Below are 115343 nucleotides of genomic sequence, written 5' to 3' on the forward strand. Positions count from 1 at the left end.
CTGGCCCGCGGCCGAATCGAAGGCCATTCTCTGAGCGTCGCATGAAACCGGCAACCGAAAAAACGAAGGGTTATCGGCGGCTCATTCCGTCGGTGACGGCGCTGGTCGAATTCGAAGCCGTCGCGCGGCTCGGCAGCTTCACGCTCGCGGCGCATGAACTGGGCGTCACGCAGGCCGCCGTGAGCCGGCAGGTCCGGTTCCTCGAAGAAACGCTCGGCACGCGGCTTTTTCGTCGCCTGCATCGCGCGATCGAACTGACCGGAGAAGGCGAGGCGCTGTATCGCGTCGTCGCGGAATCGATGCAGAAGATCGCGAGCGTGTTCGACCGCATCGCGCGCGGTCCCGTACAGCAGGAACTCGTGCTGGCCGCGACCTCCGCGTTCTCGCACTTCCGTCTCCTGCCACGGCTCGCGTCGCTCAAGGCCGCCCAGCCCGATTTGCAATTGCGGCTGTCTACCCAGATGTTCACGGCGGATCTGCGGCACAAGGAAATCGATGTCGCGGTGCGCTTCGGCAATGGCGTCTGGCCGGACGGCACGGCGACCCTGCTCTTCGACGAGGAAGTCTTTCCGGTCTGTTCCCCCGCGTGGCTCGCGAAGCAGCCGGCGCCGGCATCGCTGGAAGAGCTTGCGGGCGCCGTGCTGGTCGAATCGGATTCGACGTCCGAAGGCTGGATGGGCTGGGAAGAGTGGTTCCATGCGGTCGGCATCCGGCCGATGCGCCTGAATTTCGCGCTGCGTTGCAGCCTCTATACCGATGCGATCCAGGCCGCGCGGTACGGCCAGGGCGTCGCGCTCGGCTGGGGCCGTCTCGTTCAGGATTTTATCGAGAGCGGCGAACTGGTCAGGCTGCACGTGGCGTCGTTCAAGCCGGGCGATTCCTACTTTGCCGTGGTGCCGCACGGCCGCACGATCACGCCCGCCATCGCCGGTCTGATCGACTGGCTGCGCGATGCTGCGCACGCATAATCCAAAGTAATCCGAGATAGAAAATAAAGCGCATTGACGCTATTTTTCAGCGATCCAATACTCGGGTTATTGCGGGACCATTCGTAGTCCCGATCCGTGACGATGGAGAGCGACGATGTCCGAAGTGCAAGTCAAGACGCATGGCGAACTGATCCGCAGCCGCGAGCCCGGCCACGGATTGCCCGGCGAGCTGTTCGGGCGGCAGGACGTGTTCGAGACGGATGTCGAGGTGTTTTTTCACAAGCACTGGATTCTGGTCGGCGTGACGGCGGATGTGCCCGAGCCGGGCGATGTCTCGACGGTGGATATCGGCCGGGCTTCGATCCTCATCGTTCGCGACGACGACGAAAATATCCGCACTTATCGCAATGTCTGCCGGCATCGCGGGGCGCGTCTGAAGGAGGCGGGGAAATCGACGGTCGGCATGCTGGTTTGCCCGTATCACCAGTGGACCTACGATCTCGACGGCAGCCTGCGCCACGCCGCGCACATGGGCCGTGATTTCGATGCGAAGTGCCGCAGCCTGCTGCCGGTGCATACGCGCATCGTCGGCACGCATATTTTCGTGTGTCTCTCCGACGAAACGCCGGCCGACATCGCGAAGCTCGAAGACGCCATGGCGCCGCGCCTTGCGCCCTATGATTTGCGGAATACGAAGATCGCGTTCGAATCGGAGATCATCGAGAACGGCAACTGGAAGCTCGTGATCGAGAACAATCGCGAGTGCTATCACTGCGCGGCGACGCATCCTGAACTGACCGCCTCGTTTCTGCCCGAGGATTTCGGTTTTTGCCCCGAGAATCTTACCGAGGAAGCGCTTCGTGAAATCGAAGCCTACAGGGAACGCAACGCGGCGTGTCAGGAAAGCTGGGAGCGCGATGGCTTTACGAGCGCGACCGTCGAATGGCTGGACGAGGACGCCGTCACGCAGTTCAGAACGCAGCAGCTCGTCATTGCGGGGCACGGCGAGTCGCAGACCATGAGCACGAAGGTCGCGAGCGAAAAGCTGCTGGGCAATCTGCAGCGGCGCGATCTCGGCGATACGCATCTCTGGACGCACAACTCATGGACGCACGTGATGAGCGACCATGCGGTCGTGTCGTACATCATTCCGCTCGCGCCGGATAAAACGCTCGTGCGCTCGAAATGGCTCGTGCACGCGGATGCGGTGGAGGGCGTCGATTATCAGATCCAGGATCTGACCGAAGTGTGGGTCGCGACGAACGCGCAGGACAAGCATCTCGTCGAAATCACGCACGAGGGTACGCAGGATCCGGCGTATCGGCCTGCCGTGTTCTCGCCGTTTACGGAGAGTTATGTGGAGCAGTTTTCGCGCTGGTACGCGGCTCGGTTGGGCGCGCATGGCGTCTAGGTTTTTTTAGGGTTCTTGGCGAAAGCGCTTGTCGCCGGATCCCGATTTGTTATTGGTTTATTAGTGTTGCCCCTGTGCGGGGCGGCAGTTACTTTCTTTGCTGCTGCAAAGAAAGTAACCAAAGAAAGCAGCTTTTCCATCCAAAGTGCTTCATGCCGGCCGCGGCACAGGCGATTGGCTGAATGGCCCCCAGAGTAGCGAGTGCCCTCAAAGGTCTTATCGGGCTTGGATCGCGCACGATCTGAGACATCGCACCACACGCCAGATTGGTTCAGCACGAAATAGCTCCGGCCCGCTTCGCGGCCGATGGGTCAATCGGGCTGCGCGCGCCTCTTTCTCGCTGGTTTCCCTCGCATACCCGACGGCAGCGCGCAGCGCTGTGCCGCAGCTATTTGGTGCTGAACCAGCGCGTTTAAACGTTTGGAGCGTCAGACCGTGCGCGAGCCAAACCGGGTAAGTCCTTCGAGGGCGACACTTAGGCGAGTGCCACCGGCGGCTGGCAAGCATGGCCAAACTGCGTGTGACCGCGGGCCTAAACGAGCTGCTTTCTTTGGTTACTTTCTTTGCAGCAGCAAAGAAAGTGACTGCCGCCCCGCACAGGGGCAACGCTAATAAACCAAAAGCAAATCGGGATCCGGCGAAAACCTGAATCCTGTCCAACGCTAAAGCTAAACGATAAAGCCACCGCACTCAGTGATCAGTCACAAACGTCGGGTGACGCGTACGAATCTCGTCCACCTGACTGAGCGTGCCCGACAGATGCTTGCGCAACGCAGCATCCGCAGCATCGGCGTCGCCTTTTTCGATCGCATCGACGATTTCGGTGTGATCGCGCACCACGGCCATCGTCTTGCCCTCGACCGGCAAATGCAGACGGCGCAAGCGGTCGATATGGCCGCTCAGTCTGCGCACGAGGTCCCAGAGCTGCGGTACGCCCGCAGCCTCGTACATCTGCTTGTGAAACGCCTGATCGAGCAATGAAAACTGCTCGATGTCCGTCGGATCCAGCCACTCCGTTTGCTCCGCGATCGTCGCGCGCAGACGTGCAACCAGCGACGCCTTGTGCTCCCGCGCCAGCGTGCGCACGACTTCGAGTTCGATCGAGCGGCGCAGAAAGTGCGCCTGCATCGCCGACGCCACGCTGATCTGGCTCACGACCGTCGCGTGCTGCGGAAAGATGTCGACGAGTCCTTCCTCGCCGAGTTTCATCAGCGCGTCGCGCACGGGCGTTTGACTCAAGCCGTAGCGCGTCGCGAGTTCGACCCGCGACAGCACCGTGCCGGGCGCAAGTTCGAGCGACAGGATCATTTCGCGCAATCGTTCGAAAACTTGCGGCGCGGCGTGGCGAGAGCGGTCGAGGCGATGGACGGAGCCGTTTTTCATGTCAGACGGAAAACGATAAATAACTGAAACATTAGTACTATAGCCGCGCAATGCGCCGTGCGGCAGCACGAAAGCATACGAGAAGGTCCGCGTATACCCGACTGACACACTAATACATTAGTGCTTTACCATGCGGTTACTCTCGCCACTTCCGGATTTTTCGACATGACCCGCGCCATCGCCATCACCCACGTTCGCATTACCCCGATCGCCTTTCGCGACGGCCCGTTGCTCAACGCCGCGGGCATTCACGAGCCGTGGGCGTTGCGCGCCATCGTCGAACTGGAGACGAGCGACGGACGTGTCGGCATCTCCGAGACCTATGGCGACGAGCCGATGCTGCGTGTGCTCGATCAGGCCAAAGACCTCGTGATCGGCCTCTCGCCATTCGAGTTGAACCAGATGGAAGAGCGCGTGCGCGCGACGATCACGGCGACGCCCGGCGCGGTCGAATTCGAACTCGCGCCCGGCTCGCATGCCGCGAAAAATGCGCCGAAGGTCATCAGCACGTTCGAAGTGGCGATGCTCGACCTGCAAGGGCAGATCGTGGGCGCGCCGGTGGTCGATCTTCTGGGCGGCAAGGTCCGCGACGCCGTGCCGTACAGCGCGTATCTGTTTTTCAAGTACGCGGAGCATATCGACAAGCCGTACGCGCCCGATGCGTGGGGCGAGGGCATCAGCCCGGAGCAGATCGTCGCGCAGGCGCAGCGCATGATCGATTTGTACGGATTCCAAAGTATCAAGCTGAAGGGCGGCGTGTTCGAGCCCACGCATGAAATCGCCTGCATGAAGGCGCTCGCGAAGGCATTCCCCGGTGTGCCGCTGCGCCTCGATCCGAACGCGAACTGGACGCTGGAGACAAGCATCGCGGCCGCGCCCGAGCTCGACGAAATCCTCGAATACTACGAAGACCCGTGCCCCGGTCTCGAAGGCATGGCCGAACTGCAGAAGCACACGAAGCTGCCGCTCGCGACCAACATGGTCATCACGACGATGGACGACTTCCGTCGCGGCTGCAACATGGGATCGATCAAGGTGCTGCTCTCCGATCACCACTACTGGGGCGGCCTGCGCGCCACGCAAACACTGGCGCGCATGGCGCGGCTGTGGGGCTTCGGCATGTCGATGCATTCGAACTCGCACCTCGGCATCAGCCTGATGGCGATGACGCATGTCGCGGCGAGCGTGCCGAACCTCACGTATGCGTGCGACACGCATTACCCGTGGCAGGAAGAGGAAGTGATCAAGGGTGGCCGCGTCCGTTTCGACAACGGCGCGGTGCGCGTGCCGACGACGCCGGGTCTCGGCGTCGAGCTCGATCGCGAGAAGCTCGCCGAATTGCACGCGCAATACCTGACGTGCGGCGTGCGCAATCGCGACGACCTCTCGCAGATGCGCAAGTATCAGCCGGATTTCACCGGCAAGAATCCGCGCTTCTGAGACATGGAAAAAATACGCGCAATCACGGAGACAACCTCATGAGCACTTCCAGCGCGCTGTCGAGCGCCGTTCGCAAGATCAAGTGGCATGTGCTGCCGCTTTTCGTGGTGATGTTCATCGTCAATTACATCGACCGCGTGAACATCGGTTTCGTGCGCCAGCACTTGAGCGCGGATCTCGGCATCGGCGCGGCGGCCTACGGGCTCGGCGCGGGCTTGTTCTTCGTGAGCTACGCGGTGTTCGAAGTGCCGTCGAACATGCTGATGCAGCGCTTCGGCGCGAAAGCGTGGCTCACGCGCATCATGATCACGTGGGGACTTGCAGCCGTGGGCATGGCCTTCGTGAAGGGCGAGACCTCGTTTTATGCGATGCGGCTCGTGCTCGGCGCGGCCGAAGCGGGCTTCTTTCCGGGCGTCGTGTTCTATTTCACGCAATGGCTACCGCGCGATGAACGCGGCAAGGCCATGGCCGTATTCCTGAGCGGCTCCGCGCTGGCTTCGGTGTTCTCCGGGCCGATCTCGGGCGGGCTGATGCTGATCGAAGGCGTGGGGCTGCATGGCTGGCAGTGGATGTTCATCATCGAAGGCATGGCTTCTGTGGTACTCGCCGGCTTCGTGTGGTTCTGGCTCGACTCGAAGCCGCGCGACGCGAAGTGGCTCACGCCCGCCGAGCAGGATGCGCTCGTCGCCGAGATCGAGGACGAGCAGCGCCGTCGCGATGCCGTGCACACGAAGAAGCCGTCGTCGTGGAGTCTCCTGCGCGATCCGCAAATCCTGATCTTCTGCCTGATCTATTTCTCCGTTTCGCTGACGATTTACGGCGCGACGTTCTGGCTGCCGAGCATCATCCGCAAGATGGGGCATCTCAACGATTTTCAGGTCGGTCTCTTCAACTCGATTCCGTGGCTCATTTCCATCGTCGCGATGTATCTGTTCGCGGCGTTCGCGGCGCGCTTCAAGTTTCAGCAGGCCTGGGTCGCGTGCGTATTGCTGATCGCGGCGGCCGGCATGTATGCGGCGGGTCTCGGCAGTCCGGTTTTTTCGTTCGTCGCGATCTGCTTTGCGGCGATCGGTTTCAAGGCTGCGTCGTCGCTGTTCTGGCCGATTCCGCAAGGTTATCTCGATGCGCGCATCGCCGCGCCCGTGCTCGCGCTGATCAATTCGATCGGCAATCTCGGCGGCTTCGTCGCGCCGGCGACGTTCGGTTTCCTCGAACAGAAGACAGGTTCGATTCAAGGCGGATTGACGGGGCTCGCGGTGATGTCGGTCGTGGCCGCGGGTGTCGTGTTCTTCGCGCGCGTGACGCCTCGTGCCGGGCGCGATGCGCCGGCGTTGCAGCCGGGCGTTCAGCGGTAATCGCGCGGGCCTCGAAGGCTTTGCCGTCGCAAGAACGGCGCATGCGTGTAGTTGTTGCACATGACCGGTGTTCAGCGACGAAACATCGCCGATTTACGCGGATCATCGTCGTAGTGAAATTGAGCAGGATGACATATCCATGACGGACTCTCGCCGCTTTGCGTGGCTGATGTAATTGTGAGGAAGTTGCGCTACCGTGCTTCTGTGACACGACGCTGATTGCGGAAGCGTTATTTCGCAACCGTCAAATTGCATCAAATGACGGTTGCATCGGAGGCGTGACGGCACGACACTTGCACCTCAGTGGGCTCACTTCAAAAGGAGATGTCATGAGTATTTTTTCGAATATCCTGAACAAAATTTTTCACCACGACAGTGCACCGGCCAGCGCGAGTCCCGATGCAGCGCCCGCCACCGCACCGGCTACCTCGACAGCCGCTGCCGCCCCTGGCCAGCCGGCCGCAGCACCGATGCAGGAAGTCGACGTCGAAGCGGTCCTGACGCAAATGCAGGCGAATCAGGGCGAAAAACTGAACTGGCGCACGTCGATTGTCGATCTGATGAAGCTGCTCAGCCTCGACAGCAGCCTCTCCGCCCGTAAGGAACTTGCGACGGAACTGCATTACAGCGGCAACATGGAAGATTCGGCCTCGATGAACATCTGGCTGCACAAGCAGGTCATGCAGAAGCTCGCGGAAAACGGCGGCAAGGTGCCGGACGATCTCAAGTAACACGCAAAAAAGACGCGGCGAAGCGAACCGGAAAACGGTTCGCCGTCGCCGCGCAAATCATCTTCGCGTTTTAGCTCGCCTTGCCCGCGCCGAGGTCCGCGCCCGTCATCGGGTCGCTCGACGGATCGGATGCGGTGCGCGAGACCATCGCCTGCAGCGTCTGCACGTCCTGTTCCGATACGCTCACCGTCGCGGTGCCGTCGCCTCCATCCACGGCAGGTTGCGGGTCTTCAATGAACTTCCAGTCTCCGCCTTCGTTCCACGGACCACGCGCCTCGGCGTCCTTGGACATATTGAAATAAACGCTTGTGAACGCCGGATTTCCCGGCAGCTTGCCCTGCGGAAAGTTCGGCTGAATCGCGTGTAACGCCTTTTCGAATGACTTCTGATGCGCGATCTCGCGTGTCATGAGAAAGCCGAGCGCTTCCTTGACGCCGGGATCGTCGGTGACATTGATAAGACGTTCATAGACGATCTTCGCGCGCGCCTCGGCCGCGATGTTCGAACGCAGATCGGCGGTCGGTTCTCCGATCGTGTCGATATAGGCCGCGGTCCACGGCACGCCCGCCGAGTTCGTGAGCGCGGGGCCGCCGCCGTAGAGCAGCGCGGTGGTGTGCGAATCGTTGCCGCCGCCCGTGAGCGAGCGATACAACTCCGCTTCCGATTCCGTCGCTTCAGCGAGCTGACCTTTCGCGCCCTTGTTCAGCATCGCGACGATCGAGCCGATCACTTCGAGATGGCTCAACTCTTCGGTTGCGATATCGAAAAGCAGATCCTTGCGGCCCGGATCGTCCTCCGCGACGGCCTGCGTGAAATAACGGCACGCCGCGGCGAGTTCGCCTTGCGGCCCGCCGAACTGTTCCAGCATCAGATTGGCGAGACCCGGATTCGGACCGGCGACACGCACGGTGTATTGCAGGCGCTTGTTGTGAGCAAACATGATGGTTCCTTTCGTGAGGGCGAGCGGGGTCCTTGCCTTGAACCGGCGCGCTCTTGGGTTGCACATGTTGTGGGCCTCGCGGCGACTGAGAGGAGCGGATTTCGTCACTTGCAGTCGCGATGCCGCGAGTCTCAGCGCGAGGTCTCGCGCTGGCGATGGAGCGGCCTGAACGAACCGCTTCGTTGATAGAGGGCCACGCGAACTCGTCGAAAAAAATCGGCGGGCATGGCGCATCGCACTCAGCAATGGCTGTGCCGATGCGTGCCGCCGGCCGCACGCATCGCTGGCATGCGCACTGCTCTGCATCGTGAGCGGGCACTCCGTCCTGCCTGAAACCTCGCTGGAGAAGCAATGATGACAATCCAGAGAAAGATCGCCAACTGGCGCAGGATCGGCCATTTCTGCACGAGACGTCTCGTCGATTATGGCGAGCTCATTCCTATCGAACTCGCCGAAACCAAGAAGCGCGTGCTGCACGAAGCGGTCGCGCTCATCGCGCTCGCAATCGGCGCGCTGTTCACGCTGTCTTTCGTGTCGATCGCGGTGATCGTAACCGCGGTCGGCACACCGTATCTCGTGCTGACCGCGTGGTGCGTGGCGGGCGCGTGGCTCGCCGTCGCGGTGATCGCGGTCCTCATCATGATGTCGCGCAAACCGGCGCAGCCGTTTCAGTTGTTGCGAAAAGAATTGCAACGCGACATGGATGCCATCAGGGAGGCCGCGCAATGAAGCATGCCGAAGCTCAGGGAGCCGTGCTCGCGCGCATGGCCGAATCGCGTGCGGAACTGATCGCCGCGCATATTGCCGATGAACCCCTGCGTGTCACGCGTGCCCCGCGTATCCCACGCGCGCTGCCGGCGACGACGACGCGGCCCGTGCCGTGGTTCCTGCGCACGCCCAACGCCGAACTGATCGCGCTGGCGCTCGTCGGCATCGCGATTCTCGGCGTGCGCCGCACGGTGCAGACGGCTGTCGGCGCGGGATTGAGCGCGTCGACACATCGGGCCTTCTCCGATGTGCTCAACGCGCTGCGCGAATGACTGTCGGCGAACAAGCGCTCAACGCCGCGCGCGCCGCTTCTTCGGCTTGCCCGGCGTGAGCGCGGCGGTCCAAAAGGTCGACGCTTGCCGCTTCGCTTGCGCGGTGGCGCGGCCTCGCGTCGAACCGATGATCGCATTCGCACCGGACAGCCACATGCTGAGGAACGGATTCTTCTTCACCCAAGGGTTTTTCATGCATCGGCTCCAGGATCAGTGCAGGCGCATCGTGTTATCGCCGGCATCTTTCGGGATCTTCGCCTCCAGTTGCTGCTTGCGCTGCACCAACTTCGCGCCGAGGGCATCGAGGTCCGCGCCGGACTTGCGCAGTTTCGGGAACAGATCCGATTCTTCCTCTTCGATGTGATGACGCACCATCTCGCTCATCACCTTGAACGTGGCGTCGAAGCCGGCCTGACCCGCCTTGAGCGTCGTGAATTTTTCGATCAGCACCTTGACCAAAAAGTGTTCGACATACGCTTCCTCGACATCGGGCCGGTCGTCTTCGGCCAGCGCTTCCTGCGCGGCCGGATAAAGCAATTCCTCTTCGATCATCGCGTGGACTGTGAGTTCTTCGCAGGCGCGTCGCACGAGGGTGGTTTTCGCATCGAGATCGTCCTTCTCCGTTTTCTCGAACGCATCGAACAGCTTTTCGACGGCGCAATGATCGCCCATCAACACCTGAATGGCGTCCTGGGTTTGCGGGGCGCGGGAAGCGGCAGCGGTTGTCGCCTGCGTGGGGGTCGAGCGGGGCATCGTGTCCTCCGTTTCGAAAAAAAGTGGGGTGTCACGATCCCGAGCAAAGCGCGGACCCGGCTGATATCGGCGGAGCGCGTCCCGCCTCCGAACTTTCCCTATGTTACGATCCTCACAACAATGTTATAAACTGAGATCAATCTCTCAAAAATTGTTGTGCGTCGCACAAGACGCCGGCATACCGATCCCATGCTGGAAACTGCATCGAAGTCCATTGTTCCGTGGCCCGCAAAGGCTCAGGTTCACGCCAGCGCCCGCAATCCCGGCGTGCCGTTCGATCTGTCCTGGCTCGACGGTTTGCGCGTAAATCAATCGGCGGTGCTGCGCCGCGCATCGACGCTCGGCACACGCCGCGCCGTGAAAAAAGATGCGCAGGCCGCGTGGCTGCTGAAGGCGATCACCTGCATCGACCTCACGACGCTCAGCGGCGACGACACGCACGGCCGCGTCGAACGCCTGTGCGCAAAGGCGCGCCGTCCGCTGCGCGACGATCTGCTCGACGCGCTCGGCATGCCGCCCGAATCGATCAAAACGGGCGCGGTGTGCGTCTATCATCGCTACGTGAAGACCGCCGTGAATGCGCTCGAAGGCAGCGGCATTCCGGTCGCAGCGGTATCGACAGGCTTTCCCGCCGGGCTCATTCCGCACGAACTCAAGCTGCGCGAAATCGAAGCCTCGGTGAGAGATGGCGCATCCGAGATCGATATCGTCGTGACGCGCGAGCATGTGCTCACCGGCAACTGGCAGGCGCTCTACGACGAGATGCGCGATTTCCGCGCGGCATGCGGCGATGCGCACGTCAAGGCGATTCTCGCCACCGGCGATATCCGCACGCTGTCGAACGTGGCGAAGGCGTCGATGATCTGCATGATGGCCGGCGCCGATTTCATCAAGACATCGACGGGCAAGGAGGGCGTCAACGCGACGCTCGACGTGTCGCTCGTGATGGTGCGCATGATCCGCGAATATCTCGCGCGCACCGGCGTCGCGATCGGCTTCAAGCCGGCGGGCGGCGTATCGACCGCGAAATCGGTGCTGGAATATCAGATCCTCATGAAGGAAGAGCTGGGCCGCGAATGGCTCGAAGCGGACCTGTTCCGCATCGGCGCTTCGAGCCTGCTCGCGGATATCGAACGCCAGCTCGAACATCATGTGAGCGGACGCTATTCGGCGTTCAATCGTCATCCTGTCGCCTGATTCAGGGCACTTCACTACACAGCCTCATGAGCGTTGCCGAATACTTCTCTTCGATGGAATACGGACCCGCACCGGAAGACGATCGCGCCGCGCGCGCATGGCTCGATCAGCATGCCGGGCGCTTCGGTCACTTCATCAACGGCGCCTGGCGCGACAGCGACGAAGCCGACCGGTTCGATTCGCGCGAACCGGCCACGGGCCGCACGCTCGCATCGATCGCGCAAGGCACGGAGTCCGATGTCGATGCCGCCGTGCAAGCCGCGCATGCCGCCCTCGAAGGCTGGCAGGCGATCGGCGGCGCGGGCCGCGCGCGGCATCTGTATGCGCTTTCGCGCATGGTGCAGCGGCATAGCCGTCTCTTCGCCGTGCTCGAATCGCTCGACAACGGCAAGCCGATTCGCGAGTCGCGCGATATCGATATCCCCCTTGTGGCAAGGCACTTTCTGCATCACGCGGGATGGGCGCAGTTGCAGGACAAGGAGTTCGCCGACTGGGCGCCGCTCGGCGTGATCGGGCAGATCGTGCCGTGGAATTTTCCGCTGCTGATGCTCGCGTGGAAGATCGCGCCGGCGCTCGCGCTCGGCAACACGGTCGTGCTGAAGCCTGCCGAATTCACGTCGCTGACCGCGCTGTTGTTCGCTGAACTGGCGCATCGCGCGGGCTTGCCCAAGGGCGTGCTCAACGTCGTCACCGGCGACGGACGCACGGGCGCGGCGCTCGTCGAGCATCGGCGCGTCGCGAAGATCGCGTTCACCGGATCGACCGAAGTGGGCCGCCAGATTCGCGCGACGACAGCGGGCTCCGGCAAATCGCTGACGCTCGAACTCGGCGGCAAGTCGCCCTTCATCGTGTTCGACGACGCCGATCTCGACAGCGCCGTCGAAGGCGTTGTCGATGCGATCTGGTTCAATCAGGGACAAGTGTGCTGCGCGGGCTCGCGTCTGCTCGTGCAGGAAGGCATCGAAGCGCGTTTCGTCGAGAAGCTCAAGCGCCGCATGGACACGCTGCGCGTCGGGACGTCGCTCGACAAGGGCATCGACATGAGCGCGGTGGTCGACGACATACAGCTCGAACGCATTCGCGCGCTCGTCGACAAGGGCGAGAGCGAAGGCTGCGAAATCTATCAATCGCCGCGTGCGACGTTGCCCGAGCACGGCGCGTTCTTTCCGCCGACGCTCGTCACCAACGTCGCGCCCGCGTCGACGCTCGCGCAGGAAGAAATCTTCGGGCCGGTGCTCGTGACGATGAGCTTCCGCACGCCCGAAGAAGCCGTCGCGCTCGCGAACAACACGCGCTACGGTCTCGCCGCGAGCGTGTGGAGCGAGAACATCAGCCGCGCGCTCGATGTCGCGCCGCGCCTGCAATGCGGCGTCGTGTGGATCAACGCGACGAATCTCTTCGATGCGGCCGTCGGCTTCGGCGGTTATCGCGAATCAGGCTTCGGTCGCGAAGGCGGACGCGAGGGCATCTACGAATATCTGAAGCCGCGCGCGTGGACCAGACTTCCGGTGCGCGGCGAAACGAAGCCGTTGCAGGCGCAACCCGATTCGCTCGTCGATGCCGGCAACGTCAGTGCGCTCGATCGCACCGCGAAGCTCTTCATCGGCGGCAAGCAGGCGCGGCCCGACAGCGGCTACTCGCGGCTCGTGCATTCGCCCGCCGGCGATATCGTGGGTGAAGTGGGCGAGGGCAGCCGCAAGGACATTCGCAATGCAGTGGCCGCCGCGCGCGGCATGACGAAGTGGTCGTCGGCGAGCGCGCACAATCGCGCGCAAGTGCTGTACTACCTCGCGGAAAATTTGAGCGCACGCGCCGATGAATTCGCGAAGCAACTCGTCGCGCGCGCGGGTTCGAGCGAACGCGATGCAAAGCGCGAAGTGGATGCGTCGATCGCCCGCTTCTTCACGTATGCCGCGTGGGCCGACAAGTACGACGGCGCGGTGCATGCGCCGCCGCTGCACGGCGTCGCGCTCGCGATGCACGAACCGCTCGGCGTGATCGGCATCGTGTGCCCGGACGAAGCGCCGTTGCTCGGCTTCGTGTCGCTCGTCGCGCCCGCGCTTGCGCTGGGCAATCGCGTGGTCGCGGTGCCGAGCGAGACATGCCCGCTGATGGCGACGGATTTTTATCAGGTCGTCGAGACGTCGGATGTGCCGGGCGGCGCGCTGAACATCGTCACCGGCGATGCGCGCGCTCTGACGCAGACGCTCGCGCAACACGACGACGTCGATGCGCTCTGGTGCTTCCACGGTGCTTCGCTTTCGGCGCTGGCCGAGCGTGAATCGGCCGGCAACCTGAAGCGCACGTTCGTCGATCAGGGCCGCATGTTCGACTGGCACGATGCCGCGAGCGAAGGGCTGCCGTTCCTTCGCCAGGCGGTGCAGGTGAAGAACATCTGGGTGCCGTACGGAGACTGATTCCGGATTTGACAGAGCGCAGATTTCGATACGAGACGCGCTCACGCATGGAGGAGACGCTGTGCTGAAGAACATCGATCCGCTCTTGAACGCCGACGTCCTGTACGCGCTCGCCGCGATGGGTCACGGCGACGAAGTGGTGATCTGCGACGCTCATTTCCCCGCCGATTCCGTCGCCCGGCAAACCGTACTGGGCCGCGTGCTGCGCATGGACGGCGCGAGCGCGCCGCGTGCGGTGCGCGCGGTGTTGTCGGTGCTGCCGCTCGATACGTTCGTCGACGATCCGGCGGGCCGCATGGAGATAGTTGGCGATGCAACTACTTTGCCCGCCGTGCAGCGCGAAGCGCAACGCGAAGTGGACGATGCGCAAGGCGGCGAAACGCCGTTCGCGCCGATCGAGCGCTTCGCGTTCTACGCGCGCGCGAAGCAGGCCTATTGCGTGATCGCGACAGGCGAAGCGCGCGGTTATGGCTGCTTCATCTTCAAGAAGGGCGTGCAGCTCGCACCGGATGCGCCGGAAGGAGGCGCGCGATGAAAAGCGTCGTCATTCTCGGCATCTATGTGACGGACCTCGCGTTTCGCGCGCAACGCATGCCGCTCCCCGGCGAAACGGTCGCGGGCTCCGCGTTCAAGATGGGGCCGGGCGGCAAGGGCTCGAATCAGGCGGTGGCCGCTGCACGCGCGGGCGCGGACGTGATCTTCCGCACGCGCATCGGCGCGGATGCGTTCGGCGAGATCGCGCAGGCGACCTGGGCCGCGGAAGGCATCACGTCGCGCGCCATCGTGATGAACGATGTCGCGACAGGCGCGGCACACATCTACGTCGACGAGAACACGGGCGGCAATGCGATCATCGTCGCGGCGGGTGCGGCCGGCGCGCTCGCGCCCGAAGACGTCGATGCGATCGAGGACGACATCGCGCGCGCGGGCGTGTTCGTCACGCAACTCGAACAGCCGATTCCGGCCGCACGTCGCGGTCTCGAACTCGCGCGCAAACATGGCGTGACGACCGTCTTCAATCCGGCGCCCGCCTTGCCGCTCTCCGACGACATCTATCCGCTGTGCGACTACATCACGCCGAACGAAACGGAAGCGACGGCGCTGACGGGCGTGCCTATCGCCAATGTCGATGATGCGCGCCGCGCCGCCGACGTGTTGCTGAAGAAGGGCGCACGCGCGGCGATCATCACGCTCGGCGAAGCGGGCGCGCTCCTGCATACGTCGAACGAATCGACGCTCGTGCCCGCATTCGACTGCGGCCGCGTCGTTGAAACGGCCGGCGCGGGCGATGGCTTCACCGGCGGCTTCGCGGCCGCGCTCGCACGAGGAGAAAGTCCCGTCGATGCGGTGCGTTTCGGCTGCGCGCTCGCGAGCATCTCCGTGACGCGGCCGGGCACCGCGCCTTCGATGCCGCGTCTCGCCGAAATCAACGCGCTGCTCGAACAAGGGAGCGTCACGCAATGAACGCGTCGAAGTGGCTCGCCGATCGCCAGTTCAACTTTCTCGTCGGCGTGAACGTGCTCGTCGTGATCGTCGCCACGTGGATGTCGCACGGCCAGTTCCTCGATATCGACAATCTCCAGTCGATGGGCGGCCAGTTGCCCGAGCTCGGCCTCCTCGCGCTCGGCATCATGCTGTCGATGGTGTCGGGCAATGGCGGTATCGATCTGTCGGGCGTCGGGCTTGCGAATCTCTCCGGCATGGTCGCCGCGATGCTCCTGCCGCACATGGTCTCCGCCGACGATTCGCCCGCGCTCTACACGGCGGTGTTCATTTGCATCGTCATGGCGATGGGCGCGATCGGCGGCTTGCTGAACGGCGCCGTGATCGCGAAGCTGAAGCTCACGCCGATACTCTGCACGCTCGGCACGCAATTGCTGTTCACCGGCATCGCGGTCGTGTTGAGCAATGGCGCATCGGTGCGGGTGGAATATGTCGATCCGTTGTCGAACATCGGCAACGGCACCTTCCTGCAAGTGCCGATTTCATTGTGGATCTTCATCGCCGCCGTGCTGCTGCTCGGCTGGGTGCTCAAGCGCACGCCGTTCGGCCTGCGTCTCTATCTGATGGGCACGAATCCGAAAGCCGCGTTCTATGCGGGCATTCCGCGCGCACGCATGCTGATTCTCACGTACGGCATGTGCGGCGTGCTCGCGTCGCTCGCGGGCCTCATCAGCGCGACGCATACGTCGAGCGCGAAGTGGGACTACGGCAATTCGTATCTGCTGATCGCGATCCTGATCGCGGTGATGGGCGGCGTGAATCCGGCGGGCGGCTATGGACGCATCGTCTGCGTGTTTCTCGCCGCGACCGTGCTGCAGTTTCTGTCGAGCCTGTTCAACCTGCTCGGCGTATCGCAGTTTTTCGGCGATTGCGCGTGGGGCTTTCTGCTGCTCGCATCGCTCGCCTTCGCGGGTGGCGATCGCGTGCGCGCGATCTTCGGTATCGGCGGGGCCGCGCCCAAAAGCAATGTTCCACCGCCGCCCGCATCGACGGGACGCTAGTGTTCGTGTGATTCGTTAAGAGACCAATCGAAACATAAAGGAGACAGACAATGAAGCTCAGCAGATTCGGCACCGCGCTCACTGCGATCGCACTCGCAGCCGGCGCGATTGCGGCAGCGCAGGCCGCGACGAACGAAACCATCGTGACGGTCGTGAAGGTGACCGGCATCAACTGGTTCAATCGCATGGACGAGGGCGTGAAGGAGTTCGGCAAGGAGAACCCGAACATCAACGCGTATCAGACCGGACCGGGCCGCGCCGATGCCGCGCAACAACTGAAGATCATCGAAGACCTGATCGCGAAGAAGGTCACGGCGATCGCGGTAGTGCCGTACGATCCGCCGACGCTCGAACCCGCGCTCAAGAAAGCGATGGACCGCGGCATCAAGGTCGTCACGCATGAAGCGGACAACGCCAAGAACACGATGGTCGATATCGAAGCCTTCGACAACACCGCATACGGCGCGGGCCTGAACGAGCGCCTCTCGAAGTGCATGGGTCAGCAGGGCAAGTGGGCAGTGCTGGTCGGCTCGCTCGGCTCGCGCTCGCAGGTTCAATGGGCCGATGGCGGCATCGGCAACGCGAAGGCCAAGTATCCGAAGATGGATCTCGTCGAGCCGAAGCTCGAGACCAATAACGACGGCGAACGCGCGTATCAGGTCGCGAAGGAAGTGCTGCGCAAGCATCCGGATCTGACGGGCTTCCAGGGCTCGTCGTCGCTGGATGTGATCGGCATCGGCCGCGCGGTCGAGGAAGCGGGCAAGGTCGGCAAGATCTGCGTGTACGGCACGGGCCTGCCGACCGAAGCGGCCAAGTTCCTCGAAAGCGGCGCGATCAACGGCATCGCGTTCTGGGATCCGAAGCTCGCCGGTCTCGCGATGAACAAGGTCGCGCAAATGCTCGTCGATGGCAAGGAAGTGCAGAACGGCGCGGACCTCGGCATCACCGGCTACAACAAGGTGACCGTGACGAAGGGCCCGGGCAAGGGCGTGATCGTGCGCGGCACCGGATGGGTCGACGTCGACAAGACGAACTACAAGCAATACAACTTCTGATGTGACGCGCGCGGCGCGCGTTCTTGACGAGCGCGCCGCCTGCACTGGACCGACATGACCACTACGACACCGCTTCTCGAAGTCGTCGATATCCATAAGCGCTTCACCGGCGTCTATGCGCTGCGCGGCGTGAGCCTCGCGTTCGAGCGCGGCCAGATCTATCACTTGCTGGGCGAGAACGGCTGCGGCAAGAGCACGCTCATCAAGATCATTTCCGGCGCGCAGCCGCCCGATGAAGGCGAGCTCGTGATCGAAGGCGTGCGCCACAAAAAGCTCTCGCCGCTCGAATCGCTTTCGGCGGGCATCGAGACTGTTTATCAGGACTTGTCGTTGCTGCCGAACATGAGCGTGGCGGAGAACGTCGCGCTGACATCCGAGCTCGCGGAGCATGCGGGCAAGCTCGCGCGCACCTTCGATCGCAAAGCGCTGGCGCAGACCGCCGCGCGGGCGCTCGAAGCAGTGGGCTTGCCCGGCGACGCGGATTTTCAGAAGACGCTCATCGAGCAGTTGCCGCTCGCGACGCGTCAGCTCGTCGCGATCGCGCGCGCCATTGCGAGCGAGGCGAAGTTCGTCATCATGGACGAACCGACGACATCGCTCACGCAGAAGGAAGTCGACAACCTCATCGCCGTGCTTGCACGTCTGCGCGCGGAGGGCGTCGCCGTGCTGTTCGTGAGTCACAAGCTCGACGAATGCTATGCGATCGGCGGCGAAGTGATCGTGCTGCGCGACGGTCAGAAGATGGCGCAAGGGCCGATCGAAAACTATACGAAGGCGCAGATCAGCGAGCTCATGACGGGCAAGCATCTCTCGACGGAACGCTACCGCGCGCAAGGGGAAGAAGGCGCGTCGCAAGTCGTGCTCGATGTGCAGGGCCTCGGCCGCAAAGGTCAGTTCGCCGATGTTTCGCTCAAGCTGCACAAGGGCGAAATTCTCGGCGTGACCGGTCTGCTCGATTCGGGACGCAACGAACTCGCGCGTGCGCTTGCGGGTGTCGCGCCCGCCGACATGGGCACCGTGACGCTCGACGGCATGCGCGTGCGTCTTCATTCGCCCGCGGATGCGAAGGCGCAGCGCATCGGCTATGTGCCGGAAGATCGCTTAAACGAAGGGCTTTTTCTCGACAAGCCGATTCGCGACAACGTCGTGACCGCGATGATCGCGAGCCTGCGCGACCGTTTCGGCCAGATCGACCGAAAGCGCGCGCAAGCGCTTGCGGAACGCACAGTGAAGGACTTGCAGATCGCGACCCCCGATGTCGACAAGCCCGTGCAATCGCTTTCGGGCGGCAACCAGCAGCGCGTGTTGATCGGCCGCTGGCTCGCGATCGATCCGCGCGTATTGATCCTGCATGGCCCGACGGTCGGTGTCGACGTGGGATCGAAGGACATCATTTATCGCATCATGCAGCGGCTGTCGAAGGAGGGCATCGGCATCATTTTGATCAGCGATGACTTGCCCGAACTGCTGCAGAACTGCGACCGCATTCTGATGATGAAGAAGGGCCGCGTCGCGAACGAATATCGCGCGGACACGCTGAACGAGGCCGATCTTTATCACGCGCTACTTTCAGAGGCAGCATGAGCATGAGCGAATCCATCCGCCGCACGGGAAGCGAGTCGATGCCGCAACAAGCGGCCGAAATCGCGCCGCGTGTGCGCAAGGGCAACCTGTACGCGCAACTGATGCGCAATCCCGAGTGGTTCACGGTCGGGCTGATCGTGGTGACATGTCTGGTCGTGGGCAGCATCAATCCGCGCTTCTTTCAGTTCGCCACGCTGTTCGACATGCTGCATTCCGCGACGACGGTCTCGCTCTTCGCGCTCGGCACGCTCGTCGTGCTGGCGTCGGGCGGCATCGACGTGTCGTTCACGGCCATCGCCGCGCTGACGATGTACTCGATCACCAAAGCCGTATTCGCCTGGTGGCCCGAGTGCCCGTTCGCGCTGATCCTGCTTGCGGGTGCCATCGGCGGCGTGGTGCTCGGCGTGATCAACGGAATGCTCGTGCATCGGCTGAAGGCGCCTTCGCTGATCGTGACCATCGGCACGCAGTATCTGTATCGCGGCTTGCTGCTGACTTTCGTCGGCACGCAGTTCTTCATGAACATCCCGCATAGCATGGATACGTTCGGGCGCCTGCCGCTCTTTTTCTATCACACGCCGGATGGCTTGCGCGCCGTGTTGCCGGTCTCCGTGCTGGCGCTCGTGATCGCGGCGGTGGTTACGTGGTGGCTGCTCAATCGCACGATGATGGGACGCGGCGTCTTCGCGATGGGCGGCTCGCTGGCCATCGCGGAACGGCTCGGCTACAACCTGCGCGCGATTCATCTTTTCGTGTTCGGTTACACCGGCTTGCTGGCGGGCGTCGCAGGCATTCTGCATGTGTCGACCAACCGGCTCGCGAATCCGTTCGATCTCGTCGGCACGGAACTCGACGTGATCGCCGCCGTGATTCTCGGTGGCGCGCGCATTACAGGCGGCACGGGAACGGTGATCGGCACGCTGCTGGGCGTCGTGCTCGTGACGCTCATCAACAGCGTGTTGATTCTCGTCGGCGTGCCGAGCACCTGGCAGAAGGTCATCATCGGCGCGTTCATTCTCGTCGCGGGAACGCTGTTCGCACTCGGGCGCAGGCAGTAACGCGCTTCGAAAAAACGGAACAAAAAAGGCTCGTTCAAATCCTGAACGAGCCTTTCTGTTTTTTACCGGAACGAATCAGGTGCGTTTCCGAGGCGCCTGCCCTTGCTCGGTGATGACCGAATCGAACTCCGAAAGGTGCGAGAACCGCACCGCCTTCACCTTGCCGAACTTGCTCGCATCGACGACGAGATGCCGTTCCACCGCGCTCGCCATCGCGGCCTGCTTGATCGCGACCTCATGAAAATTCCAGCACGTGACGCCGCGCGCTTCATCGACACCGCCCGCCGACATGAACGCCTGGTTGATGCCCATGCGCCGCAACGTTTCGACGCTCTCGTCGCTGGCAAATGATTCCGACGACGGCACATACACGCCGCCGAGCAGGATCATGCGCACATTCGGCTTGCGCCGCAAAATCTCCGCGACATTGAGCGAATAGCACACGACCGTCAGATGCATCTCCGCGGGAATCTGCCGGGCCAGCGTCGTCAGGGTCGTGCCGCAATCGATGAAGATCGTCTCGTTATCGACGAGCAAGCGCGCCGCATGACTCGACGCGACCGCTTTCGCCTGCGCGAAATGATCTTTCTCTTCCTCGATGGTGTAGCCCGCGTTGGGCACATCCGCGGCGCTGACGATATAGCCGCCGAGATAAGTGAACTGGCCGGGATGCGCGGCGATATCGCGGCGCACTGTCATTTCCGATACGCCGAGCAATGCGGCCGCATCGCGCAGACGCATGACGTTCTGTTTTTCGAGCGCGCCGGAAAGGGCGCGCATGCGGTCGGTCTTGGCCATCGGGATGGCGCGAGGGGCGCGCTCTTGATGGCGGCGTGTCGCGCGAGGAGTGTTAGGTTTTGGTCGTTCGATGAAAGGATTATAACAATGCAAGCCGCTTTTTTTGCGGCTTGCGGCGGGCGGCGCGGGTAAATCCCGAGGCGTCAGGCCTTGCGCGTATAGCGCAGCCAGACAACGTCGTGTTCCAGTTTTTCGATCGATTCGAGTTTCAGATACGTGGGCTTTTGCCACTTGTCCATCGCGACTTCGAACGACGACGTATGCGCTTCGCGTCCATCGACGAGCGGAATCACGAGCACGCTGACTTCATCGGCAAGTTGCGCATTCACGAACGCGCCCGAGACATGCCCGCCGCCTTCGACGATCAGCTTGCCGATCTTCAGTTCGCGCTCCAGCGTATCGACGACGCGCTTCAGTTCGATGTCGTCCTTGCCGCCGAACACATACGACACGCCGATCGATTGCAGATACGCGAGGTAATCGTCCTCCACGCTTTCGGCGAGCACTTCGACGATGTGCGAGTCGAGCGCTGTATCGCTCTTCCACGCGACGCGTCCCTTCGGATCGATGGAAATCGCGTACTGGCTGGCATCGCGTTTGGGGAAGTGATCGGTGCGCGGCACAGCGCCCTTCGCCAGTCCGCGCGGATAGTCGCGGTCCTTGCCGTGCGAGATTTCCTGCATCGTGACGCGGCCGCACGCCCACGCGTCGGCCTCGAAGCGCGCGGCGGTGTCTTCGTAAATGGGCGACGCGAAATCGAGATTCCAGTTGTCGGTGAGGCTGCGGCCGTCGATCGACGACATCATGTGACAGACGATATGCATGATCTTCTCCAGGCGGGAAAGGGTTCCGATGGACCGGCGGTGCAAGCGCCGTGCCGCCAGCGAGAGAGGATCCGCGCAATATGCGAAAATCGCCGGTATGAAAAAGAACCCTGTGCTCATCGTTGCGGCCTTGTTGATCGCGTTCAGCCCGCTCGCGCACGCGAGCCTCGAATCGGGCGCGCATCAGTTCAAGGAAGATGCCAAATCGGCGGGCCGTCAAACGGGCCACGCGGCCCGCGATGCCGCGCACGCGATCGGCGACGGCGCGAAATCGGCCGGCCATGCCATCGCGGACACATCCAAGCGCGGCTATCACGCCACCAAGAAGTGGGTGACCGGCGAGGAATAGGCCGCTCATATCACGTCCGCGTCGTCCTCCTCGCGTTCCCTCCCGTTTTAAGCGTTGCTTGACAAATTTGCCCTGCGTTATTGATAATTATTATCATTTGCGCCAGGCATTTCTTCTTCGCGCCGTATCCCGCATCCGTCGATGCGGAGATTCCTTCGGCCAAACCCATCGCAGACACCAACACGTGGAAACCCATGACGCGGCGACGCGCATCCGACCAATGAACGCGATCGTCAGATACGGGCCGCTCGTCTCTCGCATCGTCGCGGCGATCGCCGGCGGCTACGCGCTCGCCGCGCTCGCGAGCGTGGCAGCACTCGCGCTCCCGGTGAGCCAGCCGCAAGCCGTGCTGACCGGCATGCTCGCGAGCTTCGTCGTCTATACATGCGCGGTGATCTGGGTGTTCGCAGTTCGCAGCGCGCGGCGCGCGTGGACGGGGCTCGTGATCGTCGCCGTGCCGCTGTTGCTCGCGTCGTGGAGCGTGTGGACGGGAGGGCACGTCTCGTGAAAATCGCACGCGATCCGGAATCGAAAGCGCGTGGCCTGCGTCAGAGCATGTCCGATCTGCACACGTGGGCCGGCCTGCTTGCCGGCTGGATTCTCTATGCGATGTTCCTGACCGGCACCGTCAGCTACTTCAAGGACGAAATCTCGCAATGGATGCGGCCGGAGCAGCCGCATCAGCGCGACATGCCCGATGCCGCGCGCGTCGCGCAGCGCGTCACGGCGACGCTCGGCACGATCGCCGCGGGCAGTTCGCAATGGAGCTTCGACTTGCCGGACGAGCGCACGAGCGTCATCGGTTCCTTCTGGCGAACGCCGAACGCGGCTGCGGGCAAGCGCACTTTCGAATCGGCGAGCTTCGATCCGGTGACGGGCCAGCGCACGAGCGCGCGCGAAACGCTGGGCGGCGAATTTTTTTATCGCTTCCATTTTCAGTTTTATTACATGCCCGTGCTGTGGGGCCGCTGGCTCGCGGGACTGTGCGCGATGTTCATGCTCGTCGCGATCGTGAGCGGCGTCATCACGCACAAGAAAATATTTATCGATTTCTTCACGTTCCGATGGGGCAAGGGTCAGCGCTCGTGGCTCGATGCGCATAACGCGCTGTCGGTGTTCGGCTTGCCGTTCCACGCGATGATCACGTACACCGGCCTCGTCACGTTGATGGCGATGTACATGCCGTGGGGCGCACAGACCGCGTTCAAGACGCCCGCCGAACGCGAGGCGATGACCTCGCAATTGAGCGCGTTCATTCAGCCCGGCAAGCCTTCCGGAGAGAAGGCCGAACTCGCGCCCGTCGATGCGATGGTGCGCGAAGCGCAAGCGCGCTGGGGCCGTGACAAGGTCGGCCGCGTGACGATCACGAATCCGGGCGATACGACCGCGCGCGTGGCCGTCTCGCGCGGCGAAGCGTTACGCGTATCGATGAGCCCGCAATACATGCTCTTCGATGGCGTGACGGGCAAGCTCATCGAAGTGAAGGACCATGTCGGCGGCGCGGCGGAAACGCGCGGCGTGCTGTATGCGCTGCATCTCGGACGCTTCAGCGATCTGCAGTTGCGCTGGCTGTACTTCATCGTCAGTCTCGCGGGCACGGCGATGGTCGGCACCGGTCTTGTCATGTGGACCGTCAAACGCCGTCAGAAGCTCGCCGATCCGGCGCGGCCTTATTTCGGCTTCTGGCTCGTCGAGCGCTTGAATATCGCGAGCATCGCGGGGCTTTCCGTCGCGATGACAGGCTTTCTGTGGGGCAATCGTCTGCTGCCGCTCGGGATCGCCGCGCGCGACGAAGCCGAGATCAACGTGTTCTTCGCCGTGTGGGGCGCGACGCTGCTCTATGCGTTCGTGCGGTCGGCGAAGCGCGCGTGGATCGAATTGTTGTGGCTCGCCACGGCGATGCTCGCGCTCTTGCCCGTGCTCAACGCATTGACCACCGACCGGCCATTGTGGCGCAGCATCGCGCAAGGCGATTGGGTCTTCGCAGGCTTCGATCTGATGATGTGGGCGTTCGCCGCGCTGCATGCGGCACTGGCGTTACGCGCGACGCAGCATCGTCCGCGCGTGAAGTCCGCGGGCAAGCGCATCGCCGCACGCGCCGCGGCGTCCGAGCGTGAGAAGGAAAGCGTATGACGCATTTCCTGTGCATCGTTTTCTGCGTGATGGCGTTCACTTTTCTGGCTGTCTCGATGGATCGCCATCAGATGAACTTGTTCGGCGGCGAGCTTCGCGCCGGTCAATCGCGCGGGTTTCGCATCGCGGGGTGGTGCGGTCTCGTGCTCGCGCTGCGCTTCATCGTCGGCGATGAAGGATGGGCGCTCGGTCTCGTCACTTATAGCGGCTGCACGAGTCTTGCCGCTGGCCTCGTCTATGGCGGCCTCATCGCTTACGAGCGCTTCTCCGCGCCTTGACAAACATCGCGAGCTTTTCTGGGCCGATGGCTTCGCGATCTCGAACGACTGCGCGCTTGCCCCGACAACCGGCGCACGGCCTCGCGGGATGATCGCCGTTACGCGATCGGTCCTTCGGGAATCTTGCGCTGCAACGCGACAGCAATCGCACTGCCCACGATCAACGCGATGCCCGCGAGCGAAAGCGGCGCAATGATCTCGCCCCACGCGATGTACGCGAACAGGGCGGCCCACACGATGCTCGTGTAGTTGAACGGCGCGAGCGTGCCGGCGTCGGCGCGTCGGAAAGCGACGGTCATCAGGATCTGGCCGGCCGTCGCCAATGCGCCGAGCAGCGCCATGAGCACGAGCGCGTCGAACGTCGGCGTCGTCCAGCTAAAAGCGAGCGTGCTCGCGCTGACGACGGTGCCGACCGCCGTGAAGAACAACACCGTGGTGCGTGAATCGTCGGTCGGGCGAATCCGCTTGATCTGGATGATGGAAAGTGCGCCGCACAGCGCGCTGAGCAGCAGCAATACCGGCCCGAGCCAGTTCGATTCGCCGCCGCCCGGCCGCACGACGAGCAGCACGCCGATAAAGCCGATGAGCGCGGCCACCGCCGAGCGCGCGGTGAGACGCTCGTTCAGCATGAACGGTGCGAGCACGACGACGAGCAGCGTCTCCGAATACGCGATCGCCACCGCTTCGCCGAGCGGAATATAGGGCAAGCCCGCGAAGAAGAAGCCCGACGCGCCGAGCAGCGTGAGCGCGCGCCACGTCTGTCCTTTGATGTCGAGACGCTTCACGCGATCGATCAGCGAGCGCTTGCCGACACAGCACGCCGCAATCGCCGGAACGAGGCCGAACAGCATGCGGAAGAACGTGAGTTCGTTCGCCGGATAGTGCAGCGCGATGGCTTTCGCGAGCGTGTCGACGATCGCGAAGCACAGCATCGAAGCAAGAATGAATCCGATGCTCGCAAGCGGCAGGTGGCTCGTGCGCGTGACGGCGGTGGAGGGCATGACTCGAGAACTCGTGACGGAGCCTCGAATCATCGCATAGTCGCGCGTGCGTCGTTTCCTGCGCGACGCACGCGCGTAAATCAGCGCATCGCGCCCGCGAGATTGTCCGCTTCCAGCCCGACGATCAGATCGACTTCGCCGTTCGAAAGCGCTTGCGTCGCGGGTACGCCGGCGGCCTTCAGCGCGGCGCCGTCGAGCCGCGATGCATCGCCGAGCGCGACGCGCAAACGCGTGGCCGCGAGCGGTTCGAGCTTCAGGATATTGGCCGCGCCGCCCAGCGCCGCACGGATTTTTTCCGCACGCGCCTTCTGCTGCGCCGTGTCCTGCGCCGCGACGACAGCCGGCGCAGCCACGGTTTCCGTCGTGGCCGCGGCCATGCCGGCCACCGGCAGATCGGCGTCGCTGCCCGCTGTCTTCAGGTATTCCTGCATGTCGGTCTTCATGTTTTCCGACAAGGGCCCGAAGATCGCCTGCACGCCATTGCCGACGCGCACGACGCCCGCCGCGCCAAGCGCCTTCAACCTCGCATCGTCGACGAGCGCGGGATCGTTCACCGTGATGCGTAGCCGCGTGATGCACGCATCGAGGCTCTTGATGTTCGAGCGTCCACCGAACGCGAGCACGAGATCGCGCGAACGTCCGCCCACGCCCGTGCTCACCGGCGCGCTCGCCACCGTGTCGTCTTCGCGTCCCGGCGTCTTCATGTTGAATCGCGTGATCACGAAACGGAACACGCAGTAGTAGATCGCCGCGTAGATCGGCCCGAGGATGAACACGTACCACGCGTGCGTCGCCTTGTTGCCGATCAGGTTGAACATCAGAAAGTCGATCCCGCCTTGCGAGAACGTGAAGCCCATGTGCATGTTCAGCGTATTGGCGACGAATTGCGCCGACGCCGCGAGGCACGCGTGGATGAAGTACAGCACGGGCGCGACGAACAGGAACGCGAACTCGATCGGCTCGGTGATGCCGGTGAGGAACGACGTCAGCGCCGCCGACACCATCATGCCGCCGACCGCGACTTTCTTTTCCGGCTTCGCGCAATGCCAGATCGCGATGGCGGCGGCAGGCAGGCCGAACATCTTGAACAGGAACGCGCCCGACAGAATACCCGCAGTGGGATCGCCGGCGAAGAAGCGGTTGATGTCGCCATGAACGACCTTGCCGGTCGTCGGATCGAGGAAACTGCCCGCTTCGAAGAAAAACGGAACGTTCCAGATGTGATGCAGGCCGAACGGAATCAGCAGACGTTCGACGAAGCCGTACAACGTCGCCGCCGTGCGCGGATCGGAGACCGCCGCCCATTGCGAGAACGCCTTGATCGCACCGCCGATCGGCGGCCACACGACCGACAGCACCGCGCCGAGCACGATCGAACCGATGGCCGTCACGATCGGCACGAAGCGCTTGCCCGCGAAGAAGCCGAGATAGGGCGGCAGCGTGATCCGGTAATAGCGGTTGAACATCCACGCGGCGAGACCGCCCGCGAGAATGCCGCCGAACACGCCCGTCTGGATCGACGGAATGCCCATGATCAGGCTGGTCTCGACGCCTTCGGCCTTCGCGATCACGCCGAGTGTCGCCGTCATCACGAGAAAGCCGATGGTCGCGGCGATGCCCGACACGCCGTCGTTCTCCGTGAAGCCGAGCGCGACGCCGATCGCGAAGATGAGCGGTAGGTTGCCGAAAATCACATCGCCCGCGTTCTTCATCAACTCGAGGATGATCGCGGGCACATAGCCGTGGAAATCGGTTGCGCCGAGGCCGAGCAGCAGGCCCGCGACGGGCAGCACCGCCACCGGCAGCATCAGCGACTTGCCGACTTTCTGCACCACGCCGAATGCATTCTTGAACATGAAAGGTCTCCGCTTATTCTGCGTAAGGCGCGAGCAGGGCGCGCACTTCCTCGGCCGTGCCGAGCGTGATGACTTTTGCCGCGAGCGCGCGCGCTTCGTCCATCGTGAGGCGCGCGAGCTGCGCCTTGATCGAACCGACGGCGGGCACGCTGACCGACAGCTCGTCGATGCCGAGGCCGACGAGCACCGGCACGGCCATCGCGTCCGAGGCGATGCCGCCGCACACGCCGACCCACTTGCCGTGCTTGTGCGCGCCCTCGACCGTCATGCCGATGAGACGCAGCACGGCCGGATGCAGCGCATCGGCCTGCTTCGCGAGCTTCGGATGCCCGCGATCCATCGCGAGCGCGTATTGCGTCAGATCATTGGTGCCGATCGAAAAGAAATCGACTTCGCGTGCGAGCGGCTCGGCGATCAGCGCCGCCGACGGCACTTCGATCATCACGCCGACCTTCACGTCGCCGATGCGATCGCCGGCTTCTTCCTGAAGCATCCGCTTCGCCGCGCGCACTTCCTCGATCGCGGCGACCATCGGAAACATGATGTGCAGATTGCCGATCGGCGCGGCCCGCAGAATCGCACGCAACTGCGTGCGGAAGAAGTCGGGGCGGTCGAGGCTCACGCGCACGCCGCGCAATCCCAGGAACGGGTTGTCTTCCTTCGGCAACGGCAGGTAGGAGAGCGGCTTGTCGCCGCCGACATCGAGCGTGCGCACGACGAGCGGACGTTCGCGGCCGAGCGCCTCGGCGACCGCGCAATATTCGGCGGCCTGTTCGTCTTCCGAGGGCGCGGTGTCGCGGTTATCGAACAGGAACTCGGAGCGCAGCAGGCCGACGCCTTCCGCGCCCGCCGCGACCGCATCGCGCGCTTCCTGCGCATTGCGGATGTTCGCGACCACTTCGACGCGATGACCGTCGGCGGTGACGGCGCGCTTGCTCGCGGCGACTTTCTCTTCGTCGCGCTTCTTCGTCTGACGCTCGATGCGTTCGCGCGCCTTCGCCAGCTCTTCCGCGCTCGGATTGCGCCGCAGGCTGCCGTGCGAGCCGTCGAGCACGACCAGCGTGCCGTCGGGCAATTGCAGCGCATTCTCGTCGATGCCGCAGATCGCCGGAATGCCGAGCGAGCGCGCGAGGATCGCCACGTGGCTCGTCGCGCCGCCGGTCGTCGTGCAGAAACCGAGCACCTTGCTGCGATCGAGCGACGCGGTATCGGAAGGGGAAAGCTCTTCGGCGATCAGGATCGATTCGTCGGGCACGTCGATATGCGCCTGCTTCACGCCCGCGAGCAGCGCCAGCACGCGGCGGCCGACATCGCGGATATCGCCTGCGCGCTCGCGCAACAGCGCGTTGTCGACCTTCTCCAGATTGCTCGCCTGCGTCTCGAACGCGGCGCGCCACGCGAAGCCCGCGCTCTTTCCCTCGCTGATGCCCGCGATGGCCGCGTCGTTGAGATCGGGATCGGCGAGCAGTTCCAGGTGCGCGTCGAGAATCTGCGCCTTCGACGGATCGGTCAGCTTCGCCTTCAGCGCCTCGATCTGCGTGTGCGCTTCGTGATGCGCAGCGTCGAGCCGTGCGCGCTCGCGTTGCGGCGATTCGCCGGTTTCCGCCACGTCGATGAGTTCCTGACGGAACTGCACGATCTTGCCGACCGCGAGCCCCGGCGACGCCGAGACGCCGGTGAATTCGTTCGCGTCGGCGGGCGCGGCGGGTTTCGGCGCAAGCGCTTCGGCTGCCGGTGCGGCGGGCGCGGGCGCATCGCCGGGCTTTTCGCCCGAGCCCGACGCGAGCAGGCGCGCGAGCGCCGCAGCCGCTTCGGCCGCATCGGGGCCGGCGGCCTCGACATGCAGCGTGTCGCCGAACTTCGTCGCGAGCGCCATCAGCGCGACGACGGATTTCGCGTTCGCGCTGTCGGCGCCGCGCACGAGGCGGATATCGGATTTGTATTTCTTCGCTTCCGCCGCGAAAACGGCGGCGGGCCGCGCGTGCAGTCCTTGCGGATTCGGCAGCGCGACTTCGTCGGACAGGATCGAGGCGGCCGTGCCGCCGCTCGCATCGTCATGCGCGCCGCCGACGATCTCGACCGTCAGCGCGACGTCCTTGCCCGCGGTGACGAGGCCCGTCGCGGGCATGTAGCGCGTGACGCGCTCCTCGCCGTTGGCAACGACCATCTGCGTGAGCAGGCTCACGGCCCGCGCGCCGACGATAAGCGGGTCGAAACGGATCAGCGGCTGGCCGGTCGCGACGGTGTCGCCTTCCTTGACGAGCGGCGTGAAGCCTTCGCCGCGCAGCATCACCGTATCGAGGCCGATGTGTATCAGCACCTGGAGTCCGCTTTCGCCCGTCACGGTCACCGCGTGCGCCGCGCGATGCAACTGCGTGACCGTGCCGGGAAACGGGGCGAGCAATTCGTCGGATGTCGGGTCGATCGACACGCCGTCGCCGACCATCTTTTGTGCAAAAACGGGGTCGGGCACAGTGTCGAGTTGCACCATCACGCCGGAGAGCGGCGCCATCAACTCGATTCGTGCCAAACGCTGAGGAGCTTTCATGTGAACGACTCCTTTTCCTTGACGATATGAGCTGAAACCGGCCTGAGGTAAATCATAGGCAACGGCTTCATGATTCGCTGACCGAATGAATGTGCGTTCGCAACAGCGCGCCGTTTGTGCGGCGATGCTTGCATTGATTCGGGTTCTGAAACGCCGCATGCCCGTTTTGGGAGCAGTGCCGGCAAAAAGCGCGCTATTGTTTCCCAGCGGATCGACGGTTTCTAGAGACCATGCTCCAAATGCGGCGATCCGTCGCAGGACTTGCGGCGCTACCCCACTAAGCTTGTTAAGTAGAAACTGCAAGCGAAAGGAGCATGCATCATGATCTACCGCAACAAAACTGAAGCTTACTGGGAGCCTCTATTGACGATCGCCCGCGACGAACTCGGCATTCAATCGTTCGATCCGATGGGCAAGCCCAGCGCCGACATCCGCATGTGCCGCGTCGAGGACATCGGGCGTGCGCTCGAACGTGCCTACGATCTCGGCCTGCTCGTCGGACATACGGTGACAAATGCCGAATGCGCGAAAGAAAAATGCGCCTGAACAGCCGCGTGCGCTATTTGCCGAGCCGTTCCGCGAGCGCATAGCGCCGCATGCAGCGCTCCATGCTGTCGAGAAACGCATGATCCGCCGCATTCATTTTTTTATCGCGATGCCACAGCAGATGCACGTCGACATCGACGAGACCTTCCTCCGGCGGCAAACGCCACAGACGTTGTTGCGCGATGTCGTCGCGCACGATGTGTTCCGGCAGGCAGCCGATGCCATAGCCCGCGAAGATCAACCGGCGCACTTCATCGAGACTCGGTGACGACGCCACGATGCGCCCGGTGAACCCCTTCTGATCGCGAAACACGGTGAGCGGCGAAAGACTGTCGCCGATCTGATCGCTCGTGAACGACACGAAGTTCTCGGCGAGCAGATCGTCCATCGTCAGCGTCGATTTGCCGAACAGGCGATGATGCCTGCCGCAGAAAATCGCGTAGCGCTGCCGCAGGAAGCAGCGCATCTCCAGCTTCTCGTGCGGCGTTCGGCACAGGCCGAGACCCGCGGTCGCCGTCTTCTGCAACAGCGACGAGATGATGTCCGATGAACGCATCACTTCGATCTGCAAGTCGATGCGCGGATACGCCCGGTGAAAATCCGCCAGAAATTCGTCATAGACGGGCGATTCGATGCGACTGATCGTCAGGAGGCGAATCGAGCCGTTGATGTCCTCGGTGCGGTCGTCCAGCTCCGTTTCGAGGCGGGAAATATTTCCGTAAATATCGCTTGCGATTCGATAAACCTCTTCGCCCGCCTGCGTCGGCGCGAAATACGGACCGCGCCGCTCGATCAGCTTTCGTTCCAGCGTCTCCTCCAGCCGCCGCAGCGCCTGGCTCACGGCGGGCTGCGTCACGTACAGGCGCGCCGCCGCGCGGCTCAGGCTGCGCTCCTGCATGATCACGAGATAGGTGCGCAACAGGTTCCAGTCGAGCCGGTCGTTCAGAAAGCGGGCGATGTCGGTACGCATGGCGTCTTACTCATAACTATTAGCTGAATTTATGCGGTGAATAATAACGCGAAATTTGACTAATAATTTATGGCTGACGATAAAGACGCGTATTGACCGTCAACGCACGTCAGGTGCATCGGAGCCAGCATGACCCAAGCCATCGTCACGACCCGTCAGCCGGGACGCGCGGCCACCGCCGCGTTCATCGGCACGATGATCGAGTGGTACGACTTCTATATCTACGCGACCGCCGCGGCGCTCGTGTTCGGCGAACTCTACTTCCCGTCGAGCGACCGGTTCGTGAGCACGATGGCATCGTTCGCGACCTTTGCCGTGGGCTTCTTCGCACGGCCTTTGGGCGGCATCATTTTCGGCCATCTGGGCGACAGAATCGGCCGGAAGAAGGCGCTGATGACCACGCTGATGATGATGGGCGTCGCGACCGTGGGCGTCGGCCTGCTGCCGGAGTATTCGAAGGTCGGCATGCTCGCGCCGGTGCTGCTCGTGCTGCTTCGCGTCGTGCAGGGCATCGCGGTGGGCGGCGAGTGGGGCGGCGCGGTGCTGATGGCGGGCGAACATGCGCCGCAGGGGCGCCGCACGTTTTTCGCATCGTTCGCGCAACTCGGCAGTCCCGCCGGGCTGATTCTGTCGCTCATCGCGTTTCGCGCGGTTACGTCGATGGACAAGGCCGACTTCATGTCGTGGGGTTGGCGCATTCCGTTTCTTGCGAGCGCGGTGCTGCTGATCGTCGGCATCGTGATTCGTCTCGGCGTGAACGAGTCGCCGGAATTCGCGCGCATGAAGGAGGCGAACCGCACGGCGAAGCTGCCGATCGCCGAGGTATTCAGTTCCGCGTGGGGCCTCGTGTTGTTGTGCATCGGGGCGAACACGATCGGCATCGCGGGCGTGTACTTCACGAATACGTTCATGATCGCGTACACGACGCAGTATGTCGGCGTCACGCGCTCGCTCATTCTCGATTGCCTGTTCGCCGTCGCGATCGTTCAGCTTCTTTCGCAGCCGGTCGCCGCATGGCTCGCGGAACGCATGGGCAGCGCGCGTTTCCTGAAGCTCGCCGCATTGCTCGCGATGATCTCGCCTTATCCGATGTTCGTGCTCGTGCAAAGCGGCTCGGCCGTGCCGATGGTGATCGGCATCGCGATCGCGGTGATCTGCATGGCGAGCTTCTATTCGGTGATCGCCGGTTTCGTCAGCGGCGTATTCCCAACACGCGTGCGCTACTCCGGCATTTCGCTCGCGTATCAGGTGTGCGGCGCGATTGCGGGCGGGCTCACGCCGCTCGTCGGCACGTGGCTCGCGCATCGCTATACGGGGCAATGGTGGCCGCTTGCCGTGTTCTATACGTGTCTCGCCGGCGTGTCGTTCCTGTGCATCGTCGGGCTCGATGCGCGCCGGGCGTCGCATGCCGAACAGGCCGAATCCGTTGGCGCAATGTGAATCGCGATATTTCGAACGATACGGAATCAGATATGGAAAAGCAGTTGAAAATCGACAGCGCGCGCCTCTGGCAAAGCCTCATGGACATGGCCCGAATCGGCGCGACGGATAAGGGCGGCGTGCGCCGTCTCGCGCTGACCGAAGACGATGCGCGCGGCCGCGACCTGTTCGCGCAATGGTGCCGCGACGCGGGCATGACCGTGTCGGTCGACGAGATCGGCAATCTGTTCGCGCGCCGTGCAGGAACGCAAACCGACGCGGCGCCGGTTCTGATCGGCAGCCATCTCGACACGCAGCCCGAAGGCGGGCGCTTCGACGGCGTGTACGGCGTGCTCGCCGCGCTCGAACTGGTGCGCGCGTTGAACGATGCGAACATCGCGACGGAGAAGCCCATCGAAATCGTCTCGTGGACCAACGAGGAAGGTGCGCGCTTCACGCCGGCGATGCTCGGATCCGCGGTATTCACCGGCGTCACGTCGCTAGACGATGCGCTCGCGAAACAGGATGCACAAGGCATCACGCTCGCGGATGCGCTCACGCAAAGCGGTTATCGCGGCACGCGCGCGGTGCAAGGACACAAGATTGATTCGTACTTCGAAGCGCATATCGAACAAGGACCGGTGCTTGAAGCGAACGGCACGACGATCGGTGTCGTGACGGGCGGCCAGGCGATCCGTTGGCTCGACGTCACCGTGACGGGCGTCGCCGCGCACGCGGGCACGACGCCGATGCCGTATCGCAAGGACGCCTGTTTCGCGGCGGCCCGGATGGCGATGGAACTGGAGCAACTCGTCGCGCGTTATGCGCCACGCGGGCTCGTGACCATCGGGCAGATCGGCATCGCGAATGCGTCGCGCAATACGATCGCGGGAAAGGTCACGTTCACCGTCGATCTGCGTCATCACGACGACAGCGAAGTCGATGCGATGGAGCACGATTTGCGCGCGGCATTTGCGAACGTGGCGATGACGCGCGGCGTGGCGGTATCTGTCGATACATACTGGCGCAGTCCCGCCACGCCGTTCGATGCGGCGTGCGTCGAGCTGGTCGCGCAGGCGGTCGATACGCTGGGTTATTCGAACGAGCGCATCGTCAGCGGCGCGGGCCACGATGCGATTCATCTCGCACGCTATTGCCCGACGGCGATGGTTTTCATTCCGTGTGTCGATGGTCTTTCGCACAACGAGGCCGAAGACGCTTTGCCCGAGGACGTGACGCGCGGCGCGAACGTGCTGCTTCCTGCGGTGCTCGCGCGCGCGGGCGTCGCCGCCACCGCGAATGCACATTAAAAGGAATCCTGATGAAAGCATTTTTTCACCCTGAACAACTGCTGCATCATCCGCGCAGCTATATGTCGCGCGGCCAGATGCGCGCGCCGCAAGAAGTGCCCGAGCGCGCGGCTCGACTCGTCGCGGCGGCCCGGTCGCTCGAATTCGATGTCATCGAGCCGAACGATCACGGCATGGCTGCGATTTCCGCCGTTCACGACATGAACTATCTGCGCTTTCTGGAAGAAGGGCATCGCGAATGGAAGAAGATGCCTGACGACTGGGGCGATGAAATCATGTCGAATATTTACGTGCGGGATCCGAATCCGCTGAGAGGCGTTCTCGCGAAGGCGGCGCGCTATCTCGCCGATGGAAGTTGTCCAGTCGGCGCGAACACGTGGCGTTCGGCGTACTGGTCGGCGCAGAGTGCATTGGCGGCGGCGTCCGCTGTCAACGATGGCGCGCGCGAGACGTATGCGTTGTGTCGTCCGCCCGGACATCATGCACGCGCCGATGCTGCCGGCGGCTTCTGCTACCTGAACAACGCGGCGATTGCTGCGCAGGCGCTGCGCAGTCGATTCAAACGCGTCGCGATTCTCGATACCGACATGCATCACGGTCAGGGCGTGCAGGAGATTTTCTACGGACGCGACGACGTGCTGTATATCTCGATTCACGGCGATCCGACGAACTTTTATCCGGTCGTCGCGGGTTACGAAGACGAACGCGGCACGGGCGCGGGCGAAGGCTTCAACGTCAATCTGCCGATGCCGCATGGCGCGTCCGAAGCGGTGTTCTTCGAGAAACTGGATGATGCGCTGCGCGTGTTGAAACGCTTCGAGCCCGATGCGCTTGTGCTGGCGCTCGGGTTCGATATCTATAAGGACGATCCGCAAGCGCAGGTTTCCGTTACGACCGAAGGGTTCGGGCGGCTTGGATCGGCGATTGGCGCGTTAGGCTTGCCGTCGGTGATCGTGCAGGAAGGCGGTTATCACCTGGAAAGCCTCGAGGCGAATGCGCGGGCGTTTTTTGGCGGCTTTGGTTCAGGGCGTGGGTGAGGGTGATTGATGCAGCGGTGCCGTTTCGGGAGGGGCAGCGCTTATTGAAGCTTGGTCTCGTCCACGCTAGCCGGAACGTGAGCAGCGTGTAGCCGAGACCCGGAACCTGGCTCTTCGCGGCATCGCAGAGCATGTGCAGCGCGGCACGATCGCCGGGGTCTCGTCTTGTTTCAGAAAACGCGAGTGAAGAAAGCTGAACGATCCGTGGCGTTGCAGCGACTCGGCGTTTCGTTCCAGCAACGACGATGCAATCGCACGGACTGGATTGCAGGTGATCACGGCGGCAAGACACATAAGGGATGCGCGCTTTCTTCGGCGTCTCCCTTCAAAAAAGCGTCTTGAACAGCCAATAAAGCCCCATTGCAAGGACGATCGACACGGGCAAAGTCAGCACCCACGCGAGCGCGAGGCTGCGTACCGTATTCCATTGCAGCCCGGATCCGTTCGCCGCCATCGTTCCGGCCACGCCGGACGAGAGCACATGTGTGGTCGAGACTGGCAGGCCGTACATGTCTGCCGCGCCGATCGTGAGCATCGCGACCAGTTCGGCCGATGCGCCCTGTCCATAGGTGAGATGCTGCTTGCCGATCTTCTCGCCGACCGTGACCACGATCCGCTTCCATCCCACCATCGTGCCGAGGCCGAGCGCGATGGCCACAGCCACCTTCACCCACGTCGGGATGAACTTGGTGGCGTGATCCAGCACGTGCTTGTAAGCGTCGACAGCCTGGCGGTCGCTCGCGTCGAATGTGGGCGTGCCGGACTTCTCCATCAGCCGGATGGCCTCGGAAACGAGATACATGTTGTTGCGCACGTTGTCGACCATGCCTTGCGGAACATCGGCAAGCGAACCGTAATCTTCGACTTCCTTGGCAATCGTCGCGGAAAGCTGGCTCACGGCGGATAGCGTCGACGGGCCGAGTTGCCGCGTTTGCACATACTTTTCGGTGTCGCCGCGCGGATCGGTCGATGGCGTGGCGCCCTTGTCGAGCTTCGCGAACACGGCGGATGCTTCATGTGCAACGGTCACGAAGGTCCGCGTCTCGTCGGGACTCACCGCCTTGTTCAGCGCGTAGGCCGTCGGCACCGTTCCGATCAGGATCAGCATGATGAGGCCCATGCCTTTTTGTCCGTCGTTGGACCCGTGCGCGAACGAAACGCCCGTGCAGGTGAGGATCAGCAGCGCGCGGATCCAGAGGGGCGGCGGCTGATTGGCTTTCGGCTCGCTGTAGAGCGCGGGAACGCGAACCAGCGCCTTGAGCAGGAGCAGCAACAGGGCGGCGCAGACGAAGCCGACAACCGGCGAGAATAGCAGCGCCTTGCCAACGCCGAGCGCCTGGGCCCAGTCCACGCCGCTTGTACCCGAAGTGCCGCTGAGTATCTGGTTCATCAGGCCGACCCCGATGATCGAGCCGATCAACGTATGCGAACTCGACGACGGCAAGCCGAAGTACCACGTCGCGAGGTTCCAGATGATCGCCGCGATCAACAGTGCAAACACCATGGCGAAGCCGGCGCTGCTGCCCACTTGCAGAATGAGTTCCACCGGAAGCAGTTGCAGAATGCCGAACGCCACCGCTCCGCTCGATACGAGCACGCCGGCGAAGTTCCACGCGCCTGACCACACCACCGCATAGTTTGGCGCAAGCGAATGCGTATAGATCACCGTGGCGACGGCATTGGCGGTGTCGTGAAAGCCATTGACGAACTCGAATCCGAGCGCAATGAATAACGCGATGCCGAGCAGAATATAAGCAAACGCAGAACTTCCGCGTACGGACTCGAGATCTGTCGCGAGATTCCGTGCAACGTATGCGACGCCCACTAGAAGGATTAGCAGAAACACTGCGAGGCTTGATCGTCGCGTGCGTTCGCTGACGGCTTCCTTCTGAGGGAAAACACCTGTTGTCATGATGACCTCGCCGCACGACGAACCAAAGCTAGCATACAACCCGAAACAATCGTTTTCGTGAATGATTTGTGATTACGTGCACGTTATGCGACTCGATGACTGAAATTACAAAGCCCTTCCTATATGTTTTCGCGGGTGTCGTCAGGCGACGAATTCGTCTTCGCACACGGAATGAATAATCCGTTACGTGATCGAGCAGAAGTTGGGCAATCTGCTGCCGTTCGAAGTACCATTCGCAACGATCCTCACGCATGTCGAAGTGGACCTGAGCAAGCCAATCGGTCCGGTGTACACCAGGAAAGACGCCGAACGTTCCAACTGAACGCACTGGGTTTCGCAGCCGGTTCGATGGGACCAAAGATGCAGGCGGCAATCGAATTTGCGCGAAACACAGGCAGAATTTCCGTCAAAGCGCCACCGGCACGCGTGTGAGTACGAGCCAAGCGGGTGACCGGACTTTCGTATGCCTACACTTTGGAGGTGACGCGGAATGCTGGTCAATTGCGTGGCCTACCAGGCAGGCACCAAGCTTGCAGATATCCGGATCGATGAAATCGGCTGCTATGTGCAGAAGCCGGAATGCTTCGTATGGGTCGCACTGAAAGACCCGGATCCGGCCGAGCTCGACACGATGAAGCAGCAATTCGGCCTCGACGACCTTGCTATCGAAGACGTGCGCAACGGTCATCAATGGCCGAAGATCGAAGAGTATGAAGACTCGCTTCTTGCCGTGCTGCACACCGTGGAACTCGACAAGGATGGCGAACTGCATATCGGCGAGGTCGACGTGTTCGCCGGATCGAACTACGTGCTGTCGGTGCGCACCCGGTCGCAGCTCGGCCTTCAGTCGGTGCGAGCCCGCTGCGAGCGTGAGCCGAAGCGGCTGAAGAAGGGATCGGGTTTTATTCTCTATGCGCTGATCGATCATGTCGTCGACGGATACTTTCCGATCATCGCGACGCTTTCCACGGAACTCGAAAAGATCGAGGCCCGCATCTTCGAAGGGCATAGCCTTGGGGCTTCGCGGCTGATTATCGAAGATCTTTATTCGTTGAAGCAACGCTTCGTGCTGATGGAACACCACGTCGTTCCGCTGCTCGAAGGAATCGGCAAGCTGACAGGCGGTCGGGTTCCGCGCGTTTGCAAAGGGCTCGCATCCTACTTCAAGGACGTCTATCTTCATCTCGCGCGAATCGTGAAAGCAATAGAAGGACGCGGCGAGATGATCGTTACGGCGATCGAAGTCAATCTCGGCATGATTGCCCTTGCCGAAAACGAAGTGACCAAGCGCCTCGGTGCGTTTGCGGCATTGTTTGCAGTTCCGACGATGATCGCCGGCGTATACGGCATGAACTTCGAGAACCTGCCGGAACTGCACTATAAATATGGCTATCCGGTATGTCTGATGCTCATGCTGATCATCGATGTCATTCTTTACTGGCGATTCCGCAAGTCAGGGTGGCTCTGATGCGGTAGACATGTCGATCAAGCGTAGGGGCTTGCAGGAGGTTCTCCATGAAATTCCGCTTCCCTGTAGTTATCATCGACGAAGATTTTCGCGCCGATAACATTTCGGGCTCCGGGATCCGCGCGCTTGCGGAAGCAATCGAAAAAGAGGGCGCGGCGGTGGTGGGATTGACGAGCTACGGAGATCCGACCACGTTTGCACATCAATCGAGCCGGGCGTCGTGCTTCATTCTGTCGATCGACGATGACGAGCTGCTGCCATACCTCGAAAAGGACGCAGAAGGAGAGCCGGCCGAACTCGCGCCGGCCATCGTCGATCTGCGGTCATTCGTCGAGGCGGTACGGCACCGCAATGCCGATATCCCGATCTTCCTGTACGGAGAGACGCGCACTTCGCGCAATGTGCCGAACGACATCCTGCGTGAATTGCACGGCTTCATCCACATGTTCGAGGACACACCCGAATTCGTGGCGAGGCATATCATCCGCGAGGCTAGGGTTTATCTCGACTCGCTTTCTCCGCCCTTTTTCAAGGAACTGGTGAAGTATGCGGACGAAGGCTCTTATTCGTGGCACTGCCCGGGCCACTCGGGCGGTGTCGCCTTTCTGAAGAGCCCGCTCGGGCAGATGTTCCACCAGTTCTTCGGCGAAAACATGCTGCGCGCGGACGTTTGCAACGCGGTCGAGGAACTCGGCCAGTTGCTCGATCACACGGGGCCGGTCGCGGCGTCGGAGCGCAACGCGGCGCGCATCTTCGGCGCCGACCATCTCTTCTTCGTGACCAACGGCACGTCCACGTCGAACAAGATCGTGTGGCATGCGACCGTCGCGGCTGGCGACATCGTGCTGGTCGATCGCAATTGCCACAAATCGATTCTGCACGCGATCACGATGACGGGAGCCATACCCGTCTTTCTGATGCCCACGCGTAATCACTTCGGCATCATCGGCCCGATTCCGCGCGACGAGTTCAAACCCGATAACATTCGCCGCAAGATCGAAGAGAATCCGTTCGCGCGCGAGGCGCTCGCGAAGAACCCGAAGGTGAAGCCGCGCATCGTCACGATCACCCAAAGCACGTACGACGGCGTGGTGTACAACGTGGAGATGATCAAGGATCTGCTTGGCGACCTCGTCGACACGCTGCATTTCGATGAAGCATGGCTGCCGCACGCGGAGTTTCATTCGTTTTATCAGGACATGCACGCGATCGGCGCGGGACGCCCGCGCACGGGCGCGCTCGTGTTCGCGACCCACTCGACGCACAAGCTGCTCGCGGGCATTTCCCAGGCCTCGCAGATCGTCGTGCAGGACTCCGAGAGCGGCATGTTCGATCGCTATCGCTTCAACGAGGCTTATCTGATGCATACGTCGACGAGTCCGCAATACGCGATCATCGCGTCGTGCGACGTGGCCGCCGCGATGATGGAGCCGCCCGGCGGCGAGGCGCTCGTGGAGGAATCGATTGCCGAAGCGCTCGATTTCCGCCGTGCAATGCGCAAGGTCGACGCCGAGTACGGAGACGACTGGTTTTTCAAGGTATGGGGACCCGAAAAATTTTCGGAAGAGGGCATCGGCTCGCGCGAAGACTGGATGTTGCGCCCGAACGACCACTGGCACGGTTTCGGTGCGCTCGCGGAAGGCTTCAACATGCTCGACCCGATCAAGGCGACGATCATCACGCCGGGACTCGATGTCGATGGGGAATTCGGCGCAACCGGCATTCCGGCGGCGGTCGTGACGAAGTATCTTGCAGAACACGGTATCATCGTCGAGAAGACGGGGCTCTACTCGTTCTTCATCATGTTCACGATCGGCATCACCAAAGGGCGCTGGAACTCGATGGTCACCGAGTTGCAGCAGTTCAAGGACGACTACGACAACAATCAGCCGCTCTGGCGCGTGCTGTCCGAGTTCGCCGCTCAATATCCCGCGTATGAGGGCATCGGGCTGCAGGATCTGTGCACTCAAATCCACGGTGTCTATCGCGAGAACGATGTCGCGCGCCTCACGACCGAGATGTATCTGTCGAGCATGGAGCCGGCCATGAAACCTACGGATGCCTACGGCAAGCTCGTGCACCGTGAGATCGACCGCGTGCCGATCGAAAAACTGGAAGGGCGCGTGACCACTGTTCTGCTCACGCCGTATCCGCCGGGCATTCCGCTGCTGATTCCAGGCGAGCGCTTTAACCGGACGATCGTCGAATATTTGCGCTTTGCGGTCGCGTTCAATGAGCGCTTTCCGGGATTCCAGACCGACATTCACGGCTTCGCGTCTGAAGTTGTCGACGGCAAAATCCGATACTTCGTGGACTGCGCGCGCGACTGAGGAAGCCTTAATTTCGTCAGGAGAGCGACATGGGAAATTGGACGGCAACGATAAAGCGGAATTTCGTTGAAGCATTGCCTCCGACGATTTTCTTTTTCGTGATCCTGCAGGTCATCGCCATCGCTGTTTCATTGGTTACGTATGGAACGATGATTACACTGGACGTCTTCGGATCGGTCGCGCTGATTGCGCTGGTTATGGGCAAATCGGTGCTGTTCGCCAATCTGCTTCCTTTCGTGAACCGCTTTCCGGAGAAACCACTCATGTGGAACGTGCTCTGGAAAACCGGCATCTATGCGCTGGTCGCAATCGTGGCGCGTTTCATCGAACGCCTGTATCACTTCTGGAAACCGGGGTTCGGCTTTCTGGATGCGAGCCACGCTCTGGCTCTCGAAATTAATTGGGCGCGTTTCTGGGGCATTCATCTTCTGCTGGTGACGCTTCTCGCGATGTACTGCGTATTGGCCGAACTGGCGCGGGTGCTAGGTCGAGAAAGACTCAGAGTAATGTTTTTTGGACCGCTGCCATTGCGGCGGATCGATCTCTGACAGGCTGCTGGTCGATCGCCATGAATCAGAAGTCGGCCGGCATGACGGGATTTCCCCTTCGCGAAGCAGACATCATAAAGAAGGTTCAAAGGAATCAGACAGGAGATAACCCATGTGCCGCTGGCTCGCTTATTCCGGCAATCCGCTTCAGCTCGAAACGGTGCTGTTCAACGCGAAGCATTCGCTGATCGATCAGAGCCTGCATTCGCGGCTCGGACACACCACCACGAATGGCGACGGCTTCGGGATCGGCTGGTATGGGCATCCGACCGACATTCCGTTTCGCTATCGCTGCATTCAGCCGGCGTGGAGCGATCGCAATCTGCGTGAAGCCGCGCGCGCGATCCGCGCACCGCTGTTCGTCGCGCACGTGCGTGCGGCGACCGGCACGCCGTCGCAGGAAACCAACTGTCATCCGTTTCGCCACGGCCGATGGCTATTCGCGCACAACGGCCTCGTGCGCAACTTCCCGGTGATGCGCCGCGATCTGATGGTCGCGATCTCCCCCGAACTGTTCCCGTTGATCGAGGGATCGACCGATTCCGAAGTGCTGTTCTTCCTCGCGCTCACGTTCGGCATGGAGCTGGCGCCTGTCACCGCGCTCAAACGGATGGTCGCGTTCGTCGAGGAAACGGGCCGCCGCCATGGCGTGAATGATCCGCTGAACATGACGATCTGCGCTACGGACGGCGAGCAGATCGTCGCGGTGCGCTATTCGAGCGAAAAGCAGTCGCGCTCGCTGTTTCACAACACGTCGTTTCGTCATCTGCACGAGTTATATCCCGACGATCCGCGCATCGCGATGGCCGGGCAGGATGCGTTTCTGGTTCTGTCGGAGCCGCTCGCCGATCTGCCCGGCTGGTGGCAGGAGATTCCGGAGAGCACGGTCGTCGTGGCGCAAGGCGGCGAGGTCGAGCAATTTCCGTTCGAGCCTCAAGCCGCGTGAGTGACGTAGGCGGGACATCACGCCCCGGACTCATTGACGCTCATCAGGGCCGCAGCGCGTCGTGGGCGGCTACGCCTGCGCATTCCTTGTCGGGCGAAACGCTTTCGGTCGCGGAAGGCGAGATAGCGAAAATCCGGTATTCCGTCTCGGCAATGTATGACGTTGCCCGGTGGAAAGGACATTTCACTGTCACCGCACACGATTAATGTGATGTCGACTGGTGAAACCCGCGTTGGCGCTCGTCCGGACGTACGGCCTGTCACGGCTCCGGACAGACACGCCCAAGGAGAAAGCGATGATGGACAGCCGCGTTGATCAAGGCTTCGATGCATTCGAAACGTTCTATTCGCGTTACTGGCAGGGTCTGGAAGCCCTGACACATGCGCTCACGGATCAGCGCAAGGCGAGCGGCTCCGTGCAGAACGTCGCATGGAATCACATGGACCGTCTGCGGCGCGAAGCCACAGGATTCGCCGACGACCTTCAACATGACGTCGATCGTGAAATGACGCGATTGCGCTCGCGTGCATCGAGCGCTCCTGCCGACTGGCTTACCGACTGGTTCCGTTATCTGACCGACGCCGCGCAACGCCAGCTCCTGACGCTCGACACGTTGCGCCAGCGCGGCAACAATTACGTCACGCATCTGAAGGCGGGCATGCCGCCGGTTCTGGATTTCCAGTACGAAATGCTGATCGACGGACGCGAGCTGGAGTCGCCCGTCAACTATTCTCTGGTCCGCATCGTGCCGCCGGCGGGCGTTGTCGTCGATAACAGCAAGCAGCCGTTCATGATCATCGACCCGCGCGCCGGGCATGGCGCGGGCATCGGCGGATTCAAGCCCGACAGTCAGGTTGGCGAAGCGTTCAAGGACGGTCATCCGGTCTACTTCGTCGTGTTCCGGCCCGTGCCGGAGCCCGGTCAGACGATGGCCGACGTGCGCGACGCGGAAGTGGAATTCCTGCGCGAGATCGCGCGGCGTCATCCGGACGCGCCGCGTCCCGCTGTCATCGGCAACTGCCAGGGCGGCTGGGCGGCGATGCTGCTCGCGGCCTCCGCGCCGGAACTGGCCGGTCCCGTCGTCATCAACGGCGCGCCGATGTCGTACTGGGCCGGCTGCACCGGCGAGAATCCGATGCGCTACTCGGGCGGGCTTCTGGGCGGCGCACTGCCTGCGTTGATCGCCTCGGACATCGGCGGCGGCGTATTCGACGGCGCCTGGCTCGTGCTCAACTTCGAGAATCTCGACCCGGCCAACCATCTGTTCAAGAAGTATTACCACCTGTATTCGAACATCGATAGCGAATCGTCGCGCTATCTCGGTTTCGAACGCTGGTGGGGCGGCTTCTATCTGATGAACGAAGCGGAGATCCGCTGGATCGTCGAGAACCTGTTCGTCGGGAATCGGCTCGCGCGCGGTGAAGCGCGGCTCGGCGGCGAGGCGATCGATCTGCGCCGCATCAGTTCGCCGATCATCGTGTTCGCTTCGCACGGCGACAACATCACGCCGCCGCAACAGGCGCTCAACTGGATCGCGGACCTGTACGCGAACGTCGACGAGATCAAGATGCGCGGCCAGCGCATCGTGTACATGATTCATAAGTCGATCGGGCATCTGGGCATCTTCGTGTCGGCGAAAGTGGCGAACCGTGAGCACGACGCGATCACCGACACGCTGCACGCCATCGACGGCCTGCCGCCCGGCCTCTACGAGATGAAGCTCGACGATGCCGCCGATCGCGTGCATATTCGCTTCGAAGCCCGCACGATCGACGACATTCTCGGCATCGACGACGGCCGCGAGGACGAGGAACTGTTCGCGTCGGTCGCACGTCTTTCGGAACTCGGCACGGAGCTTTATGAAATGACGGCGCGGCCGCTGGTGCGGGCGGCCGTCACGCCGGAGAGCGCGCAGGCGACGCGCGACCTGCAGCCCATCCGCCTGCGCCGCAGCATGTTCTCGGACCTCAATCCATTCATGAGAACGGTCGAGAGCTGGGCCGGGACGGCGCGCAACCAGCGTCAGCTCGTCGATGTGGACAATCCGTTCGCGGCGATGGAGCGCATCGGCGCCGGTCTCGTCGAAAGCCAGCTCAATTTTTATCGCAATGCGCGCGACGCGTGGATGGAAACGATCTTCCACTCGATCTACAGCGCGCCGCTCGTCAAAGGCATCGGCAGGCACGAGCTGCAAGGCGCGGAGCATCGCCGCGGCAAGGACCTGCGCACGCTTCCCGAAGTGCGCGCCGCTCTCGACGCGATGACCGAAGGCGGCGCCGCCGAGGGCGCCGTGCGCATGCTGGGGCTGATGTCGAAGGCGCGCGGCTATCTGCGCCGCTCGCGCATGGAACGGATGCTCGAACTCATCACGCATACGAGCAAATTCGGCACATACGATCAGGCGGCGCTTTCGAAGCTGTTGCGGCAACAGCAGATCATCGTCGATCTGGAGCCGGAGCAGGCGCTCGCGACGCTGCCTCTGCTGCTCGACACCGATGACGAGCGCCGCAACGCACTCGCCGCCGTCGAGGAAGTGTCGGGTTCCGTCGAGACGATGCATCCCGCCGCACTGGTTCTGATGCAGCGCTTCCACAAAATCCTCGGCGTGCAGGAGCCGGAAGCGCCGGTTGCGCGGCTGGAATCGGCCACGCTTGCGAACCCCGAGGTGGAAGACGCGCTGCTCGTCGGTTCCGCTGAAGACGCGGCTCCCACGGCGGGCGCCTCCGCGACGCCCGTGCCGCGTGCGCCGAAGATCGAACCGGGCACGGAAGGCGCCGCGCCCGACGATCTCGAAAGCCTGATGGGCGTCGGTCCGCGCATGGCGGAAAAGCTGCACCAACTGGGTATCGACCGGTACGCGCAGCTTGCGGCGCTCGAACCCGAAGAGGAAGCCTGGCTCGACCTGAAGCTGGGCGCGCGAGGCCGCGTGATGCGCGAGGGATGGGTCGAGCAGGCTCGCGCACGGCTCAACGGAAGCGTGACGGGGTGATCGCCATGGAAGGCCACAGCAACAAGACCTGGGACGAGCTTCGCGAAGGCGACGAGGCCAGCGTCGAGCGCAAGGTCGCCGAGCGCGACATCGTGCTGTTCTCGCACGCATCGGGCAATCTGAATCCGATGCACATGCCCGGCGTCGATGTCGATGGCGACGGCAGGAGCGACACCGTCGCGCCCTCGATGTGGCTCGGCTCGCTCGTGTCCGCGGTGCTCGGCAATCTGCTGCCGGGCGCGGGCACGCTGCTCGTCAGCCAGAACTTCGAGTTCGGCGAACGCGCGCGCGTGGGCGATACCCTGCGCGTCTCGGTGCGCGTCGTCGAGAAGCACGACCGGCCGCGCGCCGTCCTCGACACGCGCGTGACCCTGGCCGATGGCCGCGTCGTCGCGCAAGGACGCGCGGAAGTCATCGCGCCGACGCATCGCGTCGTGACCAACGAATCCGATCGCCCCGCGCTGCTGATGGACGAGCACGAACATTTCGAGCGGCTCATCGACATCGCCGCGTCATTGCCTTCGTTGCCGACCGCCGTGGTCTGGCCCGACGATCCCAACTCGCTGCGGGGCACGTTGCTCTCGATGCGGCGCGGCCTCATCACGCCGGTGCTGATCGGTTCGCGCGCCCGGCTCGAAGCGGCCGCGGCGGAATGCGGAGAGCAACTGGGCGACGTGCTCGTCATCGATGCGCCGGATCACGACGCGGCGGCCATGAAAGCCGTGCAGCTCGTGCATAGCGGCGAAGTGCGCGCGATCATGAAAGGCAACGTGCATTCCGACGAACTGCTCGCGCATGTCGTGAAAAAGGACGGCGGCCTGCGCGCGGGACGGCGCATATCGCACGTCTTCGTGCTGGACGTGCCCACGCTCGACCATCCGCTCTTCGTCAGCGACGCGGCCATCAACATCGCGCCCGACTTGCCGACCAAGGCGGACATCGTGCAGAGCGCGATCGATCTGGCCCGCGCATGCGGCGTGCCGCAGCCTCGGGTGGCGGTGCTGTCGGCGGTCGAGACGGTCAACGTGAGCATTCCGTCGTCGATGGATGCGGCAATTCTCGCGAAGATGGCCGATCGCGGGCAGATCACCGGCGGACTGGTCGACGGCCCGCTCGCGATGGACAACGCGATCGATGCCGCGGCCGCGCGCAGCAAGAAGATCGTGTCGCAGGTGGCGGGCGCCGCGCAGGTGTTGATCGTGCCGAATCTGGAAGCGGGCAACATGCTCGCGAAGCAGCTCACGTTCGTGTCGCGCGCGCAGCCCGCCGGACTGGTGGTCGGCGCACGCGTGCCGGTCATGCTGACGAGCCGGGCCGACAACGATCATGCGCGGCTCGCCTCCTGCGCGGTCGCGATTCTCTATGAGCACTGGCGCCGCGAGGGCGAGAGTGCCGTGACGGCGCCGGACGAGACGGAGAATCGCCCATGAACGCGGACCTCGTTCAGGACGGCCGCGCGCAGGCGGCATCGCAGGCTGGCCGTGGCTCGGCGCTGCTCACGCTCAACGCCGGATCGTCGTCGATCAAATTCGCGCTCTACGACGTGGACGGCCTGCAGCGCCGGGCGACGGGCATGGTCGAAGCCATCGGCGGCGCTGCGCGCTTCAAGGCGAAGGATGCCGAGCGCAAGTGGGACGACGCCATCGAAGCGCCGGCGCATGTCAGTGCGCTGCGCGCGATCCTGGAATGGCTCGAGCGCGACATGGCGGGCGTCGGCATCGCCGCGATCGGGCACCGGGTCGTGCACGGGGGCATGTTGTTCGACCAGCCGGCGCTCATCAATGACGACGTGCTGGAGCAATTGCGCACGCTGGTGCCGCTCGCGCCGCTGCATCAGCCGCACAATCTGGCGGGCATCGAGGCGGCGCGCGAGGCCTTCGGAAACGTGCCGCAGGTCGCCTGCTTCGACACGGCGTTCCATCGCGCGCATCCATTCCTGAACGACTGTTTCGCGCTGCCGCGCGAACTGTTCTATCAGGGTGTGCGCCGATATGGTTTTCATGGGCTGTCGTACGAGTACATCGCACAGTACCTGCGCACGCACTTCCCGCATCACGCGCGCGGCCGTGTGCTGGTCGCGCATCTGGGCAACGGGGCGTCGATGTGCGCGATGCGCGACGGCCGGTCCATCGCTTCGACGATGGGTTTCTCCGCGCTCGACGGCTTGCCGATGGGCACGCGCTGCGGCCAGCTCGATCCCGGCGTGCTGCTGTATCTGATGCAACTCGGCATGGACGTGAAGGACATATCGAAAATGCTCTACGAACGCTCGGGACTTCTCGGTCTTTCGGACGGAATTTCGAACGATATGCGCGTACTGCTTTCGTCGGAGCGGCCGGAGGCGAGCGAGGCGATCGCGTATTTTGTTTCGCGTGTGCGGCGGGAAATAGGCGGACTCGCGGCGACGCTCGAAGGGCTCGATGCGATCGTGTTCACCGGCGGCATCGGCGAAAACGCGGCGCCGGTTCGCGAACGCGTGCTGGCGGGCATGGCGTGGATCGGCGTCGAGATCGACGAGGCGCGCAACCGGGCTAACGAGACGATCATCTCGTCGGGCTTGTCGCGCGTGCTCGCGCTGCGCGTATGTACGGACGAGGAGTGCATGATCGCACGGCATACGCTGCGGACGGCGCAGCTTGTCGTGGCTTCGCAAGAAGCGTTGTGAAGCAGGCGAGTCGATGAGAGGTCGCTCCGAAGGCGTCATGCTGCGATGGGGTCGGTGAGCATCAGAGGAAGAAGTTCGCTCGTAAAGCGGTGATCTCACCGAGAGCCTTCAGACGCGGCTGCGGCTCGTGGATCGCCGTGCCGTCATCACGAAATTCCTGCGTGTAGACCGCGCTTGGGATTCGATTCATCGTTTCTCTCGCTTACGAAGCGTTGGCATCCGACTTTAGATTGGCCAAGCGCTCGATCTGGCGCTCGCACAGGCCCAGTCGTTCGGCGGCACGGCCTGGCTCGAGTTGGCGTTCGGCGACTGCCTGAATCACTCTGAGTCGGTCCAGTTCGCGCATCGACATGGTGATGGTCCCGGTCGTGTTCATCGCCCGTGCTCCCGAAACGCTTGCCTGGCAATGAACCTACGTCAAAACACGACATTTCTATCTGGCAGAAACGCGACATTTCTATCTGGGACCTACAGACAAAACATTGATCATGTTGATTATGTCAAATGTTCATCGCACAGATTTTCGACCCCATCGCGCGGGTCAAAGACAGTCCTGATTCCCAGCATCTCCTCAATATCGCCGTCTCCAATCGTTTCTTTTGAGGACGACGAACCCGTTCCGACTCCGCGGCATCCGCATACTGCCGACCGCGCACGACTACTCGATAAACGCGTGAGCCAAGCCCCGAAGACTCGCGCGGCAATCCGCAACCATGCTCGAGACGGCGTTCTCGCAAGTCGGAATGTCGTCGACGAGCCCGATAACCTGGCTTGCACAAATCAACCCGCCGTCGATATCGCCGGCAGCGAGTGCCGCGTTGCCGCGTGTTCCCGACAGCAGATGTTGCAGGTCATGATAAGTCGCGCCGCCCGGTCGCCGTTCAAGCGCGACGATTTCGTCCGTCACCGCGTTCGAAAAGAAACGCGCGGTCCGTTTGAGCGTGCGCTTGATCAATGTCGTATCGAGTTCGCTCGACGCCAGCAGCTTGCGCTTCACGTTGTCGTGAATCGGACTCTCCTGCGTCAGCATGAAACGCGTGCCCAGATTCACGCCGTCCGCCCCGAGCACAAGCGCGGCCGCCATGCTTTTTCCATCGGCGATACCGCCAGAGGCGAGCATCGGCACCTTGAGTTTGCGCCGCGCGGCGGGGAACAGAATCATGCCGGGCACGTCGTCCTCGCCGGGGTGGCCAGCCGCCTCGAATGCGTCGATCGAAATCACATCCACGCCCGCCTGCTCGGCCGACAACGCATGGCGCACCGACGTGCACTTGTGAATGATCTTGATGCCGCGCGTCTTCAGACGGTCGATCACCGCATGGGGTTTGTTCCCCGCCGTCTCGACCACCTTCACTCCGCTCTCGATGATGGCATCGATCCAGCCATCGTACGACACGTCCTGCGCGGTCAGCGATAGCGTGAGATTTACGCCGAATGGCAGGCTGGTCAGTTCGCGAGTGCGCGCGATCTCGCGCAGCAACGCTTCCGGGCTCGGCTGCGTGCGCGCCGTCACCATCCCGAACGCACCCGCGTTCGAGACCGCAGCCGCCAGTTCCGCGCGCCCGACCCACTGCATGCCGCCTTCGACGATCGGATACTTCACACCCAGCAACTCCGTGATTCTTGTCTTCACAACGTGTCTCCGTGACCAACGATGGTGGTCCTCCAAGTAGACCCGGGCGCCGCAACGCGGGCACTACCCCGCTCGGGTGGACTCGAACGCGGCTTTTCCCCGATGAGACCGAGGCTGCCGACTGCCCGATTCGGGGGGGCCGACCGGCTGGCCGGCGCAGCAGAATTGCCGCACCGGGTCGCGCGCGGCGACGCCGCCGAGCCCGCGATCCGGTCACCCCTCGTCACAGGAGCACGCCGTGCCAACAGAAACCATCCGCCTTAGACATGCCGAGCTCCGGCTTTCCGATGGCGTCGCCGAGTTTTCTCATCAGCGTCCCGAGCAACGCAACACGTTGACTGCGGAATTGCGTCAGGACTATGTCGACCTGCTCGACCGGCTGGAATCCGACCGGACGATCAGCGCCCTGATCATCACCGGCTCCGGCGGGTCGTTTTGTGCCGGCGGCGATCTGAAAGCGGTCATGGAGCGCAGGTCGAGTCCCGATCCGCACAGCAACATGGCACTCGCGATGCGTGACAATCTGGCCGGCGCCCATGTGTGGCTCTCGCGCTTGCGCAATCTGGACATGCCCGTCATCGCCGCCGTCGACGGTGCCGCTTATGGTGCGGGCGCATCGTTGTCGCTGGCCGCCGACTTCGTCATGGCTACGGATCGAGCCGCGTTCTGCATGTCGTTCCACAAGGTCGGCATGATTCCGGACATGGGCGCGCTCTATACGCTGCCGCGTGTGGTCGGGTTGACCGTGGCCCGCGATCTCTTTCTGACAGCGCGCCGCGTCGGCGCGCAGGAGGCGAGGCAGATCGGGCTCGTCCACTCGGTATTCGACGCGGACTCGCTGCTTGCCGAGACGCGCCGTTTCGCGCGCCGCTTCCAAAACGCCCCGCGCGGCGCGGCGGGCGTCACCAAGCGCCTGCTGAACATGAGCTTCGAGACGCCCTACGCCGCACTGGCGCAAATGGAATCGAACGCGCAGGCCGTGGAAACCTGCTCGCGCTATCACGCCGATGCGATCGAACGGTTCCTGCGTGGCGAACCGTCGTTTTACGACTGGGATCGTGACGCGCCGGCCTGAGAGCGCACGCAATTTCATACCTTCTTCCATCGACTGGAGGATAAGCGCGGTACGCACGAACACGCGGCAAAAGGAATGCGGCGTGGACGGTGAAGGGAGCGGAAAAGAGGCCGCCAGGCGCAGCGACTCAGGTTTTCCCTGACCTACCTGTTACGGGTGGTTGCCTCCCTCCCCCCAGGTTTTATGGTGATGTCACTACCCGGCCCCACGCAAAGCGTGCGAGAGCCGGGGTATCAAAAATTCTGGAGACAAAATGGGGCAGTCGAGTCATGCGAGCACCCTAGCCGCGCCGCGATCCACACCACTGCGCATCGGGCCGACTTCGTTCGCCCCGTGCGCGTCCATCTGAAAGCGACCGCTTCCTTCCGGCTCCCGGCGCGACGACTCACTCTCGCCTCAATCGAAGCATGTCAACGAGACTAGCCATGAACGATTCGCCCGGCTTCCAGCGACGCCCCGCCTGGGTAATCACGGCAATGCTCACGGGCCTTGCCACCATCAACTTTCTCGACAAGGTCGTGTTCGGCATGGTGGCCGTACCGCTCATGGCCGAGATGCAACTGTCTCCGGCCCAGTTCGGGCTGATCGCGGGCAGCTTTTTCTGGCTTTTCTCCACGTCGACCGTCGCCGTGGGATTTCTTTCGAACCGTGTCCAGACACGCTGGATATTGCTCGCGATGGGCGTCAGTTGGGCCGTGATGCAGGTGCCTCAAGCGCTCGCGACCAGTGCCATCGCGCTGCTCGTGTGCCGCGTCCTGCTTGGCGCCGCCGAAGGGCCATCGTTCCCGGTCTCCATCCACGCGCTGTACAAATGGTTTCCCGATCAGAAACGCAATCTGCCGGTCTCGATCATCGCTCAGGGAGCGGCGCTCGGGCTTCTGCTGGCAGGACTGCTCATTCCGCTCGTGACCCGCGAATGGGGCTGGCGCGCCAACTTCATTATTCTGGGTGTAGTCGGCGTCATCTGGAGTCTGCTTTGGCTGTATATCGGCCGCGAGGGCAATCTCGGCGCACAGACGGGTCAATCCGGCGGACGCGGCAACGGGGCGGAGTTCGTCGAGCGTTTGCCGTACCGGACGATCCTGACCGATCCGTCCGTCGTGTCCACGTTTCTGCTCGGCTTCGCGGCCTACTGGATGCTGGGCCAGAACCTGACCTGGTTGCCCACTTATCTGGAAAAGGGCCTCGGCTTCAACAGCATCCAGGCGGGCCGCTGGTTCGCGGTGGTCACCGAGGTCGCCGCGCCGGTCAACATCGGACTGAGCTGGTTGTCACAAAGGATGCTCCAGCGCGGCGCGTCGACACGTCAGGCGCGGGCGCAGTTCGTCTGCCTGATGATGATCACCGGCGCCGCGCTGTTTCTGCTCCTTCCGCTCTTGCATCTGTCTCCGGTGCAGCGGGTGATTCTGCTCACCATTGCCGGCGCGTTGCCGACCTTGTGCTTCACCCTCGCCCCGGCCCTGCTCGCGGAAGTCGTGCCATCCAGCCAGCGCGGCGCGATCGTCGCGATCAATACGGCGGTCGCCAGTCTCGGCGCCGCGATTTCCCCGGTCGTGATGGGGCGCATCGTGCAGATGCGCGGCAGCGTCGGCGAGCAAGCCTATGAACTGGGCTTCGTCACCGGAGCGGCGCTATTGATCGCGACGGCGTTGATCGGCTTGCGCTGGCTGCATCCCGAACACTCGAATCGTGCGCTGAAGCGCTCCACGCCCGCGGTCACCGCATGAATCACGACGCCAACGGCGCGGCCGACGTTCGCCGCGCTTCTCGCCGCGCGACTTGCGGCTGTTCAGGACTTGAGACGGCATGAATTCACCACAACGCAACAGCCATTCGACTCGTGTCGCTGCCGAGTATGACTACATCGTCATCGGAGCCGGTTCTGCCGGCTGTGCCGTCGCCGCGCGCCTTGCGGAAGATTCATCCGCCACGGTCGCGCTGCTCGAAGCGGGGCCGGACGATCACCACTTCAGCGTATGGACGCCGATCGGCCTCGCGGCCACCGTGCCCAAGGCGGGTCCGCGCAATTACGGCTACTACAGCATCGCGCAGCCGGGGCTCGACGGACGTCCCTCGTATCAGCCGCGCGGACGCGGGCTCGGGGGCTCCTCTTCGATCAATGGAATGATTTATATCCGCGGCCATCGTCGCGATTACGACGAATGGGCGGCCTTGGGCTGCGATGGCTGGGCTTATAGCGACGTGCTGCCCTACTTCGTTCGCAACGAACGCAATCAGCGCTGGATCGCCGGCGGCGACGACCACCTGCACGGCGGCGCGGGACCCCAGCATGTCGCCGACGCGCGTTCGCTCAATCCATTTTCGAGGCGCTTCGTCGCGGCTGCGCTTCAGGCGGGTCTGCCGCTGAATCATGATTTCAACGGCGAAGAGCAGGAAGGCGCGGGCCTCTATCAGTTCACGCAGTATCAGGGAGAGCGCTGGAATGCCGCGCGCGCCTACCTGCACGACGGCAATCCGGCAGACAAGTCGCTGTCCGGCGGACGCCGGAACCTCGCCGTGCTGACCCACGCGCAGGCGCTGCGCCTCGTCTTCGAAGGCAAGCGCGCCACAGGCATCGTCATCTCGCGCGGCGGCCAGGTGCAAACCCTGCGGGCGCGGCGGGAGATCATCGTCAGCGCGGGCGTGTTCAATTCGCCGCAATTGTTGATGGCGTCCGGCATTGGTCCCGCAGCGCATCTGCGCGATCTGAATATCGATGTCGTCCACGATCTTCCCGGCGTGGGCGAAAACCTGCAGGACCATCTCGACATCGCGATCAACAAGCAGGTGAAGTCCCTCGACCTGTACGGCCATTCGACGGCCGGTTTCCTGCGGCTCGCCCGCGAGATTCTGCGCTATCGGCGCGACCGCACCGGCATGGTCAGTTCGAACTTCGTCGAGGCGGGCGCGTTCGTAAAGAGCCGGCCGGAACTGCCCGTGCCCGACGTGCAACTCGCCTTCGTGCTGGCGCTGATCGGCAACCGCAACATGGAAAAGCGCAGCAAGCTCGGTCACGGCTTCGCCTGCCATGCGTGCGTGCTCAGGCCGAAGAGCCGCGGCACGGTCCGGCTGAATTCGCCCGATATGCGCGATGTGCCGCTCATCGATCCGCGCTTTCTGTCCGAGGAAGCCGACATGGAAACGATGGTCGCGGGTGTGAAGATCATCCGCCGCATTTTTGCGCAGCGGGCGCTGGCGGAGATCGGCGGCAAGGAACTGCTGACCGACGACTTCGGCGCGGACGACTCGAACGAAGAGGCAATCCGCGCGTTCATCCGCAGTCACGCGGACAGCATCTATCACCCGATCGGCACGTGCCGGATGGGCCGCGACGACATGGCCGTGGTGGACCCGACTCTGCGCGTGCACGGCATCGACGGACTGCGCGTGGTCGATGCATCGATCATGCCGACGTTGATCGGCGGCAACACCCATGCACCGGCAATGATGATCGGCGAGAAGGCCGCCGATATGATTCGCATGTCGAATCGAGTCACGGCCACGGTGCACGCCGCCGAAAGCGGCACCGCAGAAACCTGTTGACGTTCAGGACAACATTCCGCGAACGCATGTTGCGCTCGCAACCCGGCAATGCCCGTAAATAACGGCGCTTTCTCATGGAGATCTGATATGCAAGCCGTAGCTGCCGCACCCCAACCCACCACGACACTGGCTTCCGGCGCTGAGAGCTGGCCGTTCACCGTCGAGCGCTCGACTCCGTCCATCGGTGCGGAAATCAGTGACATCGACCTCCGTAAGCCGCTCGACGACGACACCTATCTCGCGCTGCGCCGCGCACTGGTCAAGTACAAGGTGCTGTTCTTCCGCGACCAGGACGTCACGCCGGCGCAGCATGTGGCTTTTGCAAGACGCTTCGGAGAACTGGAAATCCATCCGGTGTTTCGCCATCACCCGGACCATCCGGAACTCGTGATGTTCGACAAATCGGGCGAAAACCGCGGGCGTGAGAACATTTACCACAGCGACGTCTCGTGGCGCGAATTGCCCGCGATGGCCGCGATCCTGCGCTGCGTCGAGTGCCCGGAAGTCGGCGGCGACACCATCTGGGTCAACATGGCGCAGGCTTACGCGAACCTGCCGGAAGACGTGAAAACCCGCATCGCCGATTTGCGTGCGGTCCACGACATCATTCCGACGTTCAGCGTCGCGATCGCGCCGGAAAAATTCGAGGAGATTCGCAGAAACTTCCCGCCGGTCACGCACCCCGTCGTTCGTACTCATCCGGAGAGCGGCGAGAAAATCCTCTACGTGAACGAGGCGTTCGTGACGCACCTCGCCAATTACAGCCAGGTAACGGGCTTTCGCATCGGCTCGGATTTCAGGCTCGGCGAACTGGATCTGCTGCAGTATTTGTACCGGCAGGCCGCCGCGCCGGAATATCAAGTCCGCTTGAAGTGGCGGCCGAACACCATCGCGGTCTGGGACAACCGGTCCACGCATCACTACGCCGTGCAGGACTATTTCCCGGCCGTGCGCCGCATGATGCGCGCCACCGTCATCGGCGACAAACCGGTCTGAGCGGGCACGAGGAAGCCGATATGAAGATGCTCAACAAGTTCTATATCAACGGCGAATGGACGGAACCGTCTGCCGGCGGCGGTTTCGCGCAGATCGTCGACCCGTCCACGGAAGCCGTGACCGGTCAGCTCGCGATGGGCTCCGCCGAAGATGTCGAGCGCGCCGTCGCCGCTGCGCAAGCGGCGTTTCCCGCGTGGTCGGCATCGAGCCGCGAGGAACGGATCGCACTGCTCGAACGGATCATCGAGCAGTACACCGCGCGGCTCGACGAGATCGCCGAAGCCGTGCGCGAAGAAATCGGCGCGCCGATCACGTTGTGCAAGAACCTGCAGGCCGCCATCGGCGTGGCGCAACTGCAGGCGGCATTGGCGACGCTGCGAAACTTCGAATTCGAATCGGTCCGCGGCAAGAGCTATGTTCGCCGTGAAGCCATCGGCGTCGCCGCGCTCATCACGCCGTGGAACTGGCCGCTGAACCAGATCACCGCGAAGGTTGCGCCGGCGCTGGCGGCGGGCTGCACCATCGTGCTCAAGCCGTCGGAGATCGCGCCGTTCGACGCATTGATCTTCGCGCAGATCATGCACGATGCCGGCACGCCCGCAGGCGTGTTCAACATGATCTACGGCGACGGCAAGGTGGTCGGCAGCGCGCTCGCGTCGCATCCGGGCGTGGACATGGTGTCGATCACCGGTTCGACGAGAGCCGGCGTCGGTGTCGCGATCAGCGCGGCGCCGACCGTCAAGCGGGTCGCTCAGGAACTCGGCGGCAAGTCGCCGCTGCTGATCCTCGACGACACGGACCTGCAGACCGCGGTATCGACAGGCGTGGCTCAATGCATGGTCAATTCCGGACAGACGTGCATCGCGCCGACTCGAATGCTGGTGCCTCGGGCGCGCTACGACGAGGCCGTCGCGATCGCGGCGGCGGCGGCCAATTCGCTGACGGTCGGCGATCCTGCGGATCCCGCAACGAAGATGGGCCCGATCTCCAATCGCGCGCAATACGAGAAGGTTCAGCGGATGATCCGCATCGGCATGGAGGAAGGCGCGCGCGTGGTTGCGGGCGGTCCGGGGCGTCCGGTGGGACTCGAGCGCGGCTTCTATGCAAAGCCGACGATCTTCGCGGACGTGCACAACGACATGACGATCGCGCGCGAGGAAATCTTCGGTCCCGTGCTGGCGATCATCCCGTACGCCGACGAAGAAGAAGCGATCCGCATCGCCAACGACACCGATTACGGCCTCGCCGGTTACATCGCGTCGGGCAATCCCGAGCGCGCGCGGCGCGTTGCGGCGCGTCTGCGGGTCGGCTCCGTTCGGATCAACGGCGCGATGCTGGACGTCACGGCACCGTTCGGCGGCTACAAGACGTCGGGCAACGGTCGCGAGTACGGCGCCGAAGGACTCGCGGAGTTTCTCGAGATCAAGTCGGTGACGGGACTGTAGCGCCAGTTGACGGCGGCTTAGAGAAGCCGTGAGCCGCAGGGTGCGCAACGCGATCTTGCATGCGCGGCGCACCCTTTCAACCGGAGGAGACCTGCATGAGCATCAAGGGCCGTGCCTGGATCGTCGGCGCTTACGAGCATCCCGTTCGCAAGGCGCCCGATAAAACCGTGCCGCAGTTGCACGCGGAATGCGCGAAAGGCGCACTCGACGATGCAGGCCTCTCAATCGGCGACGTCGACGGCTACTTCTGCGCCGGCGATGCGCCGGGGCTGGGTGCGCTCAACATGATCGACTACCTCGGCCTGAATGTGCGTCACGTGGACTCCACGGATATGGGCGGCAGCGCCTATCTCGCGCACGTTTCGCATGCCGCGCAGGCCATCGCTGCCGGCAAGTGCAACGTCGCCCTGATCACGCTCGCGGGCCGCCCGCGCTCCGAAGGTTCGAGCGGCACTCAGGCCCGCAACTGGGGCAAGGACTTGCCGGACCTGCCGTTCGAGGCTCCGTTCAGGCCGCTGACGGTCAATCTGTACGCGATGGTGGCCATGCGCCACATGTACGAATACGGCACGACCAGCGAGCAGCTCGCGTGGATCAAGGTCGCCGCCTCGCATCACGCGCAGCACAACCCGCACGCCATGCTGCGGGACGTGGTCACGGTGGAAGACGTACTGGCTTCGCAGATGATCTCCGATCCGTTGCGCCGGCTCGACTGCTGCGTCGTCTCCGACGGCGGCGGCGCGCTGATCGTCGCGCGGCCCGAAATCGCGGCTGCGCTCGGCTCGCGCGCCGTCAAGATTCGCGGCGCAGGAGAAGCCGTCAAGGGGCAGCTCGGCGGCGCAGTGGATCTGAGCTGGTCCGCCGCGCGAATATCCGGTGCGGCGGCGTTCGCGGAAGCAGGCGTCACGCCCGCCGACATCAAGTATGCGTCGATCTATGACAGCTTCACGATCACGGTGCTGATGCAACTGGAAGACCTCGGCTTTTGCAGGAAAGGCGAAGGCGGCCGCTTCGTTGCCGACGGCAATCTGATCTCCGGCGTCGGCCGTCTGCCGTTCAATACCGACGGCGGTGGCTTGTGCAACAACCATCCGGCCAATCGCGGCGGCATCACGAAAGTCATCGAAGCAGTCCGGCAGTTGCGCGGCGAGGCCCACCCCGCCGTGCAGGTCCGGAACTGCGATCTCGCGCTGGCGCAGGGCACGGGCGGCTATCTCGGCTCGCGTCACGGCAGCGCCACGCTGATCCTGGAACGGGAGCAATGACATGAGTCCGGATTCGACCGCAGCCGCCCTGCCGTCTCCCGCCGAATTGCCCGACAACGCCGCATTCTGGCAAGGCGCGCGCGAGGGCCGCCTGCTGCTGAAATACTGCGACGCCTGCGGCAAGCCCCACTGGTATCCGCGCGTACTGTGTCCGTTCTGCATGGGCGCCACACACTGGAAAGAGGCGTGCGGACGCGGCGCGATCTATTCGTTCAGCGTCACGCGCCGTGCCGGGCCTGCGCCGTTCTGCATCGCCTACGTGACGCTCGACGAAGGCGTGACGCTGATGACCCATATCGTCGGCTGCGATCTCGACACGGTGCGAATAGGCCAGCGTGTCCAGTTGCAATTTTCGCCGACGGAAAATGGCGCGCCAGTGCCGACCTTCACGCTTGCCTGAAGACTTCCGTCGCCCGGCAATCTTCCATCGAAAGCGGCCAGCCGCCACGCGGTCGCGCGCAGAAACAAGGAGACATTCCAATGGATTTCGATACCCCGAGTGAATGGGTCGATTTCGGCGACGCGCTGATACGTTTCATCGACCGTGAAGTCGCGGCGCTGGAGCACGAGCATCGCGCGCTGCTGGGCAGCGAGCGCACGCTGTATGGCGAGGACGGCCGCTACAGTCCCGCCGTGCTGGCATTGCGCCGCCAGGTTCGCATGCGCTCGGCCGAACTCGGTTTCTATACCGCGCTCGCGGCCGAGTCGCTGGGCGGAGGCGGCTTTGATGCGCAGGCGGCCGTTTATGTCCAGGAACGCCTCAACGCGCATTGCGGCCCCGAACGGCATCTGGTCCAGACAGTCGTGTTGCCGTCGCCGTTCACGAACGGTTTGTCGCCCGTGCTGCGGCATCTCGATCCTTCCGTGCTCGCCACGTATCGCGATTCACTCGCCAGCGGCGACAAAACCATGTGCTTCGGGCTGAGCGAACCCGACGCCGGTTCCGACGTCTTCGGCATGCGCACGCGCGCCGAACGCAGCGGCGATCATTGGGTGATCAACGGCACCAAACAGTGGATCACGAACGCGCCTTACGCCGACTATGCGATGATCTTCGCGATTACCGACGAACAACAGGCGCGGGCGCACCGTGGCGGCATCACCGGCTTCTTCGTTCCGACCGTCACGAGCGGCTTTTCGGTGCCGGGCGTCATTCCGGTGATGGGGCATCTGGGCGCGGATATCGGCATCGTCACGCTCGACAACGTGCGCGTTCCCGACACTCACCGGCTCGGCGCCGTCGACCGTGGCCTCGCGGTCGCGCTCGACGGCGTGAATGCAGGCCGGCTGAGCATGGCGGCATCGTGCGTCGGCCTTGCACGCTGGGCGCTCGACCAGGCGCTGGCCTATGCGCAGGTGCGCAAGACTTTCGGTCAGACGATCGCCGATCACCAGGCCGTGCAGTTCATGCTGGCCGAATGCGCAATGGACATTTACGCGTGCAAATCGATGATCCGCCATTGCGCATGGCTCGTCGACAAAGACCTGCCGGCGGCGAAGGAAGTGTCGATCGTCAAGGCGTCGGCCACGGAGATGGTGAGCCGGGTCATGGATCGCGTGATCCAGATTCACGGCGGCATGGGGCTTACGAACGAATTGCGGCTGGAAGCCGGTTATCGCTGGGCTCGCACGATGCGCATTCCCGACGGCACGTCCGAAATCCAGCGCTGCACCATCGCGCGCCGGCTGCTCAATGGCGACACCGCGTTCTGACGAGAGCATTCATTCCACAGGAGACACAGCATGGTGCATCTCGACCCAAAACCGTACGTCATCGAACGTCCCGGCAACCCGCTGTCGGTCGCACCGCACGTCGTGCAGCCCGGCGTGCCGGAGCGCTTTCACGTGCCGGACACCACCTTGTTCGACAATCTCGAACTCTCGGCGCGGCGCTTCCCCAACAAGGCCGCCATCGAGTTCTACGGCACGACGATCACCTACGCCGCCCTGCTCGCCGAAGTGGAGCGCATGGCCGGCTATCTGCAGCATGTTTGCGGGGTCGCCGGCGGCGACCGCGTGCTCGTGTTCAGCCAGAACAGTCCGCAGTTCGTCGCTGCCTACTTCGCGATCCTGCGCGCGGACGCGGTGGTCGTGCCCGTCAACGCGATGCTCGTCGAGGGCGAGCTGCGTCATATCATCGAAGACAGCGGTGCGGTCGCCGGATTCGCCGCGCGCGAACTGCTCGACCGGCTCGTGTCGTCAGCCGGCGGCACGCCGCTGCGGAGTATCGTCGTTCATAGCTACGGCGACGCGCTGAAAGGCGACGACGCCGGCCTGAACGTTCCGGACTGGGTGCGCCAACGTTCGCGCGCCGAAGCGCTTCCGGGCGGCGCCGTGCATTGGGCCGACGCGCTGGCGCAAGCGCAGGCGCCCGCCCCGCATCGCGCCGTCGCGGACGATCTCTGCATGCTTCCCTACACGTCGGGCACGACCGGCGCGCCGAAGGCCTGCATGCATACGCACCGCACGGTGATGGCGTCCGTCGCGGGCGCGCAATTGTGGCGGCGCTCGCACGCCGAATCGATCTATCTCGCGGTCGCGCCGATGTTCCACCTGCTCGGCCTGCAAAACGGCGTCAACGCTCCGGTGTTCATGGGCGGCACGATCGTGCTGCTGCCCCGCTGGGATTGCCGCACCGCAGCCGAGCTGATCGCGCGCCATCGCGTGACGTTCTGGGCAGCGCCGCCGCCGATGCTGGTGGAGTTTTTCGCGCAGCCGGGCATCGAAACCTTCGATCTGAGCAGCCTGAGCGTCGTGCTCGGCGGCGGCGCGGCCGTTCCCGCCGGCACGGCGAAGCTGATGAAGGAAGGCTACGGCCTGCAGTTCATCGAAGGCTACGGTCTCACCGAAACCGCCTCGTTTCTGATCGCCAATCCGCTGCACGCGGCACGGGCCGGCTATCTGGGCGTACCGACTTATGGCGTCGACGCACGCATCGTCGATCCTGTGACGTTCGAGGAGATGCCGTGCGGCGAGGTCGGCGAAATCGTGGTGCATGGCGCGCAGGTCATGCTCGGCTATTGGCACAAGCCGAAAGCCGATGCGGAAAGCTTCATCGCCATCGACGGCAAGCGCTTCTTTCGCACGGGAGACCTCGCGAGCGTCGACACGGACGGCTACTTCATGATGCGCGACCGGCTCAAGCGCATGGTCAACGCGTCCGGCTACAAAGTCTGGCCGGCCGAGGTCGAAGCCATGCTCCATACTCATCCGGCGATTCAGGAAGCGTGTGTGATTGCCGCGCCCGATCCGCACCGCGGTGAAACCGTGAAGGCGATCGTCGTGCTCAAGTCGGATTGCGGCGTTATCGACGAAGCGGCCATTCTGGCGTGGTGCCGCGCCAACATGGCGACGTACAAGGCGCCGCGCATCGTGCAGATCACGGATCGCCTGCCGCGTTCCGCGACCGGGAAGATCGCTTGGCGCGAGTTGCAGGATAAGGAGATGCAGGCAGTCCGCTCGTCCGAACAGGCGTAGACGCGGAACAGGTCGTGAAATGCGGCCTGAGCGCGGTCCGGCTCATGCGGGCATGAGGGATCCGCGCTCTCGCGATCGGCCAGCGCTTTGTCTTTAGAACGACGACAACGTCAGCGCGTTCCGGACCGCGGTCACACCCGTCACACCTTCGGTTGCATGCGTGGCCATCTCGACCTGCGACTGCTCGGGTACGGTGCCTTCCAGCGTCACCACGCCATTGTTCGCGCGCACCGTGATCGTGCTGTTGCGCAGACCCTTGGTCCTGCTCAATGCGCGCAGCACGTCCTTTTGCAGCGCGCGATTGGCGGCCTTCATCGCTTTCGCGTCGGGTGTGGCGCTCGCCGCCGGCATCGACGCAGGCTCACGGCTCTGGGCTTGCGTATCGAGCGCCGCCAGCATGAACATCGTGCCTGCAACGATGCACGTCGTCAGATTCTTCTTCACCAGTTCTTCCCCTTTGATTGATAAGTCTCGTTGTTACGGATCGGACTCCTGATCGCGATCCGCGGTGTTCACGGAAATCGACCGTCCGGTCCCGCGTCAGAAACGTTGCGTCATCCCCACGACGGCCAGCACCTGCTTCGATCCCGCTGGCACGCCCGTCACGCCGGGCCAGCTCATTGCGGCGCTGCCGTTGTTCTTGATATAGCCCGCGCGCCCGTAGAGACTCGTGCGCTTCGACAGACTGTGATCGATACCGATCTCGATACCGAGGGAATTGTCGTGCTCATCGCGCACGTCACGCTCGATGCCAGAGATTTCGATGACGTCCTCCGCCGAGGCCTGAATCGTCGCGCCGACGCCCAGAATGCTGTACGCATGCACCAGCATCGACGCGGGGATCCTCGCCGTGGGCGTGACCGTCACGAGCGAGCCTGACGGAACGTCTTTCGGCCGGTTATACGAGTAGTTGAACTGAAGGTTGACGATGCCGATACGGTAAGCCAGCGCGCCGGTGAAATGCTCCATCGACTGAAGGTTGAAGGTGGACAGCGTACCGGGAACCAGCGGCGCGCTCTCCTGGCCGCCATGCTGGAACTGATAGCCGACGCCCGCATAAAAGCCGTAGCCCGAGTAGTTCGCCGCGAGATCGAGCATGTTCCCGGACCTGATCGCGAGCGGTTGCGTCACCGTGGCGGCCAGCGCGTACATTGCGTAGAGATGCACGCCCCTGAGGTCCGGCGACTGATACACGATCGCATTGCTGGTGCGCCCGGAGACATATTGAGTCGCGAGCGTCGACCTGTCGGTGGCGCCGGCGAGATCGGCCGCCGCGAGCAGCGACATGACTTCATTGCCGCGAAACGGATCGGTGAAGTAGACGGCCCAGAAACTCGGCTGGTATTGGCGCCCGAGTGTCAGCGAACCGTAGGTGTCGTCCTTCAGTCCCACCCAGGCCTGTCGATAGAACATCGCAGTCGAATCGGCGAAATACGCGCCGTTGTTGATCGTGTAACCCGTCTCGAGGTCGAACACGGTCTTCAGGCCGCCACCGAGGTCTTCGACGCCCTTGAACCCGAACTGCGAACCGGTCGAGCCGCCGCTTCGCAGAGAAAACGAATGATTGCCACCGTTGTCCAGGTACTGGACGAAAGTATCGGCCACGCCATAAAGCGTCACGCTCGATTGCGCCGCCGCGCCTCCGGCGGCAAAGAGCAACGCGGCTCCGTAAATCCCACGACACATCACACGCATGCACGTCTCCTTTCAATGTTTGCCGCGTCCGGCGGACGCGGGGTAAAGCAAACTCAGGCAGACGCCGGACACCTGTCGACCGATGATGAAGAGACGCATCGCGCTTATCTGTCGCGTCGGTGACTTGCAGGCTCCAGGCATTGCGGAATGGGGGGATATTGCAGTTGTGTTCGCGCGGCAAACCTACCCGGACAGGGTGGGGAGGGGAATACCCCAGCGCGCAGAACAGCGAGATAGCGCGAGTCGGCGGCCTCCTTACCCGATGCGGGGGGGCCGCAAGCGTGACGCCTTTGTTTAGGATTTATCTGTCCACTTCTCACGCGCCGATATGCGCTATTCGCCATGCACGAAAATCCGCAGAGAGAACGCCATGACCACGAAGAATGACGACGTCCCGGCCCGGCGGCTGGTCCATACACGCCGTATCGTCTGCACCGGCTATGCGCGCAACGACGGCCTGTTCGACATCGAAGCGAACATGCTCGACACGAAAACCCACGATAGCGATCTGCTGTTCAAACACGTCCAGGCCGGCCAGCCGATTCACTCAATGACGTTGGTCGTCACGATCGACCGGGATCTCGTGATCCAGCGCGTGGAAGCTCGCACCGAGGTCGGTCCCACGCCCTATTGCCACGAGATCAACGCGGCTTATGAAGGGCTGAAGGGCGTGACTATCGGGCCGGGTTTCAACAGGGAAATCAAGCGCCGGCTCGGCGGCGCGCAGGGCTGCACGCATCTGTCGGAGCTGCTGGGTCCGCTCGCCACCACCGCGATTCAGACCTTGATGGGTCTGCAGCGCAAGGCCGCACCGGCCCGCGATCCGTCGGCAACGCGCGGCCACCCGATGATCAACACCTGCCATGCATGGCGGCAAGACGGAGAAGTCGTCGCGGTGACGCGCGGACTGCGCGCGCGCGAGAATCACACGAGCGCGCCGGCCGACGGGCGTTGCGAGGTCGATTCGCTGTCCGACGCATCGCGATAGCAAGGCAGCGCGGCACGAGCCTTTTGCGCCTATCGGAAGCGGTCCGCCGGGCACTCGGCGCGTCCCGCAAGCAGGGCATTCCCCATGCCTTCCGGCGCCCTGTCGGTGAATCGGGCTGCTATACAATAGGCCGATCGTTACTTCAGCTTTGCGGCCCCGCTCGGCGAGCAGCGGCTCAGCGCGAGGCGCATGCACCATGTCGCACACTTCCCCTCCTCCCGGCCCCCGCGCGTCGAAAATCGCGAGCGACGAAACCCTTGCCGATCCGCGCCTGACTCCGCCGCGCAGCACGACTCGAATCGTCGCCCGCGAACGTCTTCTCACGCAGTTGCTCGACGCACGACGCAAACGGTGCGTAGTGCTTCAGGGTCCCGCAGGATGCGGCAAGACCACGACGCTGGTCGCATGGCGCGAGGCGCTGTTCCCGCTCGGTTTCGACGTCGCGTGGCTGACCCTCGTACCGGACGACAACGATGTCACGCATTGTCTGGAGTATCTGGTGGCCAGTCTCGCGCAGATCGATCCGGCCATCTGCGGCGAAGCCATGTTGCTCGGCGGCCGCGGCAGCGACGACGAAACGGTCGAGCGAACGGTGATTGCGCTGGTGCGCGGCATCGCGAGCCATCCCGCCGAAGTCGTGCTCGTGCTCGACGATCTGCATCATCTGACCAGTGCACGCAGCCACGAAGCGTTGCAGTGGCTGCTCGACTACGCGCCGCCCAATCTGCACGTGGCGCTGGTATCGCGTGGCGCGGTGCCGTTTTCGCTCGGCAGATTGCGCGACCAGGGTCTCGTGCTCGAACTCGACATACGCGATCTGCGCTTCACGGTCGACGAATCCGAGGCGTTTCTGCGGGCGCAACTGGGCGATATCAGCCGCCGAGAAGCGCGGCAAATGCATGAAATGACCGATGGCTGGGTCGCGGGCCTGCAACTGATCGCGATGCGCCACAAGCGCAGGAAGTCCGGCGCCACGGACAGCGGCGCCGCCGCGACGCCGATCCACGCCAATCTGCAGGATGCACGCGCGCTCGCCGAATACTTCGAACGCGAGGTCTTGTCGCGGCTCTCGCCGGCCGAAGTCGAACTGCTCGTACGGTTGGCCACGTGCACCCGCGCGTGCGCATCGCTGTCAGTCGCGCTGACCGCCGACGAGCAGCCGCCGGGCGAGGCGGTGCCGCTGCTTGCGCGGCTGGAAAGCGAGAACCTGTTCATTGCTCCGGTCGAGCGCACCGGCAACGAGACGTGGTATCGGCTGAACCCGCTTTTTCGGGAAACGCTGCTCGAACGCTTCCGGGCGCGCAGCGAGTTTCATCAGGCGCAGGTGCATCACGCGGCATGGCTCTGGTTTCGCGACCACGGCCAGCCCGACGAAGCCGTCCGTCACGCGCTCCTGGCGGGCGAAGCAGGCGCGGCGGCCGATCTGGTGCAGCGCGTCGCCCGCTCGATGCAGATCAGCGGCGATCTGCGCAAGCTCGTCGGCCTCATACGGCTGCTGCCGCAATCGGAAATCCAGCTCCGTATCGCGCTCAAGCTGTGGATGCTTCATCTGCATTTGTACGCGCGCGAATTCGACGCGTGCGCGGCCGGCATCACGCGGCTGCAATCCGAAGTGGCCGAAAACGATCTCGACTCGCGCTACCGGCTGACACTGCTGCAGGCGGCGCTTGCCGTTCAGCAGGACGATCCCGAGGCCGCCAGCGCAGTGGCGCCGGCGTTGCTGCATGCGCCCGCCGGCGCGGACGGGTTCACGGTCGGCAGCCGCAACAACCTGCTGTCGTGGATTTATATGCGGCGCGGTGAATACGAACACGCCCGGCGCATCCAGCTCGATGCCGCGCCTATCCTCTGGGATGGCGTGCCGCTCGCCGGAACCGCCGGCGGCACGTTGAACGGGCGCTGCATCATGGGATTCAGCTACGCGCTGGAGGGCAAGTTCGTGCAGGTCGAGCGAATTTGCCGCGATGTGCTGTTCGACGCCGATCAGCGCGGCAGCGCCGCCGCGGAAGCGGCGTGCCTCGCGGCGGCGCTGCTCGGCGAGGTGCTCTACGAGTTCAGCGATCTCGACGCCGCGCGCAAGCTGCTCGAAGATCGGATCGACGTGCTCGAACGTGTTTCGATTCCCGATTCCGTATTGCGCGTGCTGACGGTTTTGTCGTCGGCGCACTGGGTGGCTGGCCACCGGCTCGATGCATTCGCGTACCTCGAACGCCTCGAAGAATATGCATCGCAGCGCAGCCTGCATCGCCTCGTTGCGCACAGTCTGGGCGAACAGGTGCTTCGCCATCTGCAGAGCGATCAGTTCGATGCCGCCGAGGACGTGCTCGCGCGACTCGACGCGCTGGCGAGCCGCGTGCCGCCGGAGCGCGTGAGCACGCTGGCCGAAATCGACATGCTGACGGCGCGCGCACGGATCAACTGGTGCATCGCGCATGAGGATTTCGAGGGGGCGGCCAGCCGGCTCGGTCCACTGATCGCGGTCTGCGGGGAACGGGGCTGGCAACGCCACGTCGCGCATCTCCAGACGCAAAGCGCCGTGGTGGATTTCCGGCGCGGCCGGACCGACACGGCGCGCCAGTCGCTACTGGCGGCGCTGCGTCTGGGGCACCGGCTGGGCCTTGTACGCAGCATTCTCGATGCCGACAGCGACGTCCTGAGCCTGATCACCGAGGTTCTGGCAAGCGCGCCGGACGATCCGGTGCTGTCGTTCTACGTCAGCCGTCTGGAAGCGGCTCACCGGCAAGCGGCCGGGATCCGGCAGGCCGCCGCGGAACCCGGCGCGCCGCGCAATGCGCCGCCTAGCGGCGCGGAAACACTAAGCGAGCGCGAAACGAGAGTCCTGAGCCTGCTCGCGCAGGCGTTGCCGAACAAGAAAATTGCCCGCACGCTCGGTATCTCGCCGGAGACCGTCAAGTGGCATCTGAAAAACATCTACGGCAAGCTGGGCGTGTCGTGCCGCGACGAAGCGGTGGCCCGCGTGCGCGATCTCGGCTTGAACATGACGTCCTGGTCAGCCGACCTCGACGAACTCTGAGCGGACGCGGCGCGTTTGTGCGCCTTGCGTTCGAGCCTGGGATTGGCGGACACCGTCCGCGCAGCACGCTCCAGTCCGCCTGATCTCTGAAGGACGGCTTCGGCCGCCCACCCTCGCGCTTCCCCCATCCTCGTCTTCGGCCACCCGGCGCTACCCGCCGCGGGTGGTCTCGTCACGTCTGCAAACTCCTATTCTTGAACACAGAGGTGGCCCACGTCCGCGCGTGCGTAGGGCCCCCGCAGACAAACAGGGACAGCCGGCACAAGGCGGCCCGATTCAGGAGACAAGCGTCAATGACAACGCTCACGGCAAATGAACAACCGGCTGCGCCCTATCGGCCGGTACGGTTTCCCGAGCGGCGCACGCTGGTCGAGCGCCGTCCCGACGGCACGCTGATCTTGCGTTCGGCGAACCCGCCGCCCGCTGTCGGGGTGACCAGCTTCGTCGACTTCGTACCCGCGTGGGCGCAACGGCGCGGCGACTCGCTGGCGTTCTGCGCGCGCGATCAACAAGGCGAGTGGCGCACGCTGCGCTGGCGTGATCTCTGGCAACAGGTGCAGGCAGTGGCCGCCGCGCTGCTGGAACTTGGCCTTGGCCAAGGCCGACCGCTGATGCTGCTGTCGGGCAATTCGGTCGAACAGGCCGTACTGCTGCTCGCCGCCGAATATGTCGGCATTCCTACCGCGCCGGTGTCGCCGGCGTATGCGTCGATCAGCAAGGATTTCGTTCGTCTGAAAGGCGTGCAGTCGCTCTTGCCGCCGGCCGCGCTCTTCGTGCAAAGCTTCGAGCCGTTCGAGCGCGCGATCGCCGCCCTCGAAACCGGCGACGTTCCCGTGATCGCCGTCGATTGCAAGGCAGGCCGAGCGCTCGCCTGGGCCGATCTCGTCGCAACCGATCTGACGTCAGCCCGGCTCGCCGCGATCGCTGCGGCTCATTCCGCGATCCGTCAGGACGACACGGTCCGCGTACTGTTCACATCGGGCTCGACAGGACTGCCCAAAGCCGTGCGGCTGACTTACGGCAATTTCAAGGCGGTGCTCTCCTACTACGCGGACAACCTGGGCTGGCTCGAAGCCTCGCAGCCGGTGTTTCTGGACTGGCTGCCCTGGCACCACGGTCTGGGAGGCGTGCTGAATCTCGGCCGCTCGGTCCAGTTCGGCGCGACCCACTATATCGACGACGGCCGCCCGCTGCCAGGACTCATCGAACGTACCGTGCGCAACCTGCGTGAAATCGCGCCCACGATCTTCACCAGCGTTCCGTCCGCCTGGGCCGCGCTCGCGACGGAATTCGAACGCGACCCGGAGGTCGCCCGGAACCTGTTCTCCAAAGTCGCATTCCTCGGCTATGGCGGCGCGAGCCTGCCACGCGCCGTGTGGCAACGCATCCAGCGCGTCGCGGAGCAAACCGTCGGCGAGCGGATCGCGTTCTGCTCAGGGCTCGCGTCCACCGAAACGAGCGGCATGGGCACGTACTGCGGCCTGGCGGGCGATCACCTCGGCAACATCGGCAACCCGGTGCCGGGCACGGAAGTCAAGCTGCTGCCGCTCGAAGGCGGCGACGGCCGGTACGAAATCCGCATGCGCGGCGCGCACGTGTTCGGCGGCTATATCGGCAACCCGGAGTTGACCGCCGCCGCGTTCGACGATGAAGGCTTTTTCCGTCTCGGTGACGCCGTGCGCCTCGCCGATCCTGCGGACCCGGCGCGCGGCATGCTGTTCGCGGGCCGCGTCGTCGAGGACTTCAAGCTGACCAACGGCACCTGGGTGCGGACCGGCGCGGTGCGTCTCGGGCTGATCGAGCAGTGCGCGCCGCTGATCACGGACGCCGTCATCTGCGGTCACGATCACGCATACCTCGCCGCCCTCGCATGGCCCAATGTGGCGGCCTGCCAGCGCCTCGCGCCGGAACTCGCCGGTCTCGACGCCGCCGCGCTGGTTCGGCACCCGCTGCTGGTCGAGGCACTCCGCGAGCGGCTGCGGTCCCAAAGCGCGGGCGGCGCCAGTCTCCAGATCGAACGTTTGATGTTGATGGCCGAACCGCCTTCGATGGACGCCAACGAGATCGCGGACAAAGGCTACGTGAACCAGGCCGTCACGCGCGCGCGCCGCGCCGATCTGATCGATCAGCTCTATCGCACAGTTCCCCCGGAACATGTCGCATGCATGCGATGAATCCCGGTCGAGACAATCGTCACATCCACATACAGGACTACAGCAATGCAGATCAGCCGTAACGTTTTTCGTGACGATCACGAAATGCTGCGTACCACCGCGCGCCGCTTCCTCGAACGCGAATGCCTGCCGAAACAGGCAGCGTGGGACAAGGCCGGGTGCGTCGATCGCGAGACCTGGCTGAAGGCTGGCCGCGAAGGCCTGCTCTGCCTCACGCTGCCCACCGAATACGGTGGCGGCGGCGGCGACTTCGGACATGCCGCCGTGCTCAACGAGGAAGTGAACCGTTGCGGCATCAGCGGCCTCGGTTTTTCGGTGCACTCGGACATCATCGCGCCGTACATCGCGCGTATCGGCAACGAGGAACAGAAGCAGCGCTGGCTGCCGAAGATCTGCAGCGGCGAAGCCATTCTTGCGATCGGCATGACCGAGCCGGGCACCGGCAGCGACCTCAAGGCAATTCGCACCACCGCGGTCCGTGACGGCGACGAGTACGTGATCAACGGCAGCAAGACGTTCATCAGCAACGGCCTGGCCGCGGATCTGATCGTCATGGTCTGCAAGACCGATCCGAGCGCGGGTTCGAAGGGCGTGAGCCTGATCGTCGTCGAGGCGACCCGCGAGGGCTTCCGGCGCGGCCGCAAGCTCGACAAGGTCGGCCAGCATGCGCAGGACACCGCCGAACTCTTCTTCGACAACGTGCGCGTGCCGGTTGCCAACCGGCTCGGCGAAGAAGGCAAAGGCTTCGCCTATCTGATGACGGAGCTGCCGCAGGAGCGCTTGTCGATCGCAATCGGCGCAGCGGCCAAGCTCGAAGCGTGCCTCGAACATACGATCAACTACGTGAAGGACCGCCGCGCGTTCAACCAGACGGTGTGGGACTTCCAGAACACCAAGTTCAAGCTCGCGGACATCAAGGCCCAGGCAATTGCAGTGCGTCTGATGGTCGATCACTACCTGGACGAACATGTGCGCCGCCGCCTGACGCTCGAAGAAGCCGCCATCGTCAAGCTGTTCGCCACCGAAACGCTCGGCAAGGCGCTCGACGACATGGTGCAACTGCATGGCGGATACGGCTACATGCTCGAGTACCCGGTCGCGCGAGCGTTCGTCGACGCGCGCGTGACGCGCATTTATGGCGGCACGAGTGAAGTCATGCGCGATCTCATTTCGCGCAAGCTGTAAATCCAGACCCTAACCGTCTGCGCTATCCCGTTCATCGAACCGACAATCTATCAGGAGCAACCTCATGACCCGTAACGTCTTCGTCGCCGGTGTCGGCATGATTCCCTTCAAGAAGCCCGGTACCAGCGAGCCTTACGACGTGATGGGCGCCGGCGCCGTGCGCGAAGCGCTCGCCGACGCAGGCATCGACTACGCCGACGTGCAGCAAGCCTACGCAGGCTATGTGTACGGCGACTCGACTTGCGGCCAGAAGGCGCTTTATCACGTGGGCATGACCGGGGTGCCGGTCATCAACGTGAACAACAACTGTGCGACGGGTTCGTCGGCCCTGTTCCTCGCGCGACAGGCCGTGCAAAGCGGTGCGGTGGACTGCGCGCTGGCACTCGGCTTCGAGTTCATGAATCCGGGCGCGCTCAAGTCGGTCTGGACCGACCGTGCGTCGGCGCTGGAACGCGCGAACGATGTGGTCAATGAACTCGTCGGTCAGACCGACGGCCTCAGCAACGCGATTCGCCAGTTCGCCGGCGCGGGCATGGCGCACATGAAGAAGTACGGCACCAAACTCGAAACGTTCGCGAAGATCCGCGCAAAGGCGAGCCAGCACGCGGCGCGCAACCCGCTTGCCGTGTTCCGCAACGTCGTTTCGACGGAAGACGTGATGGCCGCGCCGATGCTGTGGGACGGCGTGCTGACGCGCCTGATGGCCTGCCCTCCGACATGCGGCGCGGCAGCGGCGATCGTCGTGTCCGAAGCGTTTGCCCGCAAGCGCGGCCTGCGCACCGACGTGCTGATCGCGGGCCAGGCATTGACCACCGACCTGCCGAGCACCTATGACGCGCGCGACATGATCCGCGTGGTCGGCTTCGACATGACGCGCTCGGCCTCGAAGATCGCCTACGAGCAGGCTGGCGTCGGTCCGGGCGACATCGACGTGATCGAGCTGCACGACTGCTTCGCGCAGAACGAGTTGCTGACTTACGAAGGGCTCGGGCTGTGCGCGGAAGGCGAGGGAGAAAAGCTCGTCAACGACAACGACAATACGTACGGCGGCAAGTGGGTTGTCAATCCGTCGGGCGGCCTGCTGTCGAAGGGTCATCCGCTTGGCGCGACCGGCCTTGCGCAGTGCTACGAAATGACCCATCAGCTACGCGGCAGCGCGGGACAGCGGCAGGTGGAAGGCGCAAAGGTCGCGCTCGCCCATAACGTGGGTCTCGGCGGCGCCTGCGTCGTGACCGTGTACAAGTCGGCGTGACGCGCGCTGTTGACGGAGTCCTCGAATGATCGACAAAAAGCACATTGGCAGGAAGCTGCCGGTCTTCAAGGCAAGCGCCGATGCATGGCGTTTGCGCTTCTTCGCGAAGGCGATCGGTGAGACCAATCCGGTCTATTTCGTCGAATCGGCCGCGCACGATGCGGGGCATCGGGCGCTGCCGTTGCCGCCTACTTTTCTGTTCTCGCTGGAGTTCGAGCAGCCGGACACGCAGTGGCGGGACGACCTCGGCATCGAGACCTCGCGCATTCTGCACGGCGAACAGACCTTCACCTATCACCGGCTGGCCTATGCGGGCGACACGCTTCTGTACGAAAGCCATATCAGCGACATCTACGAGAAGAAAGGCGGCGCGCTGTGGTTCATCGTGAGAGAAACGCGCGTGACGAATCAGCATGGCGAGCACGTCGCGGATCTGCGCAGCGTCATCGTTCAGCGTTAAACGGAGCACGGCAATGAGCACAATCACTTTCGATGCCGTCAGCGTGGGCGACACCCTGCCCCCGCTGCGGCTGGAACCCGTCAGCCGCACGACGCTCGCATTGTTCGCGGGCGCGTCGGGCGACCATAACGCGGTACATATCGACCTGGACGCCGTGCGTCGCGCCGGCATGCCCGACGTGTTCGCGCACGGCATGCTGTCGATGGCCTACCTCGGCCGTCTGCTGACGCAGTGGGTCGATCAGCGCCAGTTGCGCCAGTTCGGCGTGCGCTTCGTGGGCATCACGCAGATCGGGCATCAGATCACCTGCAGCGGACGCGTGGTCGAAAAGTTCGAAACGAATGGCGAGCGCCGCGTGAAAGTGGAAATCTCGACCGCCAATCAATATGGCGAGACGCGCATCGTCGGCGATGCGGTCATCGCGCTTTAACACGTTCAATCAAGGAGGCAGGATTCATGGGTAAGCTCGACGGCAAGGTGGCACTGGTCACGGGATCAGGCCGCGGCATCGGCCGCGCGATCGCGGAGAAACTGGCGAGCGAAGGCGCGCGTCTGGTGGTGAACGATCTCGACGCCGATCCGGCGCACGAAACGGTCGAAGCCCTGAAGAAGATGGGCGCGCAAGCGGTCGCCTGCGTGGGCAACGTGAGCGCGCCGGATTTCGCCGACCGCTTCATCAACACCGCGATGAGCAACTTTCAGGGCATCGACGTCATCGTCAACAACGCGGGATATACGTGGGACGACGTGGTGCAGAAGATGACCGATGAGCAGTGGTACGCCATCATCGACTGCCACATGACCGCGCCGTTCCGCATCCTGCGGGCGGCCTACCCGCACGTCAAGGCGCTGCACGCCGCCGACAAGGAAGCGGGCCGCGACGTGTATCGCAAGATCGTCAACATCTCGTCGACCTCGGCGCTGAACGGCAACGCAGGGCAGATGAACTATTCCTCGGCGAAAGCCGGGGTGATCGGCATGACGCGTGCGCTCGCGCGCGAGTGGGGACGCTTCAACGTCAACGTCAATTGCGTGGCGTTCGGGCTGATTCATACGCGCATGACTTCCGCCGACGCCAAGGCCGGCGCAACCGTGCAGATCGAAGGGCGCGAGATTCGCGTGGGACTGAATCCGGAGATGCTGAAGACGCATGCGCAGCGCAATCCGCTCGGCCGTGGCGGCACGCCGGAAGAAGCGGCGGGCGGCGTGTATCTGTTCTGCTCGCCCGAGTCCAACTACATCACCGGACAGACCATTGCGGTCGCGGGAAATCTGCAGTAAGACCCGTTCGCGTGGCTGGCTGCATTCAGATCGCCGCTTATGCGGCGATTTTTTTTGCGCATGATTCGCGGAGCGCGGCAGCAAAAAAAAGGCCGCTGCGGACGCAGCGGCCTTTCATCGCGTTCGCGCGTTAGCGCACAGGCTTCACGACTGGTAGCCGAGACCACCTTCGCGCAGCCGGGCTACGGAAGAGGCGTCGAAACCCCAATCGCGCAACGCGTCGAGTCCGTGTTCGCCGCGTTCAGGCGCGGGACGCGCGATCTTCGATGGCGTCGCGGAAAAACGCGGCGCGGGGCCCGGCTGAACCACGCCCGCCACTTCGACGAAGCTGCCGCGCGCCCGATGCTGCGGATGAGCCGGCGCTTCCGAAAAAGCCAGCACCGGCGCGACGCACGCATCGCTGCCTTCGAACACCGCGCACCACTCGTCGCGGGTGCGGCTCAGAAACGCCGCTTCGAAACGCTCTCGCAGCACGGGCCAGCCATTGCGATCGTGCTGCTTGGGCAGGTTCGCGTCCGCGAGACCGAGCTTGTCGATCAGCTCCTTGTAAAAGCGGCTCTCGACGGCGCCCACGGCCATGTAATGCCCATCTTTCGTGCGATAGCTGTCGTACCAGGGCGTACCGCCGTCGAGCAGATTGCTTTGCCGTTGCTCGCGCCAGTTGCCCGAGGCCAGCATGCCCCACACTACCGCACCGAGTTGCGCTGCGCCTTCGATCATCGCCGCGTCGACCACCTGCCCTGCGCCGCCGCGCTGCACGTTCAGCAACGCGGAGACGACGCCCAGAGCGAGCAGCATGCCGCCCCCGCCGTAGTCGCCGACCAGATTCAACGGAGCGACCGGCGCCGCGTCCGCGCGGCCAATGCCCGACAACACGCCCGACAACGCGATGTAGTTCAGATCGTGTCCCGCACGCGCGGCGAGCGGACCCGTCTGCCCCCAGCCGGTCATGCGGCCGTAGACCAGTTTCGGATTGCGCGCGAAGGCGCTGTCGGGACCGAGTCCGAGACGTTCCATCGTGCCGGGCCGAAAGCCTTCGATGACCACGTCCGCGCGCGACATCAACGTGAGGGCCGACTCGACGGCCTCCGGCTGCTTCAGGTCGAGCGTCACCGAACGCCGGCCACGCCCCGTGACATCGATGCGTTTGCCATTTGACTTCGGTCCCAGATCGTCCGGTGCGACCGGCCTGTCGATGCGCAAGACATCCGCGCCCATATCGGCGAGGAGCATCGCGCCGAACGGCCCCGGCCCTATCGCTTCGAATTCCAGAACGCGTATGCCGCTGAGTACACCCATTACTCCCCCTTTCTCGATTGCGCGTTGTACGCGCGGCTGATTGCGGCGATCTGCACAGTGACAAATCTCGCCGTGGTAGCAGTAAGCCCGAGCGAGGACGAGACAGCACTACCCTCGTCGGGGGGCGTGATGGACGCCGGGCGCGATGCGATTCCGGCTCGCGTTGCGAAAGAGCGTTCCGTTGCGCACGGATTCGAACCTGACTGGCGGAATCCCGGTCAGTGAGGCGCGCACCGGATCAGAGCACAAGCGCCCCAAGCGCGAACGCGCCGAGCGCGGCGATGGCAATCCCCACCCAGTACGCAAGGTTCCATTGTTGTGCGAGACCTTCGCGGCGCAAGGCGCGCACGCGGCGTCCATGCTGAATCACCGCGAAAAGCAGCGCGACGGTGCCAATCACGACCATGGCCGTGCCTACCGCACGCGGCGACCATGTGGCGCCGAACCGCCCGACGATGTGCTCACCGCGCTGGCCTTCCACATATTCGAAGAACTTCGCGAGCGTGAAGCCGAAGCTGATCATGGACAGCGACGTGCGCAGCCACGCCATCAACGACCGTTCCATCGCGAAGAAGGTCCGCTCGACCGCGAGCGCGGTGCGGGCTCGCGTTTGCAGCGTTGCCTCGTCGGGCTTCAAGGGGGCCGACGGGTCCGTGTCCGGTATCTCACGCGGATCACTGCCGGGAGGGAGGTTCATGTCGTTACCTTCATCGTGCGCCGGAGGACAACGCCGGGCGGCTTCGTTGCCACTTCACATAGAGGAGCGCCAGAATCGTGCAGACGATCAGATAGAGCACGAGCGTGGGAGCGAACTTCTCGCCGGGATAGTTGGTCGCAGCGAGCGCCAGCGCGATGGCCGGGTGGCGCGAGGCGGTCGAGAGCGCCAGCATCGCGGCGTGCTCCGGTTCCGGTCCGCCGAGCCAGTGCCCGACGATAAGACCGGCGACCACGAAGATCACGATGGCCAGCACCGTCCAGTGCCCGGCCGAGGCTCCGATCGCGCGCCAGGTGCCCGCGAGCAGCACGAGCACGCCCACGATCAGCAGCAGCATGGCCACGCGGCGCACGGGCACGACGAGATGCGGCGCCACGCGCGGCGCAAACCGCGAGACCAGCATGCCGGCCGCGAGCGGCGCGACGATCATCGTCAGTACGATTTTCGTGATGGCAGCCGGCCCCGCCTTCAGCGGCTGCTCGAAGAGCCAACTGAATAACGTGAGCGACAACGGCACCGTCACGATCGACACCAGCGCGAGCACCACGAGCATGCCGAGGCCGTATGGCGCGACGCTGCCCGCCTTCCTCTGCTTTCTGGGCAGAAGCGGGGGCATGGGCGAGATGGCCAGCGCGGTCAGCACGACGGCTGTCGGCTGCGGCAGGTCGAGGAAATAGACGCATGCGACCACCAGCATCGGCATGACGCACAGCATGGCCATCAGCGAGCGCAATAGCAGGCCCGGCCGATGGACGATGTAAAGCAGATCGCCGCGGGTGGCCTGCAACCCGTACGTGAACACCGTTCCCACGATGGCGATCTGAATCGCGAGCACAACCAGTGCCGCGGTAGTCATTTCGTATCCCGATGATCGACAAGGCCGGGCGGCGCCAGCAACGACACCGCCCGGGCCGGACTCGCCGAAGAACCCCGCGCGAGCACCTAGCGTTGGCCTCCGCCCGCCGCGTCCGTCATCTTTTCGATCACCTGGTCCACGCCGAAGCTGGCGGCCTTTTGCCGCGGCGGAAATTCCTTGAAGGTCTGCAGGAATTCGGCCACGCCCGCCTGCGTCGGCACCAGGATGAAAACGTGATCGAGCAGCCAGTCGTAATAGGTGTTGGAGGTGACGTCCGCGCGCTCGTAAGGATCGGTTCGCAGGTTGAAGATCTTGGGCACGCGCAGCGTGACGAACGGCTCGGCCCAGATTCGCAGCGTGCCCGTCGTGCGCTGCTCCATGAAGACGATTTTCCAGTTGTCATAGCGCAGACATGCGAGGTCGCCGTCGTCGGTGAAATACAGGAAGCCCTTGCGATCGGGTTTCGGTGACTTCCCTGTGAAATAAGGCACCAGACTGAAGCCGTCCAGATGCACTTTGAAAGTCTTGCCGCTGGCCTCGAATCCTTTCTTCAGCTTTTCCTTGATGTCGGGATCGCCCGCGGCTTCGACGATAGTGGGCAGCCAGTCGAGGTGACTGACGATGTCGTTGCACACCGTGCCCGGCTTCACGACACCCGGCCAGCGCACGAGACACGGCACCCGGTACGCGCCTTCCCAGTTCGAGTTCTTTTCGTTGCGAAACGGCGTCATGCCGGCGTCGGGCCACGAGTTCATGTGCGGGCCGTTGTCGGTGCTGTACATGACCATCGTGTCGTCGGCGATGCCCAGTTCGTCGAGCAGCGCCAGCATCTCGCCGATGTGCTTGTCGTGTTCGACCATGCAGTCGTGATATTCCGACTGCCAGCGCCCCGCCTGCCCGCGAATGCGGTCCTCGATATGCGTGCGAAAGTGCATGTGCGAGGTGTTGAACCAGACGAAAAACGGTTTGTCCTCCTTATGCGCTTTCTGAATGAATTCCTTGGCCGACGCGAGAAACTCCGTGTCGATGGTTTTCATCCGCTCCTTGGTCAGCGGGCCGGTATTGTCGATTTTCTGGCCGCCCTTGCCGTCCGACCAGCAGTGCAACACGCCGCGCGGGCCGTACTTCTTATGAAAGTCGGGAAACTCGCTGGGATCGGGATAATCGGGCAACTCCGGCTCTTCCTCGGCGTTGAGGTGATAGAGGTTGCCGAAGAATTCGTCGAAGCCGTGCATGGTCGGAAGATGTTCGTCGCGATCGCCGAAATGGTTCTTGCCGAACTGGCCGGTCGCATAACCGAGATCCTTGAGCAGTTCAGGAATGTTCGGATCCTCGTCGCTCATGCCGAGCGGCGCGCCGGGCAGACCGACCTTGGTCATGCCCGTGCGCAGACCGCACTGGCCCGTGATGAAAGAGGCGCGTCCAGCGGTGCAGCTTTGCTCTCCGTAGTAATCGGTGAACACCACGCCGCCTTCGCCGATGCTGTCGATGTTGGGTGTGCGATATCCCATCACCCCCTTCGTGAAGATGCTGAGGTTGGACTGACCGATGTCGTCGCCCCAGAGGATCAGGAAGTTGGGTTTCTTCGTGGCCGCCATGTATCACTCCTTTGCGTAGAGCCACCGGTGCCGGCGGCGGATCGCCTTCGGACCTGTCTTCGACGGGTCTGCGAGAGGCTGCCTCTCATGCCTGACTCGATCGGATTCAATCGGATTCAATCGGTTGCGGTATCGCGCACGACGCAACGAAAGCCCACGTGGCACGTGGAAGTGTCGACGGGCTGCGCCATCCTCGCGGCGGGACGGTAGCGCCTGCAGTAGTTGGGCGCGCAAAGAAAAGAACCGCCCTTCATCACCTTGCGCGGAATACGGATCTGCGGATTGCGCGCATCCACGCTCGCGTCGCGCGAGCCGCCGCGCGGATCGTCGAGCGTGCAGCACGCTTTCACGATCTTGCCGTGATCCTGATACCAGTCGCTGGTCCATTCCCACACGTTACCGGCCATCTCGTACAGGCCGTATCCGTTCGGCGGGAATGAGCCGACAGGCGCGGTCCACTCGTAGCCGTCTTCCAGAAGGTTCTGCCAGGGAAATTCCCCTTGCCATGTATTGGCCATCGACTTGCCGCCGGGCATGAGTTCGTCGCCCCAGACGAACTCGGCGCCGTCGAGACCGCCGCGCGCAGCGAATTCCCATTCCGCTTCCGTCGGCAGATCCTTGCGCGCCCAGTGTGCGTAGGCCACGGTGTCCTCGTAAGCCACGTGAACAACCGGATGATCCCGGAGGCCGGCGAGCGAGCTGTCCGGTCCGCGCGGGTGCCGCCAGTTCGCGCCGCGCACGTAGACCCACCAATTAAAGTGATCGCGCAGATCGACGCGATGCGGCGGTCTGGCGAACATGACCGAAGATGGCTCCAGCAATTCAGGGAGTGCGCCTGGATAGTCTTCGGGATTGGCCGGACGTTCGGCGCAGGTGACGTAACCGGTGGCGTTCACGAAGCGCTCGAACTCCGCATTCGTCACCGCATGGGAATCGATCCAGAAGTCGCGGACGCGTACCTTGTGCGCGGGGGCTTCCTCGGAATAGTGATGGTTCGAGCCCATCATGAAGGTGCCGCCAAGAATGCGAACCATGCCTTGGGCGGGCGAAGGCTCGCCGGTACCGCGCGAGTCCTCGATCGCTCCCGTTGCTCGTTTGGCCATGATCGGTCACAGGGGCGCTGTGCGGCTTCAATGGAACAGTGAGTTGGGCTGAAGCGCGCGGCAACAGTGCGCGTCCAGATAATGGATGCTTCGGGGAGGCGACTACCGCTCCTCAGTATAGGAGCGGCATTGCTGTTTCGCTACCTTCGGGGCAAACACGTTTCCATTTCTGTTCGCGAACCCTCGTCTGAACTTTTGCGCGATCGACCGTGACGCTTCAATCGCGCGGCGGAGGGAGCGGGCCGAAGAATATCGTCTTGAGCCTGCCGCGCCCGATTACCCTTCCTAGTTCCGCGATCACGCAGTAGTTGAATATCAGCGTCACGAGCAGGATCTGCACGGCCCAGAATCGCGGCCAGTTGATCTCGGCCCATAAGTCGTGATTCGCAGCCATGAGACCCGGTGCCTCTTTCCAATACTCGTACAAGCGCTCGAGGTAGTGGACCACTAGCGCGACGAGCGCATACATCAACGTTTTCCACGATACGTTCCACACCAGCGGCTTGTCGGGAAAGCGGTTGATGAAGGGAAGCATATCGGCCACCAAGACCGACTTGCCAAGCACGAGCGATGCGAGCAGTACCGAACCCGACGTCGGAAACGAAATGCCCGTGCCTCGAATCATCAACGCGCGGATCAGCGCGACAATGTGGAGAATCACGAAAAAGAAGATCGTCGGCGGAAGCGCCTTGAGGAATTCGTGCTTGATTTTTTCAGTCAGCGTGCTCATCAATGTGCCTCCGCGGCCGAACTCCGGGCGCCTTGCACGGCGCATTCACGACGATGTATTGCGATTCATGCCGCCGTGGTCGACGGTAAAGCCCAATTTAGTGGCCGATGCCGCGAAAAGAAAGGTGACTTCGTTCGATCGTCCGAAATTGAAAATCCGAAGCGCTAGTGACGCCAAAATGTCAAAAGGTGATTTTCAATCGCCGGCAACGATCCATAGCATTCGCTTTCTGTCGAAAAAACGCTTGTGAGTTGACCTCCAAGCAATTATTTATATCAATAAGTTTGAATCCATACGATGTCGGTGAAATTGCGGCTTGATTATTCGCGAAACCTGAATTTTCATTCGATTCGTTACCGATTCCGAGACATTCGCGCCGTCTACTGTTGAGCAGTTCGAACGCGTATTGTTTATCGGTGGCGAAACGAACATGGAGGTGAACAAAAAATGGCCATTACCTCGCGTTTGTCGAGCACCGCCGATCATCTCCGACCGCGCATTCAGGCGTTGGCTCTCGAGCAGCGCATTCTTTTCGACGGTGCCGCTGCGTCGGCAGCCGATCAGCAGCATCACGCAGACCCCGCGCATCCGGCCGCCGCCGTCGCCAGCGAACCCGCGCCCGCGCCGGATGCGCGCACGGGCACCGCCCCGCCGCCCGCCGCCCAGCCCGTCGCGCCGCGCAATCTCGTTGTCATGGACAGCCGCGTCGAGAACGACAACGAACTGCTCGCGCAGACGCCCGCCGGAACGCGCGTGCTCGTCATTCAGCCGGGGCAAAACGCCATCGACGCCATTTCGGCCGCGCTCGCGAGCATGGGCCAGGCGGAATCCGTGCAAATCTTCTCGCACGGCGCGGCCGGCCAGTTCACGCTCGGCAACCAGACCTTCACCAGCACCACGCTCTCGCAGATGGCCGATGCGCTCGGCGCATGGCGCAACCATCTGAGCCACGGCGCGGATATCGAACTCTACGGCTGCGACATCGGCGCGGGCGACGCGGGCAAGGCGCTCGTGCAGACGCTCGCGCGCACGACGGGCGCGACCGTCGGCGCATCCGACGACGCAACCGGCAGCGCCGCGCTCGGCGGCGACTGGACGCTCGAAGTCACGAGCGGCGCACTCGACAAGCCGATCGCGCTGTCCGCCTACGCGCTCGCGCACTACGACCACCTGCTCGCCGACGCGAGCCCGTCCGTGACGATTGCCACGGCCGGACAGAACGTCCTGCTCGGCAATCAGTTCACCTTCGACGTTTCGTTCGCGAACACCTCGACGCAGGTCGGCTTCGCGCCGTACGTCGATCTCCTGATGCCCGCCACGGGAAAGGACGGCAACGACGGCGTGAGCTTCGTTTCCGCGAGCTATCTCGGGCAGGCGGTCACGTCCTTCGCGATCACCTTCGATGCAAACGGCAACGCGGTGCATCCGCTCGCGAAAGATGCGAGCGGCAACGCGCTCGTGATCCACGCCTCGACCTACGGCCTGCGTCCCGGCGACGAACTCGTGGTGCTGGCACTGCCCTTCGCGAGCGTCGCGCAGGGTCAGCCCGCCATCACGGTGCAGGTCAACGCGCAACTGAGCAACCTCGCGGACACGGCGTTCTCCGATGGCAGCCCCGACCTGACGATCGGCGCGCACGGCGGATTTCAATACGGCAACGACTCGCTCGACAATCCCACCGTGGACCCGACGATCGTCGAGAGCGGGGTTCACAACTTCCTCGTGCATCCGACGGTCGTGTCGCTCACGCAGACCGTCAACACGCCCGAAGGCGAAACCGCGACCGGACCGAACTTCGTGCGCTCGGAGACCGTGACCGCGACCGCCGCGCCGGGGCAGACGATCACCGATGTCGTCATCAATCAGGACGTCCCCGCAAACGTTCAACTCACCGCGATCACGCCGGGCGCGGGCGGCACGATCACCTCGCTCACCTTGCAGGACGGCTCGGTCCTCACGAACGCCGCGCTCATCAACGCGGCGATCAGCAGCGACACGGTGTTCATCCGCTCGTATTCCGTCGAGTACGCGAGCATCACGGGATCGGTCGATACGGTCGTCAGCTTCTACGTGCCGCAAACGGACGCGACCGGCGCCAGCGTGATCAATCCGACCACCGGCGCGCCGGTCACGATCGCCTTCGGCACGGTATCGGGGAGCGGGCAATGGGTGCCGCTCGATCCGCGCGATATCACGCCGCCGAATACGAGCGTTGCGTTTTCCGGCACCGCCGACGGCACCGGCACGACCTTCGTCGCGAAGGCGGCGACGCTTGAGAAGCAGGTCACCGATCAGACCGACACCGGCACGGCGGGCGTCACGCCGGGCGACACGCTCGCCTACGCGCTCAATGTCGCCTTGTCGGATTACTTCGCGCTCGGCAAGACGCAACTCGGCGCGGGGCAGTTCGTCGTGACCGATCAACTGGGCGACGGCCAGACGCTCACCGGCACGCCCACGCTCACCTGGACGCAGGACGGCGTCGTGCATACCGTCGCGCTCGTCTCGACGCGCACCGTCAACGCGGACGGCACGACCACGCTCGCCTTCGACATCGGCGCATCGATCGCGGCGGCCGGCCCGCTGCAGCAGGGCGCGCTGGCGGGCGACATCGCTTCCGACGACATCCAGCAGGGCGCGACCGTCGCGCGCATCGACTATCTCGCGGTGGTCGGTCAGCGCTACGCGACGACCTACACGCAAAGCGACATCAACGAAGGCGATTCGTTCGGCAATCACGCGAACGTCGCGGCGACGTTGCTGCTCGACCGGCTCAACCTGACGGGCGGCTCGGTGAGCGACGATTCCTCGACCACGAGCACGGTGCCGGCGGGTCACGTGGATATCGCGCTCGTCACGGTCAACGGCGCGACGCCTCCGGCCAGCGGCGAGCTGAATCCGGGCGACATCGTCACCTTCAGCCTGAACTACGACCTCGTCACCGGCGACTACGAACGCTTCTCGATTGCGGCCTATCTGCCGCTGCCGCTTCTGAACGCCACCGGCATCACCTGGACGCAGGGCAGCGGCGTCGGCCAGTGGAGCTTCGGCGCGGCCAACACGAACGCGGGCGGCCTCGTGAGCGTGGCGGAAGGCGGCGGCAACTCGCTCGTGTTCAACTTCGGCAGCTTCGCGACGAACGCGGTCGGCGGCAGCACGATCCAGGTTCTTTTCACGATGCGCGTCGGCGATCAGCCCTACGCCGACCATCGTCCGTTCGACGTGCTCGCGCAGTCCAGCCAGGTCACGACGATCGCGCATACGCCGCTCGTCTCGTCCGATGTCGCCGTGGTCGCCTCGGTCGCCGAGCCGGTGCTCGATATCCGCCAGGGCGTGGTGTCGAGCAGCGAAGGCGCCGTGACCGGCACGACCGGCACCTGGAACGCGCCGGGCAGCGCCGGCGTGCCCTTCACGGGAACGGTGACGAGCGTCGCCGCCGTGGACGGCAACGTGAGCGGCATCGACGGCGGCGACACGGTGCGTCTCGCCACCGCGATCAAGAACACGGGCGGCGGCGGCGCGTACGACGTCGCGACCACGGTCACGCTGCCCGGCGGACTCCAGTTCGTCGGCGGCAGTCTCGCGGCGGCCGATCTCGCCATCTATCGCGGCGACGGCACGCAGCTCGTCGCCGGCGTGGACTACAGCGTGAGCGGCAACACGATCACCTTTCTCGACGCGGGCAACGCCGCGACGCTCATCGCCGGGCGCAGCGGCACCGCGGCGGATCTGGCGGGTTCGAACGTCGTCGTGATCACCTACGATGCGGCCGCGATCGGCAGCATCGCCGCAGGCAGCACCTTGCAGACGAACGCCGCGCTCACGCATTACGCGAGCGTCGAGGGCGGCACGGACTTCACGCCGACCGATCTCGTCGATACGGCCAGCGCGCAGGTCACCGCGCCGACGGTCAGCGTGCAATACGGCGGCGGCACGCTCGACGACGCCGATTCGAGCGCGAGCCACACGAGCGGCAGCGACCTCGTGATCGGCGAGAACATGACTTACGACATCGTCGTGACGCTGCCCGAAGGCACGACGCGCAACCTGCGCATCGACGACCTGATTCCCGCCGGCCTGCGTCTCGACACGAGCTTCAACGGCGGGCTCGGCTATCAGATCATCACCACCGCGGCGGGCAGCGCCGCGCTCGGCGCGAACTTCAACGGCACGGTGAGCGTGGCGAGCCTCGCGGCGCTCGCAGGCCAGCTCGGCGCGGACGGCGCGGGCGCGCGCTGGACCTTCGCGGCTTCGTCCGCCGTCGCCGACAACATCGCCGGCAACGATGCCTTCGTGATCCGCGTGCATCTCGTGGCGAGCGATACGGCCAGCAATCAGGCGGGCGTGACGCTCGCGAATCCGGGGCGGCTGGTCTACAGCGACCCGGACGGCGACACGCCCAACGGCGCGACGGCGCTGGATCGCACCGTCGCGCAGAGCGGCGCCGCGCCGACCGTCGTCATTCGCGAGCCGACGCTCCAGGTCACGCAGACGACGCCGCCGCTGCCGCGCTTCGGCGTCGACGAAGGCGATACGGTCGAGTACGACATCACCATCAGCAACGGCTCGGCGGCCAGCGATTTCAATGCCTTCGACATCGGTTTTCTCGATGCGCTGCCGGCACAGCTCGGCGGTCTGTCGATTCTCGGCGTCACGTACCAGAACGGCGCGACCAATCACGGCGGCCCGGACTTTCAGCTCGTGAACGGCCAGTTGCAGACGGCGGCGGGCGCGAACATCGACATCGCCAAAGGCGGCAGCGTCACCATCCGCGTCTCGGGCACGGTGCTCGCGTCGGCGGCGAGCGTGCCTTCGTTCGACAACACCGCGACGGTGCAATGGACGAGCCTCGACGGCACGACATCGGCCACCGCCGATCCCGCCGGCGAGCGCACCGGCGCGGACGGCCTGCTCAACAGCGGCGCGCTCAACGACTATCGCACCGCCAACACGCTGACCGTGCCGGTCGCGCAGGTCGTGACGATCTCGCGCGTGGGCGGCCTCACGGACACGCCCGCGCCCTCGCCCACCGATGCCCCGGACGAGAGCGTGACCGTCGGCGAACTGATCCGTTATCGCGTGGTATCGCTGCTCGCCGAAGGCGCGACCAACGACTACTCCGTGCAGATCACGCTGCAAAACGGCCTTCAGTTCATCAACGACGGCACGGTGCGCATCGTCTTTATCTCGACCAACGGCATCACGACGGATATCACCAATCTCGTCACGGGCGGCGCGCTCAACGAAACCGGCAACGAGACCAGCCCCGAAGCGCTGCCGATCACGCCGAACCTGTCGGGCGCCGCGCCCACGGGCGTGTTCAACCCGGCGAACATCGTCGTTTCGACCGATGCCGGCGGTAACGAGATCATCACGTTCCGTCTCGGCAATATCGTCAATCCGGACAACGACGCCGACCTCGAAGGCATCTCGCTCGAATTCAACGCGCGCGTGCTCAATCAGGCGTCCAACGCCGCGGGCGCGGTGCTCACGGCGAGCGCCATCGATCGCTCGGGCGCGAACCCGCTCACAACCGCCGATACGGTGCGCGAGGACGTCGTCGAGCCGACCTTCACGGGCCTGCAGAAGCAGGTCTTCGGCTTCGATCCGGGCACGGGCACGGCCAGCGGCACCGCCGACGTGGACGTGCGCTTCACGCAGAGCGGCACGTCGCCGGCCTACGACGTCGTGCTGACCGACAGCTTCACGGGCGCGACGGCTTATACCTTCGACCACCTCGTGCTCAACGGCACGAGCTTTACCGCCGCCCAGCTTGCCGGGATCGGCGCGACGGTGAACACGAGCAACGGCCTGCGGATCACCTTCGCCGAACTCGCCGCGAACGCCCAGGTGCAAGTGTTCTATTCCGCCGATGTGCCGAACAACGCGGCCATCGCGCCGACCAACGCGACGCTCACGTGGACCAGCCTGCCCGACAGCTTCACGACCTGGGGCGGCTCGGCGGTCGGCGCGACGGGGAGCGCGGCCGGCGAGCGCACCGGCGCGGGCACGAGTCCCAACACTTACATCCGCACGAGCGCGGCGGGACTCGGCGTGATCGGCGGCACGCTGTGGGACGACACGGCATCCGCGACTTCATCGGCCACGCCGGACGGCCCCGGCCTCGCCGGACAGACCGTCACGCTGACGTGGGCGGGCATCGACGGCAATTTCGCGACCACTGCCGACAACCTCGCCTTCACCGCCACCACCGACGCGAGCGGACACTACGCGTTCGGCGTGCTGCCGCTCGGCGTCTACCAGATCCAGTCGCCCACGGGCACGATCACGTATCCGCAGCCGGTCGGCGCGCTGGCCGTGCGCATCGACAGCGACGCGGCCACGCCGCTCGGCACCATCGGCATCACGCTCGCGGATGGCGGCACGGCGAGCGCGAACGCGGGCTATGTCGAACAGAACGATGCGCCCGTGAACACCTTGCCGGGCGCGGCGCCGACCGGCCTCGAAGACACCACGTTCAGCCTCGCGGGCATCAGCGTAAGCGACGTGGACGCGGGCAGCGGCGCGCTTCAGGTCACGCTGAACGTGCTGCACGGCACGCTCTCGCTCGCCGCGCTGCCCGCGGGCGTCACCGAAACGGGCGAGCGCACCGCGACGCTCACGCTGACGGGCACGCTCGCCTCGCTCAACAGCGCACTGGCGAACCTGCAATACCTCGGCAATGCGAACTTCAACGGCCCGGACACGCTGACCGTCACCACCAACGATCGCGGCAATTTCGGCGACTTCAACGGCAACGGCATTCCCGGCGAAGCGGCCGATGCGCGCGTCGTGGTCAGCACGCTGCCGATCACGGTGATCGCCGTGAACGATCCGCCCGTCGCCAATGCGGATACGACGAGCGCGACCGAAGCCGGCGGCAACGCCAACGACACGCCGGGCGTCAATCCGACAGGCAACCTGCTCACGAACGACACCGATGTCGACATCGCGACCAATGGCGACGCGCTGCATGTCGTGCAAATCAGCAATTCGAGCGGCGCGAGCGTCGCGGTGCCGGCCATCGGTCCCGTCACGCTCGCGGGCCTCTACGGCACGCTGGGCGTGGGCCCGAACGGCGGCTACCAGTATTTCGTCGACAACAACAATGCCGCGGTGCAGGCGCTGCGTCTTTCCGGCCAGACACTGACGGAACGCTTCACCTACGTCGTGAACGACAGCGCCAACGCGAGCGCCACCACGACGCTCACGGTGACGATCCACGGCGCGAACGACACGCCGATCGGCGTAGACGACAACGGCTCGGCGACGGAAGCGGGCGGCGTCGCGAACGGCACGCCCGGCAGCAACGCGACCGGCAACGTGCTGTCCAACGACACCGACGTGGACAGCACGGCGAACGGCGAAACGCATCGCGTGACGGGCATCACGCATCTGCCCGAAAGCGCCGTCAACGGCCCGCTCGCGGCGGTCGCGGCGGGCACGACGAGCGGCAACGGCACGGTCATCGCCGGCACGTACGGCACGCTGACCATCGGCGCGGACGGCTCGTATCGCTATGTCATCGACAACAACAATGCGCAGGTGCAGGCGCTCGTGCCCGCCGACGCCCCGCTCGTCGAGACCTTCACTTACGCGCTGGCGGACGCGGGCGGCCTCTCCGATCTCGCCCAGTTGACGATCCAGGTTCACGGCGCGAACGACAACCCCGTCGCCAGCAACGACGCGGGCGCGGCGACCGCCGGCTCGGTGAGCACCGGCGTCAGTCCCGTCGATGCAACCGGCAACGTCGTCACGCAGGCAAGCCGTCCCGGCCCGGCGACGCAGCCGGGCGGCAACGGCATCGACACGGACGTCGACCATACGGACAACCCGAATACCTTGCTCAATGTCAATGGCATTCGCACCGGCACCGAAGCGGCGGGCGGCAGCCTCTCGGCGGTGGCCGTGGGCACGAACGCGGCGAGCGGCACGAGCATCGCGGGCAGCTTCGGGACGCTGCGTATCGGCGCGGACGGCTCGTACGACTACGCGGTGGACAGCAACAACGCCACGGTGCGCGCGCTCGCGGCAGGCGCGACGCTCACCGAAACCTTCACGTACCGCATCGTCGATACGACCGGTCTCACGGATCAGGCGCAACTCGTCATCACCGTGACGGGCGCCAACGACGCGCCCACGCCGCAAACCGATATCGGCCGCGCGGTGGAGGCCGGCGGCGTGAACAACGCCACGCCGGGCGTCGATCCGTCGGGCAACGTGCTCACGAACGACAGCGATCCCGACCGCGACCCGCTGTCCGTGACGGCGATCCGCACGGGCGCATCGTCCGGTGCGGGCACGGCGGGCGCATTGGGCCAGCCGCTTCGCGGCGCGTTCGGCACGCTGACGCTCGGCGCGAACGGCGCGTGGCAATACGTCGTCGACAACACCAATGCGCAGGTGCAGGCACTGCGCACGGCGGCCGACACCCTCACGGAGCGCTTCACCTACACGGTGACGGATTCACACGGCGCGACGGCGCAAGCCGAGCTCGATGTCGTCATCACCGGCCAGAACGATGCGCCCGTCGCGCAAAACGATCTGGCGAGCGCGATGGAAGCAGGCGGCACGCTCAACCAGACGCCGGGCGTCGATCCGTCCGGCAACGTGCTGCTGAACGACACGGACGTCGATGCCGGCGACACCAGGACCGTCGATGGCGTGCGCACCGGTGCCGAAGCCGTGCCGGGCAACTTCACCGCCGTCGCGGGCGCGACCTCGGTTGCGGGCACCTACGGCACGTTCACGATCAATCCGGACGGCAGCTATACCTACGTCGTCGACAACAGCCTGCCCGCGGTGCAGCGCCTGATCATCGGCCAGAGCGTGGTGGAAACCTTCACCTACCACATGCACGACACCGCCGGCGCGGCGGATACGGCGCAGATCACCGTGCGGATCAGCGGCGCATTCGATGCGCCCGTCGCCCACGACGATTTCGCCATCGCCGCGGCGAACAACGGCAACGGCCGGCCGTTCGACGCGACCGGCAACGTCCTTACCAACGACTCCGACGTCGATCAGACCGACTCGCTGACCGGCGACGCGATCCGTACCGGCGCGAAAGGGCTTGGCGGACCGCTGACGGGGCTTGCGCCCGGCAGCACCAGCACTGTCGATGCAACGATTCTGCAGGGGCAGTTCGGGACGCTCGTGATCGGCGCGAACGGCTCCTATGTCTATCGCGTGGATACGACCAACCCGACGATCGTCGCGCTGGGCCCGCTGCAAACTGTCAACGACGTCTTCACGTATCAGGTGCGCGACAACAACAATCTCACCGATCTCGGACAGCTCACGATCGTCGTGCGCGGCCGCAACGATGCGCCCGTCACCCGCGACGACGCCGCGACCGCCGTCGAAGCGGGCGGCGTGAACAACGCGACGCCGGGCGTCGATCCATCGGGCAACGTGCTTACCAACGACACGGATCCCGACGGCGACGCCATCCATGTCACGGGCGTGCAAGGCAGCAGCAGCGCGGTCGGCACGCCGTTGCAGGGCGAGTACGGCACCCTGACGATGAACGCCGACGGCACCTGGCACTACACCGTCGACAATACGTCGGCCGCGGTGCAGGCGCTGCGCACGAGCGGCCAGACGCTGCAGGACGTGTTCACCTATACGAACGAGGATTTTCTCGGCGCGCAAGGCACGGCGCAGTTGCGCATCACGATCGAGGGCCGGAACGACGCGCCCGTCGCGCACGACGACGCCAGCACCGCGCTCGAAGCCGGCGGCGTGAACAACGGCACGCCGGGCCGCGATGCGACCGGCAACGTCCTCGCCAACGACACCGACGTCGACAGCGCCGCGAACGGCGAAACGAAGCAGGTCGTCGGCATCTCGAACGAAGCGGGCGCGAGCGCCATGGCGGGCGGCGTGCTGACGGGCCGCTACGGCGAACTGGTCGTGAAGGCGGACGGCAGCTATGACTATGTCGTCGACAACGCCAATGCCGCCGTGCAGGCGCTGCGCACGAACGGCGAGACGCTTGCGGAAACCTTCGTCTACCGCATGCGCGATACGGCCGGCGCGGCCTCGCAGGCGACGCTCACGGTCACGATCCACGGCGCGGACGACACACCCGTCGCGCGCGACGACAGCGGCGTCGCCAGCGATCAGACGCCCGCGCCGCAGACACGCGGCAACGTGCTCGTCAACGATGGCGATGTGGACGCCAACGATCATCTGAGCGTGACCGGCGTGCAGGCGCAGACGGGCGCCGCCGCAGCGCCGGGGCACGCGCTCGCGGGGCGCTACGGCACGTTGAACCTGAACGCGGACGGCAGCTACACCTATTCGATCGATCTCACGAATCCGCAGGTGCTGGCGGCGGCGGGCCTGGGCCAGGTGCTTCAGGACGCCTTCACCTACACGGTGGCCGACACGGCGGGCGCGACGGCGCAGGCGCAATTGCTCATCCATCTGGACATCGCCACGCCCTACATCCCGCCGACGGGCGTCGGACCGCACTGGGGCGAAGCGCTCGCGACGATCACCACGCCGCAGACCGAGCAGAACTTCGTGCCGACCGTGTTCGTGACGCCGGTGGTCGAGGCCAACGCCGTGCGCGCGACCGAACTGTCGCGCGAGGCGGACGGCAGCCAGATCGACTGGCCGCTCGATCCCGGCGTATCATTCGCGTCGCGCACGATGCCCGAGCTTCAGCCCGATCAGTTCATCGGCCGGGCGGTACGCGACAGCCAGTTGGTCAGCGCGTTCGATCACGCGTGGATCTTCGGCAGACACGGCCGTGTCAGTCTGGATGCGGACGGCCTGCTGCCCGATCCGTCGGTGTTCGCGGCGCTCGCGGGGCATCTCACGGAGGGCATGCATCCGCCGGTGGAAAGGGAGCCTGCAAAGACGGCCCAGGGCTTCGCATCGCAACTGCATGATGCCGCGCGCAAGCTGCCCGCCATGCGCGGCGGCGCGGTCAGGCGCTAGCGTTCGAACGAGGATCATAGCCATGCAAAGACATCCGTCGCCGCTGCTCGGAGCCGCGGTCGCCTGCGCGCTGTCCGTCCTCGCGGGCTGCGCCTCCCTGCAGCCGCAACCCGCGACGACCGATCAGATCCGCGACCGCGTGGTCACGGACCAGCTCGCCATGTACGACGCGCAGGAGCCCGTGAAAGGCCCCATCACCTTTTATCAGGCGGCGGCGCGGGCGCTGAAGTACAACCTCGACTACCGCCTCAAGCTGATGGAAAGCGCGCTCGCTTCGAATTTGCGCGACGTCTCGACCAATGCGCTCCTGCCGCAACTGGTGGCGTCGGCGGGTTACACGGATCGCAGCAACGACTCGGGCGGCACGTCGATCGGCATCGAGGATCGTCAGGTGAGCTTGCGTCCGTCCACTTCCGAGCAGCGCTATCACAAGCTGGCGTCGCTCGGCCTGACGTGGAATCTGATCGACTTCGGCATGGCGTACTACCGCACGCAGCAGCGCGCCGACCAGATGCTGATGGCCGAGGAACGCCGCCGCAAGGTCGCGCAGAACGTGCTTCAGGATGTGCGCAACGCCTACTGGCGCGCGCTGTCCGCGCAGCGTCTGAAGCCCGAGGTCGATCAACTGATCGCGCGCACGCAGGCCGCGCTGCGCAACGCGCACGAGGCGCAGGACAAGGGGCTGATGCCGCGTCAGGACGTGCTGGCCTATCAGCGCGCGCTGCTCGACGCCATTTCGCTCCTGACCGTGCGCCGCCAGGATCTCGAATTCGCGCAGGCCGAACTGGTCGCGCTGATGTCGCTGCCGCCCGGCACGCCGCTCGTGCTCGCCGACACGCAGGAAGGCGCGCTGCCGATGCCGCCGCTCGCCACGCCGCAGCCGACGCTCGAACTGATCGCGCTGCAGAACCGGCCCGAGATCATGGAGGAGTCGTATCGCAAGCGGGTCAACGAGAACGACATCAAGATCGCCAAGGCGCAGTTGTGGCCGAATATCGGCATCGACATGAATGTGAATTACGACTCCAACGCCTATCTCTACAACAACTACTGGGCGGCGATCGGCGTACGCGTGTCGCTGAACCTGTTCCGGCTGCTGCAACTGCCGGCGCTCAACGAGCAGGCGGTGACGCAGGAAAAGACCGACGAAACGCGGCGCCTCGCGCTCTCGATGGCGATTCTCACTCAGGTGCGAATCGGCTCGCTGCGCTATCAGCTCGCGCGTCAGGAACTCGATTTCGCCGACGACAGCCTGCGCGTCGATCACGATCTGCTCGACTATGCGAACGCGGCGCGCACGGCGTCGCTCGGTTCGGAGCTCGAAGTGATCCGCGCGGAAGGCCGCTTCCTGCTGTCGCGCTATCTGCGCGAGGCGGCGTATTCCGACTGCCAGGCCGCGTGGGGCCGTCTCTACAACTCGCTCGGCTACGACGTCATGCCCGATGCCATCGCGAAAGACGACGTCGATACGCTCGCCCAGGAGATCAAGAACACGATGACACGGCAAGAGACCTATTTGCCGCGGCTGCCCGCGCCGGATTCGGCGGCGCCGCTGCCGCCTTTCGGACAGACGCAGCCCGCGCCCATGCCGCAACCCCTTGTCGCCCACCCTGCCGGAGCGAGCGATGCGACGTCCGTGCAATGAACGCATCCGGCTCGCGGCCGCGCTGCTGCTCTTTGCCGTGCCGCTCGTCCAGGCCGCGAAACCCTCCGGCAACGCCGACAACTACGACGACCCCAACGCGATCCGCGTGCTGCTCGCGCCGAACCTCGAAACCACGCTATCGAGCGAAATGAACGGCACGGTCACCGACCTGCACGCATCGCTCGGTAAATCGATCGCGAAAAACGCCGTGATCGCGCAGATGAACTGCGCCGAAGTGCAGGCGCGCGCGAGCGTCGCGAAGGCGGAACTGAACATGGCGAACCAGAATCTGGTCGCCAAACGCAGCCTGCGCGAACTGAAGGCCGCAGGCGACATCGAGGTGGCGATGGCGTCCACCGATGTCGAAAAGGCCAAGGGCGCGCTCTCGCTCGCGAAGGCGCAACTCGGCTACTGCCAGGTGATCGCGCCGTTCAGCGGACGCATCGCGAAGGTGTACGTGAAGCCGTATCAGACGGTCAGCGCGGGCACGCCGATCGTCGATCTGGTCGGCGACGGCGCGCTCAAGGTGCGGCTGAACGTGCCGTCGGCGCTGCTCGTCAGACTGCGCTCGGGCAGCCGCCTCGACGTCACCATCCACGAAACGGGCAAGACTTATCCGGCGCACGTGAGCGCCGTCAACGCGCGCGTCGATGCGGTCGCGCAGACGGTCGAACTGGAAGCGCAACTCGACGGCGCGCCGCAGGATCTCGTCGCGGGCATGAGCGGCGTCGCGCGGATTCCGGCCAGCCCATGAACGAGCCTTTTCCGCCCGCCCCGCTGCTGCTCTATCTCGACGCGCTGCGCGAGCGCGCGATGGCGGCGGAATCCATCGACGCGCTCGCGTTCACGATGGCCAACGATCTGCATGCCGTGCAGCCGTTTCGTCAGGCGCTCGTTTTCGCGGATCGCGGCAAGCGTTGCGAGCTGCTGTGCGCATCCGGTCTCGCGCTGCCGGGCGAGGATTCGCCCTATCTCGTCTGGCTCGGGCGCGCGAGCGCGTGGATCGCCGCGCAACTCGACACGGACGCGCCGCGATGGTTCGCACGCGATGCCGTCGATCCGCCGCCCGACATCGCCGATGGCTGGGCCGAATGGTGGCCGAAGGGCGTGTGGTGCGTGCCGGTGCACGCGCCGAACGGCAAGCGGCTCGCGCTGCTGCTCGTGCTGCTCGACGAGCCGCCCGGCGAAGGCTTCGCGACCGTGCTGCGCAGCGTCGTGCAGACCTGGGGCTACTGCTGGTGGGCGCTCACCCGCCGCAGCCTGCGCTTCGGCTGGCGTCCCACGCGCCGGCAGGTGCTCGCCGCGTGCGCGGCGGCCGCGCTGCTGCTGTTCGTTCCGGTGCGGCAAACCGTGCTCGCGCCTGCGGAAATCGTGTCGAGCAATGCGCGTATCGTGAGTTCGCCGATCGACGGCGTCATCGCTTCGCTCGCCGTGCGCCCCAATCAGCATGTCGAGGCAGGCGCGCTGCTCTTCTCGCTCGATGAAACGTCGCTCAAGAGCCGCGTCGAGGTGCTGCAACGTCAGGTCGCCGTCGCCGATGCGGAACTGACCGCCGCGAGCCAGCGCGCCTTCGACAACGCCCAGAGCAAGAACGAACTCACCGTGCTGAACGGCGTCGCGGAACAGCGCCGCGCGGAACTGGCCGCCGTGACCGCGCAACTGCAGCGCACGCGAGTGTTCGCGCCGGAAAGCGGCGTGGCCGTGTTCGGCGATCCGAACGACTGGATCGGCAAGCCCGTCATCACCGGCGAGCGCATTTTGCAGCTCGCCGATCCGGGCAAGCCCGCGATCCTCGTGCATCTCGCCGTCGCGGACGCAATCGCGCTCGATCCCGGCGACGAAGTCACGCTCTATCTGACGGCGTGGCCGCTCGCGCCGCTGCATGGGCGCATCGTGGAGACGAGCTACGAAGCGAAGACGACGGAGGACGATATCGTCGCGTACCGGCTGCTCGCGAGCGTCGACGATGGCGCAAGCGAGCGCGAGCACGCGCGCCTCGGCCTGCACGGCACCGCGAAGCTGTATGGCCGGCCGGTGAGCCTCGCGTATTACCTGCTGCGCCGCCCGCTCGCCGCGCTGCGCGCCTGGTCCGGACTGTGATGAACATCGATCCCGACGCGCCCTCGCCCGCGCTGCGCGAAGACCTGAAACTCTCGGAAGCGTCGCCGGGAAGGAACGGCGAGCCTGCGTGGGTGATCCAGGACATCGTCGTCAATCGCTTTTATCGGATCGGCTGGCTGGAGTTCGAATGTCTGTTGCGCTGGGACAAACCGCCCGCGCAAATCTGCAGCGAGATCGAGCGCGAAACCGCGCTGCGGCCGGTGATCGAGCAGGTGATCGCATTCCGTGCGTTTCTCGAACGTCACGGACTGCTGAAGCCGACCTCCGAAACGCTCGCCCGCCTGCGGCTTGCCCAGCGCGCGCAGTGGTTCACGTGGCGCTGGTGGCTGCATCACTATCTGTTTTTCCGCATTCCGCTCGTGCGTCCGCAGCGCTTTCTCGCGTGGATCGCGAAGCGTCTGGACTGGCTGTTCACGCCGGCCACGCCGATCCTCGTCGTGCTCGCGAGCGTCGTCGGCATCGTGCTCGTGCTTCAGCAGTGGGACGTGTTCACGAAGGCCGTGGTCGAATCGTTTTCGGTCGAGGGCATGCTGAGCTTCGCGCTGGCGCTCATCGTCGCCAAGACGCTGCACGAAATGGCGCACGCGATCGTCGCGACGCGGCTCGGGCTGAAGGTCGCGCATATGGGCATCGCGTTCGTCGTGCTCTGGCCGATGCTCTACACCGATACCGGCGAAAGCTGGAAGCTCAGGCGCGCGCGTCAGCGGCTCGCGATCGCGTCGGCGGGGATTCTCTGCGAACTTTCGCTCGCGGGACTTTCGACGCTCGGCTGGGCGCTGAGCGATCCCGGACCGCTGCGCAACGCACTGCTCTATCTCGCGACCACGAGCTGGGTGCTTTCGCTCGCGCTCAACGCAAGTCCGTTCATGCGTTTCGACGGCTACTTCATCCTGTCGGATCTGCTCGATTTTCCGAACCTGCACTTCCGCGCCTCGGCGCTCGCGCGCGTCGCGCTGAGACGCACGATCCTCGGTCTCGACGATCCGTGGCCCGAACCGTTCGGTCTCGCGCAGCGGCGCATGCTCGTCGCCTTCGAATTCGTGACGTGGCTATACCGGCTCGTGCTGTTTCTGGGTATCGCGGTCACGGTGTATCTGTTCTTTTTCAAGCTGCTCGGCATCGTGCTGTTCTGCGTCGAGGTGAGCTGGTTCGTGGTGCTTCCGGTGTGGCGCGAGCTCGGTTACTGGTGGGCGAACCGCCGTCGCGTGGCGCACGGGCGGCGGCTCGCGCTCGGCGCGATCGTCGCGGGCGCGCTGCTGCTCTTCGCGATGCCCTGGCGCACGCAGATCCACGCGGACGGCGTCGCGCGCGCGGAACGCGTGCTGCGTGTGTTCGTGCCGATTCCCGCGCGCATCCGCGCGATACGGCCCGCCGGTTCCGTGCAGACCGACGATACGCTGATGGAGATGGACGAACCCGACATCGCCGCGCAGATGCGCCGCAGCGAAGCGGGCATTCGCGGTTATGAAGCGCGCCTCGCGGGCCTGATCGCCGATACCAACGGCCTCGATCAGCAAAGCTCCGTGCGCGAGCGGCTGCGCGTCCAGTACGAGGAAGCCGCCGCCGCGCATTCGGAGATCGCCCGACTGAGTCTGCGTGCGCCGTTTGCCGGGCACTGGACGGACATCGATCCGCAATGGCGCGCCGGAGAATGGATCAACCCGAAGGTGCCGGTCGGTGTGCTGATCGACCCGCATAGCTGGCAGGTGGACGCGTTCGTCCGGCAGGACGCGGTGCAGCGGCTCGCGGTCGGCGACACGGCGCGCTTCTATCCCGTCGGACAGATTGCGCCGATCGCGGGGCGCGTGATCGCGATCGACACCACGCGCGTGCGCCAGCTCGATCACCCGATGCTCGCGTCGCGCTATAAAGGGCCGCTTGCCGTGTCGTCGGAACGGGGCGCGCTGGTGCCCAATCCGTCGCTGTTCCATGTGCTCGTCGCGCTCGATGCGCCGCCCGTCAACATGTGGGAAACGCGCGGTCAATTGCAGATCGACGGCGCGCGTCGAAGTCTGCTGATCGAAGGCGGCCGGCATGTGCTCGGGGCGCTGATTCGCGAGAGCGGGTTTTAAGGTCAGGCGGCACTACGAATCAGTAGATCCACATCTCCGTCAAGAGGTCTTGCCTTCTGCCGTCGCGCTTGACGTTGCGGTCGGCGTCCGGGATCACGAGCTGCCCGTCGCAGAGTCTGTCGCCGGTATAGAGCGGCACTTCGCGCTCGGGGCGCGAGACCGGCATGCGTCCCGCGAGGCGGATCGAATCGGTCAGTTGCGAACCCTGCACGCGCGCCACGGCGTTGCCGCCCGAGAGGCCGTAACCCGCGCCTGTCTGCGACTGGTAATAGATCCACCAGCGGTTCTCCTCGAACTTCATGAACATCACGGCACGCGGCGCGCCCGCCGTGCCGTAGAACTCGTACGTCATCGCGGCGGCCAGGCGATCGTCCGCGCTGCGCTTCGTCGCGTATTCGCTCGTGAAATACTGGCTCCCGCCCGTCACGTGATAGACGCGATAAGTCGTTGCATCGCGCTGATCGACGAGCAGCGAGCAGCCCGAAAAGTCGGGCGTGAACACGAAATTCTTCTCGCCGCCGATGATCGGAACATCGCAATATCCGCCTTGCGGCACCCAGTGCGCGCGGATCGCTTCGTCGGCTTCGATCTGATCGCGCGGCACGATGCGCACCACGCTCGGTTCGACGCCTTCCTCGCGCACGAGATCGACCTTCGAAGCGCCCTGCGGAGGACGGAAAATGCCGGCGGTCGTGAGATAGTTCGACTGAATGAACGATTTCGTGTCTTGCAGAAAATATCGGTTGATGCCGTTCGCCATGATGGTCAAGTTTTGAGTGATGGATTTCGCGAGGAGCGCCGAAGCCGCATGGGTATCGCACGACATGTCGCAGGCGCTTTTCTTCGGTGCCCGATGAATAAACTCCGTGCATTCAGAACACCGAAGCGAACTCGCTTATTCCGTCAACGACTGCTTAATCCGCATGCAAGCAATGCGGCGAGAGCTGTCCTATACTGCTGAACTTTTCAAATCGACGCTTCGTCGCTTTGGACTTCGGCGGCCTCATGTCTCCACTCCGGCACACGCAGCTCGCTCTCCGGTATGCCTGCATCGCGATGACGCTCGCGGCGCTCGTCGCGTCGTTCGCGTGGGTCGCGGGATGGATACGGCTGCCCGGCGCATCGCCCGCGCTTTCCGCCGCGCGGCTCATCGATGCGTTCGAGGGCGCGAGCGGAAGGCATCCCGGTTTTCGCCGCAATCATGCGAAGGGAATCTGCGTGAGCGGCTATTTCGACAGCAACGGCAACGGCCTCGCGCTATCGCGCGCGAGCGTGTTCGAACGCGGGCGCACGCCGGTAGTCGGGCGTTTTTCCGCACCCGGCGGCAACCCGTCGGAAGACGACGCATTCACCACCGTGCGCAGTTTCGCGCTGCGCTTCACGACGAGCGACGGCGAGCAATGGCGCACCGGCATGAACTCCGCGCCGGTGTTCGCGGTGCGCACGCCGGAAGCGGTGTATGAGCAGCAGGAAGCGATGCAACGCGACCATCGCACCGGACGCGCCGATCCCGCGAGGCTCGATGCCTTCTTCGCGCGTCATCCGGAAACCGGCGCGCTGCGCAACTGGCTAGCGAATCATCCGCCGTCGTCGGCGTTCTATGACGCGAGCTATTACAGCATTAACGCGTTCCGCTTCACGAATGCGCGCGGCGACACGCGTTTCGTGCGCTGGAGCGTCGTGCCCGAGACGCCCTATGCGCCATCGGCCGCGCGCGCGGATGTCGCACACGACCCCGATTTCCTCGCCCACGGACTGCGAACGCGGCTGCAAAAACATCCGGCGCGATGGCAGTTGATGCTGACGCCCGCCGACCCCGGCGACCCCGTCGACGACGCGACGCGCGCCTGGCCGCCCGAGCGCGAACTGCATCGCGTGGATGCGGGCACGCTGGTCATCACGCGTGCGCAAGCGCAGATCGACGGTGCGTGCCGCGATATCAACTTCGACCCCGTCGTGCTGCCCACGGGCATCTCGCCCTCCGACGACCCGCTGCTCGCGGCGCGCTCGGCGGCCTATGCGGAGTCGTTCGCGCGCCGCACCCAGGAGCAGGCGCGCGCGAACGTACGTTGAAAAAAGCGGGGCGCCGTGGAATAAACCGGTCCGGCAGAGTGTTTCATCCCAAGTTAAACTTTATCGTCCGTACCTCGCGCCGATGCCGGCAAGCAGACGATCGCACACGATCGCAACAGCACGCGTGGCATGGGTCCGCACGGGGAACATGGAGAGATACGTTCAAATGAGCGGTGCAGACCTGCCCGGCATGCTTCCTGAAATGCTGCCGCGCCTATGGGCATTCGCGCTACGGCTGTCGGGCGACCAGCACGACGCCGAAGACCTCGTGCAGCGCGCCTGCGTGCGCGGGCTCGAACGCGCGCATCAGCTTCAGCCCGATACGGCGCCGCTTAGCTGGATGTACGCCATCGTCCACTCAACCTGGATCAACGAGTTGCGCGCCCGCAGCGTGCGCAAGCGCGCGAGCTTCGAATGGGACGACGATTTCCTCGAAAATCTTCCCGATCCGGTCGATAAAAGCCCGGAAACGCAACTGATGCAAGGCCAGATCGTCGAGGCGATCGAGCGCTTGCCGGAAGCGCAGCGCGTCGTCATGCTGCTCGTCGCGGTCGAGGGACTCACCTATCAGCAAGCCGCCGACGTGCTGGACATTCCCATCGGCACGGTGATGAGCCGGCTCTCGCGGGCCCGGCAGTCCATCGGCGCCATGTTCGGGGAGGAGACGTCGAAGTCCCGCCCCGCTCCGACTCAAAAGGGTTCATTCGCATGATGGCCGACGACGCTCAACTCCTCGCCTACGTCGACGGCGGCCTCTCCCCGGGAGAGCGCGAGGCGGTCGAGGCGCAATTGCGCGAATCCGCCGAGGCGCGCAAGAAGATCGCGCTGCTGCGCGCATCGAAGGCCGACTACGCGCACGCGTTCGCGCAGCAGCCGCTGCCGCCCGTGCCGGAATCGCTGCGGCTCAACATCGAGGAAATGGTGCGCGCGCATCGCGCGGGCGGCGCCAACGAACCGGCGCTACCCGCAAGCGAAAAGCGCCCGGACATGACCGCCGCGCCGGTGCGTTCGCGCCTGCGCGGTATGCCGGTCTGGCTCGCGGCGGCGTGCGTGGCGGGCGCGTTCGTGGCCGGCCAGTTCGTGCAGCTCGGCGCGCTGTTCAATCCCGCGCGCCCGAACGCGGGCGGCGCGCAGATGGCGAGCGCCGATGTCGCGCCGTGGATCGCCGCCGCTGTCGGCTATCAGAAGCTCTACACGCGCGAAACCGTCGCTTATCGCGAGGACGATCCCGCGCTGGCCGCCAGGGTGGTCGACGACATCCGCCGCAACGACCGCCTCGCGCTGCGCGTGCCCGATTTGAGCAGCGCGGGGCTGACCTTCAAGTCGGTGCAGCGCCTGCGCTTCAACAACAAGCCGCTGGTGCAGATCGTCTATCTGCCGCAAAAGGGGCCGCCGGTCGCGCTGTGCGTGATGAAGGACGCCCGCCCCGACGAATCCGTCGCGTCCCGCACGGTCGAAGCCATGGACGTCGCCACCTGGCGGCAGGGCGAACTGAGCTACGCGTTGATCGGCCAGGCGGGCGACGTGGATCTGGGTGCGCTCGGCAAGCGCATCGCCGATTCCGACCTGGCGCCGCTCTTCAGCAAGGCCGCGCCCGCGACGCCGGAACGCGCCGGATAAGGCGCGGCACGGCGTTTTTAGTGAATGGAATAAACACGCTGCACGAGTGTTATGTAAGTGACTCCCCCCATATGGGGGGAGCGCGCGGAATACAGCGCTGAACAACAAGCCACGACCAGCGCCGGACGGCCTTATGAATTCGGACGACATCGAACTGCTGGCCTACGTGGACGGCTCGCTGTCCACGCTCGAACACGAGGCGGTCGAACGCAAGCTCGCCGAATCGCCCGACGCGGCATTGCGCGTCAGGTGGCTCGCGGCGTCCCGCCTGCCTTACGCGCAGGCGTTCGCGCAACAGCGTCTGCCGGCGGTCCCGCCGTCGCTCGAACGGATGGTCGGCGGCATCGCGCGTGCCGCGCGGCTCGACGCGTCCGCCGCCTCGTCCGCAGCCGGCATCGAGCGCCGCGCGGGCGCGAACGACGCGGACGCGCACAACTCGGCTTCTCACCCACGGAAAGGGCTCCGCGAGACCGTCGTTTCGAACTGGATCGCGGCGACGATCATCGCGGGCGTGCTCGTCTGCGGAATCGCGCAGTATTTCGATCTCAACGACGCGCATCCCGGCGTCGCCTCGAATACGCATAACGCCGACGCAGCCGATGCCGCCGCGCCGTGGGTCGAAGCCGCCGCGCACTATCAACGGCTCTACAGCCGCGACACGCTCGCCAATGTCGAAGCGGATCGCGCGCTGTCGAAAGAAACCGTCTCGCAGATTCGCCGGAACGACGACCTCGCCGTGAGCATCCCCGATCTGAGCGCATACGGCCTTACGTTCAAGCGCGTGCAGCGCCTGCGCTTCGATGGCCGTTTGCTGGTGCAGATCGTCTATCTGCCCGACGCGGGCGACCCCGTCGCGCTGTGCGTGATGCGTGAAACGCAACCCGACGCGACGATCGCCGATCACGTGATCGCGTCGATGACGGTCGTCACGTGGCGGCGCTCCGAAGCGGGCTACGCACTGATCGGCGCATCGGACAGCGCGGGCCTGAAGGCGCTCGCGCGGCATATCGCCGATGGCGATACGACGCCGCTGTTCGGCGCCAACGGCGCTCCGGACGAGATGCGCGCGATGCTCGCCTACGCGCAATAGAGCGCGACAGGACGGAATAATCGCGCCGCCCGGCTGTTGTGTTGAGAAGACCGGCAAAACGCCGGATCACAACGCTTCTTCACTCGACAGCAGAGCATGGTTGATCGATCGCACCTCTGGACGGCGGGGCTCGTCATCGCATCGATGTTGACGTTGACGTCGATGCCGGCGTCGCCGGCGCACGCGGACTGGACGCTCGCGCGCACCGATGCGCCCGTCGCCCTGGTGCGCGGCACGAACCTGAGCACGGCGCGCGCGGGCGACACGTTGCGCGACGGCGATCTGCTCGAAACGCACGAAGGCGTCGCGCATCTTCAAGGCGAGCACGGCACGCTCGTCGCACTCGGTCCGCAGACGCGCGCAATGCTCGCCGCCGATACGCGCGTCGCCCTGCTCCACGGCTGGCTCAAGATCGCGGCCACGGCGTGCGTCTCGCAGGCCTGCCCGGCACCGCGCGTCGATACGGAGCGCGGACCTGTCGATATCGGCGCGAACGCTGCGGCGATCATCGCCACGCGCGACGACGCCGGTGCCATCGACCTCTTCAGCGAAACCGGCGCGCAGACCTTCGCGGCAAAGCCGCCCGCGACGATCGCGAGCGGCCGCTTCGCCAGCATCGATGCGCATGTGCATCTGCAACAGTCGGCGCGTCCGTCCGATGCGTTCATCGCGGCCATGCCCGTGCCGTTCCGCGATGCGCTGCAACCGCTTTCGCCGCCGAAGCCGCCGCCGGGCGCGGCGCCGTCGCGCGCCGTGAATTACGACGACATCGCGCCGTGGCTCGTCAGCACGCTGCCCGAACGCAAGAGCTTTCCCGCGCGTTTCCGTTCACGTGTCGCGGATCCCGCGTTTCGCCGCGACATCGATGCGCATCTGAAAGCGCTGCCCGACTGGCGCGCCCTGCTCTATCCGCCTGCCCGTTCCGGCGTTCGCCGCGCGCGCTATCCCTAAGCACGATCCGTCATCGCCATGAAGCTCAGACTCTCGCTCAGCGTCAAGTTCAATCTCGTCTTCCTGATCATCTTCGCGGTCGCGCTGGCGGCGATCGGCGTGGTCTCGGACCGTCTTCTGCAAAAGCAGGCGATGGAAGAAACCGTGCACGACGCCAACATTCTCGCGAGCGCGGCATCGTCGATGCAGAACTACACCGCCGCGCACATCACGCCGCTGCTCGCGACGCAGATCAAATACCGCTTCGTGCCGGAGTCGATTCCGGCGTTCTCGGCCATCGAGATGCTCAACCTGTTGCAAAAGGATTTTCCCGAGTTCTCCTACAAGTCGACGATGCTCAATCCGACCAATCCGCGCGACCGCCCGACCGACTGGGAAGCCGATGTCATCCGTCATCTGCACGATCATCCGCAACTGAAGCTGCTGTCCGGCGAGCGCGATGCGCCCGGCGGCCGCTCGCTCTTTCTCGCGCGCCCGAGCCGCATCACCGATGCCGCGTGCATGCAGTGTCACAGCACGCCGAGCGCCGCGCCCGCGACCGTTATCGAGAAATACGGCACCGCGAACGGCTTCGGCTGGACCATGAACGAGGTGATCGGCGCGGAGTTCGTTTCGGTGCCGATGGCGCAGCCCGTCGCGCGCGGCCGCGCCGTGTGGCGCACCTTCATGCTGTCGCTCGCGGGCGTGTTCGCGGTCGTGCTGATCGTGATGAACGTGATGATGCACGTGCTCATCACACGGCCGATCCGCGCGCTGTCGCACGCCGCCGACGAAATGAGCCTCGGCAAGCTCGACACCGCGATCCTGCCGGCGGGCGGCTCGGACGAGATCGCGTCGCTGGCGGTGTCGTTCGGGCGCATGCAGACGAGCCTCGTCGAAGCGTTCCGCATTCTCGACGAAGAGCAGGCCTAGCCGATGTCCTCCACCGGCGACGTGCCCGCGACGCTCGGCCGCTACGTCATCGAGCGCGTGCTCGGGCGCGGCGCGATGGGCGTCGTGTATCTGGCGTTCGATCCGCGCATCGAGCGCCGCGTGGCGATCAAGACGATCCATGTGGATTCGAACGGCGATGCCGCCGCGCACGATCTGACCGCGCGCTTTCTGAACGAAGCGCGCGCGGCGGGGCGTCTTCTGCATCCGAACATCGTCGCGATTTACGACTACGGCGAATCCGGCGACAGCGCGTTCATCACGATGGAATACGTGCGCGGCGAAAGTCTCGCCGCGCGCCTCGCGCAGCATGCGCGCGCCGGTTCGCGCATGAGCGCGGCGGGCGCGTTGCGCTGGTTCGCGCAGTTGCTCGACGCGCTCGATTACGCGCACGACGCGGGCATCGTGCATCGCGACATCAAGCCGGCCAATCTGCTGATCGCGCCGCGCGGCGAATGCAAGATCGCGGATTTCGGCATCGCGCATCTCGACACGTCCGCGCTGACGCAAACCGGCACGCTGCTGGGCACGCCGAGCTACATGTCGCCGGAGCAGTTCACCGGCGATCCGGTCGATGCGCGCTCCGACCTGTTTTCCGCCGCTGTCGTGCTTTATGAAATGCTGACGGGCGTGTGCCCGTTCACGGGAACGCCCGGCGCGGTAATGCGCAAGATTCTCGACGACACGCCGCCCGCGCCGACGGCCATCGCGCCGGAACTGCCTTCCTATATCGACGATCTGGTGATGAAGGGCATGGCGAAGCGTCCGGACGCGCGTTATCGCTCGGCGCGCGAATGGCGCGACGCGCTCTTCGCGGCGCTCGCGACCGACGCGCAGGCCGACGCCGATCGCACCGTGCTCGCGCATGCCAGCCCGCACGCGACGCTCGACGCGCCGCCCGCTTCCGCCGATTTTCCGCAAGACCTGATCGAGCAACTGGAGAAGCGCCTCGCGAGCCACGTCGGACCGGTCGCGTCGCTCCTGATGCGGCGCGCCCGCGCGAACGCCACGGACATCGACACGTTGCGCGAGCGGCTCGCCGCGCACTTGCCGACCGAAGCCGCACGCCGCGATTTCGACGCGCTGTTGACGCGGCTCGCCGCCGGCGCATCACGTTCGGTCATTGCGCGGGAGATCGGCGCGGACAGCGTGAGCGAGGCCGCCTCGCGTCTCACGACGTATCTCGGGCCGATTGCGCGGATCGTCGCGCGTCGCGCCGCCGCGAATGCCAGCGACCTTCCGACCTTCTATGCGCGGCTCCTCGATGCGGTGCCGGAGCAGCATCGCGAAGCGTTGCGGCGCGAATGGGGCATCGAAGGCGACTAGGCCGCATCGTCGAGCAGATGCAGGAAAAGGTCCGCATCGAGCGCGCCATCATGACGATGCGGCGCGCCGCGTTCCGTCCACCACGCGCTGCCGCTGTCGCACGCCACGCAGCCGAAGGGCCGCGCGCTCAGCGCGGCGAGCCGCGCCTCGAACGCCTTCAGCGAGAACGACGGCGCGAGCGTGGACAACGCGAGCGCGCAGGCTTCGTCGTGCCACGGCGAAGCGCCGCCACGAGGCTCGCCGTCGATGCGCCGCGCGATCGCGAACGGAAAATAGCGGCCCACCGCATCGATGCCCGGCATCAGCACGCCGGTGCACGCGCATTCATCGGCGACGGACGCGCACGCCGAAAAGCGCCACACGGGCATCGCGAGATAGCGGTCGAGCCAGTCGTCCGGATAGCGCGTGCGGGCGGCCAGCAAGCCGCGTTGCAGCCACGCGTCCCAGCGGCGGACGAACGCATCGGACAAGCCGCGCCCGACAAAATCCCCATGCGTGCGAACCTTGCCGTAGAAACCGGCATCGATCTGCTCTCGCGCGTTCATAACGAGACCGGGCAACGGAAGGCATTGAGCACGCCCGCGCGGAACGGATTGTTCACGCTGCTGGCGACGAGCGCGAGCGCGACCTTGCCGCCGTCGAACGTCGCCTTGAAGTGATCGGCTTGTCCCGACTGCTGCACGCGCACGCTGTCGAACAGATGGAACAGCGCCCACGGACCGTCCGCGCGCGGCGGCGTGCCGCCGGCGGGATCGAGCTCGACATGCGCCTGCCCGGTGCCCTTGCCGCTCGGCCACTGAAACTCGGCGGTGGCATCGGGCGCGGTGCTCGAAGCGGTGAGCTGCGTGCCGTCGACATCCAGCACGAAGCGCGTGACGGACGGATCCAGCGACGCGACTTTCGCCGAAAAGCGCACGGAGATGTCGCGGCCGCCGTCGCGGAAAAGCGCGTCGCGCAACATCGCGGCGCGCTGAAACTGCACGGGAATGTCGTCAGGAATGCCGAGCGCCTTCGCCTCGGGGCGCCACTTCCATACCGCGCCCGACGTGTCGATGCGGTTCTGCAGGTTCTTCTGGAAGAACGCGTCGATCAGGCCGCCCGGCGCGAGAATGCGGGCGAAGTCGTCGGGCGCGGCATCGCGCGTCGAGGTTCGGACGAGCGGATAGCGACCGTCGAGCGCCTGTCGGCACGCGGGCGCGACCGTCGATGCCCATTGCGACTGCAACTGCGCGCGCTGGCTCTGAATCTGCACGGTGTCCGCGTTGCCCGCGACGCCTTGCAGCACCGCCGCGAGCGGCGCGGGCGCGTTCTGCGACATCAGCTTGAGGCGGTCGAGCGGACCCGTCGCGGGCAGCGGCAGCGACTGCTTGCGCGCGGTGTCCTCCGCCTGCAACGTCGATGCGGCGTCCTTCAGCGCGTTGATGAACTCGTCGAGCGGCGCGCCCGCGAGATCGTGCAGCCCCTGAAAATGCGTATCGACGAGCGTGGGCGCGGCGGGCTGATCCGCATCGACGCCGATGCTCTTCCTGATCGTATCCAGCTTGCCGGGCTGAGCAGCGGGGGGCGTGAAAGTCGTCTCGCGCGCGATACCCTGAATCAGCGCGCGCAGCGGCGAATTCGGCGCGCCGAGCAGGTTCGCCACGCGCGCGCCCTGATCCGGCGCGGCGAACGGCACCACGCCGATATCCGCGAGCAGCGCGTCCCATTGGCGAATCGTCTCCTCGCTGTAGAGGCGCGTGAGCGCGGTGCGCAAGGCATCGGCGCTTTGCGCGTCGGCGCGCGTCTGGACATTGCCCAGCACCCAGTCGTCCTTCGACAAATTGGCGAGCGCCGCTTCGCGCAGACGCACGAATGCGTCGAAGCCCGCATGCGTGTACGCGCCGTCGATGCCCTGCGTAAGCGGCGCGCCGCTCTTCCTCACGAACACGATCTGTCCGCTCGGCCCCGCCGCCTTCGCGACCGAAAACTCCGGCAGACGCTGCTGCGCGAGTTGTTGCCGGATGCGCCCGTCGAGCCGCTGCGCGAGCGGCACGCGTTCGAGCACGGCGCGCGCCTGCGCGATCAGGCCTTGATCGAGCGGCAGGTTCGAATCGAACTGTCCGCGCCGGAACAGCGCCTGCAAGTGACGCTCGATGTTGGCGCGCTGCGTGTCGCTGGCGTTTTTCATGGAGCCCTCGCGCCAGGTGCGCAAAGCCCAGACTTGCAGCGCGTCCGGATCGAAGTGCGACGGATCCCCGAGCATCAGATACGCGCGCAGCGCTTCGTAGAGCGTGGCGGGATCTTCGTCGTTGGCGTGACGCAACTGATCCTCCATGCGCTGCACGACGATCGGCAACAAGGTCTGCCGCAACAGCCGCTGATAGACGCGCTCCGCTTCCAGCCCGAGCTTCTGCCGTTGATCGAGACCGAAGCCCGGCCACCACCGCGCATCGCGCGAATCGCGCGCGGCTTCGCCGCCCGGCAGCTCGCGTGCGGCGTCGAGCAGCGGCAGCACCGCGAGCGGACTGTCGCCGGCGCTGGTCTGCTTCGCGCGTTCGGCGAGCGCGGCGATCTGCTGACGGCTTTCATCGACGAAACGCCGGTTCGCGCGGTCGCTCGCGACGAGGCCGATCAGCCCCGCCGCCAGCAACACGCCGATCACGCCGATCGCGATCTGCTGAATGCGCGTGCGCCGGCGCTCCGCGCGCGGATCGCTGCCCGCCATGCCCTGCTCCGCGAAGATCACCTCGCGCAGCACGCGCTTGACGAAGTACGCGCGCCCGCCCGCTGCATCGGCCGCGACGACCTCGCGGCGCAGGCCGAGCGAGCCCGCCATCGCGCTCATCATGCGGTCGAGCGGACGGCCGCTTTGCGTGCCGCTCGTGAAGTAGACGCCGCGCAGCATCGCGGCCCGCGCGAAACGCGAATCGCCGAATGCGTCTTCGAGAAAGCGCTGCAGCGCGTGCTCGATGCCCGCGAACTGCTGCGGAAACGCGTGGATCAGGGCGCGGCGCCGCACGTCGGTTTCCTGCTGCATGCGTTGCAGCACGCGCTCCTGCAACTGCTGATGAAGCAGCCGGAATTCATCGGGAAAACGCGTGAGGGGCGCTTCGCCGTCGAGCGCATTCGCCTCCGCGACGAGCGGAAACGTCACGCCCCACACCTGCTCGCGCTCGTCGCGGCCGAAGTCGTCGAAGTATTCGGAGAAGCCCGCGAGCATGTCGCATTTGGTGACGACGACATACACCGGCAGGCGCACGCCCAGTTGCCGGTTCAACTCCGACAGACGCTCGCGGATGATCACCGCATGCGCCGCGCGCGCGTCGTCGGACTGCCGCAGGAGATCGGCGGCGGACACGACGGCCATCACGCCGTCGAGCGGACGGCGCGGCCGGTACTTGCGCAGCAGCGCGAGAAAGCCGAGCCACGCGCCGCGATCGGCTTCCTCGTGACTGTCCTGCGTCGTGAAGCGGCCGGCGGTATCGAGCAGGACGGCGTCGTCGGTGAACCACCAGTCGCAGTTGCGCGTTCCGCCGACGCCGCCCACCGCCTGCGCGCCGAGCCGGTCCGCGAGCGGAAAGTGCAGGCCCGAGTGCGCGAGCGCGGTCGTCTTGCCCGCGCCCGGCGCGCCGACGAACATGTACCACGGCAGGTCGTAGAGCGTCTCGCGGCGCGGCTTGAGCCAGGAAAGCACGCCGGGCCTCGCTGCGCCGCGCGTCTCGCGCAGCGTCTTCAGTGCGTCTTCGAAACGCGTGCGCAGCGCGACGAGGTCGGCGTCCGCGGCGCGGCGCGCGGGATCGGGGGCGCGTTTGGCGGGATCGAGCGCATCGGCGACGAGTCCCTGCACGAACTTCGATCCGGCGATGCGCGTCTTCGCGAAGCGCACGCCCCAATACGCCGCCCAGCACGCGAAGATCAGCGCGATGACGAGCCAGCGGCTGGCGGGACGGTCGAGCGGCGCGCGGCCGTCGAACGCGACGAGCGGCCCGTAGAACCACACGAGCGCGGCCAGCGCCAGCACGCCCGCGAACGAGACGACGGCAGGCTTCTTCAACGCATTGATCCACTTCATGACGCGGCTCCCGGCGCAAGAATGTCGATGGTCACGCGGCGATTGCGCGCGCGCCCGGCGGATGTGTCGTTCGGCGCGGCCGGCTCCGTGTCGCCGCGTCCTTCGGCGGTGACGCGCGCCGGATCGGACAGCTTCGCGGCGAGCATCGCGCGCACGGTGTCGGCGCGCGCCTGCGACAGCGCCACGTTCGACGGAAAGCGCGCCGACACGATGCGCTGGTTATCCGTATGTCCGATCACGACCACATTGCCCGGCTTGTCGCGCAAGGCTTCGCCGATGCGCTGCACGAGCGGCGCGAAATGCGCGTCGAGATCGGCGCTGCCGGACGCGAAAATCTGCGTGCCCTGCGCCGTGTTGTTGATGGTGACCGTGGTGCGGTCCGCCGACTCGCCGACCGTGACGAGTCCCTGCGCGATCTCCGGCGCGAGAAAGCCGGCGAGCGCCGACGCGAGCTTGGGCGCGGCCTGCGTCTTGGCGGCGAGCACCGGCGCGGGCTCGACGCGAATGCCGCGCATCGCGGCGAACACCGGGTCGGAGAACGCGTTGATGCGCAGACCGAGCACGAGACTCGCGCCCATCAGCACGACGGCCGCGAACGCCAGCGCGACCCACAGCGGCAGGAATCCGAGCAGCCGTTTGCGTTGGCGCGCGGCGGGCCGCCAGTGCGGCGACAGCGCGCGTTCGACCGGGCCGCGTTGCGCGCGGATCATCTGTTCGAGGCGTTCGCGGATCTCGTCGAGTTGCCGCTTGCCGCCCTCGATCAGCCGGTAGCGCCCGTCGAAGCCGAGCGCGAGCATCACATAGATCAGTTCGAGCATGTCGATATCGTTCGCCGGCGTTTGCGCCAGCCGTTGCAGGATGACGAACAGCCGCTCGCCGCCCGACGCCTCGTTGTGGAACGTGACGAGCAGGCTGCGGCGGCCCCACACGCCCGCGCCCCACGGCGTCGCGGCAATCGCTTCGTCGATGAAGGTGCACAGGCAATAACGCGCCGGGCCGAGCTGCGCATCGGGCACGCCGAACGCGCGGCCATCGGCTTCGAACCTGCGCACCATCTGGATCAACTGCGTGCGCAAGGCGTCGAGGTCGGGATGACTCGCGAGCCGCCGCAGCGGCAACGCGAGTTCGAGCAGCGGACCCGCCGCGCGCAGCAGCGGATTGCGTCCCGCGATCGCCGCGTCGAGCGGCGCGAGCACCGGCTCGCTCGACGGCGGCGTGCGGTCCGGCTTCGTTTCCGCATCCGCGACGCGTTCGCGCTTGCGGCCCGGCGTCGGCATGCGGATGGTGCGCGCCGCGTCGAGAAACGCTGCGTCGTCGAGCGGCGGATTGGTGTCGTTGGTCATGGAGTACCTCCTTTTTGCGGCATGGCCGTCAGTGACGGATCGCCCAGAGTTCCATCGCGAGGCCGGGGAATTCGCCCGCGACGTGCAGCGCCATGCCCGCCGACGACGCCAGCGAAGACCACGCTTCGTTCCGGTCGTCGAGTTCGAAGTAGCTGTAGCCCGCATGGAACGGCAACTGGCGCGGCGCGACCGCGAGCGCGCGCAGCGCGATGCCCGGCAGTTGCAGATTCACGAGATCGCGGATCTTCTCGATGCTGCCGATCTTCACCTGGCTGCCGAACGCGGACAGCAGCGTGTCGGTCGGCACCTGCGCGCGCACCGCGAGCACGAAGGTCGCGCCGCCGAAAAGCGAGCGATCGTTGACGAGCGCGACGCGCAAGCCGTAGCGGCGCTCTTCGAGCGGAATCGACACGACTTGCGGATCCGCGACACGCGACAGCGCGAGCCGCAACGCCACGATGACCGGCTCGAAGCTCTCCTTGAGCCGCTCGTGCCGGTAGGCGGGGAAGACCGGCGGCCTTCGTCCGGCCTGACTGAACGTGGCCAGTTCGCCCGCCAGCGCGACGCACGCCTGATACAACGCCTCGGGATGCAGGCCGCTCATCGCGTTGAAATGCGCGACGAGCGGCTGCGCCCGATTGACGATTTGCAGGAGCAGGAAGTCCGCGATCTCCGCCATGCCCGCGCCTTCGGGTTGCGCGAGCCGTCCCGCGAGCGCTTCGCCGCGTTGCTGCAGCAAGCCGGCGAGCTCGGTCGAGAAGCGCGCGAGTCGGCCCGCCACGCGATAGTCGAGACACGGCGCGCAGTAGTCGTCGTCGAGCACGACGCGGCCGTCGCTCTTGCGCTCGACCACGCGCGCGACGCCCGCGCACGCATGCGCATGCGCGACGTCCGGCGCGAGCGCGAGACGCAGACGCAGCTTGCCGACTTGCAGCAGCGTCGCGAGCGCGTCGGCGTCGTTGCTGTCGTGGACTTCGAAATCGCCGGCGCGATAACGCGCGAGATTGTCCGCGCGCTCGTCGCCGCCCGACTCCGGCGCGCCCGGACGCCGCACCGGCAGCGCCAGCATCACGGTGACGTCGGCCGCGTTCTCGGGAATGTCGAGCGGCTCGGGCAGATCGTCGTCGGCGGGCAGATCGAACGGCGTGCCGTCGGGCAGCACGCCCGAGGCCGCGCGTAACGCGAGCTTGCCGAGCTTGAGCAGGGCTTCGTCGATTTCCAGCTTCGTGAAGCCCCACGCGTAAGCACGCAGGCCGCCCGCGCGGGCTTCGAGCAGCGCTTCGACATGACGGTCGTGCTGCTGAAGATGTTGCGGCTGGAGGAACATGCCCTCCGACCAGATGACCTTGTTGTTCCAGTACATGGTGATTCAGTCCTTCGCGGATTGCAGCGCATCGAGCTGCGCCTGGTACGCCCGGCCGAACGGCTCGCCGAAGCGTTGCTGGAAGTCGTCGCCCGCATCGTGCGACAGCGTGTCCCAGGTCTTGACGAAGCGTTGCCACAGCCGCGCCCTGCGATTGCCGATGAGGGCGTCGAGACGGCCCGGCGCATCGAGCGAGCGCTCGATCACGGCGGGATCGAAGCGCGACATCGCGTCGTCGAACGCGGCGCGCATGCCGGCGATGAGCGCGAGTTCGTGCGCCTGAATGTCGCGGAACGCGGCGCGCAAGGCTTCCTCGGGCGCGAGATAGCCGCGCGAGCGCGCGCCGAGCATCTGCGTGAGCGCGCGGTCGGCGTCGGGAAAGAACTTGAGCGGGTTGTTGTCGCGTTCCTCGATCATCGTCATCGCCATGCGGGATTCGCGTTTGGTCATCGCGCGCGAGCGGAGCACGGACATCGTGCCCTGCACGGCTTCGCGCAGCATCGAGCCGGTCAGGCGCGCGAGGTCCGGTGCGGGAATGTGAGCGACGTCGGCGCGGGCGATGCCGAGGCCCTGAAGCAGCGCGTCGAGCGTGTTGTCGGCGTTGGGCGATGGCGTTGAAGTTGGCGATGGCGTCGGCTCGTGCTCGTGCGCATCGCGACGCGGTGCGCTGCGCTTGTCCGCTGACGCGGCGCCTGAAGCGTCGCGGCGCGGTTGCTCGGGCGCCACAGCCTGCGGCATCGCCGCCATCACGCGCTCCGGCGACGAATGCTCCAGACTCCGCGACAGCGCAGGCGCAGGCGCGGCCGCAGTACGCACGCCACCCGCGCCAGCCTCCCGCAGCGGATCGATCGCGCTCAGCGCGTCCATCAGCGCCTGATCCGCTTCGCCGCCGAATCGTCCCGGCTCGCGCAGCAGCGGCGTCGCGGCGAGCGGATCGGGCGTGAACGCGACGTCTTCGTCGTGCGGCACAGGCTGCGCCCGATGCATCGAGCGCGCGTGCGGCGCATTCCAGTCGTCGGGAATCAGCGGCGCGGGCGGCGGCGCTTCGAATTCCGGCGTCTCCGGCAAGTCCGCGACGGGCGTCGGCGCGGACGGCGCGGGGCGCGTCATCAGCGTGTGATCGATCGCCGCTTCAGCCGCTTCAGCCTCGATCGACACGACGAGCGCATAAGCGCCGATTCCGATCCGGTCCTCGTTCGACAGCGTCGCCTCGCGCGAACCGTCGAGCGCTTCGTCGTTCAGCAGGGTCGGATTGCTGCCCGCATCGACGAGCACGTACGCGTCGTCGCGCCGCTCGATGCGTGCCTGGATACGGGAAATGCCGCGCTGCGCATCGTCCAGCACCACCGTGCATTCCGGCGCGCGGCCGATGGTGGCGCTCTCCCCGATTTCGATCGTGCGCGAAGCGTCGTGTCCGTTGCCGTCGCCGCTTTGCACTGTCAGCGTCAAAGTCATCGTGCTCTCCTATTTGCGTCCGCGGCTCGTGCCGTCGTCGGCATCGCGCGGGGGCGTGGGCGGCGCGGGCGGAATCGCGAGCGGCACCGGCGGCACGCCCGGACCGAGCGGAATCGGAAAGCTCGACATCTCGATCGTCTCCGGACCGATCAGGATGTACGACGCGCCCGCGCGCAACGCGATGGTCGCGCTCGCCTCGATCTCCACCGCCGCGCCCGCCTTGATGCGCACGGCCGCACCCGCGTCGAGCGAGTACGCCTCGCCGACGAACTGGTCGTGCGTCGTCATGCTCGCCGCCGACACGCCGCCGAGCACGCGCGACGTGCTGCCGCCCATGACGGAATCGTTGCGCGTGCCGCGCGTCGCGCGGAATTCGTCGCCGCCGACGCTCACGTGCCGTTGTCCGGACACGTTCATCAGCGCGTCGTGGCCGATCCACGTTTCGTGATCGCGCTCGGCGTGAAAGAACATTTGCTCGTCGCCCTTGCGGTCGTCGAAGCGCATTTCGTTGTAGCCGTCGCCGCCTTTGGTCGATTGACTCTTGAACGTGGACACCGCGCTTTCGCCGGGCAGTTCATACGGCGGCATGTTGGTCGAGTTGTAGAGCGCGCCGGCAATGACCGGCCGGTCCGGATCGCCTTCGATGAATTCGACCAGCACTTCCTGCCCGATGCGCGGCAGGAACATCGCGCCCCAGCGCCGGCTCGCCCAGCCCTGCGCGACGCGCACCCAGCAGCGCTCGAGCGGGTTCGCGCGATCGTCCTGCGTGAGTTGCTCCCAGTGGAAGCGCACTTTCACGCGGCCGTACTGGTCGGTGAGAATCTCTTCTCCGGGCGGACCGACGACGACCGCCGTCTGCGGACCGCCCGCGCGCGGAACCGGCGTCACGCGCGGCGAGCGGAACGTGTTGTCGCTGCGGATCGCCCTGAAGCTGCAATCGAAGATCGGCTGCGTCGGATCGTTCGAGGAAACATAGGCATCCGACACGATCTCCGCGTGATTTTCGATCACCAGATACTGGCGATTCTGCTTGCCGCCCGGATGATCCTGAAGCCGGAACAGGCCGCCCGCCGTCATGCCGCGCGCGGTGGCGCGGCCGTCGATCGCGTCGTTGCGCGTCTGGTGAATCTCGACGTTGATGCGCGCGAGCCGCTCGCCGTCGCCCGCCTTCAGGTGACCGGTCAGATGCTCCTGCATCAGATAACGCGGCGGATCGTACGGCGCGCTGCGCGTCGCGCGCGACACGAGCCCTTCGTTGTTGCTGACGGACGCCTTCTCGAAGTCGTAGTCGTTCACTTCGTAGCGGCCCGTTTCGAGCGTCGCGCCCGAGACCCAGCGGTAGACGCATTCCTCGTCCTGTTCGGGCGAATCCCACGCCTGAAACGGCACCGTCTCGTAGTGCGCGATGGGCCGATGCTCCGCGCCCGAATCCGCGAGCACGAGCGTGTGCTTGCCGCCCTTGTGCTCGAAGAAATAGTGAATGCCTTCGCGCTCCATCAAACGGCTCACGAAGTCGAAATCCGACTCGCGATACTGCACGCAATGCTCGAGCGGCGGATAGCTCGCGGTGCAGGCGTTGCGCAAGTCGATGTCATACGATTCGAGCACCTTCGACACGATCTGCGGCACCGTGCGTTGATAAAAGAAGCGCTGGTGCATCGCGCGCGTGAGCAGCCACATGCGCGGATGCACGATCGCTTCGTAGCGCGCCATGCGGTTCTTCGTGGCGTCGCCGGGAATCAGCAGACGCAGCGTCGTCACGATGCCGTTGAACTCGCGCGCGCCGCCCGCCGGATAGTCGAGCGTGACGGACAGGTTCTGCCCGAGCACCGCGCCCGGATCGATATCGTTGCGCGTCGAGAGAAACGCGATCTCGAAGCGGCTCAGACGCCCGAGCGCCTCGCTCGCGGACATGCGCATGAACACGGCGTCGTCGCCGAGCGGCGCGCAGGTCATGCGGATGTGGCGCTCAGTCGAAGGCATAGGTGAACTCCTCGTTCGCGACGCCGACATGCACGCGCGCCAGCGTCTCGCCATTCATCACGCGCGACAGATATTCCGTGCTGATGCGCGGCAACACGCTGTTGGTGAGAATCGCGTCGATCATGCGGCCGCCGCTTTCCAGACGCGTGCAACGCAACGCGATCTGCGCGATCACGCCGTCGTCGCAGGTGAACGGCACGCGGTGCGTGCCCGTCACGCGATCGGCCACGCGCCGGAGTTGCAGCCGGATGATCGCCTTCAGCATTTCGTCGGACAGCGGGTAGTACGGGATCGTCACCATGCGTCCGAGCAGCGCCGGCGGAAACGTATTCAGCAGTTGCGCATGCAGTTCGCGTTCGATCACGTCGATGGGCGCGGGCTCGCGCGGATCGCGGCACAAGTCGGCGATGCATTCGGCGCCCGCGTTGGTCGTCAACAGAATCAGCGTGTTGCGAAAGTCGATGGAGCGGCCTTCGCTGTCGTCCATGCGGCCCTTGTCGAAGACCTGGAAGAACAGCTCGTGCACGTCGGGATGCGCCTTCTCGACTTCATCGAGCAGCACGACGCTGTGCGGACGGCGGCGCACCGCTTCGGTCAGCACACCGCCCTCGCCGAAGCCGACATATCCCGGCGGCGCGCCTTTCAGAAGCGACACCGTATGCGCTTCCTGATACTCGCTCATGTTGATGGTGATGAGATTCTGCTCGCCGCCATACAGCGCTTCGGCGAGCGCGAGCGCCGTTTCGGTCTTGCCGACGCCCGAAGTCCCCGCGAGAAGAAACACGCCGACGGGCTTGTCCGGATCGTCGAGACCGGCGCGCGAGGTCTGCACGCGCCGCGCG

The 115343-nt window shown here is 64.8% G+C and carries 89 protein-coding genes and 1 pseudogene (2 of these 90 only partly in view); 60 read left to right on the forward strand and 30 right to left on the reverse strand.

Translation table 11 applies throughout. The features are described from left to right. From NOV72_RS04910 to NOV72_RS04920, 3 genes are all read left to right on the forward strand, one after another. On the forward strand, positions 1–34 hold the 3' end of the coding sequence (locus NOV72_RS04910; RefSeq protein WP_106853470.1) for a LysR family transcriptional regulator. Its footprint begins 968 nt before the window's first position; the window shows 34 of its 1002 coding nt (coding positions 969–1002); the start codon falls outside the window, past its left edge; it ends in the stop codon at positions 32–34. A 7-nt stretch (positions 35–41) separates the two neighbouring features. Next, on the forward strand, positions 42–968 hold the full coding sequence (locus NOV72_RS04915; protein ID WP_106853471.1) for a LysR substrate-binding domain-containing protein: 927 nt from the start codon (positions 42–44) through the stop codon (positions 966–968). Between the two features lie 115 nt (positions 969–1083). Next, a complete protein-coding gene (locus NOV72_RS04920) occupies positions 1084–2340 on the forward strand; it encodes an aromatic ring-hydroxylating oxygenase subunit alpha (RefSeq protein ID WP_106853472.1) in 1257 nt (418 codons plus the stop codon). 690 nt (positions 2341–3030) lie between these two features. Here the strand turns inward: NOV72_RS04920 and NOV72_RS04925 are convergent. After that, the gene (locus NOV72_RS04925; RefSeq protein WP_106853473.1) at positions 3031–3723 is read right to left on the reverse strand and encodes a GntR family transcriptional regulator; all 693 of its coding nucleotides are present in this window, start codon (positions 3721–3723) and stop codon (positions 3031–3033) included. 165 nt (positions 3724–3888) lie between these two features. On the opposite strand from NOV72_RS04925, the gene NOV72_RS04930 reads away from it, so the two are divergent. From NOV72_RS04930 to NOV72_RS04940, 3 genes are all read left to right on the forward strand, one after another. Further along, the gene (locus tag NOV72_RS04930) at positions 3889–5163 is read left to right on the forward strand and encodes a glucarate dehydratase family protein (RefSeq protein ID WP_106853474.1); all 1275 of its coding nucleotides are present in this window, start codon (positions 3889–3891) and stop codon (positions 5161–5163) included. Between the two features lie 38 nt (positions 5164–5201). Further along, on the forward strand, positions 5202–6518 hold the full coding sequence (locus tag NOV72_RS04935) for an MFS transporter (RefSeq protein WP_106853475.1): 1317 nt from the start codon (positions 5202–5204) through the stop codon (positions 6516–6518). A gap of 329 nt (positions 6519–6847) precedes the next feature. Continuing rightward, entirely contained in the window at positions 6848–7249 is a 402-nt protein-coding gene (locus tag NOV72_RS04940) for a DUF3597 domain-containing protein (RefSeq protein WP_106853476.1), read from the forward strand. 70 nt (positions 7250–7319) lie between these two features. On the opposite strand, the gene NOV72_RS04945 is transcribed toward NOV72_RS04940, so the two are convergent. Beyond that, the gene (locus NOV72_RS04945) at positions 7320–8189 is read right to left on the reverse strand and encodes a manganese catalase family protein (protein WP_106853477.1); all 870 of its coding nucleotides are present in this window, start codon (positions 8187–8189) and stop codon (positions 7320–7322) included. Positions 8190–8540: 351 nt separating this feature from the next. Here NOV72_RS04945 and NOV72_RS04950 point away from each other — a divergent pair, with 351 nt between their 5' ends. Next, the gene (locus tag NOV72_RS04950) at positions 8541–8918 is read left to right on the forward strand and encodes a phage holin family protein (protein WP_245932905.1); all 378 of its coding nucleotides are present in this window, start codon (positions 8541–8543) and stop codon (positions 8916–8918) included. Then, positions 8915–9229 carry a hypothetical protein gene (locus tag NOV72_RS04955; protein WP_106853478.1) on the forward strand — a complete coding sequence of 105 codons (315 nt, stop codon included), beginning with the start codon at positions 8915–8917 and terminating at the stop codon, positions 9227–9229. Before NOV72_RS04950 ends, NOV72_RS04955 begins: the two co-directional genes overlap by 4 nt. Before the next feature lie 18 nt (positions 9230–9247). Here the strand turns inward: NOV72_RS04955 and NOV72_RS32185 are convergent, their stop codons facing one another. Both NOV72_RS32185 and NOV72_RS04960 read right to left on the reverse strand, forming a co-directional pair. Further along, the gene (locus NOV72_RS32185) at positions 9248–9424 is read right to left on the reverse strand and encodes a hypothetical protein (RefSeq protein WP_181290846.1); all 177 of its coding nucleotides are present in this window, start codon (positions 9422–9424) and stop codon (positions 9248–9250) included. Positions 9425–9439: 15 nt separating this feature from the next. Then, the gene (locus tag NOV72_RS04960) at positions 9440–9982 is read right to left on the reverse strand and encodes a hemerythrin domain-containing protein (RefSeq protein ID WP_106853479.1); all 543 of its coding nucleotides are present in this window, start codon (positions 9980–9982) and stop codon (positions 9440–9442) included. Positions 9983–10171: 189 nt separating this feature from the next. Between NOV72_RS04960 and deoC the strand changes: the two genes are divergently transcribed. From deoC to NOV72_RS05000, 8 genes are all read left to right on the forward strand, one after another. Further along, positions 10172–11179, forward strand: a complete 1008-nt coding sequence (gene deoC / locus NOV72_RS04965; protein ID WP_106853480.1) for a deoxyribose-phosphate aldolase — start codon at positions 10172–10174, stop codon at positions 11177–11179. A gap of 26 nt (positions 11180–11205) precedes the next feature. After that, positions 11206–13596 carry an aldehyde dehydrogenase family protein gene (locus NOV72_RS04970; RefSeq protein ID WP_106853481.1) on the forward strand — a complete coding sequence of 797 codons (2391 nt, stop codon included), beginning with the start codon at positions 11206–11208 and terminating at the stop codon, positions 13594–13596. 61 nt (positions 13597–13657) lie between these two features. Next, the gene (locus NOV72_RS04975) at positions 13658–14131 is read left to right on the forward strand and encodes an RbsD/FucU family protein (protein WP_106853482.1); all 474 of its coding nucleotides are present in this window, start codon (positions 13658–13660) and stop codon (positions 14129–14131) included. Then, positions 14128–15060 carry a ribokinase gene (gene rbsK / locus NOV72_RS04980; RefSeq protein ID WP_106853483.1) on the forward strand — a complete coding sequence of 311 codons (933 nt, stop codon included), beginning with the start codon at positions 14128–14130 and terminating at the stop codon, positions 15058–15060. Before NOV72_RS04975 ends, rbsK begins: the two co-directional genes overlap by 4 nt. Continuing rightward, entirely contained in the window at positions 15057–16100 is a 1044-nt protein-coding gene (locus tag NOV72_RS04985) for an ABC transporter permease (protein ID WP_106853484.1), read from the forward strand. Before rbsK ends, NOV72_RS04985 begins: the two co-directional genes overlap by 4 nt. Before the next feature lie 50 nt (positions 16101–16150). After that, the gene (locus tag NOV72_RS04990; RefSeq protein ID WP_106853485.1) at positions 16151–17155 is read left to right on the forward strand and encodes a substrate-binding domain-containing protein; all 1005 of its coding nucleotides are present in this window, start codon (positions 16151–16153) and stop codon (positions 17153–17155) included. A 54-nt stretch (positions 17156–17209) separates the two neighbouring features. Next, on the forward strand, positions 17210–18739 hold the full coding sequence (locus tag NOV72_RS04995; protein ID WP_106853486.1) for a sugar ABC transporter ATP-binding protein: 1530 nt from the start codon (positions 17210–17212) through the stop codon (positions 18737–18739). After that, entirely contained in the window at positions 18736–19797 is a 1062-nt protein-coding gene (locus NOV72_RS05000) for an ABC transporter permease (RefSeq protein WP_106853487.1), read from the forward strand. The genes NOV72_RS04995 and NOV72_RS05000 overlap by 4 nt, the downstream gene beginning before the upstream one ends. A 75-nt stretch (positions 19798–19872) precedes the next feature. Here the strand turns inward: NOV72_RS05000 and NOV72_RS05005 are convergent, their stop codons facing one another. Together NOV72_RS05005 and NOV72_RS05010 are read right to left on the reverse strand one after the other, a co-directional pair. Beyond that, entirely contained in the window at positions 19873–20595 is a 723-nt protein-coding gene (locus NOV72_RS05005; protein ID WP_106853488.1) for a DeoR/GlpR family DNA-binding transcription regulator, read from the reverse strand. A 143-nt stretch (positions 20596–20738) separates the two neighbouring features. After that, positions 20739–21419, reverse strand: coding sequence for a dihydrofolate reductase family protein (locus NOV72_RS05010; RefSeq protein WP_106853489.1), 681 nt, complete (start codon positions 21417–21419; stop codon positions 20739–20741). Positions 21420–21516: 97 nt separating this feature from the next. Here NOV72_RS05010 and NOV72_RS05015 point away from each other — a divergent pair, with 97 nt between their 5' ends. The 4 genes from NOV72_RS05015 to NOV72_RS05030 all read left to right on the forward strand — a co-directional run bounded on the left by NOV72_RS05015 (position 21517) and on the right by NOV72_RS05030 (position 24179). Continuing rightward, positions 21517–21768, forward strand: coding sequence for a hypothetical protein (locus tag NOV72_RS05015; protein WP_106853490.1), 252 nt, complete (start codon positions 21517–21519; stop codon positions 21766–21768). A gap of 220 nt (positions 21769–21988) precedes the next feature. Then, a complete protein-coding gene (locus NOV72_RS05020) occupies positions 21989–22276 on the forward strand; it encodes a DUF3649 domain-containing protein (protein WP_106853491.1) in 288 nt (95 codons plus the stop codon). A gap of 47 nt (positions 22277–22323) precedes the next feature. Beyond that, positions 22324–23901, forward strand: coding sequence for a PepSY-associated TM helix domain-containing protein (locus NOV72_RS05025; RefSeq protein WP_181290864.1), 1578 nt, complete (start codon positions 22324–22326; stop codon positions 23899–23901). Further along, entirely contained in the window at positions 23898–24179 is a 282-nt protein-coding gene (locus tag NOV72_RS05030) for a DUF3325 domain-containing protein (RefSeq protein ID WP_106853492.1), read from the forward strand. Before NOV72_RS05025 ends, NOV72_RS05030 begins: the two co-directional genes overlap by 4 nt. 98 nt (positions 24180–24277) lie before the next feature. On the opposite strand, the gene NOV72_RS05035 is transcribed toward NOV72_RS05030, so the two are convergent. The 3 genes from NOV72_RS05035 to ptsP all read right to left on the reverse strand — a co-directional run bounded on the left by NOV72_RS05035 (position 24278) and on the right by ptsP (position 29584). Further along, on the reverse strand, positions 24278–25180 hold the full coding sequence (locus tag NOV72_RS05035) for a DMT family transporter (RefSeq protein ID WP_106853493.1): 903 nt from the start codon (positions 25178–25180) through the stop codon (positions 24278–24280). An 80-nt stretch (positions 25181–25260) separates the two neighbouring features. Further along, entirely contained in the window at positions 25261–27036 is a 1776-nt protein-coding gene (gene ptsG / locus NOV72_RS05040; RefSeq protein ID WP_106853494.1) for a PTS glucose transporter subunit IIBC, read from the reverse strand. Between the two features lie 13 nt (positions 27037–27049). Then, positions 27050–29584, reverse strand: a complete 2535-nt coding sequence (ptsP, locus tag NOV72_RS05045; RefSeq protein WP_106853495.1) for a phosphoenolpyruvate--protein phosphotransferase — start codon at positions 29582–29584, stop codon at positions 27050–27052. A gap of 321 nt (positions 29585–29905) precedes the next feature. Between ptsP and NOV72_RS05050 the strand changes: the two genes are divergently transcribed. Further along, on the forward strand, positions 29906–30130 hold the full coding sequence (locus NOV72_RS05050; protein WP_106853496.1) for a DUF6900 domain-containing protein: 225 nt from the start codon (positions 29906–29908) through the stop codon (positions 30128–30130). A 13-nt stretch (positions 30131–30143) separates the two neighbouring features. On the opposite strand, the gene NOV72_RS05055 is transcribed toward NOV72_RS05050, so the two are convergent. Continuing rightward, a complete protein-coding gene (locus tag NOV72_RS05055; RefSeq protein WP_106853497.1) occupies positions 30144–31100 on the reverse strand; it encodes a LysR family transcriptional regulator in 957 nt (318 codons plus the stop codon). Positions 31101–31229: 129 nt separating this feature from the next. On the opposite strand from NOV72_RS05055, the gene NOV72_RS05060 reads away from it, so the two are divergent. Genes NOV72_RS05060 through NOV72_RS05070 form a run of 3 tightly spaced genes read left to right on the forward strand, consistent with a single transcriptional unit; the run spans position 31230 to position 34866 of the window. Next, positions 31230–32540, forward strand: coding sequence for an MFS transporter (locus NOV72_RS05060; protein ID WP_106853498.1), 1311 nt, complete (start codon positions 31230–31232; stop codon positions 32538–32540). 32 nt (positions 32541–32572) lie between these two features. Further along, positions 32573–33829, forward strand: a complete 1257-nt coding sequence (locus NOV72_RS05065; RefSeq protein WP_106853499.1) for a Zn-dependent hydrolase — start codon at positions 32573–32575, stop codon at positions 33827–33829. An 11-nt stretch (positions 33830–33840) separates the two neighbouring features. Next, positions 33841–34866, forward strand: a complete 1026-nt coding sequence (locus NOV72_RS05070) for a histone deacetylase family protein (protein WP_106853500.1) — start codon at positions 33841–33843, stop codon at positions 34864–34866. Positions 34867–35191: 325 nt separating this feature from the next. On the opposite strand, the gene NOV72_RS05075 is transcribed toward NOV72_RS05070, so the two are convergent. Next, positions 35192–36778, reverse strand: a complete 1587-nt coding sequence (locus NOV72_RS05075; RefSeq protein ID WP_106853501.1) for an inorganic phosphate transporter — start codon at positions 36776–36778, stop codon at positions 35192–35194. 490 nt (positions 36779–37268) lie between these two features. Between NOV72_RS05075 and corA the strand changes: the two genes are divergently transcribed. From corA to NOV72_RS05115, 7 genes are all read left to right on the forward strand, one after another. Continuing rightward, positions 37269–38246, forward strand: a complete 978-nt coding sequence (gene corA, locus NOV72_RS05085) for a magnesium/cobalt transporter CorA (RefSeq protein WP_106853502.1) — start codon at positions 37269–37271, stop codon at positions 38244–38246. A gap of 47 nt (positions 38247–38293) precedes the next feature. Beyond that, entirely contained in the window at positions 38294–40576 is a 2283-nt protein-coding gene (locus NOV72_RS05090) for an arginine/lysine/ornithine decarboxylase (protein WP_106853503.1), read from the forward strand. Positions 40577–40605: 29 nt separating this feature from the next. Next, positions 40606–41124 (forward strand): hypothetical protein, encoded by a 519-nt coding sequence (locus NOV72_RS05095; protein WP_106853504.1) that lies wholly within the window; start codon positions 40606–40608, stop codon positions 41122–41124. A gap of 112 nt (positions 41125–41236) precedes the next feature. Next, entirely contained in the window at positions 41237–42070 is an 834-nt protein-coding gene (locus NOV72_RS05100; protein WP_106853505.1) for a class II glutamine amidotransferase, read from the forward strand. Between the two features lie 295 nt (positions 42071–42365). Next, on the forward strand, positions 42366–45059 hold the full coding sequence (locus NOV72_RS05105) for a DUF3141 domain-containing protein (RefSeq protein WP_106853506.1): 2694 nt from the start codon (positions 42366–42368) through the stop codon (positions 45057–45059). 5 nt (positions 45060–45064) lie between these two features. Beyond that, positions 45065–46489, forward strand: a complete 1425-nt coding sequence (locus NOV72_RS05110) for a bifunctional enoyl-CoA hydratase/phosphate acetyltransferase (RefSeq protein ID WP_106853507.1) — start codon at positions 45065–45067, stop codon at positions 46487–46489. Then, positions 46486–47724: an acetate/propionate family kinase gene (locus tag NOV72_RS05115; RefSeq protein ID WP_106853508.1), complete on the forward strand. Its 1239-nt coding sequence runs from the start codon at positions 46486–46488 to the stop codon at positions 47722–47724. The genes NOV72_RS05110 and NOV72_RS05115 overlap by 4 nt, the downstream gene beginning before the upstream one ends. Before the next feature lie 61 nt (positions 47725–47785). Here NOV72_RS05115 and NOV72_RS32975 read toward each other — a convergent pair whose 3' ends face one another. From NOV72_RS32975 to NOV72_RS05125, 3 genes and pseudogenes are all read right to left on the reverse strand, one after another. Then, the gene (locus NOV72_RS32975) at positions 47786–47914 is read right to left on the reverse strand and encodes a hypothetical protein (RefSeq protein ID WP_281261798.1); all 129 of its coding nucleotides are present in this window, start codon (positions 47912–47914) and stop codon (positions 47786–47788) included. Between the two features lie 45 nt (positions 47915–47959). Further along, positions 47960–48100: pseudogene (locus NOV72_RS05120) on the reverse strand (ISNCY family transposase); the annotation flags it as partial. 282 nt (positions 48101–48382) lie between these two features. Then, a complete protein-coding gene (locus NOV72_RS05125) occupies positions 48383–49357 on the reverse strand; it encodes an NAD(P)H-dependent flavin oxidoreductase (RefSeq protein WP_106853509.1) in 975 nt (324 codons plus the stop codon). A gap of 238 nt (positions 49358–49595) precedes the next feature. On the opposite strand from NOV72_RS05125, the gene NOV72_RS05130 reads away from it, so the two are divergent. From NOV72_RS05130 to NOV72_RS05170, 9 genes are all read left to right on the forward strand, one after another. Beyond that, positions 49596–50432: an enoyl-CoA hydratase/isomerase family protein gene (locus tag NOV72_RS05130; RefSeq protein WP_106853510.1), complete on the forward strand. Its 837-nt coding sequence runs from the start codon at positions 49596–49598 to the stop codon at positions 50430–50432. Positions 50433–50857: 425 nt separating this feature from the next. Continuing rightward, positions 50858–52159 (forward strand): MFS transporter, encoded by a 1302-nt coding sequence (locus NOV72_RS05135; protein ID WP_106853511.1) that lies wholly within the window; start codon positions 50858–50860, stop codon positions 52157–52159. Positions 52160–52238: 79 nt separating this feature from the next. Beyond that, the gene (locus NOV72_RS05140; RefSeq protein WP_106853512.1) at positions 52239–53975 is read left to right on the forward strand and encodes a GMC family oxidoreductase; all 1737 of its coding nucleotides are present in this window, start codon (positions 52239–52241) and stop codon (positions 53973–53975) included. 87 nt (positions 53976–54062) lie between these two features. After that, positions 54063–54971, forward strand: coding sequence for a TauD/TfdA dioxygenase family protein (locus NOV72_RS05145; RefSeq protein ID WP_106853513.1), 909 nt, complete (start codon positions 54063–54065; stop codon positions 54969–54971). Between the two features lie 20 nt (positions 54972–54991). Next, positions 54992–56416 (forward strand): aldehyde dehydrogenase family protein, encoded by a 1425-nt coding sequence (locus NOV72_RS05150; RefSeq protein WP_106853514.1) that lies wholly within the window; start codon positions 54992–54994, stop codon positions 56414–56416. A 95-nt stretch (positions 56417–56511) separates the two neighbouring features. Next, positions 56512–57681 (forward strand): thiolase domain-containing protein, encoded by a 1170-nt coding sequence (locus tag NOV72_RS05155; RefSeq protein ID WP_106853515.1) that lies wholly within the window; start codon positions 56512–56514, stop codon positions 57679–57681. 1 nt (position 57682) lies between these two features. Then, positions 57683–58081: a Zn-ribbon domain-containing OB-fold protein gene (locus NOV72_RS05160; RefSeq protein WP_106853516.1), complete on the forward strand. Its 399-nt coding sequence runs from the start codon at positions 57683–57685 to the stop codon at positions 58079–58081. An 80-nt stretch (positions 58082–58161) separates the two neighbouring features. Then, the gene (locus NOV72_RS05165; protein ID WP_106853517.1) at positions 58162–59394 is read left to right on the forward strand and encodes an acyl-CoA dehydrogenase family protein; all 1233 of its coding nucleotides are present in this window, start codon (positions 58162–58164) and stop codon (positions 59392–59394) included. Positions 59395–59424: 30 nt separating this feature from the next. Beyond that, on the forward strand, positions 59425–61158 hold the full coding sequence (locus NOV72_RS05170) for a long-chain-fatty-acid--CoA ligase (RefSeq protein WP_106853518.1): 1734 nt from the start codon (positions 59425–59427) through the stop codon (positions 61156–61158). A gap of 93 nt (positions 61159–61251) precedes the next feature. Here the strand turns inward: NOV72_RS05170 and NOV72_RS05175 are convergent, their stop codons facing one another. After that, a complete protein-coding gene (locus NOV72_RS05175; RefSeq protein WP_425428711.1) occupies positions 61252–61602 on the reverse strand; it encodes a BON domain-containing protein in 351 nt (116 codons plus the stop codon). A gap of 96 nt (positions 61603–61698) precedes the next feature. Then, positions 61699–62853: a porin gene (locus NOV72_RS05180; RefSeq protein WP_106853519.1), complete on the reverse strand. Its 1155-nt coding sequence runs from the start codon at positions 62851–62853 to the stop codon at positions 61699–61701. 370 nt (positions 62854–63223) lie between these two features. Between NOV72_RS05180 and NOV72_RS05185 the strand changes: the two genes are divergently transcribed. The 8 genes from NOV72_RS05185 to NOV72_RS05220 all read left to right on the forward strand — a co-directional run bounded on the left by NOV72_RS05185 (position 63224) and on the right by NOV72_RS05220 (position 73227). After that, the gene (locus NOV72_RS05185) at positions 63224–63841 is read left to right on the forward strand and encodes a DUF2889 domain-containing protein (RefSeq protein ID WP_106853520.1); all 618 of its coding nucleotides are present in this window, start codon (positions 63224–63226) and stop codon (positions 63839–63841) included. 196 nt (positions 63842–64037) lie between these two features. After that, entirely contained in the window at positions 64038–66875 is a 2838-nt protein-coding gene (locus tag NOV72_RS05190; protein ID WP_106853521.1) for a LuxR C-terminal-related transcriptional regulator, read from the forward strand. A 293-nt stretch (positions 66876–67168) separates the two neighbouring features. Next, complete coding sequence (locus NOV72_RS05195; protein ID WP_106853522.1) at positions 67169–69049, forward strand: feruloyl-CoA synthase; 1881 nt, start codon at positions 67169–67171, stop codon at positions 69047–69049. 45 nt (positions 69050–69094) lie between these two features. Continuing rightward, a complete protein-coding gene (locus NOV72_RS05200; protein ID WP_106853523.1) occupies positions 69095–70234 on the forward strand; it encodes an acyl-CoA dehydrogenase family protein in 1140 nt (379 codons plus the stop codon). A 64-nt stretch (positions 70235–70298) separates the two neighbouring features. Further along, complete coding sequence (locus NOV72_RS05205; RefSeq protein ID WP_106853524.1) at positions 70299–71486, forward strand: lipid-transfer protein; 1188 nt, start codon at positions 70299–70301, stop codon at positions 71484–71486. A 25-nt stretch (positions 71487–71511) separates the two neighbouring features. Beyond that, entirely contained in the window at positions 71512–71946 is a 435-nt protein-coding gene (locus NOV72_RS05210) for a MaoC family dehydratase N-terminal domain-containing protein (protein WP_106853525.1), read from the forward strand. A 13-nt stretch (positions 71947–71959) separates the two neighbouring features. Next, the gene (locus tag NOV72_RS05215) at positions 71960–72376 is read left to right on the forward strand and encodes a MaoC family dehydratase (RefSeq protein ID WP_106853526.1); all 417 of its coding nucleotides are present in this window, start codon (positions 71960–71962) and stop codon (positions 72374–72376) included. 26 nt (positions 72377–72402) lie between these two features. Next, positions 72403–73227: an SDR family NAD(P)-dependent oxidoreductase gene (locus NOV72_RS05220; RefSeq protein WP_106853527.1), complete on the forward strand. Its 825-nt coding sequence runs from the start codon at positions 72403–72405 to the stop codon at positions 73225–73227. Between the two features lie 144 nt (positions 73228–73371). On the opposite strand, the gene NOV72_RS05225 is transcribed toward NOV72_RS05220, so the two are convergent. The 6 genes from NOV72_RS05225 to NOV72_RS05250 all read right to left on the reverse strand — a co-directional run bounded on the left by NOV72_RS05225 (position 73372) and on the right by NOV72_RS05250 (position 79528). Beyond that, the gene (locus NOV72_RS05225; protein ID WP_106853528.1) at positions 73372–74526 is read right to left on the reverse strand and encodes a CaiB/BaiF CoA transferase family protein; all 1155 of its coding nucleotides are present in this window, start codon (positions 74524–74526) and stop codon (positions 73372–73374) included. A gap of 238 nt (positions 74527–74764) precedes the next feature. Further along, a complete protein-coding gene (locus NOV72_RS05230; protein ID WP_106853529.1) occupies positions 74765–75223 on the reverse strand; it encodes a YidH family protein in 459 nt (152 codons plus the stop codon). Between the two features lie 10 nt (positions 75224–75233). Continuing rightward, positions 75234–76097 (reverse strand): bile acid:sodium symporter family protein, encoded by an 864-nt coding sequence (locus NOV72_RS05235; protein ID WP_106853530.1) that lies wholly within the window; start codon positions 76095–76097, stop codon positions 75234–75236. A gap of 86 nt (positions 76098–76183) precedes the next feature. Further along, a complete protein-coding gene (locus NOV72_RS05240; RefSeq protein ID WP_106853531.1) occupies positions 76184–77695 on the reverse strand; it encodes an arylsulfatase in 1512 nt (503 codons plus the stop codon). Between the two features lie 116 nt (positions 77696–77811). Further along, complete coding sequence (locus NOV72_RS05245) at positions 77812–78798, reverse strand: formylglycine-generating enzyme family protein (protein WP_245932906.1); 987 nt, start codon at positions 78796–78798, stop codon at positions 77812–77814. A gap of 217 nt (positions 78799–79015) precedes the next feature. Beyond that, entirely contained in the window at positions 79016–79528 is a 513-nt protein-coding gene (locus NOV72_RS05250; protein WP_106853533.1) for a hypothetical protein, read from the reverse strand. 447 nt (positions 79529–79975) lie between these two features. Here NOV72_RS05250 and NOV72_RS05255 point away from each other — a divergent pair, with 447 nt between their 5' ends. From NOV72_RS05255 to NOV72_RS05275, 5 genes are read left to right on the forward strand one after another with little or no spacing between them, the layout of a single operon-like run. Further along, entirely contained in the window at positions 79976–90478 is a 10503-nt protein-coding gene (locus NOV72_RS05255) for a VCBS domain-containing protein (RefSeq protein ID WP_106853534.1), read from the forward strand. 22 nt (positions 90479–90500) lie between these two features. Then, positions 90501–92123, forward strand: coding sequence for a TolC family protein (locus NOV72_RS05260; RefSeq protein WP_245932907.1), 1623 nt, complete (start codon positions 90501–90503; stop codon positions 92121–92123). Further along, the gene (locus NOV72_RS05265) at positions 92104–92877 is read left to right on the forward strand and encodes an efflux RND transporter periplasmic adaptor subunit (protein WP_106853535.1); all 774 of its coding nucleotides are present in this window, start codon (positions 92104–92106) and stop codon (positions 92875–92877) included. Before NOV72_RS05260 ends, NOV72_RS05265 begins: the two co-directional genes overlap by 20 nt. Beyond that, on the forward strand, positions 92874–94223 hold the full coding sequence (locus NOV72_RS05270; RefSeq protein ID WP_106853536.1) for an efflux RND transporter periplasmic adaptor subunit: 1350 nt from the start codon (positions 92874–92876) through the stop codon (positions 94221–94223). Before NOV72_RS05265 ends, NOV72_RS05270 begins: the two co-directional genes overlap by 4 nt. After that, complete coding sequence (locus NOV72_RS05275) at positions 94223–96316, forward strand: site-2 protease family protein (protein WP_106853537.1); 2094 nt, start codon at positions 94223–94225, stop codon at positions 96314–96316. Before NOV72_RS05270 ends, NOV72_RS05275 begins: the two co-directional genes overlap by 1 nt. A 19-nt stretch (positions 96317–96335) precedes the next feature. On the opposite strand, the gene NOV72_RS05280 is transcribed toward NOV72_RS05275, so the two are convergent. Further along, positions 96336–97142, reverse strand: coding sequence for a hypothetical protein (locus NOV72_RS05280; protein ID WP_106853538.1), 807 nt, complete (start codon positions 97140–97142; stop codon positions 96336–96338). A gap of 179 nt (positions 97143–97321) precedes the next feature. On the opposite strand from NOV72_RS05280, the gene NOV72_RS05285 reads away from it, so the two are divergent. The 7 genes from NOV72_RS05285 (at position 97322) to NOV72_RS05315 (ending at position 104306) form a co-directional block, all read left to right on the forward strand. Further along, positions 97322–98389 (forward strand): catalase family peroxidase, encoded by a 1068-nt coding sequence (locus NOV72_RS05285; RefSeq protein WP_216858856.1) that lies wholly within the window; start codon positions 97322–97324, stop codon positions 98387–98389. Positions 98390–98555: 166 nt separating this feature from the next. After that, positions 98556–99101, forward strand: coding sequence for an RNA polymerase sigma factor (locus NOV72_RS05290; protein WP_106853540.1), 546 nt, complete (start codon positions 98556–98558; stop codon positions 99099–99101). Then, complete coding sequence (locus tag NOV72_RS05295; RefSeq protein ID WP_106853541.1) at positions 99098–100009, forward strand: anti-sigma factor family protein; 912 nt, start codon at positions 99098–99100, stop codon at positions 100007–100009. The genes NOV72_RS05290 and NOV72_RS05295 overlap by 4 nt, the downstream gene beginning before the upstream one ends. A 133-nt stretch (positions 100010–100142) precedes the next feature. Next, positions 100143–101099 carry an anti-sigma factor gene (locus tag NOV72_RS05300; protein ID WP_106853542.1) on the forward strand — a complete coding sequence of 319 codons (957 nt, stop codon included), beginning with the start codon at positions 100143–100145 and terminating at the stop codon, positions 101097–101099. A gap of 96 nt (positions 101100–101195) precedes the next feature. Beyond that, positions 101196–102050, forward strand: a complete 855-nt coding sequence (locus NOV72_RS05305) for a hypothetical protein (protein WP_106853543.1) — start codon at positions 101196–101198, stop codon at positions 102048–102050. An 18-nt stretch (positions 102051–102068) separates the two neighbouring features. Beyond that, on the forward strand, positions 102069–102962 hold the full coding sequence (locus NOV72_RS05310; protein WP_106853544.1) for a c-type heme family protein: 894 nt from the start codon (positions 102069–102071) through the stop codon (positions 102960–102962). A gap of 3 nt (positions 102963–102965) precedes the next feature. Then, the gene (locus NOV72_RS05315) at positions 102966–104306 is read left to right on the forward strand and encodes a serine/threonine-protein kinase (protein WP_106853545.1); all 1341 of its coding nucleotides are present in this window, start codon (positions 102966–102968) and stop codon (positions 104304–104306) included. Here NOV72_RS05315 and tagF read toward each other — a convergent pair. The 7 genes in view from tagF to tssH are tightly spaced (at most 28 nt apart) and all read right to left on the reverse strand, a layout consistent with a single transcriptional unit that may run on beyond the window. After that, entirely contained in the window at positions 104303–104851 is a 549-nt protein-coding gene (gene tagF, locus NOV72_RS05320; protein WP_106853546.1) for a type VI secretion system-associated protein TagF, read from the reverse strand. The two genes, NOV72_RS05315 and tagF, sit on opposite strands and share 4 nt — an antisense overlap. Beyond that, the gene (gene tssM, locus NOV72_RS05325; RefSeq protein WP_106853547.1) at positions 104848–108357 is read right to left on the reverse strand and encodes a type VI secretion system membrane subunit TssM; all 3510 of its coding nucleotides are present in this window, start codon (positions 108355–108357) and stop codon (positions 104848–104850) included. Before tssM ends, tagF begins: the two co-directional genes overlap by 4 nt. Next, positions 108354–109700, reverse strand: a complete 1347-nt coding sequence (gene tssL, locus NOV72_RS05330; protein WP_106853548.1) for a type VI secretion system protein TssL, long form — start codon at positions 109698–109700, stop codon at positions 108354–108356. Before tssL ends, tssM begins: the two co-directional genes overlap by 4 nt. A gap of 28 nt (positions 109701–109728) precedes the next feature. Beyond that, complete coding sequence (tssK, locus tag NOV72_RS05335; protein ID WP_106853549.1) at positions 109729–111063, reverse strand: type VI secretion system baseplate subunit TssK; 1335 nt, start codon at positions 111061–111063, stop codon at positions 109729–109731. A 6-nt stretch (positions 111064–111069) separates the two neighbouring features. Beyond that, a complete protein-coding gene (tagH, locus tag NOV72_RS05340; protein WP_106853550.1) occupies positions 111070–112518 on the reverse strand; it encodes a type VI secretion system-associated FHA domain protein TagH in 1449 nt (482 codons plus the stop codon). Between the two features lie 9 nt (positions 112519–112527). Further along, positions 112528–114501 (reverse strand): type VI secretion system Vgr family protein, encoded by a 1974-nt coding sequence (locus NOV72_RS05345; RefSeq protein ID WP_106853551.1) that lies wholly within the window; start codon positions 114499–114501, stop codon positions 112528–112530. After that, positions 114488–115343, reverse strand: partial view of a type VI secretion system ATPase TssH gene (gene tssH, locus NOV72_RS05350; RefSeq protein WP_106853552.1) — the 3' portion only. 1751 nt of this gene lie beyond the right edge of the window; only the last 856 of its 2607 coding nucleotides appear in the window; its start codon lies beyond the right edge, outside the window; it ends in the stop codon at positions 114488–114490. Before tssH ends, NOV72_RS05345 begins: the two co-directional genes overlap by 14 nt.

The sequence above is a fragment of the Caballeronia novacaledonica genome, from assembly GCF_900258035.1.
GTDB lineage: Bacteria > Pseudomonadota > Gammaproteobacteria > Burkholderiales > Burkholderiaceae > Caballeronia > Caballeronia novacaledonica.

Coding starts and splice junctions, on each gene's coding strand:
- NOV72_RS04925 (WP_106853473.1), bottom strand. CDS start 3,723: ATGAAAAACGGCTCCGTCCATCGCCTCGACCGCTCTCGCCACGCCGCG.
- NOV72_RS05310 (WP_106853544.1), top strand. CDS start 102,069: ATGAAGCTCAGACTCTCGCTCAGCGTCAAGTTCAATCTCGTCTTCCTG.
- corA (WP_106853502.1), top strand. CDS start 37,269: ATGCTGGTCAATTGCGTGGCCTACCAGGCAGGCACCAAGCTTGCAGAT.
- NOV72_RS05280 (WP_106853538.1), bottom strand. CDS start 97,142: ATGTCGTGCGATACCCATGCGGCTTCGGCGCTCCTCGCGAAATCCATC.
- NOV72_RS05230 (WP_106853529.1), bottom strand. CDS start 75,223: ATGAACCTCCCTCCCGGCAGTGATCCGCGTGAGATACCGGACACGGAC.
- NOV72_RS05345 (WP_106853551.1), bottom strand. CDS start 114,501: ATGCCTTCGACTGAGCGCCACATCCGCATGACCTGCGCGCCGCTCGGC.
- tssM (WP_106853547.1), bottom strand. CDS start 108,357: ATGAAGTGGATCAATGCGTTGAAGAAGCCTGCCGTCGTCTCGTTCGCG.
- NOV72_RS05250 (WP_106853533.1), bottom strand. CDS start 79,528: ATGAGCACGCTGACTGAAAAAATCAAGCACGAATTCCTCAAGGCGCTT.
- NOV72_RS05220 (WP_106853527.1), top strand. CDS start 72,403: ATGGGTAAGCTCGACGGCAAGGTGGCACTGGTCACGGGATCAGGCCGC.
- NOV72_RS05195 (WP_106853522.1), top strand. CDS start 67,169: ATGACAACGCTCACGGCAAATGAACAACCGGCTGCGCCCTATCGGCCG.
- NOV72_RS04960 (WP_106853479.1), bottom strand. CDS start 9,982: ATGCCCCGCTCGACCCCCACGCAGGCGACAACCGCTGCCGCTTCCCGC.
- NOV72_RS04935 (WP_106853475.1), top strand. CDS start 5,202: ATGAGCACTTCCAGCGCGCTGTCGAGCGCCGTTCGCAAGATCAAGTGG.
- NOV72_RS05000 (WP_106853487.1), top strand. CDS start 18,736: ATGAGCATGAGCGAATCCATCCGCCGCACGGGAAGCGAGTCGATGCCG.
- NOV72_RS04950 (WP_245932905.1), top strand. CDS start 8,541: ATGATGACAATCCAGAGAAAGATCGCCAACTGGCGCAGGATCGGCCAT.
- NOV72_RS32185 (WP_181290846.1), bottom strand. CDS start 9,424: ATGAAAAACCCTTGGGTGAAGAAGAATCCGTTCCTCAGCATGTGGCTG.
- NOV72_RS05005 (WP_106853488.1), bottom strand. CDS start 20,595: ATGGCCAAGACCGACCGCATGCGCGCCCTTTCCGGCGCGCTCGAAAAA.
- NOV72_RS05035 (WP_106853493.1), bottom strand. CDS start 25,180: ATGCCCTCCACCGCCGTCACGCGCACGAGCCACCTGCCGCTTGCGAGC.
- NOV72_RS05105 (WP_106853506.1), top strand. CDS start 42,366: ATGATGGACAGCCGCGTTGATCAAGGCTTCGATGCATTCGAAACGTTC.
- NOV72_RS05170 (WP_106853518.1), top strand. CDS start 59,425: ATGGTGCATCTCGACCCAAAACCGTACGTCATCGAACGTCCCGGCAAC.
- tagH (WP_106853550.1), bottom strand. CDS start 112,518: ATGACTTTGACGCTGACAGTGCAAAGCGGCGACGGCAACGGACACGAC.
- NOV72_RS05160 (WP_106853516.1), top strand. CDS start 57,683: ATGAGTCCGGATTCGACCGCAGCCGCCCTGCCGTCTCCCGCCGAATTG.
- NOV72_RS05025 (WP_181290864.1), top strand. CDS start 22,324: ATGTCCGATCTGCACACGTGGGCCGGCCTGCTTGCCGGCTGGATTCTC.
- NOV72_RS04930 (WP_106853474.1), top strand. CDS start 3,889: ATGACCCGCGCCATCGCCATCACCCACGTTCGCATTACCCCGATCGCC.
- NOV72_RS05060 (WP_106853498.1), top strand. CDS start 31,230: ATGACCCAAGCCATCGTCACGACCCGTCAGCCGGGACGCGCGGCCACC.
- NOV72_RS05165 (WP_106853517.1), top strand. CDS start 58,162: ATGGATTTCGATACCCCGAGTGAATGGGTCGATTTCGGCGACGCGCTG.
- NOV72_RS05075 (WP_106853501.1), bottom strand. CDS start 36,778: ATGACAACAGGTGTTTTCCCTCAGAAGGAAGCCGTCAGCGAACGCACG.
- NOV72_RS05115 (WP_106853508.1), top strand. CDS start 46,486: ATGAACGCGGACCTCGTTCAGGACGGCCGCGCGCAGGCGGCATCGCAG.
- NOV72_RS05270 (WP_106853536.1), top strand. CDS start 92,874: ATGAACGAGCCTTTTCCGCCCGCCCCGCTGCTGCTCTATCTCGACGCG.
- NOV72_RS05185 (WP_106853520.1), top strand. CDS start 63,224: ATGACCACGAAGAATGACGACGTCCCGGCCCGGCGGCTGGTCCATACA.
- NOV72_RS05240 (WP_106853531.1), bottom strand. CDS start 77,695: ATGGCGGCCACGAAGAAACCCAACTTCCTGATCCTCTGGGGCGACGAC.
- NOV72_RS05275 (WP_106853537.1), top strand. CDS start 94,223: ATGAACATCGATCCCGACGCGCCCTCGCCCGCGCTGCGCGAAGACCTG.
- tssL (WP_106853548.1), bottom strand. CDS start 109,700: ATGACCAACGACACCAATCCGCCGCTCGACGACGCAGCGTTTCTCGAC.
- NOV72_RS05155 (WP_106853515.1), top strand. CDS start 56,512: ATGAGCATCAAGGGCCGTGCCTGGATCGTCGGCGCTTACGAGCATCCC.
- rbsK (WP_106853483.1), top strand. CDS start 14,128: ATGAAAAGCGTCGTCATTCTCGGCATCTATGTGACGGACCTCGCGTTT.
- NOV72_RS05285 (WP_216858856.1), top strand. CDS start 97,322: ATGTCTCCACTCCGGCACACGCAGCTCGCTCTCCGGTATGCCTGCATC.
- NOV72_RS05090 (WP_106853503.1), top strand. CDS start 38,294: ATGAAATTCCGCTTCCCTGTAGTTATCATCGACGAAGATTTTCGCGCC.
- NOV72_RS04995 (WP_106853486.1), top strand. CDS start 17,210: ATGACCACTACGACACCGCTTCTCGAAGTCGTCGATATCCATAAGCGC.
- NOV72_RS05020 (WP_106853491.1), top strand. CDS start 21,989: ATGAACGCGATCGTCAGATACGGGCCGCTCGTCTCTCGCATCGTCGCG.
- NOV72_RS05145 (WP_106853513.1), top strand. CDS start 54,063: ATGCAAGCCGTAGCTGCCGCACCCCAACCCACCACGACACTGGCTTCC.
- deoC (WP_106853480.1), top strand. CDS start 10,172: ATGCTGGAAACTGCATCGAAGTCCATTGTTCCGTGGCCCGCAAAGGCT.
- NOV72_RS05015 (WP_106853490.1), top strand. CDS start 21,517: ATGAAAAAGAACCCTGTGCTCATCGTTGCGGCCTTGTTGATCGCGTTC.
- NOV72_RS05190 (WP_106853521.1), top strand. CDS start 64,038: ATGTCGCACACTTCCCCTCCTCCCGGCCCCCGCGCGTCGAAAATCGCG.
- NOV72_RS05235 (WP_106853530.1), bottom strand. CDS start 76,097: ATGACTACCGCGGCACTGGTTGTGCTCGCGATTCAGATCGCCATCGTG.
- NOV72_RS05180 (WP_106853519.1), bottom strand. CDS start 62,853: ATGCGTGTGATGTGTCGTGGGATTTACGGAGCCGCGTTGCTCTTTGCC.
- NOV72_RS05205 (WP_106853524.1), top strand. CDS start 70,299: ATGACCCGTAACGTCTTCGTCGCCGGTGTCGGCATGATTCCCTTCAAG.
- NOV72_RS05315 (WP_106853545.1), top strand. CDS start 102,966: ATGTCCTCCACCGGCGACGTGCCCGCGACGCTCGGCCGCTACGTCATC.
- NOV72_RS04985 (WP_106853484.1), top strand. CDS start 15,057: ATGAACGCGTCGAAGTGGCTCGCCGATCGCCAGTTCAACTTTCTCGTC.
- NOV72_RS04940 (WP_106853476.1), top strand. CDS start 6,848: ATGAGTATTTTTTCGAATATCCTGAACAAAATTTTTCACCACGACAGT.
- NOV72_RS05135 (WP_106853511.1), top strand. CDS start 50,858: ATGAACGATTCGCCCGGCTTCCAGCGACGCCCCGCCTGGGTAATCACG.
- NOV72_RS05030 (WP_106853492.1), top strand. CDS start 23,898: ATGACGCATTTCCTGTGCATCGTTTTCTGCGTGATGGCGTTCACTTTT.
- NOV72_RS05210 (WP_106853525.1), top strand. CDS start 71,512: ATGATCGACAAAAAGCACATTGGCAGGAAGCTGCCGGTCTTCAAGGCA.
- NOV72_RS05245 (WP_245932906.1), bottom strand. CDS start 78,798: ATGGCCAAACGAGCAACGGGAGCGATCGAGGACTCGCGCGGTACCGGC.
- NOV72_RS05225 (WP_106853528.1), bottom strand. CDS start 74,526: ATGGGTGTACTCAGCGGCATACGCGTTCTGGAATTCGAAGCGATAGGG.
- ptsP (WP_106853495.1), bottom strand. CDS start 29,584: ATGAAAGCTCCTCAGCGTTTGGCACGAATCGAGTTGATGGCGCCGCTC.
- NOV72_RS04955 (WP_106853478.1), top strand. CDS start 8,915: ATGAAGCATGCCGAAGCTCAGGGAGCCGTGCTCGCGCGCATGGCCGAA.
- NOV72_RS32975 (WP_281261798.1), bottom strand. CDS start 47,914: ATGAATCGAATCCCAAGCGCGGTCTACACGCAGGAATTTCGTGATGAC.
- ptsG (WP_106853494.1), bottom strand. CDS start 27,036: ATGTTCAAGAATGCATTCGGCGTGGTGCAGAAAGTCGGCAAGTCGCTG.
- NOV72_RS04920 (WP_106853472.1), top strand. CDS start 1,084: ATGTCCGAAGTGCAAGTCAAGACGCATGGCGAACTGATCCGCAGCCGC.
- tagF (WP_106853546.1), bottom strand. CDS start 104,851: ATGAACGCGCGAGAGCAGATCGATGCCGGTTTCTACGGCAAGGTTCGC.
- NOV72_RS05305 (WP_106853543.1), top strand. CDS start 101,196: ATGGTTGATCGATCGCACCTCTGGACGGCGGGGCTCGTCATCGCATCG.
- NOV72_RS04945 (WP_106853477.1), bottom strand. CDS start 8,189: ATGTTTGCTCACAACAAGCGCCTGCAATACACCGTGCGTGTCGCCGGT.
- NOV72_RS05100 (WP_106853505.1), top strand. CDS start 41,237: ATGTGCCGCTGGCTCGCTTATTCCGGCAATCCGCTTCAGCTCGAAACG.
- NOV72_RS04970 (WP_106853481.1), top strand. CDS start 11,206: ATGAGCGTTGCCGAATACTTCTCTTCGATGGAATACGGACCCGCACCG.
- NOV72_RS05295 (WP_106853541.1), top strand. CDS start 99,098: ATGATGGCCGACGACGCTCAACTCCTCGCCTACGTCGACGGCGGCCTC.
- NOV72_RS05050 (WP_106853496.1), top strand. CDS start 29,906: ATGATCTACCGCAACAAAACTGAAGCTTACTGGGAGCCTCTATTGACG.
- NOV72_RS05110 (WP_106853507.1), top strand. CDS start 45,065: ATGGAAGGCCACAGCAACAAGACCTGGGACGAGCTTCGCGAAGGCGAC.
- NOV72_RS05055 (WP_106853497.1), bottom strand. CDS start 31,100: ATGCGTACCGACATCGCCCGCTTTCTGAACGACCGGCTCGACTGGAAC.
- NOV72_RS05070 (WP_106853500.1), top strand. CDS start 33,841: ATGAAAGCATTTTTTCACCCTGAACAACTGCTGCATCATCCGCGCAGC.
- NOV72_RS05300 (WP_106853542.1), top strand. CDS start 100,143: ATGAATTCGGACGACATCGAACTGCTGGCCTACGTGGACGGCTCGCTG.
- NOV72_RS05010 (WP_106853489.1), bottom strand. CDS start 21,419: ATGCATATCGTCTGTCACATGATGTCGTCGATCGACGGCCGCAGCCTC.
- NOV72_RS05265 (WP_106853535.1), top strand. CDS start 92,104: ATGCGACGTCCGTGCAATGAACGCATCCGGCTCGCGGCCGCGCTGCTG.
- NOV72_RS04915 (WP_106853471.1), top strand. CDS start 42: ATGAAACCGGCAACCGAAAAAACGAAGGGTTATCGGCGGCTCATTCCG.
- NOV72_RS04990 (WP_106853485.1), top strand. CDS start 16,151: ATGAAGCTCAGCAGATTCGGCACCGCGCTCACTGCGATCGCACTCGCA.
- NOV72_RS05150 (WP_106853514.1), top strand. CDS start 54,992: ATGAAGATGCTCAACAAGTTCTATATCAACGGCGAATGGACGGAACCG.
- NOV72_RS05065 (WP_106853499.1), top strand. CDS start 32,573: ATGGAAAAGCAGTTGAAAATCGACAGCGCGCGCCTCTGGCAAAGCCTC.
- NOV72_RS05095 (WP_106853504.1), top strand. CDS start 40,606: ATGGGAAATTGGACGGCAACGATAAAGCGGAATTTCGTTGAAGCATTG.
- NOV72_RS05260 (WP_245932907.1), top strand. CDS start 90,501: ATGCAAAGACATCCGTCGCCGCTGCTCGGAGCCGCGGTCGCCTGCGCG.
- NOV72_RS05200 (WP_106853523.1), top strand. CDS start 69,095: ATGCAGATCAGCCGTAACGTTTTTCGTGACGATCACGAAATGCTGCGT.
- NOV72_RS05290 (WP_106853540.1), top strand. CDS start 98,556: ATGAGCGGTGCAGACCTGCCCGGCATGCTTCCTGAAATGCTGCCGCGC.
- tssK (WP_106853549.1), bottom strand. CDS start 111,063: ATGTACTGGAACAACAAGGTCATCTGGTCGGAGGGCATGTTCCTCCAG.
- NOV72_RS05215 (WP_106853526.1), top strand. CDS start 71,960: ATGAGCACAATCACTTTCGATGCCGTCAGCGTGGGCGACACCCTGCCC.
- NOV72_RS05255 (WP_106853534.1), top strand. CDS start 79,976: ATGGCCATTACCTCGCGTTTGTCGAGCACCGCCGATCATCTCCGACCG.
- NOV72_RS05140 (WP_106853512.1), top strand. CDS start 52,239: ATGAATTCACCACAACGCAACAGCCATTCGACTCGTGTCGCTGCCGAG.